The sequence below is a fragment of the Imperialibacter sp. genome, from assembly GCF_040222385.1.
In the GTDB taxonomy this organism is placed as follows: Bacteria; Bacteroidota; Bacteroidia; order Cytophagales; family Cyclobacteriaceae; genus Imperialibacter.
The window spans coordinates 57,672-173,014 of record NZ_JAVKDF010000010.1 but is presented as its reverse complement, the minus strand read 5'-3'; the positions used below and the strand labels follow the sequence as shown (position 1 = coordinate 173,014).

Genomic DNA, 115,343 nt, shown 5'->3' with positions numbered 1-115,343 from the left:
TAGGGTCAGCTTTCATCTTCACCTCCAGCAACTTTCTTCCGATCAGGGCTACCTCCTTGTTAAAAAATCCTGGTTTGGTAAAAATGAGCACATCGTTCTCGGTAGGTACAAAAATTCCGAATTCACCTTTCTGATTGGTGACAGTGGTCTTACCGGTTGTTTTGACTGCAACATTTACATCAGTCAGCGGCTTGCCATCTTTCTCATTCAGCACCGTACCATTGATCTTTATGGATGCCGGGCTATAAGCAGTAAATGAAGATAGCACCAGGGCTATCAGTACGAGGGGTTTTGCTACATTTTTCATTGTCATCATTGTTTGATTTTGATAACAGGATGCAAGACCAGTTCAAATTCCATAAATTGGGCACAACTATTTTTGATTTGTCCGTTATGTCACCAATTGACTGACCGTTTATAAAAGCAACATCTGTTTGGAATTACTCGATAGATTTTCTGATGAGGCCCTGTGGCAGGGGTTCGTGACTGAAAAAGACAGGCAGGTGCTGGCAGTACTGTATGACCGCTACCTCGCTCTTGTGTATGGCGTTTGCCTCAAATACATGGGTGACAAAGAGGAGGCCAAAGATGCTGCCATGGAAGTTTTTGAGAAGCTCTACGAAACCAGCCCTTCCCAAAAAATAGAAAAATTCCGAAGCTGGCTTTTTGTCGTCGCTAAAAATCATTGCCTGATGAAGCTTCGCTCCAAAAAAGGCATCCAGGAAAAAAATGTGCAGCTATTTATGGAATCGACCGAAGTTGTGCATCCTTTAGATGAAGAAGAAACTGATCTCACACCGCAACTACAGCAATGCCTTGAGCAACTGAAGACGGAACAGAAAGGATGTGTGGAGATGTTCTATTTCAACAAAAAGACGTATGAAGAGATCGCTTTGAAAAAAAGCATAGATGTGAAACAAGTGAAAAGCCATATTCAAAACGGAAAAAGGAACTTGAAGCTCTGTATTGAGAGTAAAAAATGAGCAAGCCCAAAAACGATATTGATCCGTCAAAAAGCCAGGAAGAAAAAGACCTTCTGCGCTATCTCAATGAAGAGATGAGCAGCAAGGAGAAGTACGCTTTTGAAAGAAAGGAAGAAAACGACCCTTTCCTCTATGAGGCGATGGAAGGACTCCAGGATGTGGACGTGAAACTTCTGGCCAAAGATTTGGCTGACATGAAAAAGAAACTGGCCCGGTCTGAGAGTACATCTTTTTACAGCTTCTCTAACATTTGGAAAATAGCGGCAGTGGTTACGTTGCTGCTGGTGGCTGGCTTCTCTGCGTGGAGACTGACAATGTTGCCTGGGTCGGAGGAAAATGCATCCGCCGGGACGTTAGCTGCGGATTCATCGGTGGCGATCAATGAGCCTGCACCAATTGAGGTGGCCGAAACCGAAGAACAGGCTGATTCGGCAAAGGCAACAACCGACAATACCTCCTCTCAACAAAATCTGGTAGCTGAAAGTCAGCCGGTTGAAACACCAAAACCAATAGCTGACGAGGAGAAAGAAAGTCCCCAGGTTACTGGCCCTCCGGTGGCCGTGGCCGATGAGGCTGAGCTAAGCGATGAAATAGCGGTTGCTGAAGAAACACCTGACCTTACACTAGCAGACGATATAGAATTTGCTCAGGCAGAAGAAAGCAGTCAGGGTGCTGGTTTGGCATTGCAGGAGACGGAAAAAAAAGATATTGCTACTGAGACGGTGCCGCAAGAAGTGACCGCTCCTCAATTATCTGAGCTGAATGCGATTACAGCGGCTGATGCTAGTAGTGGTGCAGCAAAGGCAAAAAAGGAAGCCGATCAGAGCAATCAGCCCGTAGCAAGGTCCGCAAGAATTGCCACCACCCAAGTCGCCACACCTTTAGCAGGATTAGAAGCTTTCAGAAAATATGTGACCGACAACCAGCTAAAAACAGCTGACATGGTAACCGGAGAAGTGGGGCTAAGCTTTACATTAAACGCTCAGGGCATTCCGCAGAATATTAACGTAACAAAGCCGCTTTGCCAGGCCTGCGATCAGGAGGCTATTCGGTTGTTGCAAAATGGAGGAGCGTGGAAATACAATGACGGTGTGACCGGTTCACCATTGACTACCACAACTATTCAAATCAGCAACTAGGCTGAATTGGCATGTAGGCGTTATAGTGCCTACCTTCGTGCCTTAATCCCCAGCCATGAAAGCAAACCCCTGGTGGGTTCATCCTGCACTTTTGATTACGGGCTTACTCTACGGTGCCAACTACAGCGTTGCCAAATCGGTTATGCCCGAACCGGTATCTCCTTTTGCTTTCATTCTTGTACGTGTGTTGTTTGCAACGGCAGTCTTTTGGCTCATCCATCCGCTATTCACGAGCGAAAAAATAGAGAGTCGAAAAGATTTTGTCAGGCTGGTTGCTTGCGGCTTTTTTGGAGCTGCCATTAATATGCTCATGTTTTTCCAGGGCCTCAGCATGACTTCTCCTGTCAACGGTGCTTTAATTATGACCCTCACTCCCGTAGTGGTCGTCACAATGTCTTACTTTTTGCTGAAAGAGAGGATCACCAGAAGAAAGGCACTTGGGCTTGCATTTGGCTTATGCGGAGCGGTTTTTCTGGTGGGTCTTCATGAGTTTTCATTCAGCAACAGCTTTCTTTTGGGAGACCTTTTGGTGATTGGCAATGCTATTTCTTATGCTATCTATCTGGTTTTGGTCAAGCGACTGATGGCACGATACCACCCCTTAACGGTGGTGAAGTGGACATTTCTTTTTGGATTAATCTTCGTCGCTCCCTTTTCCATCCACGAAGCAGTTGCCATCCCATTTGGTGACTTAAGCGGTGCCCAATGGCTCAGTATCAGCTATGTACTGCTCGGAACTACCGTCATTGCCTACATTGCCAATGTGTCAGCCCTGAAGTATGTGAATTCGTCGGTAGTAGGCTATTACATATTTCTCCAGCCCCTTTTTGCCACGCTTATTGAAGTGGTGTCAGGAAGGGAACTACCGACCATAGGCAAGGTGATTTCTGCCGCACTGATTTTCCTTGGTGTGTATCTGGTTAGTGTAAAAAGAGGCAATTAAAACACGCTTTTTAACTTTCCGATAGCTTGATCAAAATAGCTAATCATGTCGTCATTGATGTCCAGGTGGGTCACCAGCCTCACTTCGTGCTTTCCAAAAGGCACGGCGAGTATTCCCAATTCTCCTAGTTTCGTTACCATGTCTGTCGCCAGGATCTTTTTGTCCAACTCAAAAATGACAATATTGGTATCCACTGGCAAAAGTCCGGTCACATAAGGAAGCGTGGCCACCTGCTCACCTAATGTCTTTGCCTTTTTGTGATCAATTTTCAGTCTTTCTACATGGTTGTCGAGCGCATAGATGCAGGCAGCCGCCAAAAACCCTGCCTGTCGCATACCGCCGCCAAATACCTTGCGGACTCTTTTGGCTTTTTTGATATGCTCGTGGCTACCCACCAAAGCAGAGCCTACAGGAGCGCCCAGCCCCTTGGAAAAACAAACAGAGACGGTATCAAACAGATTGCCAACGTCCTTCGGTTTATCGCCCGTTTCCGCCAATGCATTGAAAATTCGGGCACCGTCCAAGTGCATTTTCAAGCCTTTCGCCCTGGCAGCCTCGCTCACGGCTTTCGTCTGGGCCAGCGTGTAATAAGCACCTCCCCCTTTGTTCATTGTGTTCTCGAGTGACACCAGCCGGGTTAATGGCAGATGGATATCATCCGGATTATTGATGTTTTCGAGAACGTGCTCTGGTGAAAGCCTGCCCCGGTCGCCGTCAACCAGTCTTGCCGAAATATGCGAATTGCTGGCGATACCTCCACCCTCATAGAGGTAAATATGAGAGCGTTTGTCGCAGATAACTTCGTCCTGTAGCTGGGTGTGGATGCGGAGGGCAATCTGGTTGGTCATAGTCCCGGAAGGACAGTAAATAGCAGCCTCTTTCCCAAACATGCTGGCTATTTTGGCTTCCAGCTTCTTAATGGTGGGATCTTCATCGAAAACGTCGTCGCCCACTTCAGCAGTCATCATGGCTTCGAGCATGCCCGGAGTTGGCTTTGTTACTGTATCACTTCTGAAATCTACTGTCATCATGCAGGCAAGATATTAAAATGTGTGAAAAAGTGACACGTGAAGACACGAAGCCACGGCGAGGGAAAAAGTGGCTGGTGAAGACACCAGGCCACAACGAATGCGCTGACCACTACTTCAAATTTTTATCAAAGTAAACTTTGGCAGCCTCAAAAGTTCGGAACCAACTATCATACCGCAGGAAGCCGTGCACCTCGTCGGGAAATATGAGTAGATCAACGTTCACTCCTTTTTCTCTCAGCGTCTCAGCCAGATCAGTGGTCTGCTGGAAGAGCACATTGCGGTCGTCGTCGCCGTGCACCAGCAGCACCGGAGCCGTCCATTTCGAGAGGTCAGCAACGGGAGAAGACGCATAGGCTTTGTCCATCAGTTCCTCATTGATGCCCCACCAACCTCCCGGAGGGCCAAATTCCCTTGCCCTAAAAGCCCAATCGTGCACACCGTGCAGGTCCACACCTGCTTTGAAAAGCTCCGGGTTTCTTGCAAGGCCCATAGCAGTGAGGTAGCCGCCGTAGGAGCCTCCCCACAGGCCAATTTTGGCTGGGTCTACTTCCGCCCTGCCTTGCAGGTATTTGCCTCCCGCTACAATGTCCTGGTATTCTGCGGCTCCCCTTGGGCCTTGGTTTTCAGCTCTGCGGAAGTCCTCGCCGTAGCCAATTCCATCCCGATAATTCACCGACATCACCACATAGCCCTGGCTGGCCAGGTACTGGTTGAAGGCATAGGCGTTTGAATAATAAGTTGAATAGTGGAAGGTCAGCAGCATTTGTCTGATGGGGCCGCCGTGCATGAAAATAACGGCCGGATGCTTCTCACCCTTTTTGTGAGTGGCAGGCATAAATAGTTGTGCGTGAATTTCAACGCCATCCGGAGATTTGTAGATGACCTGCTCCGGCTTGACCAGCGACTTGGCAGGAAAGGCCGGGGGAGCAGTCGAGGAAATTTGTTTCACAGCCGAAGCGCCAGACGCCAGAAAACCGACAGTCTTGTCAAAGTTATACCCCATGTATTGCATGGCCAGCCCCGTCCCTGTCGCCAACGGCACCGGTGTCATTTCACTTCCCTCTCCTTTTGTTAGTGCTTTGACAGTGCCTCCTTTTACACTCACACTGAACAGGTGCCTTCTGTCGATATCTCCACAGTTGGAAGAAAAGTACAGGGTGCTGCCATCGGGCGACACATTGCTGTCCTCTGCCTCACAAGCTCCGGGCGTCAAGTCTACAAGTCCAGATCCGTCCGGATTCATGCTGTAAATATGCATCCAGCCCTTGTGCTCTGAGTAAAATAGCAGTCTGTTCGCCTTCGTCCACCGTAATGGAGCCGCCGGGTACGATTGGGCAAAGCCACCATCATCAGAAGGCGAACTCCATACTTCTTTAGCTGCTCCGGTAGCAGCATCAGCCACCAGAATTGAAAATGACTCTCCACCAGTAATGTTGACGAGTTCATCTCTTTTCAAGCCTTTGTACCTTACAAAAGCCACCTGTTTGCCATCAGGCGACCAAACAGGCAGCATATCTCTGCCCACCGAAGGGGCCATCCAGCGGACTTCTCCTTTTTCTGCATTGAAAATACCTATGAAGTTGTGGTCACCTCTCGAGCTTGTAAAAAGCACTTCCATCCCATCAGGTGACCATGCCTGCCCGCCATTGCTACCACGGGCCTGAAATAGAAGCCTCTCACTATCGGATTCGGGGATGCCGTATTCATTGACAGCTATTTGGAAAATACCTACTCGGTTAGAAAAGAGAATGGTATTTTCGGTTGGGTGAGGCACTGGAGCGTAGCCATTGGCCAGCCTGATCGCATCACCCCCTTCTGTAGAAATAAGCCAGATGATTTGCTCGGCGCCTTCGGGGTTGCTATCGGGGTTGGCTATTTCGCCGTTGCGGTTGGGCGCACTGCCCCGCACGTAGAGCAACCACTGGTCATTCATAAAAAAGGTAAGTGAAGATATCTCCTGGCCATCGTCCTTACCATAGCTGGTAAGCTGAACCGAAGGCCCATCAGGCCCTTTTGCAAAGTAGATATTTCTTACCCCCCTTTTGTTTTCGACCCAGGCCATCGCATCGGTTGCCTTGCCAGCTACCAGCTCAGTGGCAAAGGGGTAAGACATCACCTCCTCAAGGCTGAACTGCGCAAGTGCAGGCAGGGAAAGGATAGGAAGCAGGATAACCAGCAAAAACTGGCGGAAACGATTGATCATTTTGTGGTTGGTTAGTCGTAGGTAATTTACCCAAATGAATCGTTCCCGCCAACTGGTTTAAGTGAACCGGCTGCTATTCACTTTCCACGATCAGAAACTCCACCCTTCGGTTGAGCTGCCGGCCATCAGCGGTGTTGTTATCAGCAGTTGGTTTGGTGAGCCCGTAGCCTTTGAATGCCAGTCGCCCAGCGTCGATACCCTGCTTGACTAGATAATCATAAACGGCCTTTGCCCTGTTGGCGCTCAACTTCATGTTGTAGTCAGCGCTGCCCGTGTTGTCTGTGTGCCCCGATATTTCAATACGCAGTCCCGATTGGTCGGTCAGCAGCTTGACAAACCGGTTGAGCTCAGGAGTAGCCTCCTTCTTGAATGTGAACTTATCTACGTCAAAAAAGATATTGTTAAGCCGCACCACCTGTCCCTTTTCAATTGGCACCAAATAAAGATCCTTATTGATTTCCCGATACTCCTTCAGGTTGACGAGGTCCAGGTTTTCGCTCACCGAAATAAACCCATCGGATTGACCCAAAAAGCCATAATTTTCACCCGAAGGTAAAATAATGCTGTAGCTACCATCTGTTGCGTCGCTATTGGCAACGCCTGCCTGTTTACCGGAACTCAGCACTTCATAGTTAATGCTGGCTCCCAGTGGCTCGTTTGTTTTGGCATTGAGCACCCGGCCCCGCACTACCACCACGGGTTTTGGCCTCAGTGATTCAGGGAGTCTCACCCGATACAAATCGCTCTTTCCATAGGAATCGTTGCCGTAAGAGGAGAAGTATGCGTAGTCGCCCGATGCGGTAAAAGAATAGTATGCATCAAATTGGGGAGAGTTAATGTGTGGCCCCAGGTTTTGTGGTTCCGACCAGTTGAGCCATGAGTCATCAAGTCTCCTGGTAACAAACATGTCGGAGCTTCCGTAGCCAGGCCATCCGGCAGTGGAGTAGTAGAGTGAAACCCCATCAGCCGCCATATAGGGGAAAATCTCAGAAGCTGCCGTGTTTACAGTTGGCCCAATATTCATAGGCGCCGACCATGTACCGTCTTCCTTTTTAAAGCTGACATGAATATCCTTTGCTCCAATGGAGTTATCTCGCTGCAAGGTCATCAAAAGTGTTTGTCCGTCCGCCATCAAAAAATATTCACCAAACTTGCTTCGATTGTAGAAGCTGTCAATTTCCACCTTCTCTGGAAACCCCCACTTATCGCCTTCCTTGTGTGTGATCGAAACACCTACGCCCATCGTTCCGTCGGCATTGTAGGTATTGAGCAACAAAGCAGTTTGGTTATCAGGCAAAATAGACTCCAGACCGCTGTTGCTGGCATTGTTGAGTGGCCGGCCAATGTTCACAGCCGTTTCAAGACTGCCATCTTCGTTGATATTCGCAAACCAAATGTCCTGGGTAGCTGGGTCATCGAGATTCTCCGGGTGGCCTTCCCTTGTGAAGTATAATACCTTTCCATCCGGCGAAATAATGGGATTAAGTTCATCGGTCGGTGTATTCACACTTGTTGAGAGATGTTCTATCTGCAACGCCTTGTCCGCATCGGGAGACAGGTTAATCCCCGCTCGAACCGGTACCTCCGAGTCACTAATGGCAATTGCGTCGAGCTCGTTAAAGCCGGGCACCGAAGCTGTACGCAATTCGACCTTTACCGCAGCCACCTTGTAGGTCGTTTTTGGGAACACGTGCGACAACAGCCGACCCGCCTCGCTCAGCGGTGCGGTTGAGTCGTTTTGGTAAATAACCGATTCGTTGTCCGCCTCATCATAGAGCAGGATTCTGCTCACAGCACCTGGATTAAAGATTTCGACTACGGCTACCTGGCTGATTTGCATAGGCTTGTCGAAGCCAACTTTGATCCACTCGCCTTCAGGACTGTTTTCCTTTCCGGGCGTCCAGCCGCATGGTGTCGCTCCAAATACCGGATACCTGCTTGGCTTACCCAGAATCTCTTTAGCGAGATATTGTCCTTTGTAATTGTTGTTGATGTACTCGCTGGAAAAACCAACAACTGAAGAAGCCCACTGTACCTGCTGGGCTTTTAATGTGAACATGCCTGCACACAACAACGTAGCTGTGGCAGCCCACTTTCTAAAACTTGTAGCAATCATAAATGTACCTGTGTTTTGTTAACAAAACAGCGGCTAAACAGGTACGCATCCGGGGCCAAACAAGGCCCTCTTTAAAGCCGAAAATTATAGATTAATTTTGGATACTTCTCAATAGTCATTCAATTTCTTGAAATTCTTCCGGCCACTGAAGTATCCACTCAGAATGCCGGAATGGCTCCCATCCTACGCTTCCCAGGTCAACTTCCGGGTCAATCAAAGGGTGGGAAGGATGGCCATTGAGACTTACCACACAATCGACAAATACGGCAACCTCTTCCCATCCTTTATTTTCGTATTCCTTTTTAAGATGATGAGCAAACTGCCAGATGATGTCTGGGTGGCTGCTGGCCATCCTGCCTTTAAGTGACCCCAGATATTGTGACGGACGAACTTTCTCTACTTCCCCGGTTTTCTTGTTGGTGACTCTGTAAACAGCACTGCCGCTCTTGGTCCGAAGCATCATATGCCACGATAACTTATGGCCTTCATCAGTCCAATGCACGTTGCCCTCAAACAAATGATGCCTCAATGGCAGCAACAGCTGTATGAGGAAATAGCCCAAAAAGAAGAAGTAGCCTGGGTTGTTTGGCGAATACGCTTTTGCTGGCAAAGCAATTCCCCATTTCCACCTTCCCAGTAGTTTTTTTCTGAGGTCGGCTCCATCGAAAAAGAAGAACAATGTGCCCAGCATGAGGTAGGGAAAGATGCCTATTTGAAAAACAAATGAATTAAAGAGGTGAAAAGCTATCGACAAGGTGACACCTACCCAGCGAGTCCTCTTGATTAACAACAACCAAATAATAGCTCCGTCAAAAACGATGCCCCCATAGGCAAGTACATAGTGAACCCACTTATACTGCAACACACCGCCCACCAGCCAATAGTGAGACTTGCCCTTCATCCAAATTTCCATCGGCCTTGTTTCCAGCCAGTCGGGGTAAATTTTGGCGATACTGGCAAACGTATAAACGATCAGCAACTGAAGCACAAAAAAGGAGATACACCACCTGGGACAAGACGTTGATCGCCTGTCAGGGTGGTAATGGGCATCAAGAGACAAATCATCGGCTGCGGGCATCAGCGCCATAGCGTAGGCCATCAGCATAAAAAGGTAGTGATGATTGTTATAGTGGGCCTTGTGGGAGAAGTAAATGTATGTCCAGGTCAGGGCAAATGCCCAGGCTGAAAACCTGTACCGCCAACCAAGCATGATCATGATGCCAAGCACACAAACAAAAGCAAAAACCAGGTACATCCCAATACCTGGCAGCGGCTGCATCCAGCTTAGTCCCTGATAGGTGAAAACAACAAGTGCTTTAGTATAAATTTCGGAGATTTGGCCGAGCAAGAAAAAGCTTGCCCCCTCCATAAACACGAGAAAGCCAAAAACCACCCGGAACAACACAAGGGGTGTATTGTCAACTGGTTGCGATAAGTACTGTCGATTAAGCGTCAGAGAGGAAAACACATCAAAAAAGTTTGTGTAAAGAAATGAATCTCTGGCATAAAAAAAAGGGCCCTAAAGACCCTCTTTTTCAAACCAACCTAAACCTATCTACTAAAAACAACTATGCGTTGTTATTTCTTATTCATTTAAAAGCGTTTACGTTTCAATTGACCATTGTGTTGCCCCCGGCAGTGAAATTTTGGTCTATTTCTTTCGCCAATTTCTTGGATGTCGCCAATTTCTCAAGCTGCAGCTTTGCTTCAACCCTCATAGCGTCATCTTTTTGACCAACGGCCGCTCCCGTGAGTGCCCCCTCCCCTGCCACAAACCCTGATCCATTCAAAGACGACAGGAGCGAGACGACTGCCACAATTACTCCCAGTAGGAGAATCTTTGTTGTATTTGCGTTCTTCGATTTCATAGTCTCTCTGTTCAATGGTCATGAAAATAAGTCAACACTTGTGCCAAAAATTTCAACCTACTAATAATCAACTAGTTAAATATTTTCTTCAACAAAAAAGTGTACACATATGAACAATAACCTGCCGATAGATGAACGAAACTGGCCTGGCTTCAGCATCTGAAGCGCTACTAATTCGTACAAATGGGCTGATGTTATATTTTCAATCCTCATTTTCCTAATTTTGAAGCTTTATACAACCCAAGCAATGAGTCAGTCACTTGAAGAAATTCGCAGCCTGGTAGAAAAAGAAGTTCAGGCCATACATAATATCCCGGTAGATGAGTCCATACTGAACGCCATCGATGCGTTGTACGATCAGATCCACATTAATAAAGGCAAGATCGTCATTAGTGGCATAGGCAAAGCCGGTCAGATAGGGCAGAACATCGCCACTACTTTTTGCTCGACGGGTTCCCCTGCTGTGTTCCTTCATCCGTCGGAAGCACAACATGGCGACCTGGGAGTTTTGCAGCCGAACGACATCCTGCTCGTGATTTCCAACTCGGGCAAAACTGAAGAAATTCTCAAGTTGCTGGAGCTGGCAGACAACCTGTATCCAAAAATCAAGACTATTTGCATCACCGGCCATCCGGAAAACGAACTGGGAAGAACAGCCAATATTTGCCTGAGCACCGGGCAACCGAAAGAAATTTGCCCCCTGGACCTGACGCCAACCACTAGCACCACTGTGATGTCGGTTTTGGGCGACTTGCTGGTGGTAATGTTAATGAAAAAGATCAACTTTGATAAGGCTGGCTACGCCAAAAGGCACCATAGCGGCTACCTCGGACAAAAAAGCAGAATGCGATGAGTAAATTATTCCTGATAGCCGGCCCTTGTGTGGTCGAGAACGACAAAACACCATTTGAAATAGGCAGAAAAGTAAAAGGTATCTGCGACGAGCTGGGTATCGATTACATTTTCAAAGCCAGCTTCAAAAAAGCCAACCGCACCAAGCTCAACAGCTTCACCGGCATTGAAAAAGAAGAGGCCATGGCTATTATTCAGGCTGTGGGAAAAGAACTTGGCGTGCCTACCATTACCGACGTGCATGAAAGCTATGAACCAGCCATTGCCGCCAAGTACGTGGACTACCTGCAAATCCCCGCCTTCCTATGTCGGCAAACGGATTTGCTGCTGGCTGCCGGTGAAACAGGCAAAGGCGTGAATATCAAGAAGGGACAGTTTATGTCGCCTGAAGCCATGAAGTTCTCATTAGAGAAAGTACTGTCCACGGGCAACAAAAATGTGTGGCTTTGTGAACGTGGGTTCTCGTTTGGCTACGAAGGGCTGGTGGTGGATGCCACAGCTATTGCCAGGCTAAAGAAGCACGGCGTGCCCGTGGTGATGGATTGCACACACTCTGTGCAGCAACCCAATAAGGCAGACGGAGTGACTGGAGGCAATCCGGAAATGATCGAAACCATGGCACTTTCTGCCATTGCCACCGGAGCTGATGGGCTGTTTATAGAAACGCACCCTGACCCGGCCAATGCGTTAAGCGACGGCCAAACGATGCTGCCGATTGAAAAGCTTGAGGGGATATTGAGGAAGGTAATGAAGGTGAGGAAAGCACTGGAGGGGTAAAGCACCAAATGGCAAATCGCAAAATCAAATAAGCTCCAAGGTCAAATATTAAAAAGAGAACTAAGAGAACTAGGTTAGATCAAGACTCTCAACCATTGCCTTGAGCTCATTTGGCTTGAGGTCACTTTTCTCACTCTTGTCATAGATCGTCAGCAAATAGACACCTCCAGCCTCTGTGTAGAAGTAGGTAATTACTCTAGCCCCACCCCTCTTTCCTTTGCCTTTGCTACCAATCCCGAGCCTAATCTTAAAACAATTATTTCCTATGGGAGTACCCGAATCGGGAGTTTGCAGAATCTCAGTTATTAGCTGACTAAACTCCTGCTTAAGAGACGGAAATTTTTTTACGAGACGTTTTAACTCCTTTTCAAATCGATGGGTGGGTATGATGCTATAGCTCATCCAACAGTTCTTGAGCTGTTTTGAGCTGAATTTTTCCTTGCTTATGTAAACGCACCTCCTCTGCAGCCTCCTTCAGGTTCTCCCAAAGCTCAGCTGAAGCCAGGGACATAGGCTTTGCATTCTTCACGAACGACAGGCTTTTCAGTACCTTCATCCCAAAAACGGCCTCTTTGTCAGGAATATCAACCAAAACTTTCATAGATTTCAATTTTTGCTTCTTCTTTCAGCCTCTAAGTGAACACGGATAAATTTAAGAAAATTCAGATAGTATTTAAGCTGGCGCAAAATAATGGCTCCGCAAGTCGGCTGTGGCAGCAGCGAAAATCAGCATCAAGATTCCCTTTTAGCGGGCTTCTATCCCTTGAATTTGATCAACTTGTGTATGTTTTCATTTTTGTTTTTTGATCTTAGGCCTTTGAATACATAACCTTGATTTTTAATGCCTCCTAAATATAATATCAAGCTCCTCATTCTCGACGTTGACGGCACACTTACCGACGGCGGTATTTACATTATGGAAGACGGCAGTCAGTTCAAAAAATTTAACTCCCGTGACGGTATGGGCATACGGCTGCTACAGAAAGCGGGCATTGAGGTAGGCATTATCAGCAATGGGAAGACCACCTCTATGGTAAAAGCACGTGCCGACATGCTGGGAATGACCAGGGTTTATGTAGGCGAAGCAAAGAAAATGGATGTGCTGGAAGCGTGGATGAAGGAAATGGACATAGGCCTTGACCAGGTGGGCATGGTGGGCGACGACATCAACGATTTGCCTGTCATGGAAAAAGCAGGACTCTCGGCCTGCCCGGCTGATGCAGTGAAGGCAGTAAAGGAAAAAGCTGATATCGTGCTTCAGTTCAAAGGGGGCGAAGGATGCGTGCGTGAATTAATCGACAACTACTTGCTGGCCGATTGAAAATGGGGTTAAACCGGCCTATTTAGGTTTGGCAAAGCGATTATTAATCCTATTTTTGTGCAAAAATCTTACGACAGAATGAGCGTTCTAGTAAATAAAAATTCCAAAGTCATCGTGCAAGGCTTCACAGGCACTGAGGGTAGTTTTCATGCCCAGCAGATGATTGAATATGGAACCAACGTAGTAGGAGGTGTTACTCCAGGTAAAGGAGGTCAGAAGCATCTTGACAAACCCATTTTCAATAGTGTAGAAGAGGCTGTGCAAACGACGGGAGCTGACGTTTCTATCATTTTTGTGCCACCAGCTTTTGCCGCTGACGCTATCATGGAAGCAGCTGACGCTGGCATCAAGGTAATTGTGGCAATCACAGAAGGCATTCCTGTAAAGGACATGATGACTGCCAAAAATTATATCAAGAATAAAAAAGTAACACTAATTGGCCCTAACTGCCCTGGCGTCATCACTCCTGGCGAAGCGAAAGTAGGCATCATGCCTGGTTTCGTGTTCAAAAAAGGAAGAGTGGGCGTAGTGTCTAAGTCAGGTACATTGACTTACGAAGCAGCTGACCAGATCGTGAAAGCAGGTCTTGGTATTTCTACAGCAATCGGCATTGGCGGTGACCCCATCATTGGCACTCCTACCAAAGAGGCTGTTGAATTACTGATGAACGACCCCGAAACTGATGCTATCGTGATGATTGGTGAAATTGGTGGTAACTATGAGGCACTTGCTTCTGAATACATAAAAAGCACCGGCAACAAAAAGCCTGTTGTTGGCTTTATTGCCGGTCAAACAGCCCCTCCGGGCCGTAGAATGGGTCACGCTGGTGCTATTATTGGTGGCGCTGATGATACAGCAGCAGCCAAAATGAAGATCATGGAAGCCTGCGGCATTCACGTGGTGCAGTCTCCTGCTGACATAGGAGAGACACTGGCCAAAGTGCTTAAGAAATAAGTAATACATTATAACAAGCAAACCTAAACCAAAGAACAGAGCCGCCCTGCTATGCAAGGCGGCTTCTGTTTTTTCCACTTATTTGGTTTAGAACTTCAGCGTATAGACAATGTTAGGCAACATGGCCAGCTGATAGGATTTCACAATGTTGCCAGTGCCAGCCACATAGTATTCATTCACCAATGCCTGGTTGTTGGTGACATTGGTAACGTCAATTTTAAACTCGCTGGTCGTCTTCTTTCTGTTCTTTCTGGTGCCAATGGCCAGGTTGACGAAAAATACGTCATCGCCCTTTACTGAAAACGGATTGGCATCATCCCTCACCTCTGTGCCGAGCTCCCTGGAGGCTTCAAGGTCGATGGGGCTATACCTTTGCCCGCCAATAAGCGCCGCTTTGGCGTTGACAAAGAGTACTCTGTTCTTGTCGGTACTCCCTACTTTAAATTCTTTTCCCCCTATCACATTCACGATGTAATTTCCATCAAAAGCGGACGCCCTCTCAACGCCATCTTGCGCTGTGTAAAGTGACTTGTACAGCGATACAGTTGACATGTAATAGAAGCCACGGTTCAGGTATTGCTCCAGCGTAAGCTCTAGGCCATAGTTTCTCCCGGCTCCTTCATTTACCAACGATTCATTAACAAAAGCTCCAGAGCTGTTGATCATGGAGAAGCTGCTTGAAGGATCTTTCTCCACCGGCACATCATATAGCTGTTGGTAATAGGCTTCCAGCTTCAGGTGAGTGCTTTGATTAAGCACCTGATTGAAACCCACCACATAGTGCGCCGCTTTAGTAGTTCTCAGGTGCTTGTTGGGCTGCAAAAGCGAGCCATCTTCCTGCGTCTGTTTGGCCAGGTAAGCAGAAACCGGCTCCAATCGGCTATGAAGGCCAAAGCCTGCAGTAAAAGCCTGCTTGCTGTTGAGGTCGTACTTCAAGCCGACTCTTGGCTCCACAGATTGCGTATTGTTCAAAGCAAACAGGAAGTAATGAACACCACTGGTCATCGTCCAGGCCTCACTGAAGCGTAATTTCCAACTACCAAATGCCTGAAAGGTGCCCGTATTCCCTTTGTCGTCCAGCCACGTATCCATGGTCTTGTTTTCATAATTGTAAAGATCAACTTTGGCATTGTAACCAAGCCTTGAGTAGATAATGCCAGTCTCAAACTTATTTTTTGCATTCAGCTTGTAGTTCAAAGTGCTGGCTACTCTGATGCTATTTTTGTTGAGGTCAATATCTTCCACATCCCTGAAGCCTGTGTCTTCATTCATGTCGTAATTAGATGTTTGGCCCGACAATGACAATGCAATGGAGTTCCTGACAAACACATTGTCGTTGACAAAGTAGGTGTGATTAACACCGGCCACTCCCAGCCGAGCGCCAAAGTCTCCTCTGGAAAGTATGATGTCCTCATCTTCCTCGTCGGTTTCGGTTTGGCTGATATTGCTAATACCTCCCAGGCCAAATAGTGTAACGTACTGCTTCTTCCCTATTGGCAAGGCGATATTGAAAGATCCGTCCTGGTACTTGGGCACGCCGTTGAAGTCAAGAATACCGGCATCTGACAGTAGCTGCAGCGAGGAATAACGATAATTGGCTATGTAGGAACCATTGTAGCCCTGCTTGAAAGGCCCTTCAGCTGTAAAGTCCACGCCGAAGACACCGAGAGAGGTAGTATACTCCCTCTGTTCGTTATTCCCCTTTTTGAATTTGATGTCGAATACCCCAGAAAGCGCATTGCCATATTCAGGCGAAAAGGCTCCGGTGAAAAAATCTGAGTTGTCGAGCATGTTGCTATTCAAAGCATTGACCGGACCGCCGGTAGCCCCTTCGTTGGCAAAGTGATTGGGATTGGGTATTTCCACGCCCTCCAGCTTCCACAAAATTCCTTTGGAAGAATTTCCTCTTACCACAATGTCATTGTTGCCCTGCGCATCGCCGTTCACACCAGCAAAAGCCGATACCATTCTGGCGGGATCATTAATGGCACCTGCGTAACGCTGTGTTTCCTCCACCGAAAATGAGCGGGCACTCACGAGCGCCATCTCATTCAGCACTTCCGATTTGTCCTTTTTGGCAGTGACAACCACTTCATCCAGCTTGTCAATCGACTCAACCAGGTCAATATTGAGAAGTACTTCTTTGGCGGAATTGACCTGGATATTCGGAATAACCCTGTCTTCATAGCCAATGTAAGTCACAAAAAGCGAAGCCCTGCCAACTGGCACATTTGTAATCCTGAAGTTGCCATCCAGGTCGGTCACAGCGCCAAGTATTGGATCGGTGCCAACTATCTGGACGGTGGCGCCAATCAAAGGGCTCTTAGCATCCTGGTCTAGAATCTGTCCTCTGACAGTTTGCGTCATTTGCTGAGAAAATGACAAAGAAGTAGCGAGCAGGAGGAGTGCTCCTGATAATAAAAAATTCTTCATGAGTGTTTTTGTGTGGTTTATTGGAAAAAGGAGGGGGAGGTATTAAAACCTCACCCCAACATGATAGCCTACCCAGGCCTTCACGTTTGTGCCCGAAAAAGTCTGGTCATAAAATCCATTCTCACCGAGGCCGAGGCCAAAGCTGCCATCAGCATTAACTGAACGGGAAGTGGATATATTCAATATCGGGCCAGCGTTCACTGATAAGGTTTTGAATATTTTGTAACCTACGTTGACTGACAGTTTGGTCACCTGATTGAGGTCGTCCTGAAAATCATCCACTCTGTTTACCCCAAAAGAAGCAAGCTCAACGCTTGTTACAAATTTGTCTTTGATTGGTTTAAACTGCGTACCGAAACCTGCACCTACCGCCCATAGGGGATTGTCGCCAGTTTGAATGCCCACCTCAAGTACGCTGTAAAACTTATCAGTTCCAGACCTAAACGCAGCATTGATATCGGTAATGTCGTTGTAGCTCATGGCAACTTCGTGCTTGCCAGTCCTAACAATGTTCAGAAAGCCTATTGTTGCACCCTTTTCAACTGTGTCGGCAATGTTGATGATACCAAATTGGAACCCCCGCAGGGTTTTGGTGTAGTTGGCAAAACCAGATGCCTGCACACCGTTCACTTCTTTTGCATGGTTATAAAACCCGCTGAGCTGAGCGCCTTTCAAGGAATCGTTGGCATAGTTAACAAAACCGGCACCCTGCACACCCTTTACACTTTTTGCATAATTGACAAAGCCTGAGCCCTGTGCACCAACTACATCACCCAATGCAAAGTTTACAAAGCCGGTTCCCTGCACTCCGGTAATATCTCCGTGAGCGTAGTTCACAAAGCCTGAGCCTTGCCCGCCGATCACATCCCCTTGGGCATAATTCACAAAACCTGAACCCTGAACCCCTGTCAAGCCTTTGCTCATATTGACAAAGCCTGCCATTTGGGCCCCTGTCACCTGCTGTTTGACGCCGTTTACAAAACCGGCTCCCTGGAAGCCAGTAACGTTTCCTCCCACAAGGTTTACAAACCCAGATAGCTGTAGGTACTTCACGTCCGACCTGTCGACGTTAACAAATCCACCAAGCTCAACACCGTTGACACCGTAATTGTATCCGGCAAATATGTTCAACGAAACATTGTTGAGTGATTGACCATAGGGTTTGAAGTTGGTGCCTAGCACCGGAATAAACGACACCTGGAGTGCCTGCTCGCTGATAATCTCTTCAGCTGCATCGCCTTTCTGGGATTCATCTGAAGACTCTTGTGCTTTGCCCGCAAAGGTTACTAAACCAAGGAGCATCATCGATAAAAAAAATTTTGAGTTCATGACTTTAATTTTTTAAAGTTCTACTTAATTTCTCTTTCCCCTATGGAAATTAAAGTCGCTACTACCCCCACGGGCAGATGAAAAAAATCAGAAAAATATTTTTAAGAGTACTATTATGTGGCCAAAAAGGCTAAAAAAGGCGCAAAGCGGCAGTATATCCTACCCAAACCTTAGAGTTGGAAGTTGCGCCAGAAGATTTGAAAAGTGGTCGTCCGCCAAATTTTGTGGAAAGATCCAGCGCCTCACTGTCGGAAGAGTAATTAAAGAAATGAACAACAGGGCCAGCATTGATCGAAGCCCATTTCAACAGCCTAAATCCGAAATTGACCTGGAAACGGTAGTCACTCGGGGCGTCTTCAATCCAGGTATCCATTGGTTGCACAGTGTTTGTTGACAGCTCAAAGTCGGTATAGATTTTCTCGGTCCAATCCACCTCTGTTCCTACGCCTATTCCCATTGACCAAATGGTGTTCTCCTGTGGAACAACACCAAACGTTAACAAGGTGTAGAAATGCTTCGTGCCAGACCGGAAGGAAAAATTCAGATCAGTGATGTCGTTGGCGCTCACGTCAAAGGAGTGAAACCCTTCTTTCACAAGGTTCACGACTCCTATCGTAGCTCCTTTCTCAACCCTTTTTGCAATATTTAAAATGCCAATCTGTAGCCCTTTCACTGTTCCAGCCATATTGATAAGACCGGAAGCCTGAACACCATTAACGGCGGTGGCCATATTCAAGAAGCCAGCCCCTTGAATACCCCTCACCCTTCCTGCCATGTTCACAAAGCCTGTTCCCTGAACACCGTTCATGTCGAGCAGCGTAAAGTTAGTGAACCCTGAGAGCTGTGCGCCATTGATGTTGTTGGCCACATTCACAAAGCCGGTACCCTGCAGGCCGGTATACCTCGTGCCAGCGTGATTGACAAATCCTGAAAGCTGCGTTCCGGTGCCTCCACTGGGTGTCAAATTGACGAAGCCAGATAACTGAGCACCATCCACCTGGCCCCCAACAATATTGCCAAAGCCACCTGCTTGAAAGCCCTTCACATCCATCCTGTCAACGTTGAAAAATCCTCCCAGCTCAACACCACTAACCGAATGATTGTAGCCAGCAAACATATTGAGAGAAACGTTGTTGCCAATTTTTCCACCCATGACGCCATTGGTACCTATCACAGGCAAAAACGATACCTGTAACCAACGCTGCTCGACCATGTCGACGTTGCGAATATGCTGCTTGGCTTTTCTGTTGACCAAAAACCTGACAATGTTCAAAGAATCAATGAAACGTCGGAGTGTTCTGTCTCTGGTTTCTTCCGTCGCTTCCAGTGGCTGTAGTTCAATCTTAACCGGCGCTATCTGCTGATTAACAATCCTGATTACCGTGTCTTTATAGTTCTCTTTGCTGATGGCGAAAGCCGTCACGCCGTCCTGAAAAAAGGTGGACAGTTTGTAAGAACCATCCTCACCGGAAAGGGTCGATGATAAGTTATTTACGTCGTAAACACTCGTATTGGCAAGGCTCCTGCCCGTGCGGGCATCTACAACTTCGCCTACAAACTCGATATTGGACTTGTGCGATTGCCTATCTGCCACCGGCTGAATAATAATGTAGCTGCCCCGTACTTTGTAATCAAAGCTCTTTCCAATCGTCTTTTTTAAAACTTCCTCAAGTGATGTCTCCTGAAAGCTGGCAGTAACGTTTTTATTTGGAAGCAGGTCCGGATTATAGGAAAATCTGCAGTCGGCCTGATTCGATATTTCAGTAAGCGCCTGCCCAATCGGAAGATCAGTGAAGTTTAGTGACAGCCGTTGGTCAAGCAGGTTTTGACACCAGGCCCTACCAACAACCGCTACCAAAAAAAATGTTAAAAAAATCAGTTTTCCGGACATCCAGTTCCCTTTAAAAGAATGACATTCCCATTTTTACTAACCTTCAGATCGAGCGTGAGCGCAATCACATCAAGGATATTGTTCAAAGAGTCATTTTCAAAGTTTACGGATAGGCGACAGTTGGCCATTTGCTCATTCTCAAGTTCGATGTCTACGAAATATGCCTCCTCGATAGCATCTATCACGTCAGGGAGAGAGTGGCCAGCAAAGGATAGCCGACGGGTTCTCCAAAACTGATCAACTCCGGTGGAAGTAGACCCTCCGGTGGAGGCCAAAAGTCCCGACTTGGCTGTGTACGTAGCTTTCTCCCCTGGGGTTAGAATAACTTCCTGCGTACCTACAGAAAAAGAAACTCTTCCAGTGGCCACAAAGACAGAAACCGTGTCTTCCATTGCCGAGCTCTTGACGTTAAATGACGTACCCAGTACCTTGATAGTAGCAGGCCCGGCATGAATGACAAAAGGTCTCTCAGGGTCGGGTTCCACTTCAAAAAAAGCTTCTCCTTTCAGGCTCATCTCCCGACTATTGGCTGCAAATTCTTCGGGGTACTGAATGATACTTTCTTCATTCAGCGTAATGTGGGAGCCATCCTGAAGGTTGACGTTTATTATCTCCGACGCTGAAGCTACTTCCATCATCTGAACGTCAGTAAAATAAATACGCAAGAAGTAAGTAATCCCGCCCAAAAGAACCAGAGAAGCTGCGATTCGCATGATCCAGGGATTTCGGCCTTCCGATTTCTTCTGTTTGCCGACAGCGTTATTCTTTGCCGTCTTCACATTGACCCAGGCAGTGTCTACATCAAACGGGGCAGACGCTGGCGCTTCGTCGAGCATCACTGCGCCCAGGTCTTCCCACAGCATTTTCTGCTGAACAAAAGCCTCTTCATTTGCGCCAGACTCAGCAACCCACATCATCACAGCTGCTGATTCTTCATCAGACGTTTCGCCAGCAAAATACTTTGCCAGCAACTCGTTAGTGATCATATGTGGACTCTGCTTACTCATCTCTTCATTTGTTCGACAACAAGATTACCATTTACCCCCATGTAAAAACAGAAACAATAATACCGCAGGCAGATACTCCCCTAATTCTTCACGCATAATCTTCAGCGCCTTCCCCATTTGATTTTCGACAGTCTTCAACGATAAGTTTAACTCATCAGCAATTTCCTTATATCGTTTTCCCTCAAACCGGTTGAGCTCAAATATCTCCCGGCACTTTTCCGGAATTTTGTCCATGGCAATGGCAATCTTTTCTTTGAGCTCCTCTAGTTCCAGAAAGTCGGTGGACTCTCCAACAGGTGCCACGTACCTTGTTCTGTCGGCATACTTCTGCTCTACCTTTTGGTGCTTGATATAATTGAGGCAGGCATTCCTGACGGCCCCAAAAAGGTAGGACTTTATCGACGTTTTGATTTTCAACAGATCTGTTTTGATCCACATATCGCTGAAAAGCTCCTGCACAATTTCCTCCGCTATTTCCGTGTCTTTGACATATTTGAGGGCAAAGGAAGCCAGCCCTGAATAATATTCACGGAAAATCCCTTCAAAGACTTTTTCGTCAGCGATGTTGACAATATGGACGCTATGTGCTACCTGCTCTGACAGTTCGTATAGTATTTCCTGCAATAATAATGAGTTTGGATCAAAACAGACGGCAACCATGGTTAAGAAACAACAAGTAGCCACCGCCAAAAAAAGAAAAGCCGGGAGTTCCCCGGCTTTATGGTGTTTAAGTGCCTCAAAGGCTATTCTTCGTGCAAAACATCTACCGGATTACTGAAAGCCGTTTTTACTGACTGATAACTTACCGTAAGGACGGCCAAAACCAGGGCGCTCAAACCGGCATAAATAAATACCTGCCAGTTGATGTTTGTTCTGTACTGATAGTTTTGCAGCCACATGTTAGCCGCCCACCAGCCTAGTGGCACTGAAATAGCGAAGGCAATGATCACAAGCCGGGCGAAATCCTTACCCATTAATACCACCAGCTGGCTGACCGAGGCTCCCAGTACCTTGCGAATGCCAATCTCTTTGTTGCGTACCTCTGCCATATAGGAAGCCAGACCTAATAAGCCCATACATGCAATAAGGATGGCCAGGCCAGTAAATACCGAAAACAGTTGACCCAGGCGTTGTTCAAATTCGAATGCGCTGAAAAACATGGTATCAGTAAACTGATAGCTAAATGGCAAGCCGGGCGCAAATTCGTCCCACTGCAATGTTAAAAAGCTTAGAAAATCTTTTACGTCAGCGGCCTGATTGTTTTCTGGCTTCAACCTTACGGACAGAAAGTGCGTTTCCTGATGTGTAATAGGTGCGCCATAAGGGAACACCGCCAATGGCTGGATCGGGCTGTCGAGCGTCCAATAGTTAAAATCTCTGATCACACCGATAACGTTGAAACGGGTACCCCAGTAAACCAGCTTTTTGCCTATCACAGTCTCGTCGTTGTTCCAGCCAAGGGCCTTTACAGCATTTTCGTTCAACACCACGCTCGTACGATCAGCCTGAAATCCTTCTTCAAAAATCCGCCCGTATAGTACATCAACACCAAGTGTTTGCAAGTAATTATTACTCACATTCATATAGTTGATGGGCTGCTCATTCTCAGGATCTTCCTCGGTAGTGAAGCTGTCACCATCCCAAATATTAGGTGGAACCGACGTAGACATGCCCACCGAAGCAACCGAAGGATTGTTGCTAAGTACTTCTCTGAACGACACCCTCTTTACCGAGTCCATTCTTTGCACCTGCGGCACAATGATCAGGTTGTTCTTATCAAAACCAATGTCTCTGTTTTGCAAATAAGTAATCTGGTCGTAAACGATAAAAGACAGCACTACCAGTGTAATGGAAATGGCAAATTGAAATACCACCAAGCCTCCACGAAGAAGTTGGCCACTCTTGCCCACCTTGTTTTGCTTTCTAAGTGCCTGAATAGGGCTGAAGCGAGCCATATAAAACGCTGGGTAAGCGCCGGCAAGAAGAGCGGTGGAAACAATAATTATGAGAAGGAAGATGATTTTCATCCCGCTATCAAAAAGACCAAAGGTAGACAGCTGTATTCCCGCCAGACTGTTGAAGTAAGGAAGGCTAAGCTCAACAAGACCTATTGCGAGAGCGGACGAAAATATTACCAGGATAAAAGACTCGGCCAGGAACTGGAAAAGCAGATGCTCCTTCAATGCACCCATCATTTTTCGCACACCAACTTCTTTTGATCTGCTGACTGATCTTGCGGTGGCCATGTTCATGTAGTTAACACTGGCCAGCACAAGCACCATAATGGCTATTGCTGACAGCACATACACATAGAGGATATTACTTGTTGGCCCAAGCCTGTTGGGGGAACTTACCGAGTGTAGCCATATATCAGACAAAGGCACAAGGTACAAATGCCAGGGCTTGCCACCTGAGGTGACGGTTTCATACTCCTGGCCTGCTCTTTTGCTTGGCAGGTCAAAAATAGCCTCTCCTACAGATTTCGAATTTGCTCCCTCTTTCAGCAAGGCATAGGTGACAAAACCAGACCAAAACCAGGTCGTCTTTCGGGCAGCCACCTCGGGGAATGATGACATAGAAGCGAGGATATTAAAGCTGAAATGGCTATTCGGTGGCACGTCTTCCATTACTCCGGTGACTTTGTAAAGCCCATCCGTTCTTCCATCTGTCATTTTCAGCACTTGACCCAGAGCGTCAACTTTGCCAAAATACTTTAACGCCGAAGATCGGGTGATGACCACCGAAAATGGTTCATTAAGAGCAGTTTCGGCATCGCCATCGATCATTTGAAAAGTGAATAGCTGTAAGAAGGTGGAGTCCACTGCGCCCACGCCGTTGTCTTCATACGCAACTACGTTTTGCTGAGAAGGCACACTTACGACTCTGTCACCCACCGTATACACCCTCGCCGTCTGCTCCACGCCGGGGATATCGGTGCGGATGGCATCGGAAACGCCGGGCCCCGTAGAGCCAAATGTCGGATATGCATCGCCCCAGATAAATGTTTGATCGATCCTATAAAGTCGATCCCCCTTTTCATGGAATCCATCGTAGCTGAACTGGTAGTCGATGTAAAGAGAAATAACCATAAAAACAGCCAGCCCTATACCCAACCCAAACACATTGAGAATGGAGTAAAAGCGCTGCTTGAGCAGGTTCCTGATGGCGACGGTTAGAATGTTCTTTAGCATATCCTTTAATTTTTGTCTACCCAGGCAAGACAACCATTGTACCAAACTATAATCTACTGTTTTTCAGCTAATTAAGGAAAAATGACTCGCTTTCTGAATTCCAGTATCAAACAGAGGTGTCTGATATCGGACGGTGTAAAAAGAAAATCCCACCGAGGGGCGGGATCTTCCAGCATTAGTAACCTATGGCTTTTCAGCTCGGGTAAAGCTCTTTTTGTACGTCATCCTCTTTCTAAAAGACGAATATTTCTTCAATGAACCCAAGCTTGCATAGTTACTTTTCAAATACTCTTCCTGGTCTCTTCCGGAGTATTGCATTCATTTACGAAGTATGAAATAATATTGGATTTAGCTGTGCCCGAAATTTAGGTGGTTATTTGCCCGAGCACCACCATGTTCTCCAGGGTTGGTGACTCCAGCCCTCCTTTGGGCTCAAGGGTGATAGCGAAGGCCACAGCCCCCTTAATGTTCTTCATCTTCACAAGACTGTTGGGGTTAGCAAAATCAATCACTCCCATGTCAACTGGCTTGCCCTCCACAATGGCCCAAAGCTGATAATCCTGCTGGTCACCCGGTGTGCCTAAGTTGCCAAGGTCGAGGTAGACCTCTTCGGAGGTGGTATTCCAGTAAACAAACAATTGAAGGTTGGAGCCTTCTTTTGTGGCGTTCAGTTGAATTCTCTTGGTATTTTCGTCTGTGGCAAGGGCCAGCATTTGCTCGTTTTGGTCATGCGAATTCTTCACCTGGTTAAGTTCCTGCGCCATCATGCTGTTCTGGGAAACGAGCGCTTCGTATTCTCCACTTACGCTATTGTACTTTTGGAAATAGAATAGCGCTGCGATAAATGAAAGCAGGGCAACGGTTACAGAAGCAGCCATCATCCAGTTATTCTTCGTCTCGCTGGCTGGTTGGAGATGTATCTGCTTACCTTTCCCTACCAGGGTAGACTCGGGAAGAGCGTCAAAAAGTTTCTGCTTAACCGGCACAGGTGGTGCAATTCCCAGCTCCTGATCCATCAACTCCATTGCATGCTCAACAGCCTCAAGTTCAGCCTTCACCTCAGGGTGCTCAGCGCACATACGCTCCACCTCAGCTTGCTCAGCTGCTGAGAGCGTGCCCAGAACGTAAAGTTCCAGTATACCTGATTCGATGAATTCTTTACTTGTCAACGTTCAATAGTTTTCTTAGCAATATCACTCCAGCCCTTAACCTGGTTTTCACCGTGCCAAGAGGAATATTGAATTTCTCTTCAATTTCCGATTGAGTGTATCCCTGAAAGTACATCAAGTCCACAATCTCTGCCTGATCCGGTTTTAGCTTGCTGAGCAATTCCCTCACTCCAATCCCGTCCACCTTCATTTCTTCCATTGGCAAGGCTGCCTCTGCATATACGAAGGACTCCACCGAATCAGTTTTACCCGATTGAGAAAATTCTTTTGACCGGGTTTTATCAATGGCCAGGTTTCGGGCAATATTCACCATCCAGGTATACAGCTTTCCTTTAGAGGAATCGTATTTTTCTGAGCGCTCCCAATACCGCAAAAAGGCATCGTTAAGCACCTCGGAGGCTACTTCTTCACTTCGGACAATTCGAAAAACGACACCATAAATAGCCTTTGAGTACCTGTCGTACAGGTACTCAAAAGCCAGCTTGTCCTTTTCCTGAACACGGCGAACTAACTCTTCTTCCGGGATGATATAGACGGTTCTTCCGCTCAACTACCGCTTTTTACAAATGAATTACCTCGTCGTAAGCCGCTGCTGCTGCTTCCATCACCGCTTCAGACATAGTCGGGTGAGGGTGTACCGATTTGATAATTTCATGGCCTGTGGTTTCAAGCTTTCTCGCTGTAACAATTTCAGCGATCATTTCCGTCACGTTAGCACCGATCATATGTGCACCAAGCAGCTCGCCGTATTTGGCATCAAAAATTAGTTTCACAAATCCGTCGGCGGCTCCGGCGGCTTTGGCTTTGCCTGAGGCTGAGAACGGAAACTTGCCAACTTTAAGCTCATACCCGGCTTCTTTGGCAGCCTTTTCGGTGTAGCCTACAGAAGCCACTTCTGGCGAGCAGTAGGTACAACCAGGGATATTGTTGTAATCCAGCGGTTCAGGGTGATGCCCTGCAATTTTCTCTACGCAGATAATACCCTCGGCAGAAGCAACGTGCGCCAGCGCCTGGCCCTTCACAATATCGCCGATGGCATAAATGCCTGGTATATTCGTTTTGTAGTAATCATCTACCAGCACTTTACCCCTGTCGGTAGCAACGCCCACATCCTCCAGACCTATTCCTTCAAGATTGGTAGAAATACCTACGGCAGACAGTACCACATCACACTCAAGGTTTTCTTCACCTTTTTGCGTTTTCACAGTCACTTTGCATTTCTTGCCTTTGGTGTCGACCTTGGTTACTTCCGAGTTGGTCATGATGGTCATGCCGGCTTTCTTAAAGATTCTTTCCAGCTGCTTAGAAACTTCTTCATCTTCCAGTGGCACAATATTGGGGAGAAACTCTACGACGGTGACGTCCACCCCAATTGACTTGTAGAAGTACGCAAATTCTACGCCGATGGCTCCTGAGCCCACCACCACCATGCTCTGTGGTTTTTTGTCGAGCGTCATGGCCTTTCTGTAGCCGATAATTTTTTCATTATCGATGGGCAATGCTGGCAATTCACGTGAACGGCCTCCGGTTGCCACTATGATATGATCAGCCTGGTAGTCAGTCTTCTTACCGTCTTTGGCAGTTACTTCAACTGTCTTGTTCTTCTTTAGCTTCCCGAACCCTTCGATGTGATCGATTTTATTCTTTTTGAAAAGGAACTGGATGCCTTTGCTCATGCCGTTGGCTACATCCCGGCTTCTCTTCACCATGCCGTCAAAATCGGCCTCGGCTCCTTTTACTGAGATGCCGTAGTCTTTGGCATGATTAATATATTCAAATACTTGGGCACTTTTGAGTAAGGCTTTGGTGGGAATACAGCCCCAGTTAAGGCAAATTCCGCCTAGCTCGTCACGCTCTACCACACCTACTTTCATTCCCAGTTGAGAAGCCCTGATAGCGGCCACATAGCCTCCGGGTCCACTCCCAATAACAATCAAATCGTATTTCGTAGCCATTTGAATATGTTTATGTCAATTTAAAATATAGTCTGGCGGCAAATTTAAACCGTTTGGTTGTAGAAAAAAATCTTTCATAGAACCATACAAAAGTTATTACCAGACGGCGAAATTGGATTCTCACAATTGGATTCATTCCACCTTTTGGCATTATTTCCAGTCCGGAGAAGTCCGTACAAAAGAATGATAGCTACCGGGAGGATAAGCCATTTTTTCCTCTTTATCTGCATTCTCTCAACTGCTTGGAACACAACAACTGAGTACACAGGAAAAATTCCGGCAAGGAACCTTTCTACGTCACTAGCAACTGGTTTGCCCAGAATTACAAAGCCAAGAACGTAAACAAAAGGAATGGTTGATAATTGCCTGAGAAATGTTAACCTTGGTGAAATGGGCTCGCTGGAAAAGAATATGCTAATGACGAATAACAGGCCGAAAAGCCCTGGTACAACTAACACATATTGGCTTAATGTACCTGGCAAAAACCACACACCAACAGCTCTTGAATATTCGAGAATGTTACCAGGAATGTTTTGAAAATATCCAGCAGCTAGAAAGTCACCTCCCTCTCTGATAAAACCATAGATGTTCCAAATGAAGAAGCCGACCAGGGAAATCAGCAAAGCACCAACAACCTTTATTCGATCCACAAAAGAATTCTCCTCCAAAAAGAGTCCCAGAAAAATGCCTGAAACTATGAATATCCCGGCATTTCGCTGGGCACAAAGAAGGAGCGATAACCCAATAAGGGCGTAAAAAAAGCTTCTCCTTTTGGTCTGACGGTAGAAATACAACGTAACAATGGTCAACTGAATCAGCAGCAAAAAAAGTGGCTCACTCCACAAAAAGGAGTGCACCAGAAGCAACGGGGTCGACAGAAAAATGTAAAAACAGGCAAGAACCTTGTAGCCAATACTGTCAAGTGCTACATCAATCAGTTTCCAGGTCAAAATGAGTGTGACCGCATAACAAGCAATATTAAAAACCTTGCTGAAGAACAGGTTCCCATTCCAAAGAGAAAGAATTGCTGGAAACAAAGGTGGCTGTGCAACATACTTAGCGCCAAGCTGCGTTTCCATTGGACGCCCCTCTCCAATCGCCCTCGCCGCCGATAAATAGTTATGTGAATCGTAAGTAAGACCAAGCCCGCACCAAACAGCGTAAACGAGGGTGCAGCATGCCAATATACCAACCAAAAATGGAATGATCCATGTGTATTTATTATCAATTTGGTCTAGATACTTAGTCAACTTTTTATTTCTTTGATGCATTATCCAGAAATATACAGACAATGAAACTATTGGAAGGAAAAGTCGCCCTTATTACCGGCGCTTCAAAAGGTATTGGTAAATCTATTGCACTGGCATTTGCTGAGCAAGGTGCTACTGTAGCTTTTACTTATCTGTCAAGTGTAGAAAAAGGCCAGGCGCTCGAAAAAGAGCTGTCGGCAAAAGGTGTAACGGCCAAAGGTTACAGATCGGATGCCAGCAATTTTCAGGCTGCCGAAGAGCTTATCAATGCAGTAGTAGCTGATTTTGGAAGACTCGACGTGCTGGTAAACAACGCCGGCATCACGTCTGATACACTGTTGATGAGAATGAGTGAGGAGCAGTGGGATAAGGTGATTCAGGTGAACCTGAAGTCTTGTTTCAATACTGTGAAAGCTGCCACCAAGCCTTTTCTGAAGCAAAAGAGCGGTAGCATCATCAACATGACTTCCGTAGTTGGTCTTAAGGGAAATGCTGGCCAGGCTAACTATGCGGCATCAAAAGCTGGTATCATTGGCTTCACCAAGTCAGTAGCCCTGGAGTTTGGCTCCCGCAATATCAGATCCAATGCCATAGCTCCAGGTTTTATAGAAACTGAAATGACTGACGTACTGGACGAAAAAATAGTTCAGTCGTGGAGGGATGCGATTCCTTTGAAAAGAGGCGGTCAACCTGAAGATGTGGCCAATGCCTGCATCTTTCTTGCGTCCGACATGTCAACCTACATCACAGGCCAGGTGATCCAGGTAGATGGTGGTCTGCTGACCTAAAACCTTTGAATCGGTAATCAGCTTTGAAGCTCCGCCGGTCATTCATCGCCGATTACCGGTTAACATAACCCAGCGTGCCGCTCACCAAATTTACAGTAACTTCCAACACCCTTTTGCGGTGCACTTCGTTATCATTGATGTGTCTTAAAGAGCCAAATGACAGAAAACAATAATTTACTGTTCGAACATTCTCCCTGGTGGATTTTGGCGTGCTGTGCTTTGGGTTTGCTATATGCTTTTTTGCTGTACCAGAAAAAATCAACCTGGTCAACACTGACAAACCGCATCCTCTTCAGCATTCGTTTTCTGCTGGTAAGCTTCCTGGCCATTCTGTTGCTCAGCCCTTTTCTCAGGCTCGTACTTAATCAGGTAGAAGAACCCATTTTCGTCCTTGCACTCGATAATTCCACTTCGGTTGCCAGCGGTTTAGACTCTACTCAGCTTTTGGCCGTTTCCAGACAAATGGATCAGCTGACTGCCGCACTGGCTGCTAAAGACGTTACGGTAGAGAGAAGGAACCTCAACAACGAAGACCTTTCAAAGTTTGTAGGCACACCTTTTGACCAGAAAACAACCGACCTTTCAACGCTCCTCAGAGAGTGGCAAACCGAATTCGAAGGGAGAGCCTTTACAGGTGCGCTTATCGTATCTGATGGCATCTACAATAAGGGCATGGCTCCCCAGTATCTCAACTTTACTGGCAAAGTTTACACCCTTGGCGTTGGAGACACAATTCCTGTAAAGGATCTCATTTTGAACAATGTTCAGTTCAACAAAATCGCTTATCAGGGAAATCTTTTCCCGGTGCGGGCAGAGGTAATTAATCAAGGCATTGAAGCAGCAGAGTTAGAAGTCTCCGTTTTAAAAGACGGGAAAATAATCAGCACGCAAAGAATTAAAGGCGGCGGTGGTGAGCTTCTCAACGCCGACTTTCAGGTGCCCGCCGAGCAGAAAGGCCTTCAGCACTACGTGGTGCAGGTATCAAACCACCCAGAGGAGACAATACTTTCCAACAACCAGCAAGACATATACATCGACATTGTAGAAGGGAAAGAAAAAATCCTCATCGCTTCCGGCGCTCCCCACCCCGACATCAAGGCCCTTAAGGCTGCGATATCGAAAAATGAGAACTACGAAGTAAAAACCTATGTGCCGATGGTAGACAAAGAGCTGCCTACCGATGTATTTGACCTCGTTATCCTCATCTCCCCTTTCGAAAGACAGCGAAGACTAGCTGCTTTGTTAGAGAGAGTGAAAAATGAAAACATGAGTGCCTGGTATGTGCTGGGCAGCACTACTTTGTGGGCAGAAGCCAACAATCAAAATACCCTCTTCAAGGTGGAGAGAACGAGAAATGAATCAGACCAGGTCAGGCCAGCATACAATGATGCCTTTCAGCTTTTCACGTTCGAAAGTGAGTGGAAAGGGATAGTCAATTCTTACTACACCCCAGTCACGGTTCCATACGGTGACTATCAAATAAGTGGTGGCGTTGCCGTGGCTTTGTTTCAGAAAGTAGGCGCTATTACTACTCCCCGGCCAATGTGGTTTTTCTCACAAAACCAGCTACCCAAGCAAGCGGTGACTTTAGGTGAAGGCCTTTGGCAATGGCGCATGCAGGAGTACTCGAGAACAGACAATTATGTAGCATTTGACAATCTCGTGCTGAAAACGGTACAATACCTGAGCTCTAAAGAAGACAAAAGAAAGTTTCGGGTGTACACGACAAAAACTGAATTTTTCGACAACGAGCAGATCATTTTTCAAACTGAAACCTATAACGACGTTTTCGAGCCCATATACGGCACAGAGGTGGAGCTAAAGCTCACCTATGCCGATGGAAGCGTAACCAACTACAACTATACTACTGCCCCGGGAAACACCCGGTTCCGACTCAATGGATTGAAAGACGGTATTTATGAGTTTGAAGCCAGTGCCATGGTAAACGGAAACAGGGAGCTCGCTTCGGGTCAGTTTACTATAAGAAAACTCGACCTGGAAAACCTGCAGCTAACAGCCAATTTTAATGTTTTGAGAGAGTTGTCAGCAAGCACAGGCGGTAAGTTTTATGCAGCTAATCAGGCTGACGCCATGATTGCCGACCTGACCGCACTGCAACCAAAAGGCAGGATTTACAGCTCAGAAAACTACCTTCCGATTATTCATCTGTGGTGGATCTTCACTATCCTCCTGGTGCTGCTGTCAGCAGAGTGGTTTACCAGAAAATATTCGGGTAGCTATTGAAACTAAGTCCTCATCACTTGATTAAACCGGAATTAATTCCATAAAGACTACAAAAGTTTGGTTTGGGTCGGTAGCGTAAATAACCCTTCCAACTAAGCTGCAAGCCACTGCCCAGGGCTGTCTTCATAAACTTTTGTAGTCTGATAGTAGCGGAAATGGCTGACCAGAAAATATTCAGGCCGCCATTAAAAAGAAAAGCCAGAAGTGAGACCTCTGGCTTAGCTAATTCTATTTGAGTATTTACTTCAGTTACTCTTTCTTTTCTTTCTTCACTTTCTTCTTTTTCAGCGAAATAACCAACTGCTCGGCGTCGGTCACATGATCGGCCAGGATAATGTCCCCCTCCTCAATTTCACCTCTGAGAATTTCTTCGGCCACCGGATCTTCCAGGTATTTCTGAATGGCTCGGTTCAGCGGCCTTGCACCATATTGCGGATCATAGCCTTTGTCTGACAAGAAATCCTTTGCCTTTTCCGTCAGCTCCACCTGATAACCAAGGTCTGTAATTCTCTTGAACAGCTTACCAAGTGTGATGTCAATGATCTTATGAATATGCTCCCTTTCAAGGCTATTGAAGATAATGATATCGTCTAACCTGTTAAGGAATTCAGGGCTGAACGTTTTCTTCAAAGCATTCTGGATGGTCGACTTCATCACCTCATCCATGCTGTTTTGTCTCGACTGAGTGGCAAAACCAATGCCCGCTCCGAAATCCTTCAAGTCACGCACACCAATATTGGAGGTCATGATAATAATTGTATTTCTGAAATCGACTCTTCTACCAAGTCCATCAGTAAGAATACCGTCATCGAGCACTTGCAACAGGATGTTAAACACATCTGGGTGTGCTTTTTCAATCTCGTCGAGTAGCACCACTGCATACGGCTTGCGGCGAACCTTTTCAGTCAGCTGGCCACCTTCTTCATATCCAACGTATCCCGGAGGCGCTCCCACAAGTCTCGATACAGAGAATTTCTCCATGTATTCACTCATGTCGATGCGCACCAAAGAATCGTCTTTGTCGAATAGGTAAGTGGAAAGCACTTTCGCCAATTCCGTTTTTCCAACACCGGTAGGGCCAAGAAAAACAAAAGAACCGATTGGCTTCTTAGGATCCTTCAACCCAACCCTTGTACGCTGAATAGATCTTACGAGCTTCTTGATAGCCTCTTCCTGACCAATTACTTTGCCGGCCAGCTCTTCACCCATTTTCAGCAGTTTGTTGCCTTCTTTCTGAGCTACTCTGCTGGCAGGAATGCCGGTCATCATGGCAATTACTTCGGCCACGCTTTCCTCGTCAACCGCATAGCGCTTCGACTTAGTCTCTTCTTCCCAGCGAGTCTTGGCATTTTCCAGCTCCTCTATCAGTTTCTTCTCCTTGTCTCTCAGCTGAGCCGCCTCCTCGTACTTCTGGCTTTTTACCACCCTGTTCTTCTCCTTCTTCACATCTTCAATACGCTCTTCCAGCTGCACGATGTCTTCAGGAACATGGATATTGTTAATGTGAACACGGGCACCAGCCTCATCCATCACGTCGATGGCCTTGTCGGGCAGGAACCTGTCGCTGATATACCTGTCAGACAACATCACACAAGAAGCAATTGCTTCAGGTGTATAATTCACATGGTGGTGCGACTCGTACTTGTCTTTGATGTTGTTCAGTATCTGCATGGTTTCTTCCACCGTAGTGGCATCCACCATCACAACCTGAAAACGACGAGCAAGTGCACCATCCTTCTCAATATACTGACGGTACTCATCAAGTGTTGTGGCTCCGATACACTGTATTTCGCCCCTGGCCAAAGCCGGTTTGAACATGTTGGAAGCATCAAGTGACCCTGATGCACCCCCTGCACCTACTATGGTATGCAGCTCATCTATGAAAAGAATTACGTCAGGTGATTTCTCTATCTCATTCATCACCGCCTTCATTCGCTCTTCGAACTGCCCACGGTATTTCGTGCCAGCCACCAGTGAAGCAAGGTCAAGCGTCACTACTCTTTTATTAAAGAGCACCCTAGACACTTTCTTCTGAACGATTCTCAGCGCAAGGCCTTCAGCAATGGCTGTTTTACCAACGCCAGGCTCACCAATGAGAATGGGGTTGTTCTTTTTACGGCGGCTAAGGATTTGTGCCACCCTTTCAATTTCTTTCTCACGACCTACAATTGGGTCGAGCTTGTCATCCTCGGCCATCTTGGTCAGGTCTCTGCCAAAATTGTCGAGTACAGGCGTTCTGGATTTCTCCCCGCCTTTTGCCGCACCAGCTTCTCCTCTTCCGGCAGACCCACTTCCGCTGCTGCCAAATATTCTTGAAGAGGAATCGTCATCAGTATCATCAGTGTCTGACGATGCCAACGGATTTTCTGTTTGATATTCCAATAGCTCTTTCACGACTTCGTATGTTACGTCAAATTTCTCAAGAATTTGAGTCGCTATATTGTCTTCATCTCTCAAGATGGAAAGCAATAAGTGCTCAGTGCCGATCAACTGGCTCTTAAATATTTTGGCTTCCAAATAGGTGATTTTAAGCACTTTCTCTGACTGCCTGGTCAGGGGTATATTGGCGAGGTTTTTTACGTTGCTGGTGGCAGTGCCCTTGGTTGCCTGCTCCAGAGCAGTGCGAAGCTCCTCCAAAGAAACGCCAAGCTTCTTCAGCAAGCCTACAGCTACACCTTCGCCTTCCCTAATCATTCCCAACAACAAATGTTCAGTGCCTATATAGTCATGCCCGAGACGGAGCGCCTCTTCCCGGCTTAGAGAAATTACCTCCTTGACTCTATTAGAAAATTTTGCTTCCATAAAATGGTATATCCTGTATTAGAGTAAAAATAATTTTTTAGTAGCGCAATTACTACTAATTGATGGCCGATTTGAATCTATTTAACAACGCCCTTCTCCCAAATGTTCAGTTCACAATTTACTAAGCTAATAAGGCCACTTTACTGAGGACTTCTTAATAATATGCAATGCATTAGGGCCTTCGCAAAAGATTAAATCGAGAATGGAGAGGTTAGGGACAAATTCGCTGCCAAAGTTTTGCTGGTACACAGTAGGCACGAAATGATCAATTTCCCCATTAGTGCTCTTGGGGCTAATTTTCGACCTCAAATCGGTAAAATCAAAATCTTTTGCCAATAAATATTTTTCTGACTGCAAAAATTTGTCTGACAGTCCGGCGCATTTCAGACATAATGACAGCAACTTTTCATTAAAATCAAGCAGCCGGTCTGTCGGACTCAGAATCGCCTTTTGAAAATCTTCACCAAAAAATTCGAAGAAAGGCGACTTGCCATAAGCGGAAAGGATGCCCTTCCAGAAAGGCCTTTGCCATGGAATGCTGTTGTCTATCAGCACTTCGTGAAAAGGGATTTTGGGAGCGGTGTGCCGCACGGGCACAGTCAACGCCAAAGGGCCATTGGCTCCAAGGATGATGCACCGGTTTCTGTAAGACTGCTTGATGTAATTTTCATGCACATCGAAAATCACCTTGTCGAAGCTTTCCCAAACAGCGAAGTATTCAATGCACGGCAATAGCGGAAACTCGGAAACCACAATTTTTTCTGCGCCCACTATAAGAATTGGTTAAAGTCTCCAAGCCCTTCTCTGATTACCTCAAACTCGTCGTCGACACAATTGACAATAGTACTGGGGACATTGTTGCCATAGCCGCCGTCAATCACTGCGTCTACCAGATCTTCGTATTTTTCAAAAATGAGACCCGGATCGGTCGAATACTCAACAACCTCGTCTTCATCGTGAATGGAGGTGGTGATAATAGGATTGCCCAGCACATTCACTATTTCTCTGGGAATATTGTGATTCGGCACCCTGATACCGACTGTCTTTTTATTGGCGTGCAAAATTTTAGGCACCCGGCTGCTGGCTTCCAGAATAAATGTAAAAGGCCCCGGGAGCGCTTTCTTCATCACTTTAAAAACAGGCGTGCTCAGGTGGCGTGTGTATTCCGATATGTGACTAAGGTCGTAGCAAATGAAAGATAAGTTGGCATTTTTCATCTTTAACCCCTTAATGCGCAAAATTTTCTCAATTGCCTTCTGATTAAAAATATCACACCCCATTCCGTACACTGTATCGGTTGGGTAAATAATAACCCCTCCGTCTCTCAAAATCTCTACTACCTGATCGATCTTCCTCATGTCGGGATTATCGGGGTGTATTCTTATCAACTCTGCACTCATATGGTTAGCTCTTTGCCTTCTTCAGAAACATTTTCTGGCTCGAAAAGAATCTTTTTGCATCAAAAAATTCCAAATCCTGTTAAATACACTAAACTTTGAAGCCGCTAAGTTAACTGAAGTTAAACAGGTATGACAAAACGCAACGTATTGGTTGGAGCAATTGTGGTATTTTCCACCCTGGTATCATCATTTGCTTTTTATGCTTATCAGGTGCTTTTTACTCCCAATTTTTTAACCGAAACAGAAGGGGATAAGCCATTCATTATTGAGAAAGCTGCTACTTTCAAGGATGTGCAAAACTCGCTGTACGACAATGGTTATGTGACCGACCTGGTTTCCTTCAGCTTCCTTGCCAAGCTGATGAACTACCACGAGGCTGTGAAGCCAGGTTACTATATCATTCGCAAAGACATGAGCAATATCAATGCCATCAGGATGCTTCGGGCGGGGCTCCAACAACCTGTTGACATTACCTTTAGCAATGTGCGACTGATGAGTGAATTGCCTGAGAAGTTGGGTAAAAACCTGATGATGTCGGAAGAGGAACTCAAGGCTTTGTTGCTTAGCGATTCAGTGGCTGCGGCCTATGGGTTCACCCAGCAAACGTTCATCAGCATGTTCATTCCTAACACCTACGAAGTGTATTGGACCATTACCGGCAAGGCATTTCTGGACAGGATGCACAATGAGTACACCAAATTCTGGAGTGCAGAAAGAAAGGAAAAGGCCGATGCACTGGGAATGACACCTGTGCAGGTATCCACGCTAGCCGCCATTGTGCAGGCCGAATCCATTAAGGGTGAGGAAAGTGCCACCATTGCCGGGCTGTATCTTAACCGTTTGAAGAAAGGCATGCCCTTGCAAGCTGACCCCACGCTCAAATTCGCCCTTGGCGATTTCGCCATCCAGCGACTACTCCTCAAAGACCTCGAAATAGATTCGCCCTACAACACCTACCGGAATGCTGGTTTGCCTCCGGGCCCTATCAACATGCCTACCATTCAGAATATTGACGCCGTGCTGAACTACGAAAAGCATAAGTACCTGTACATGTGTGCCAGAGAAGATTTTTCGGGTTATCATGCATTTGCCACCAACTTGATTGACCACAACAAGAATGCAAAGCGTTTTCAGGACGCTTTGAACAAAGCCAAAATATTCCGCTAAATATGTATACCCACGAAACCCAGCTGAGAGTGCGCTACGCAGAAACAGACCAGATGGGCTATGCTTACTATGGCAACTATGCTGCCTATTATGAAGTAGCAAGGGTTGAATGCATCAGGTCGCTGGGGTTTTCGTATAAAAAGCTGGAAGAAATGGGCGTGATGCTGCCTGTGCTGGAATTGCATACCCGCTACCTGCTGCCCGCCCGCTACGACGAGTTGCTGACTATTAAGGTAGTGATCCCCAAAAAGCCGACGCTGAAAATTCTTTTTCAATACGAGATACTGAATGAGGCTGGTAAGCTGATCAACCAGGGCGAAACTACGCTGGTGTTTATCAACATGGAAACTAATAGACCCATGCGTATGCCGGAGATTATGGGGAAGCTACTGGAGCCGTTTTTTAGCGAGAAGTAAGTGGTAAGAAGTAAGCGGTAAATGGTAAGAAGCATTTATTGGCAAAAGGCCACCGCCCATAGAAAGTGACACCTTTTTACCATTTACTACTTACCACTTACTTTTTTCTTCCTCCCTATTGGCATATATCACCCAAACCACTACATTTGCAATCCGTTTGAAGAACGACCAAGTAAAGGAGAGGCAGACTTGTCTGTAGATGCCTTGAAACCTCAGACGGAATTTTAATTAGAGGAGTGGCAGAGCGGTCGAATGCGGCGGTCTTGAAAACCGTTGAACTGCGAGGTTCCGGGGGTTCGAATCCCTCCTCCTCTGCTGAACTAAAAAAAGCCAGGCAAATGCTTGGCTTTTCTTTTTTTCAACCCTGGCAAGACTTACTCCCCAGCCTTAAACACCTCATTCTCCTCATTACCCCCAGCCATTATATACGCCAGCAGGTCTTTCAGCTCCTCTTCGTTTAACCTGTTCACCAGCCCGGGGAACATCAGCGAAATATAAGAGTACTTTGTGCTCACCACTTCACTCTTGGGAATAGTGCGAGTCACTTCCGGTGCAAATGGGTTCTGGAAAATGACATAGGCCTCGTCCGTTTCGTTGGTCAGGCGCCCGACAATGGAGCTGCCGTCTTTCATGGTGAACACAGTAGACGCATACTGATCAGACACCACCTTGTTGGGGTCGATGATCGCTTCCAGCATGTCTTTCTTTGAAAATCTCGTGCCCAGCTGGGTCAGGTCAGGCCCAATGCCTCCTCCTTCACCCTGCATAGCATGGCAGGAAACACAGCGGGTGGCGGCAAACATATCCTTGCCTTGCTGAAAGTTTCTGACGCTTGAGTCTCCTTCAACCAGCGCCAGCGCCTCTTCTACCTTCCACTGTCTGCCTGGCCCTTTGGGTGCCGGGGCATTGTTGGCCAGATCGTTTCCGGAATTGGTCAGCAACTCGCCACCAGACAGCTTGTCGTAATAGGCCAGCTTATTTTGAGGCACATGCGTTAGCGCCGCCTGCCTGGCTTTGTTCACAAACCCAACGTAGCTCACACCTCCCTTGTAACCAAATGCCTTATTGAACCAGGCGAAATACTTTTCATGCATGTCCGGCGTCCAGCCTGATTTAGCTTCACTTAGCACGGTGGCCAGGTAGGTTTGCTGCGCCGGGGGCACCTTCGACAGCATCCCGGCAATGTCCATACCATACTGCGGGTTTCTCAAAATAAGGTCGGACGATGCGCTGGCTGTTTTTTCTATCGGGTCATCCTTGGCATTTTCGAGCAAAGCGAGTGTTTTCTCAGTTCCTTTAGGGTCATCGAGGTAAACCAAAAGCTTGCTAAGCCCACGGTTCAGCTTGTTGGAGTTGGCTGGGTAAGCTTCGTTTAAATAGGCCGCTACCTGTGTCTTCACGCCGCCAGTTGGCGCACCCATTCTTAGCATCACCAGCTCCATGGCTCGCAAAAGATCAATTTGCTGCATTTCACTGAGTGCCTTATAATCTACCGATGCCAGCGCTTTCAATGCTGCATCTTTCTGGTTTTTATTGCCATGTCTGGAAAGGGCAATCATCGACTGCGTCAATGCCACAGGCTGCCTTTCCGCCAGCGCTTTGGCCTGCCATTCACTAACAGGCTGGTGCTCTACAGCCATTCTTGCTGCATAGCGAACAAATCGATCTTCATGGCTAAGATAAGGCCAGGCAAAGTCAATAGCCCCGGCCTGAGGTGCTCCATGGTAGGCTTCCAGCTGTTTTCTTATGGTAGCGGGTTCGGTCGCTGCTGCAACGGCGGGAGCTGCTACCGACTCGTCGCCTGTGTAGGTTACCCTGTAAAGATCCGACTCTAAGCGACGACCTCCGGTAAGAAAATACAATGAGCCGTCAGGCCCAAAAATGCCGTCTGTGAGCGGTAAAGGAACGCCGGACAGAAATTCCTGTGGCTCGGCGCTATAAGAAGCCCCTTCAGGGCTTAGAAAAATAGCGTAGATAATACCGAAGCTCCAGTCGGAAGCAAACAGTGCTTTCTGGTACTTAGCCGGAAACTTAGCATTTTTTCCGTGGATGAGGTTAGTGGGTGAACCCTGGCCAATATTGATCACTGGCGACAAATTGTCCGGATAGTCGGGCGACCACTTGCTGTTGCCCGTGCGCCAGCCATACTCACTGCCGCTGGTTACGTGGCATATGCGGGTAGGGCGGTACCACGGCATGCCAAAGTCCCACTCCATGTCCGAATCGTAGGTGAAAAGCTCGCCCTGCTCATTGAAAGCAATGTCATACGGATTCCGATAGCCGGCACTGACCAGCTCCCATGTGGTTCCTTCGGGGTTTATTTTGGCCACCCACCCACCAGGTGCCATGCGGTCGTTGGCATGACCTCGTGGATCCTTAATCAACGGAAACAAGTTATCCTCCTGCCACACTTTTGGGTATCTGTAAGCATCCATTTCCGGAACGTCGGTATGGTTACCTGCAACTACATAAATAGATTTCCCATCGGGTGCCAGCACCACACTGTGAGGGCCATGCTCGCCTGCTCCATGCAAAGATTTAATTAATGTGATCGATTCAAACTGGTCGTCACCATCCAAATCCTGTAGCCTGTAGAGGCCGCTTGTTTTTTCAAACTCCTCATTGCCCCAGTGGTTGACCATCACATACAAACTATTGAAGGCGTACAGCAATCCCTGTGCGTAGCCCATGCCTATTTTGAAAGCAGATGTGTCATTTAGCGCTGGCTTAAGATCGCCTACCTTCATTCGCTCTATCCTGAGCGAGTCTCCCGACTCTTTAGTCGGAATTTCCAGCCTGTAGAGCCACCCGTACTGGTCGGACGTGATCATGCGCCCCTTGTCGTCGAACGTCATAGCTACCCACGACCCGTTTTCGTTTTCGGAAGGGCTGTACAAATGCTCGGCCTCAAACCCAGGCAGCAGCTTCAGCTTGGCAACCTTGGGATGAACAGGCTTTGTTTCGGCTTCTTTCTTTTCCTCGCAGGCTGAGAAAAGACTTACAAAAAGAGCAACAGACAATCCTGCTAGTATTCTCTGGGAAATGGTGAACTTCATGCAGTTTAATGTTAGGTGTTTAGGATAAGAACTAAATCTAAAAAATACTTTCAGATTGAACACGAGTTATTTGCTTAAAGGCAATTTACACTAGCAATAATTCATCTAACAGCAACCGGTACCCATGGCAGGCCACAGGCATTCCTAACCTCAGAAGAGAGTCTCCGATCTTTTTTTTTCAATTGTGACCTAAGTCATAAATGTGGCTTCGATTTTTTGCAATCTTTGATGCGATGAAATCAATCACCGCCATATCCATTCTTTTGCTCTACGGCATGGCACTCTTTAGGCCAGCCCTGCAGGTGGTTGATTATTATGTGCAATTGGAACAGTACAAAGCAAAGTGTCTCAATAAATCGAGACCAGAGCTTCATTGCGATGGCACCTGTTTGCTGGCACAAAAAATAAAAGCCATGGAAGAGGAGCAGGGTTCGCCTGTAACACCGAGCCCTTTAAAAATCAATGTAAAAGATTTTCCGGTTGGCACTTTTCAGCATTTCACCTTGCAACAGCCTTTTAGAGTCGCCTTTAATGTCTCTGAAGTTTCCTATCTGGAAAAATTCGCCAGCCAGAGCGTTATCAACGACATCTTTCACCCGCCGTCTTCGCCTCTTCACCCTCTCGTTTGAACAGTTGTTCAAACTCCTTACTTGTGATTAGAATTTGCTGTTCCTGCGCTCAGCAAACGTCAAATCCCTGAATAATCTATTTGAAAATTGTCGAATGCACGGCCCTGCTTTGCCTTCTGCGCTATGCTATGCAACATGCCGTGCCCAAAATGAATAACAAAATGAAAGCATCTATCATAAAAACAATATTTTTCGGTGGGTTTATTGCAACCCTGCTCTTTTCTTGCTCCTCCGACGACGAGCCATCTATCAACCCCACAGAAGGCCTCACAAAAATATCCGAAGCCTATGCTATTGGGGCAGCGGCGGCCAAAGTCGAGATATGGGCAGCAGAGGAGCTGTTTGCCGGCTACAATCCCATTTACCTTTTTATCACCGATTCCCTGACGGGCGAGGCAATTACTGACGCTCATATCACCCTGAGTCCGCTGATGACCATGGCCACTATGAGCCATTCCTGTCCCGTGGAAGTAACTGACGAAGGAGCTGTTAACGACCTATTCCCAGCTGCCATTTTATTCAGCATGGCGTCAGGAGAAATGGGTTCATGGTCACTTGAGGCCCATATACACAATCACCTGAAAAATTTGTCCGGCTCGGCAGCGTTCGACATCGAAGTAAAGGCCACCACGCCTTCCAGAGTGTCTATATTTCAATCGGAAGCCGGACAGAAATATTATCTGTCTTATATGTTCCCCAAAGGAATGAAAGTGGGGGTCAACGACTTTGAGGTGGTAGCCTACACAATGAAAAACGGAGAATTTGTGCCAGTCGAGACGTTGTCGATTGAGTTTACGCCTGAAATGCCCGCTATGGACCACGGTTCGCCTAACAACGTAAATCCTGCCTACGTGGCATCAGGGCACTACATGGGCAAAGCTAACTTCACTATGACAGGAGAATGGCGACTGAACCTTGCACTCACAGACGGGGAAGCCAGTCTGGGCACCAGGTCTTTCGACATAGTTGTAGAATAAAAAAATAAGGCCTTTCACCACCCGGGCCAGCACCGGGTGGTGAAAAAAACAAAAAAATATAGTGATGAAAATCAAACAGGTATTGAGCATAACCGGCTTCATGATGGCCTTCTCCTGCTATGGACAGACGCCCGACAGCATTCGCACATTTGTTATGACCGAGGTGGTGGTGGGTAGCGAAAAACTGCATTCCGACACGTTGCAGAGTTTCTATCAGTCGAACGTTTCGGCGACTACAGAAACCGTTCTTTCCAGAATGAGTGGCGTTTCACTGGTTCGCCGGGGAGCCTATGGACAGGAACCTGTGCTCAGAGGCCTCAGCGGCGGACAAATCAATGTGACTATTGACGGAATGAAAATCTTTGGTGCCTGCACCGACAAAATGGATCCGGTTACCATCTATGTTGAACCGATGAACCTTTCAGTAATACAGGCGCTGCCCGGCTCTCAGGGCGGATTGTTCGGAAGCACGATAGGTGGGTCGCTGAATATGAAGCTTGCCGAGCCGGTGGTTGGTTCACCGGGGATACGTGGCCAGGCTGGCATCGACTACCAAACGTCGGCGGGTGCGGTCAATGCATTCTCCTCGGCCAATATCGCCAGAAACACAAGTGCCTATCGGGTGAATGCTACCTTTCGAAAAAGCAACAACTATCACGCCGGAGGAGGAGACGAAGTTGCCTATTCACAGTTTCAGAAACTCAACGTTGGTGCATCCGGCAAGTGGGCGCTGGGAAAATATGACACACTACAGGCCGACGCCATTTTTGACCAGGGTTGGAACATCGGCTTTCCTGCCCTGCCCATGGACGTGGGCACAGCTACGGCAGGCATCTACTCTGTGAGCTACAAAAACAGCACGCCATGGTGGCTTTTTCGTAATGTCCGGGCCAAAGTTTATCAGAACAGCATCTCACATAGCATGGATGACACGCACCGGGAAAATGTACCAATGCACATGGATATGCCTGGCAAAAGCACTACGACCGGAGGTTATTTAGAAGGCAGCGTTGGAGTTTTCAGAGAACAACAAACCACAGTAAAAGCCGAATACTACTCCAATACGTTGATAGGAGAAATGACAATGTTTCCAGCTGAAGGCCAGCCGATGTACATGCAAACGGCCCCTCAAACCACGAGGCAAAATGTGGGTTTGTATGCGCAGCAGCAGATCAAATTTAGTCCGAAAAACAAAATGCAGCTATCGGCAAGGGCAGATGCTTTCTTCGATAGAATGCATGACGGGATCGGGAGCCAGCAGTGGGAAGTTTTTGACAATGGGCTGGCCAAATCAACCACCAGCATACTAAAAACAGCCAACGCCAGTTTCACTCATTTTGTCTCCGGCAGCCTGCAACTAGATGTTCAGGGTGGGTACGGCGAAAGAATCCCAACCCTCAACGAACGCTATGGGTTTTATCTTTTCAACCGGCTGGATGGCTACGACTATATTGGGAAGCCTGGTTTGAAAAACGAAACCTCCTGGAATGTGGAAACCACGCTGAGTTATTTCGGACGTAACACTGAGTTTAGACTCACACCATTTTTTAAAACCATCGACAACTACATCATGGGACGGGTGGTACCCGACCTGACCACCATGACCATTGGCGCCAGAGGAGTAAAGCAGAACGAAAACCTGGCTTGGGCCAGAATGACCGGCGTAGACGTGCTCTTTATGTTTAGCCCCTTCAAGAATGTGCAGCTGGTGTCGAACAACAAGTATACCTATGGCACGAATTCCCTTGACGAAGCGATGCCTCAAATCCCTCCTTTCAAATCTGTTTCCTCTGTCAGGCTACAGTTGACTAAGTTTAACGCCCAGGCAGAGTATGAATGGGCAGCAGCCCAAAACCATGTCAGCAGCTCGTTTGGAGAAATGAAAACTGCCTCCTACTATATCCTCAACTTTAGGTCAGGATGGAAAGTGAACAGCCTCTTTCAGGTGAATGGTGGCGTTGAAAATATCTTAGATAGAAACTACAGAGAGCATCTCGACTGGGGAGGCATTCCAAGACCCGGGAGGAATTTCTACGTCAACATTACCGGCAAGTTTTAGGCGCCAATGGTCGTGTTTTGTGGGCACATCTACTGAAAAGAGTAAATCTCCTTTTCGCTAGTCGGTAACTAATTTCTGTGTAGTATCTTCGGGTTTAGTTTTCGGTTTTTATAGGTGGGGTGTAATAATTGACAACCCTCCCGCCACTAATTATCCGAATTTCAATCAGTCAACCCAAACTACTATAAGCCTTGAACATTCTCGTTACAGAACACATCCACAAGAGCTTTGGCGATTTCAAAGCGCTGGATGATGTAAGCATCACCATTCCCGAAAACACTATCTTCGGACTGCTTGGCCCAAATGGTGCCGGCAAAACCACCCTTATCCGTATCATTACGCAAATCCTTATGGCCGACCAGGGCAAGGTCATGTTTCATGGCCGACCGCTGGAGCTGGAAGATGTGCACCGCATTGGCTACCTGCCTGAAGAGCGGGGTCTCTACAAAAAAATGAAGGTGGGCGAGCAGCTGCTTTACCTAGCGCAGCTCAAGGGAATGAGCAAGGGCGAGGCCACCAAAAAAATTAAGGCCTGGATGGAGAAATTCGACATCATAAGCTGGTGGGGCAAAAACGTGGAAGATCTTTCCAAAGGCATGGCGCAAAAAGTGCAGTTTATAGCCACGGTGTTACATGAGCCATCTTTAATAATTCTCGATGAACCTTTCTCCGGCTTCGACCCTGTGAACGCCAACCTGATCAGAGATGAAATCCTTGAAATGAAGAAAAAAGGCATCACCATTATTTTTTCTACTCACCGCATGGAGTCGGTGGAAGAGCTTTGCGACCACATTGCACTCATTAATAAATCGAAGAAGATATTGGAGGGCCCCAAGAAAGACATTAAGGAAACCTACAAGTCCAATACATTCAATGTGCTTCACCATGGCAAAGTGAATGGACTGCCCGCAGACTTCGACACTTTAAGTACTGAGGAAGTAGAAGGAGCCATCCACTCGACCATACAAATCAAATCGGCTCTGGGGCCTAACGATTTGCTCAAGGCACTCATCAGCCAGGTGGAAGTGCATGAGTTTATCGAAAAAATACCCAGCATGAACGAAATTTTTATCCAAAAAGTACAGGAGGGCGGCCATGAATAAGATATCACTCATCATAGCAAGAGAATACATCACCAGGGTGCGCAAGAAGTCATTTCTGGTTATGACCTTTGTAGGGCCACTGCTTTTTGCATTGCTTATCATCGTGCCTACCTGGCTTGCTACCAGAGACGGTGATGAAAAGGTCATTGAAGTCGTTGATGAATCGGGCTTATTTGAGAGTGTGCTTACCGACACAGACGAAATCAAATACTCATTTGTCAAAGAAAACCCCGATGCCCTCAAGCAATCTCTCGAAGGCAGCGAGTATTATGGATTCCTTTACATTCCTAATATTGACATCGACAACCCACAAGGCATTCAGTTCTATTCCACATCGAAACCAAGTTTAAGTGTAATTGGCGATTTGGAATGGGGCATCAGGCAAAAAATTGAAAATATCAAGCTGGAAAAATCAGGTCTCGATAAACAGGTGCTCGACAACCTAAAAGCAAACGTCGACATCGCCACCATCAGCATCACCGACCAGGGAGAGCAGGAAAGCAGTTCCATTGCCGCTACAGGCATCGGTTACATTTCCTCACTTCTGATTTACTTCTTCATTTTCTTTTTTGGTGCCCAAATCATGCGTGGCATTATTGAAGAAAAAACCAGCCGTATCATTGAAGTAATTATCAGCTCTGTGAAGCCGTTCCAGTTGATGATGGGTAAAATAATAGGCGTTGGGGCGGTTGGTCTTACTCAGTTTTTGCTCTGGACACTCCTTACTTTTACGATTACTACGGTGCTCAGCAGTGTGTTTGGTTTCGAACCACAAGCCGCAAATAGCATGGTAAATGCCCAGCCTGGCATGGCAGAAGTGCAGGCAGCGGCGGCCGACCAAAATGAATTCGCTAAAATCATGGGTGCCATCGGATCCATCAACATCCCGCAGGTGCTCTTCTTTTTTCTTATTTATTTCCTTGGGGGATACCTCCTTTATGGGTCGTTGTTCGCAGCCGTGGGTTCTGCCGTTGATTCAGAAGTTGACTCTCAGCAGTTTATGCTCCCGGTTACGCTGCCGCTCATTCTTTCCATTGTTTCATTAGGAGCAGTTTTGAATGAGCCTGATGGGTCTCTCGCATTTTGGATGTCAATGATTCCACTCACTTCTCCGGTGGTGATGATGATGCGGATACCCTTTGGTGTGCCCATTTGGCAACTCCTGCTTTCGGTTACTCTGCTAGCGGGTGGTTTCATGTTCACCGTCTGGCTTGCTGCCCGAATTTACAGGGTGGGCATTCTCATGCATGGCACCAAAGTGAATTACAAAGTGCTGGCCAAATGGTTTATGATGAAAAATTAGCAAGGCAATATCTGCTCAAATTTCCCGTATCTTAGCTTTCACTTATAGCCAAAGATATTCGGAATGCAGTATCCCCTGAAAGAAGCCACTACCCTCGAGTTTTATAAGGATAACTCCAACTTCAAATGGGTAGTGGTTTTAATTGCCATCCTGATCAGCATTGGGTCTATCTACTACACCAACATAGTTGTTGAGAGCCTTAAGGATCGGGAAAAGCGGCTGATCGACCTTTTTGCTAACACGCTGGAGTACACCGCCAACGAAGATGGAGAAGCTAACCTCACGTTCATTTTTGATGAAATCATTGTAGCCAATAACTCCATCCCGGTCATCATCGCCGACGAGTTTGGGATACCGTCTCAATCAAAAAATGTTAAAAAAGCTGACGAAGCAAAAACGGAAAGAGAACGAATAAGAATCCTGGCAGAAACACTCAAGGACATGGAGAAAGACCATGAGCCTATCGTGGTTACACTGCGTAACAAAAACAAGAACTACGAAATTACGGGCTACAACTATATTTACTACCAAAACTCAGACCTTCTCAAGCAGCTCACCTATTACCCTTACATACAGCTGTCAGTTATTTTCCTCTTCGGGCTTATCGCCTACATCGCCTTCAACTCTTCCCGCTCGGCCGAGCAAAATAGGGTGTGGGTGGGGCTGGCCAAAGAAACGGCACATCAGTTGGGCACGCCGCTCTCCTCGCTCATGGCATGGGTGGAATATTTCAAAACAGACGACCGCTTCAAAGATTCAGACATCATCCCTGAGCTCAACAAAGACATCGAAAGGCTGGAAATGATCACCTCCAGGTTTTCAAATATTGGTTCGGTACCTCAGCTCAACGAGGAAAACCTCTACGACGCCTTAGAGGAAACCATCAATTATCTGCAAAAAAGGGTTTCGACACGGGTGAAGTTTATTCTCAGCGCCTTCCCGAACAAAGACATCAAAGCCGACATCAATAAGCCCCTGTTTGCCTGGGTAGTGGAAAACCTCTGCAAAAATGCCGTGGATGCCATGAGTGGTACAGGCACCATCGAAATCAAAATCCTGAAAGCCAACGAGGGCAAGGTAATGGTTGACATCAGCGACACGGGAAAAGGAATCCCTAAATCAAAAATCGGTTCTGTGTTCCAGCCAGGGTACACCTCCAAGAAAAGAGGCTGGGGACTTGGACTAACATTGGTAAAGCGAATTATTGAAAATTATCACACAGGAAAGATTTTTGTTAAATCATCTGAGCTGGACAAAGGAACCACGTTTCGCATCGTTTTGAAAGTTTAGTTGAGAAAGACAAAATCGCCTCTCGAAGCCTCATTCTAAGTGGTTCACGCATAAGCTGAAAAGAATTCAAATTCTTTGGAATCAAGATGGAAATCAAACTTGGCTTTAAAGGATTATTGGTTTAATTTTGCACTTCGAAATTCAAAGTGACATAATTCTTATAACACTCACAAAATAATGGCGAACACCGGAAGAATAACCCAGGTAATTGGACCCGTCGTTGACGTTAGTTTTGAAGGCGAAGGCTCCAAACTGCCCGAAATCCTTGATGCCCTTAAGGTTACCAAAGAAAATGGCCAGGTAGTAATCCTGGAAGTACAGCAACACCTGGGCGAAGACAGGGTTCGTACGATTGCCATGGACAGTACCGATGGTTTGAGCAGAGGAATAGTAGTAACTGACACTGGAGCTCCTATTTCTATGCCGATCGGCGATGATATCAAAGGCCGTCTCTTTAACGTAGTTGGCGAAGCCATTGACGGCATCAGCCAGCCTGAAGGAAAAAACAGACTTCCTATCCACCGTTCCGCCCCCAGGTTCGAAGACCTTTCAACTTCTACTGAGGTGCTTTTTACAGGCATCAAAGTAATCGACCTTATCGAGCCCTACTCAAAAGGTGGTAAAATTGGCTTGTTCGGCGGTGCCGGTGTGGGCAAAACCGTATTGATCCAGGAGCTGATCAACAACATTGCCAAGGCTTATGCAGGTCTGTCGGTGTTTGCTGGTGTTGGTGAAAGAACACGTGAAGGAAATGACCTTCTTCGTGAAATGATTGAATCTGGTATCGTAAACTATGGCGACGACTTCCTTCATTCGATGGAAAAAGGTGGTTGGGATCTTAGCAAAGTAGACAAAAAGAAATTACTTGAGTCGAAGGCTACCTTCGTGTTTGGCCAAATGAACGAGCCTCCTGGGGCACGTGCTAGAGTGGCTTTGTCAGGCCTTACCCTGGCCGAGTACTACCGTGATGGTGATGGAACAGGCAAAGGAAAAGACATTCTTTTCTTTATCGACAATATCTTCCGTTTCACCCAGGCTGGGTCTGAGGTGTCTGCCCTTCTTGGTCGTATGCCTTCTGCGGTAGGTTACCAGCCTACACTGGCTACCGAAATGGGTGCTATGCAGGAGAGAATTACTTCTACGAAAAATGGTTCTATCACATCGGTGCAGGCTGTTTATGTACCTGCTGATGACTTGACTGACCCTGCTCCGGCAACTACCTTCTCTCACCTTGATGCTACCACGGTACTTTCAAGAAAGATTTCAGAGCTAGGTATTTATCCTGCCGTGGATCCTTTGGATTCTACGTCAAGAATTCTTTCAGCCGACATCGTGGGCGAAGAGCATTACAGATGTGCGCAAAACGTGAAGGAAATTCTTCAGCGCTACAAAGAACTTCAGGATATCATTGCCATCCTTGGTATGGATGAGCTTTCTGACGAAGATAAGCAGGCTGTATCAAGAGCTCGTCGTGTGCAGCGTTTCCTTTCTCAGCCGTTCCACGTAGCCGAGCAGTTTACAGGTATCCCTGGCCAGCTGGTTGACATCAAGGACACTATTAAAGGTTTCAATATGATCATGGCTGGTGACGTTGATCACCTTCCCGAATCGGCGTTCAACCTGAAAGGAACTATTGAGCAGGCAATCGAAGCTGGTGAGAAAATGTTGGCTGAAGCTGCTAAAGCATAATCTGAAACTGTAGAACATGTATTTGGAAATTATCACACCCGATCGTAAAGTGTTTGAAGGAGAAGTTGATGCTGCTACTTTTCCCGGCAGCGACGGCTCTTTTCAGGTGCTGAACAATCACGCACCTATTATCAGCTCTTTGGCGAAGGGAGATTTAATATACAAAACCAAAGAAGGATCAAAAATCCTTCTTGTTGATGGGGGTGTTGTTGAAGTAAGAAACAATCATGTGATTGTTCTTGCAGAATCCGTGGAATAGATCATCATAGCAAATAATAAAAGCCCCTGATAGCCCTTGCTGTCAGGGGCTTTTTTTCGTTTTAACCGGCCTCAGACACCTCTGTTGCGGGCGGAGTTACCATTTTCCAGGCATTCAAACTTAGTGTTAACTATTTAGACTACTTTTATCGACACATTACACTTACCTACTTGCTCATGAAAAGAATTTTGTTTCTACTGGCTCTTGGGCCTTTTCTACTCGCCGGCTGCACCTCCAACCAGCCAACTACTCCCTGGCAAATTGGCCCCTTTGTCAAACAGGATGCTGCCAACCCCATCTTAACAGCTCTCGATAGCACAGCTTTTTTCTGTCCAGTAAGAATGGACAGCGTGTATTGGGAAGCAAAGGACGTATTCAACCCCACGGCACTGGTAAGAAATGGGAAAGTGCATTTGCTGTACAGAGCAGAAGACAAGGTCGGAAAATATGCAGGCACGTCCCGCATTGGACTAGCCGTCAGCGATGATGGCGTCCATTTCGAAAGGATGCCAGCGCCCATTTTCTACCCCGAAAATGACGCACAGAGCAAATACGAGTGGGAAGGCGGCTGCGAAGACCCAAGGATTGTGGAAAGCGAAGACGGCACCTATTTTATGACCTACACGGCTTATGACGGCGAAGTAGCCCGACTCCTGGTGGCGTCATCTAGAGATTTAACGAGCTGGACAAAATATGGCCCCGTCTTTCAATCAGCCGAAAATGGAAAGTTCCTCGACCTTTGGTCGAAATCAGGGGCTGTTGTCACAAAAAGAGACGGCGATAAATTTGTTGCTACCAAAATCAATGGCAAGTACTGGATGTACTGGGGCGACACCAACATCTACCTGGCCTGGTCCGACGACCTCATCAACTGGACGCCGGTAACAGATGAGGCGGCTGGAGTAACCGACTACAAACTGAAATCCATATTTGGTCCCCGGCCGGGCAAGTTTGACAGCGACCTGGTGGAGCCCGGCCCTCAAGCTTTCATCACCGAACAGGGCATCCTCCTTATTTACAACAGTCGCAACTATGGAGAAAACCGAACAGCTGATTTGGCAGACGGCACCTACTCCGCAGGACAAATACTTTTCGACATCAACGACCCCTCCAAAGTGGTGAGTCGCTCCGACGATTACTTTATGACACCCGATAAGGACTATGAAATCACCGGCCAGGTAAACAATGTGTGTTTTCTGGAAGGCTTAGTGAATTTCAAAGGCAAATGGTACTTATATTACGGAACCGCTGATTCAAAAATTGCTGTGGCGGTAAGCGAATAAAATTTAACACATCCGACAATGAAAAGATTAGCACTATTTCTGGCTATTGCTGCCTTCAGCACCGCTGCATTTGCCCAAAACAAACTCACCAAAGAAGAAAAAAAAGATGGCTATACGCTCCTTTTTAATGGCAAAGACCTCTCTGGTTGGGTAGGCAATAAACAAGATTACGTGGCGGAAAACGGTACTATTGCAGTGAAAACAGATGCGGGTGGAAGCGGTAATCTTTATACTGAAAAGGAGTACGCTGATTTCATCTTTCGTTTCGAGTTCAAGCTCACCCCTGATGCCAACAACGGCCTGGGCATCCGCACCCCACTGGAAGGCGATGCTGCTTATGTGGGCATGGAGCTACAGATATTAGACAACACTGCCGAAATGTACTCCAAACTCCAGCCCTATCAATACCATGGCTCTGTTTATGGGGTTATCCCGGCTAAGCGTGGTTTTTTAAAGCCTGTTGGCCAGTGGAACTACGAAGAAGTTGAAGTGAAGGGCAACAAAGTGAAGGTGACGCTTAATGGCGAAGTAATTGTGGATGGCGACATCGCCGAAGCCAGCAAGGACGGCACCATGGATCATAAAGAGCATCCAGGTCTGAAAAGTAAGAAAGGTTACATAGGCTTTTTAGGCCACGGCTCGGAGTTGTATTTCAGGAACATCAGGATTAAGGAGCTTGATTAAAAAGCTTGCCACTAATCAAATCTCAGGACAATAGAACCTCCGCCGGGATATTAAATTCCTTGTGAAATAGCTTAGCCAATTCCAGGGTTAAAGGCTTTCGTTTGTTCAAAAGTGAGGAAACATGCCCTTTGCTGCCATACTTTCCCACCAAATCTTTATTCCTCAGGCCGAGCTCCGACATTTTTAACCTGATCACATCTATGGGATCAGGTAATGGAACCGGAAAGTGCTCGTCTTCAAACTGCTTAATGAGGAGCAAAGCAACTTCCACCTTTTTACCGACAGGGGAATCTGGAGCCACTTTTTTGTCAAACATTTCATCCACCCATTCAAGATAAGCTTCGTATTTAGCTTCGTTTTTTATCACCGCCAGTTCCATCCTATTTCTTTCTAAATTGTACAGTTGCTACGTCTACTCTGTCATATTCTGCATGAGTGCCAAACCATTTGACCTGGATCACCTTAAACTCAAATGTAATGCGGACGACAAGTCTGTATTTATTCCCCATTATGTTAAACACGACCCGATCGTCGCCAACCAAGCTGGCATTGGCATACACACTCTTCAAGTCATTAAAGCTTTCAAAATCAGCTTTCACTAATTCATGATACCACTCGAATAGCGCCGTCGCAGCCAATGGGTATTTTTTTGTGTACTCCAGCAGAGTCCTTCTTGTTATGACATTGAACACCTGTCAAATATAAAAAGTTTTCCTAAAGAAAACTATCGAGTAAGATAGAACGCATTTCGGGGTTCATAAAATACTTCGCTGGCATGGACAACGAGAGCCGTAAACGCAAAAAAGCCATCATTCCTGATGGCTTTTTTTTACTTCTGCTCCTCCTCTTGGGCTCGAACCAAGGACCCTCTGATTAACAGTCAGATGCTCTAACCAGCTGAGCTAAGGAGGAATTTTCTGGTTCCAATTAACTTACCAAAAGAGAGGCTCGTCAAATGGGAATGCAATATTAGCAGGTTCATTTTAATTGTGCAAAAACAGCGGCCATATTTTCCGTATTCACTCATATAATTTTTTGTGCCAACAATCTGCTATTTTAGCTAGCGGAACACAATGCCTGTTAAAAAACGTTAACGTAGCATCACAGACGATCCTATTTCGTTACACTAGTGTTAACTGACTAAAAAAAACCGAGTTATGAATAAAAGACAAATTTATGTAGCGATGCTATTCTCCTCTCTTTTGAGTGCGATGATAGCTATAGGCGGGTATCAACTGCTAAACAATCAGAATGATGAGTTTTCATCGTTCGAAGACCGTCAGAATGTAAGGTTCTCCAATTTCCTCGACACAACCAGTGTGGTGGTGCCGGAAGGACTTAATTTTGTATACGCTGCCAAGGCAGCTACACCGGGCGTGGTGCATATCAGGTCAAAATACACCTCTACACCCACTGCCAGCAACAATCAATTTGACCAATACTTCCAGGACTTCTTTGGTAACAGGGGGCAAAGACCTCCATCCGGTGCCAGCGGCTCAGGTGTGATCATAGCCGACAATGGCTACATCGTAACCAACAACCACGTGGTGGAAAATGCCTCAGAGGTGGAAGTGCTTATGAACGACAACAGAACTTTTGATGCGAAAGTGGTGGGCACTGACCCAACAACTGACCTTGCGCTACTCAAAATTGACGGTAAAAACCTTCCATTCGTAAAGTTTGGAAGCTCTGAGCATATTAATGTTGGCGAATGGGTACTGGCCATTGGCAATCCCTTCGAGTTTAGGTCAACTGTAACGGCTGGTATTGTGAGCGCCACCGGCAGAAACATCAATATACTTCGTGACCCCAGCAATAGAAACCTGCAAATCGAGTCGTTTATACAGACAGATGCCGCCGTTAACCCTGGCAATAGTGGGGGGGCATTGGTCAACCTTAGGGGAGAGCTTGTTGGTATCAACACGGCCATCGCTACCCACACCGGTTCCTATTCAGGCTATTCCTTTGCTGTGCCTACCACACTTGTGAAAAAAGTGATGGATGACTTAAAAGAATTTGGAGTAGTTCAGAGAGCTCTTTTGGGAGTTAATATCGTGGATGTAAATTCTGCGCTCGCTGAGGCAAGGGGACTCAATGTGTTGAAGGGAATTTCTATTGAAAATGTTAACCCCAACAGCGGCGCTGCCGACGCCGGCCTTGAAAAAGGTGATGTGATTATCGCCATTGATGGGAAGACAGTGGACAACGTTGCCAAGCTACAGGAAAAAATAGCCGTTAAAAGGCCTGGCGATAAAGTGGAAGTTGGTTACATAAGAGATGGTAAAGAAAACTCTGTGATGGTAACGCTGAAAAGCACTTCCGATTCCATTGAGGTTGTGGAAGCCAGAAGCTCTTTCTCAATAGAAGGAAGTAACTTTACAGATGTGAGCAGGGAAGAAATGCAAACCCTAAAAATCGATGGTGGTGCGAAAGCCACCGAAGTGAACGACGGTAAATGGAAGGAAGCTGGCGTTCGTGCCGGGTTTATCATCACCAATATCGACAAAACCACCATCAGAAATATTCAGGATTTGGCAAGAGTGATGGCCAACAAAAGAGGTGGAACACTGATTGAAGGTGTTTATCCCGATGGAACGGAGGCTTTCTACGGCATAGGCTGGTAGTGACTGAGACATTTTCTTATAAACAAAAAAGGGTTCATGTCGCATGAACCCTCTTTTGTTTAACACATACTCCGGAGTTTTTACTTCAACCAACTACTAAGCATCCAGATGGTCTTTTCTTGCTTGGCCAGCAAGTCGGATATGAGAGAGTTAGTGCCTTCATCATTTGCTTCAGCACTCAGGGCAAGAATGGGCCTTTCCATATTCACCAACTCAATATACTGCTCCAGTATGCTGTCCACAGCTGTTCTTGCTTCGCTTACTTCAGTCACCTCCCTTATTTTGCTTTCCTTCAGATACTGACTAATTGAATGCAGTGGAACTCCACCGATTGTCAGCACTCGTTCAGCAATTGCGTCTATATCTTCTGCAGCAGCCGTGTAGTACTCTTCAAACTTTTCATGCAGTCCAAAGAATTTCTCCCCTTTGATGTTCCAGTGGAAGCCTCGGAGATTTTGATAGAACACCTGATAGCTGGCAAGCAAACTGTTCAAAGCCTTTACTTCACTCGCAGCAACATCTTCATCTATTCCTATGTAATTCATGATACTGTTGGTTTAAATTGTTATCCTTTTACAGTTAGATAACATTCAAAACCACGCAATAGATCACTCAAACTGATTGTTATTGTCGATCTGACTATAGGTATTGTCTATGGAGATTAGCACGAAAGCGAATTAACAAAATGAAGTGCTTGCAGTAGCTTCTTCAAGCTTTCCTGAACTTAATTTTGTAGTCCTGGATTGCTTTTTCAACGATTTCTATTGCCACTTTTTTATCCATAAAGTCGTGCACCACTACAGTTTTGTGTTCCAACTTTTTGTAGTCTTCGAAAAAATTCTGGATCTCATTTTTGAAGTGATCGGGCAACTCACTGATGTCATTGTAATGGTTCCAGCTCATATCGTGCTGAGCAACAGCAATGATTTTATCATCCGCCTCGCCCTGGTCGAGCATGCGCATCACACCAATTACTTTGGCAGGCACGATGCAAAGAGGCACCACTTCGATTTGCGACAACACCAGGATATCCAATGGATCCTTGTCGTCACAATAGGTTTGCGGAATGAAGCCGTAGTTGGCGGGATAGTAAACTGAAGAATAGAGCACCCTGTCGAGCATCAGTAAACCGCTGTCCTTATCGAGCTCATATTTGGCTCGGCTGTTTTTTGGTATCTCTATAATGCCATTAATAATTTCCGGCGCCTTTTCGCCAAGGCTTACGTGGTGCCAGGGATTAAATCTATCCATAGTTATTGATTGATGTGTAAGTAAAGGTAAGCATCTGTCAGCAGAATTCGCAACTACTCAAACCGGCAAACAGTGGGCATACACACTTGAGCTGTAAACTCAAAATCAAATGGCGGCCAATTGGCTTTTTCACTTTTTCCTTACAAAAGTGAAACTTATCACTGCCAATTCAGTATATTACTTACAATACTGAATAAAATATGGAAAATCTAAAGCTGGGCAATTTTGAGGAGATTGTGCTACTACTTGTTGGGGTATTGTACAATGGCGCCTACTCCGTTGCCATTGTAGAAGAGTATAAAAAACAAACCGGCAAGAGCATCAATATCAGCGCCATCCACACGGTATTGTACCGCCTGGAGGAGAAGGGTTTCCTGGAATCGAAACTAGGTGAGGCAGGCGATTTCAGGGGCGGCAAGCGCAAAAGACTGTTTTACCTCACTCCATATGCAAGAAAGGCTCTGGAAGAAATTGCTTCACTCCGGGAGCAACTGCGTAGTCAAATTCCAGCCATTTCCATACAATAGTTTCCCAGGCCATGAGTCACGAAAAACATTTCCCGCCACCACTAGCTCTAAAGTTTTTCCGCTGGTACTGCCGTAAAGACAGGCTGGAGGAATTGGAGGGCGACCTGGAGGAAAGCTTTTATGCCATGCTGCATGCTGGCAAAGCGCCCGGGCTGGTCAAGCTGATCTATTGGTGGAACGTGACCAGGTGCTTTCGAAGCTATGCATTTAAACGTTCGGCCACTTATCGTTCAATAAATACCTATGCCATGCTAACCAACTATCTGAAGGTCATCCGCCGAAACTTCTCCAAACAAAGAGCCTATGCCCTGCTTAATATCGGCGGTTTGGCGATTGGCTTTGCCGCCTTTATCCTAATTGCGATCTACCTGCATTTTGAAACCAGTTTCGAAAATTTCCACACAAAGTCGGATCAGATTTACAGGCTTACCGTCCACTACACATCACCCAGCGGCTACGACACCCACTTCGCCAGAGTAGATACGGACTGGATCAACGGCATTCCTGAAGAAATCCCGGAGGCAGAGAGGCTTATCCGCTTTCAAAACCATGAGCCTAAGTTTGTACGGATTGGGGAAGAAAAATTCAGGCAGGACAATGCCTTCGTTACAGACAAAGATGTCTTTGAGGTGTTCAATTTCCCTCTTAAAAAAGGCGATACAAAAACGGCCCTGGCTGAGCCGCTTTCCATTGTGATATCAGAAGCCGTTGCCGAAAAGTATTTTGGAAATGAAGACCCAATGGGCAAAGAAATATTCATCACTGGCTATTGGTCTACTGACGAAACCGTCTATAAGATTACGGGCGTGATGAAAAACCTGGCGTCCAATACCCACCTCCCCGTCGATATGTTGATTTCCTTTCGGAACGAAGCCGAAAGGTCATGGTGGGCCTATACCTACGTATTGTTTCAGGAGGGTACCAACATGGTGTCTGTTCAGGAAAAGCTGGAAGCAATGGCTATAAAGATAAACGGAGACCAGGCGCTCCAGGGCACAGAGTTTGTCTTTCAGCCTTTGAGCGACATCCACCTCCATTCAAATCTGGCCCGGGAAATAAAGCCCAACGGTTCTATTACCTATGTTAAAATATTCTTGCTGGTCGCCATACTTATATTGGCGTTGGCTGTGATCAATTTCATGAACCTGACCAGTGCCATGTCCATTGCCCGGTCAAAGGAAATTGGTGTCCGAAAGATACTTGGCGCCGAAAGTCAGCAGATAGTTCTTTACTCATTGACCGAATCTGTGCTGTTCAGCATGGCGGCAGCAGGGCTTGGTTTGATCCTGGCCTTTTTGGCTTTACCTGTTTTCAGCGAACTAACGGGCACCGAAAACCTTTTATCCCCTTTGGCGCTCGTTGCTGTTTCGCTTGGCGTAGCGGTAATTACCGGGCTACTTGGCGGTTTCTATCCGGCTTTTGTGCTTTCTTCTTTCAAGCCGGTGAATATCATCAAAACCAGCAAGGTTTTTTCGATCAGTAAAAAAACAGGACGGTTTAGTATAAAAAGAGTGCTCATTAGCCTACAGTTCGGCATATCCATTCTGCTCATCGCCAGCGCCATGATAGCCCGTCAGCAGTTCGTTTTTCTGAACGAGAAAAACCTTGGTATGGAAAAAGACCAGGTAATTGCCCTGCCGGGCGTGCCTGATACCGTAAAAGACAAATTCAAATTGTTCAAAGACAAGCTGGAAGGACAACCTGGCATCAAAGGAGTCAGTGCCTGTCTCGAAGTGCCCTCCAGAGAAATACGGGATGGTGGCGCCGTAACGGCTGAAGGCATTCAGGAAAACGTTGATGATGCCCCCTCCATGGACATCCAGGTGATAGACCACGACTTTATCGACGTAATGGGAATGGAGCTGCTGGCAGGCGAGCCATTGCCGAAAAGCCTTGCCTACGAATCGCTTCCTCAGCTAACGGGTGCCAATAACGATGTTGAAGAATACCTGCTCAGCAAAAGAAGGGCCTACCTCCTCAACGAAACTGCCATGCACGCTATTGGTTGGCAAAGTCCCGAAGAGGCTATTGGCAAAAATGTGGACTGGAACCAGGGCACCTATAAGCTTGCGAAGGGCCCCGTTGTGGGGGTAGTGAAGGACTTTCATCAGGAAACCCTGAAGAACAAAGTGGATCCTATCATCATGGTTTTTGAACCTTTATGGCTGCGCACGTTTTTGGTAAAACTTGAAACCAATGATGTAGCTTCAACGATGTCCGTGATAGAAGGCGCCTGGAATGAGCTTTTTCCAAAGTACCCTTTCGAGTACCAGTTTCTTGATGAGCTTTATGAGAACCTCTATAAAAATGAAAGGCAACAGCTTCAATTGCTCTATCTGTTAAGCGGGCTGGCTATTACTATCGCCTTTATTGGTTTGTTTGGGTTGATTGCTTACTCGCTGAAAACAAGAGTTAAAGAGTTGGCCATCAGGAAGGTGATGGGAGCCAATTTCACCTCGCTTATCCGACTAATTGGCAAAGAATACCTGCTGGTGATGCTTGCTGGCGCAGCGCTGGCCATTCCATTGAGCTATTTCTGGGTAAGTAAATGGCTGGAGAACTTCGCCTATAGGATTGATATCTCTGTGATGAGCTATTTGATTACTTTGGCGGGCATCTGCCTGTTGCTTATGGCCACAGTGGCCCTGCAAACTATCAAATCTGCTGGCAACAATCCGGCAGATACATTAAGAGAAGAGTAAAAAATGGACGGGAAATTGGGCAACCTCCACCAACCGAAGAACCTATCCACCTTTTCGTCAAAGGCTGCCCAGGCAACCGTAGCGACTGCCTTTATTTCCCTAGAAGCTTACTGAAGAGGTAAAAAAAGACCGGCCTTCTGCCGGTCTAATCAACCTACCAACCAATGTTCCTGCATTAGTTATTCACTTCAGGCTTATAGTTTTTGTACGCTGGGCCTTTGAGTCCCTTTGTGTTTTTTCCTTTTAATTCATCAAGCCTAACCACTTCAAACTCTGACTTGTCAATATCCCAGTGCTTTTGGTTTTTCGCCTCTGGCCCCTTGGGTGTAGGAGTTTCTCCTCTTACCAGCAATGTGCTGCTGCCTTTATACTTTTCAGTCGGGCTGGCATTTTTGTACGCCGGTCCTTTCAAAGACTTGCTTTGTGCATTGGCACTGAAACAAATAGCCAGGCCAAGAATAAGGGTTGTTGCTGCTGCCTTTAACATAATTAGGGTGCGTTTAATGTTCATACAAATAAACGCAACAACGGTACCCCCGGCCTTCGCAAAAAATGGGTAATTGGATATGTGGAAAATACGTAATGATATGTGGAAAATACGTAACGCTAAATGAGCTTGCGCCGGTAAGCCGCATTTATCATCTCAGAAGCGTTGGCGGCACCCAGCTTTTTCATAATACGTGACCGGTGCGTTTCGACAGTTCGAACGCTGATAAATAATTTGTCTGCAATTTCTTTGGTGATCTTTCCCTCGGCCACCATTTTCACAATCTCAATTTCCCTTTCTGAAAGAATAGGTGAGGGGCTTCCCGGCCCGGACATATCCTCCAGCAAAAGCTCCGATATCTTATTTTTAAAGTGCCGCTTTCCGAGGTATACCCCACGTATAGCTTCCCGCAATTCGTTTTCACTAGTGTCTTTGAGCAAGTATCCCGACGCTCCTTTTTTGAGGCTCTCCTTTACGTACTGGAGTTCCTCATGCATAGTTAGCATGATGCATTTTGTGTCAGGATATTTTTCCCTCACCAAAGGCAGAATATCGAGCCCCGATTTGTCCGGTAAAGAAATATCCAGCAGAATGATGTCTGCCTTGGTGATTGCCAGCTGGTTCAGGAGTGCCTCGCCAGTTTCGGCCTCACCAACAATTTCAACGCTCTCTTGCGCCAGCAGCAAAGCCCTGAGGCCATTCCGAAATAGCTGGTGATCATCGGCAATAATAATTCTAATAGTACTCATGATATCGGAATTTCTATCTCTATGCCTGTTCCTGTTTTTTCTGATTCTATATAAAAAACACCACCCATTAATCTTACCCTCTCCTCAATATTTCTGAGGCCCAGGCCGGTGAATCCATCTTTCTGCCCAACTTCAAAGCCTATGCCATTGTCCTTAATATACAATGCCAGATGATCATCAAAAACAGTGATTGAAAGTTGAATTTCGTCACACTGGGCATGCTTGATGGCATTGTTGATGGCCTCCTGCACTACCCTGTAAATATATACTTGCTTATCCTTCTCAAGTTTATAGTTGGAGTTCTCCAGCTCATTAAAAAATAAAACTTTGATCTGAGTACTGTCTTCAATGTCTGAAATAAGCTGTTCAAGAGCCTCGCTTAGTCCAAAATCCCGAAGCACAGCCGGCATTAGGTTCCTTGCCAGGCTTCGGGTCTCCGAAATAGTTCTTTCTATCAAGTCTCTTATGTCAGCACTTTCATCCATAACACCGCTCTTCTCCATTCTTAGCTTCAAAGTAGTAAGCAACGCCCCGAGCCCATCGTGCAAATCTCTGGAAATCCTTTCCCGGTCTTTTTCCTGGGCTTCGATCAGTATCCTTTTGGAGTTGAGCTCCAACGCATTCTTTTCGTTGTTCAATGTAACCAGCTGATCCCGCATTTGAAGAATGGCTTTGCCCAACTCATCGTGGCTGCTCAGCATTACATAAGTCGACTCCATCTTGCCTTCACCAATATCGGAGGCAAATGATGCAATCTGCTTCAGAGAATGAATAAGCTTGTCCATCGACTGTGTGATCTGCTGCATTTCAAGCACAGGGCCAGATGGTCTGATGTCGGAAGGTAAGGTTCCCAGCGACAGTTGGTCAGCCACTCTTCGAAGTTGCACAATGGGGTTCGACAGAATTTTACCGAGAAAAACAGAAATGGCTAACGACACCGCCATCAAAATCCCGACAACTATGACCATCTTCTCTCTAATCGAATAGATAGGCCTCATGAGCTCGTCGAGGTCAATTTCTGTTAAGAGGGCCATTTTTATCCCATAAAAATCAACGGGCCGAAAAGCTCCCATCACGCCCACATCCCGGTAGTCTGTGTAGATTGTGACGTCTTCTTTGCCGCCAATGGCCGACAGCACACCGTGGCTGGGGCTCGATATGTTAGTAGGGTATTCCTGAGGGTGGAAGAGAGAGGCCGACATGAGGCGGTGTCGCTCATTAACCACGTACGACTCGCCGGTTACACCAAGCCCGGTACGCTCCAGCAGAATATCCTGGATGTCCTGCAAGCCAAAAACCAGGCGGACTTGCCTTTTCTCACTCGTGAAAAGAAAATTGTAATAGGTGGAGTCTACGTCGAGGCTGGCTACGAACCGACCCTGATTGGGGTCAAATTCGTGCGAAAGTTCAATCCTTTTTATTTCGGATATCGACTGTAGGTTTTCCACCAGGTCGGCCTCATTTACGCCATGAAGGTCGGCGTTTGACAAAATGTGATCCGCTTCTTGCTTCTTGTCTCGCAGGTGAAGCTCTATGAGCCGCCTTTTAAGAATATTAACAGCGTTTAATTTGTCTTTTGCTCTTAAAACAAGCTCCTCTTCAAGGCTAGAATAGGTAATATTGAACACCACCAGAATAAAAATGGTGCTGAAAACAAAGAGGCAAAGAGTAAGCCATATGTTGAGCTTTAGCTTCAAGGCGGAATACTTATTAGAAGTTAAACCACCAAGATGCAACCTTTATTTAATAATGGAAAGAGAGAGTTTATGCATTGTCCGGTCTTACTCTACTTCCAGAGCATATTGTATTTCGTCCTCCTTAACCAGACAGTTCTCTATTGGAATTGCTACTCTGAAAGCTGTACCCTTGCCAAGCGTGCTAAATACTTTGATCGTGCCACCCATTCTCTCCACCTGGGTTTTCACCAGGAATAATCCCATCCCTTTTCCCTCCACGTGGCTGTGAAAGCGCTTATAAAGCTTAAATAGTTTGCCCGCAATAAGCTTCGTGTCCATGCCCAAACCATTGTCCTTCACCCATAGCACTAAATCATTTTTGGTCGTGTATGCAGTGACGCCAAGTTCCAATGGTCGCCTTGGGTTCCTGTACTTGAGTGCATTGGTAGTAAGGTTATGAACCACAGAATGAACATACCCCCTGATTGCTTCAAGCTGAATAGACTCATCGACTTGCAAACTGATTTTTGCTCCAGACTCCTCAATTTGAAGTATGAAGGAAGAAAGTACCTGCTGAACCAGGTCTTTCAATATAAATTTCTGTTTCGCTTGAGTAGATGATTCTCTTACCTGAAGAATGTCATTCAGATCAATAAGGATTGTATCCAGCTGTTGTGCCGATTCAGTCAGGTGTCTGAGTATCTTCAGATTGTATTCATTGAAGGCCTGCGACTTGTCAAATATCTGAGTCAGTCCAAGGATGTTAACAACAGGAGCCCGAAGGTTGTGGGAAACAATTTGCGTGAATTCCTGTAGCTCTTTGTTCCGGCTAACCAATTCGTTAGTTAGACCCAAAGCTTCATTTTGCGCTTGTTTTTTTTCGCTAATGTCTTTTACAATGGCAACAAAATAGTGTTTGTTGTTGTGACTCAGGTCACCAACCGGCGACACAGCCAGGTTAATCCAAAACGACTCTCCATTTTTCTTATAGGAAATCAAATCCTCCTGAACATAATTTTCTCTGGCAATGGCGCCAAATACCCTCGCCAATTTCTCGTTATCTGATTTGGGTCCTCTGAGCAAATTGATTGGATTGTTATGCTTCACTTCTTCAGGGCTAAACCCTGTCATCTCAAAAAATGCATCGTTGGAATAGACAACCCGATACAACGAGTTATCTTTTTTGCAAGGCTTGCTAATAATTAGCACCGCCTCTGCAATATTCTTAACCGCTGCCTCCAGTATCAAGCGTTGATTGTCATGCTTCCTCCGGTCAGTGACATCTGTCTCTATAGAGATGAACCTTTCCAGGTTGCCATCGGCATCAAAAATAGGAGTGATCTCCAGTGCCACCCATATCTTCTCCCCATTCTTTTTGTAGTAGATAACCTCTTCCCTAATGATTTGCTTTCCAGCAAGTTTCGCCATAATCCTCTTGACAGCCTCGCTATCCGTATCTGGCCCACTAACAGCATCCGCAGGGTATTTCCCTACTATTTCGGCAAGGGTAAAGCCAGTCATCTTCTCATATGCTTCGTTTACCCATGCCACCCTGGCATTGGCGTCTGTTATAACTACTCCGTTATGTGTTTTGCTCGCCACCAAAGAGAGCTTTTGAAGCTCAGATTCAGCCAGTTTCCTCTGGGTTATGTCATAGTGAGTACCCAATGCACGAACGGGTATTCCATCCAAATCACGCTCCACAATCTTGCCTCTGTTATGGATCCACAACCACCGACCATCTTTGTGACGCATGCGGTATTCCATGTCAATTGTCTCAGCTTCCCCTCTGATGTGCTTGTTCATGCAGTCCCAGGCCAAGCTTACATCTTCCGGGTGAAGCAAGCCCTCCCATGTCGTCTGTGATCCATCGATTTCATGCGTCGCATAACCCAGCATTTGCTTGTATAAATCATTAAACTGGGCTTCCCAGGTTCTCATGTTAAGATCCCAAATGCCCATCCTGGCGCTATCAAGCACCAGTTGCAGCCGCTGACTACTTTCCCTCAACTTCTTCTCCTGTTCAACCTTCCAGGTGATGTCCTTACTAAAGCAGCTCACTCCCACTATTTTTCCTGTTGATTCATTTCTGAGCGGCTGAAAAGAGTTTTGGTAACTCATGCCACCAACTTCCTCAGGAAGTCTATCTTCAAAACTAAAAGTAATCCCACGCAGCGCCTTGTCGTAGTGTGCTCTCCATTCATGGTTATCGGCCCCCATTTCAATGGACAAAATATTATCACCCACCAGGCAGTCGTGTCCTGAAAATAGCTGAATAGAAGATCGGAAAGCTTCATTGAACACCAACAATCGATAATTTGTATCTATTGCCCACACCATCTCGTCGCTGCTGTCCAGGATTGATTTTACCGGATTTCTAAGTCCGTGACGATTATTAGTATCTGATGCTCTTCTCTTAGTCAGTAAATAGAAGTAAAAAGCTGTTGCAGTTCCTGCCAGAACAAACAATACACTTTGATGATGAGATAATATTGAGAAGGAAATTAGATAGTCCTCAGTTAACAGAACCAATAAAACGGTGAGAACAAACACCAATATTGATTTATTGGGAAGGGGAAACCCTTTTAAAAAAACTTTTATTTTTTCCATAGCAAACAACTCATAATCCTTTCGTCTTTTTGAAGGATTGCAACAGTAAATAATTAATAATGTTGTGAGTAATGGAAGAGAGAGATAATACAAAGATCACTATTACAACGGATCAATTGCCATGGTTGATGTCTGATTTCGACCAACTGCGGGTAGGGGGGGACATAGTCGCCAAATCTTTAGACAACCGAAATTGGGGGTTGGGCAAAGAAAGTAAAATCCTATGCCGTCTTGAAGCTTATGATGAACTCCGTTCCTTTGCCTGCTTCACTTTTGATTTCCATTGAGCCTTCGTTGCTCATAATGAATTGCTTGACCAGTAACATCCCCAAGCCAGTGCCCGGTTCATTGCTGGTTCCGAGGTCAGTAAGTCTTTTGCCTACCTTGCTTTGGATGGCGTCCAGCCTTTCCTTCGTCATGCCCACACCGTTGTCTCGTATATGCACCGAAGTCATAAAGTTGGTTTCTGAATAATAGACCTTCACTTCACCACCTTCTCTGGTAAACTTGATGGAGTTGCTCAGTAAGTTTTGCACAATGATTTTCAGTTGGGAAACATCCGCCCGCAAGAAAATATTGGCTTGTGGTTGGTGAACCAGGCTTATATTTTTCTCCCCGGCCTGAAAACCATAAACAGCCACTAAATCCTGCACAACAGCGGTGGCATTAACTTCCTCAATAGTGGTTTGAATGCCAGAAAACTGTGCTCCTGCCCAAGTGAGCAGGTTATTGAGCATGTTAGCTACATTATCAACTCGTTTACCGAGCTCGTCAAATAATGCGTAGTCCTTGAATGCTGTTCCAAACTTTCCCTTCATCAATTCTATCGTTGACTGCATCGAAGCTATCGGACTTCGCATGTCATGGCTTATAATAGAAAGTATCAGTGAATTAGTACTATTCAATGCCTCAAGCCTTTCATTTTGCTTTTCTATCTGCTCCTTTTTCCTGGCAATGTCCTCATTTTGCTCCGTGAGTTTTACGTTGAGCCTGCTCTTTATCTTGCTATTTCTAGATAAGAGATAGGCAACGGCAATTGTGAATACCAGCACCACGGCAAAAATAATACTAGCCAGAAAGGTAACCCGAAGCTCTTTTTCCTGAACCTTGTTCTCCTGAGCCAGTTTTTGATTCTCTGCTTCATGGTACTTGACCATCAATAAGTTTATTTCTTTCTCTTTCGCCTCGCTGAGAATCGAGTCACTCAACTGCTTGTATTTTTTATGTGTTTCGAAGGCGTTTTCAAAATCACCGCTTTCAGCATAAGCCTCTGCCAGCACCCCGTAGGCTCTTTCCATGTCCCACATTGCCCCCACTCTCTCTGCATAGTCCAGAGCGTAACGTCCATGATTGATAGCTGTTACAGGTTCGTCAAGGCTAATGTAGGCCTCGGCCATACCGGCGTGCGCAAAGGTGCTCTCCCAGTTGCTTTGATAATAATCCGCATTAAGCACTTTTTTGTACTGCTCGATGGCATCCCGGTACCTACCCTCGTGAAAATAAGTAAGCGCCAGGCGATTGTTTACCATGAGCTTGATTCTTTCATTTTTGTAAACATTGCAAACCCTGATAGAAGCATCGAGATAGTGGTAGGCGCTGTCAAACTGTCGCAACTCGTCGAAAGCGAGGCCAAGGTTAAAATAATTATTCGCCAGTAGGGAGGAGTCAGTGCTGTTTTTACTGTACCAAATTGACTGCCGCTGATACTCAATCGTTCTGATTAAATCGTCCTTGCCGAGATACACCAAACTGATACCATTCAGACTTAGCGCCATCCCCTTTCCGTTGCCAATCTGCCGATGCAACACCAGAGCACTTGAGTGAGCATCGAGCGACAAATCGTAAACACCTCTAATGTAGTAGCAAATTCCCTTCTTGGTCAGGCTATTGGCGAGCCCACGTGTAAAATCCAATTCTCTTGAATACTCCTCAGCCAAACTAGAATAGTAAAGCGCACTGTCAGTGTTGTCGTACTGATAAGCTGTGGCAATATCAATTAGAAGGTTAACGGTGGTGGTGTCCGGGTCGGTCGTTTTCCTTAATTCCCAATCACTGAGAAGTGAGTCGAGGCTTGATTGCCCGGAAGAAAAATAGGGCGCAAAAAGTATAAAAGTCAGAACCAAACATCTCGGAATCATCATCTTGGAGAACAACAATTAGCAAACAAAAAACACCATAGCCTATGCATAATTATTTAAAAAAAAGGGTAATTCAAACTAAGTGCTAACCCTCCTTATGCACCTGGCTATATGTTCAAGAATTTGGCTTTTATAAAATACGCCATTGCTTGTTAACCAGTTGGCACAATTGCTACTCCAAAAAGATAAAATGAATAAACTGAAAATCTATTTACTTCTTGCTAACGAACTCCACGTTGCCGAGTGCAACGTCTACATTGAACTCCATTAAGTCCAGGGCATCGGGGTGATAGCTGGAGCTGGTGTACACATTTTTTCTGATCTGTGTAAACTCGGCAGGCATTTTAACACTGCAAAGAGGCGAGTTGTGCAGATAAATTATCACCGGAACGTTTTCCTTCGGCATAATCATCTCCAATCTGCCTGCACCTACGCTTGCCCTTATTTTTGACGACTGCTGACTTTTATCACTAAAGTCCAGTACGGCCGTACCAAAGCCCACCTCAGCCACAATTACTTTTGAGTTGGTAAGGTTGATATGATTGGCTATCAGCGACCCCAAGTCAACCTTCACAAAAAAAGTGTCCATTGCTACCAGGTTTCCCTTGCCATCGGCATAATCAACTATGACGTCAGCACTTCCGGTGTTTATCTTAAGTTTCTCTACAGGAATGCCGGAAAGATCCACATCCGCATTGCCGATGCCATAAGCTAGCTGAAGGGAATACACTTTGTCCTCTGTAAGGAGAATCTTCCAGTAGTTCTTGTCGTCTTTCTTGCTGTCTCCAAAAATACTGGAGGTCAGGCTTTTACTTATTGTGGAGGATTGATAGTTCTCAAGGTCAAGGTTGACGTGCTTGACGCTGTTCTTTATGTAGGTTTTGAAGGAAGGATTGATGGTTTCGAAGTCTGGATTGCCATAAATATTGACTGGCTGGGCTGCTTTCACAGGCCGGATATAGCAAGAGCCAGAAGTTGCACTCAAGCAAAAATCCACCTTTTGAAAGGCAGAGTCGTTGCTCACAGAGTAAAACTTTTTTAACTGACTAAAGGACGAAAAACTTGCTAAAAGACTAAAACTCAATAAAACCAATCTCCGCATAGAGCCTATCAACGATATACAGCACAGAGAGTTGCGAATGTTGAAAGAAAATAATAAAAAATGCAGTTCCTTTCGATGAAACTGCATTCCGATATAACTTTTAAAAGAATTCTTTCATTTTATCGAAGAACCCTTTTTCCGATTTGCCTGGATTAGGGCTGAAATTGTCAGATTCTCTGAATCTTTCGAGTATTTCCCTCTCTTCTTTGTCGAGTGTTTTGGGTGTCCAAACATTGACGTGGATTAGCTGGTCACCCCGGCCATAGCCGTTCAGGTCAGGAATACCTTTGCTTCTCAGCCTGAGTAGTTTACCGCTCTGGGTGCCTGGCTCAATTTTTATTTTTACGTTGCCATCGATAGTTGGCACTTCCAGTGAAGTACCGAGGGCAGCGTCGGCGAAGTTGAGGTACAAATCAAATATAACGTTGTTGCCATCTCTTTTCAGCAAATCATCCTCAATCTCTTCCACCACAATCAGCAAGTCGCCGGGCGTTCCGCCACCAGGAGCAACGTTACCTTTGCCAGACATTGACAATTGGATACCATCAGAAACACCAGCCGGGATTTTGATGCTGATCACTTCTTCCTGAGGCTGCAAGCCTGAGCTATCTACGCCGGGTGGCCGTTTGTCAACTCTTTGGCCAGAGCCACCACAAGCACTACAAGTGCTGCTGGATACCATTTGGCCAAGCATGGTGTTAACTACCTTCCTCACCTGACCAGCGCCGCCGCAGGTAGAGCAGGTAGCGTAAGTAACGCCTGGAGCAGTTACCAGCCTTGTCACTTTTATTTTCTTTTCAACGCCGTTTGCTATTTCTACCAGGGTAAGCTTCAGCTTGATGCGAAGATTAGACCCCTTTCGACCACCGCCACGACCGGAGCGTCCGCCTCCAAAAAAGCTTTCAAAAGGGCTGCCGCCACCGCCGCCGAAAATATCGCCGAACTGGTCAAAGATGTCGTCCATTGACATGCCACCGCCACTGAAGCCGCCACCCGGGGCACCACCAACACCCTGATGACCATAACGATCATAGCGTTGGCGCTTCTCGGCATTACTCAGTACTTCATAAGCTTCGGCTGCCTCTTTGAATTTTTCCTCAGCCGTAGGGTCATTGGGGTTTTTGTCAGGGTGAAATTTGATGGCTATTTTTCTATAAGCCTTCTTTATTTCCTCCTGTGGTGCGCCCTTTTCTACTCCTAAGATTTCGTAAAAGTCTCTTTTCGCCATAGTCAATTATGCCCCTGTTACCACTTTTGCAAACCTGATGACCTTGTCACCCAAAACGTATCCCTTCTCCACGACATCTATCACCTTTCCCTTCAACGACTCGTCGGGTGCAGGAAACTGAGTCACCGCTTCGTGTAATTCGGGGTCGAACTCGTGGCCTGCGTCAACTTCCATGGCCTTCAGCCCTTTTTGGTCAAGCACCTTGATTAGTTTGTTGTAAATAAGATCAATACCTTCTTTTACTGAAGCCTCAACCTCTTCACTATCTATTGATTTTTTTGCCCTTTCAAAGTCGTCTACCACAGGAATAAGTACGGCCAATACGTCCTCACCAGCCGTTTTTATAAGTTCCACCCTTTCTTTGGCTGTTCTTCTTCTATAGTTATCAAACTCAGAATAAAGCCTCAGGTATTTATCTTTCGACTCTTCCAATTCTCTCTTCAGTGCAGTCATTTCGTCTTCAGCAGCATCTGACCCATTGTCAGTACTCTCTTCAGAGGCATTGGCATTTTCGCTCTCCAAAACCTGCTCTTCTACACTATTCTCAATAGTTTCTTTGTTCTCTTCCACGTTTTTTTTTGCCATTTCAAGAAACATTAATTCCTGCCAGCAAGAGTCAATTACTTTGCCAAACCCCTTCTGACTGACAAGATGACACTAGCTGTTAATGGTTTGCCAAATCTTATCCTTCAGTTCCTGTATGCCTTGTTGGGTTACGCTTGAAATAAATATGGCTTCTACATCGTCGGGCAGCTCTGCTTTCATCTCCGTCATGAGCTCCTCATCGAGCATATCCGACTTCGTGATCGCCAGGAGCCGTTGCTTATCCAGTAGTTCCGGGTTGAACTTTTTGAGCTCGTTGAGAAGGATGTAGTATTCTTTTTTGATATCTGAAGCATCGGCAGGGAGCATAAACAAGAGAATAGAATTTCGCTCGATATGTCGCAGAAAGCGCACCCCGAGGCCTTTTCCCTCAGCTGCACCTTCGATGATGCCTGGTATGTCGGCTACCACAAACGACTTAAAGTCCCGGTAGGGCACAACACCCAAATTGGGCGTGAGGGTGGTAAAAGGATAATCGGCTATTTCGGGCCTTGCTGCTGAAATAACGGAAAGAAGCGTCGACTTTCCGGCATTTGGAAACCCCACAAGGCCTACATCGGCTAAAAGTTTCAGCTCCAGGATTACCCAACCCTCCTCACCTGGCGTACCTGGCTGGGCATAGGTAGGCACTTGATTTGTGGGCGATTTAAAATGATCGTTGCCCAGTCCTCCGAGGCCACCCTTTTTTAAGATGACTTTTTGACCATCCTCGACAATTTCGAGCAGCTTCTTCCCTGTTTCGGCATCCCGGGCAACCGTGCCCAATGGGACATCCAGAATAATGTCTTTACCCTGAGCACCCGTGCATTTGTCACCTGCGCCTGCCACACCGTTTTCTGCAATGATGTGCTTTCGGTATTTGAGGTGTAGCAAAGTCCACAGTTGAGAATTTCCTTTTAGAATAATGTGGCCACCCCGGCCACCATCACCGCCGTCGGGCCCTCCCTTATCGATAAATTTTTCCTGATGAAAGTGAACTGAACCAGCTCCGCCGTTGCCCGACTTGCAGCTAATTTTTACGTAATCAATGAAGTTATTGTCAGCCATATAATAAATGAGGACGCTTTTCGCCATGGAAAAGCATCCCCCTCCTTATTTCTTTTACTCTCAGAAAGAGTCTATTACGCTGCAAATGTCGTGAAATATCTCTTCTATTTCACCAACTCCCTCTATTTGATGGTATTTACTTTGCGACTTGTAGTAATTAGCTACCGGCATCGTCTCATCCTGATAAACTTTTATCCGGGTGGTTATTTTGGCTTCGTCCTGGTCATCCGCTCTACCAGAAGTCTTACCCCTTTCTTTGATCCTAACCCTTAACTCAGCTTCAGGAACATTGAGCGCTATCATTCCTTTGATAGGTTCTCCCATACCATTGAGCAACTTGTCCAGTGCCTCTGCCTGATTAACAGTGCGTGGAAAGCCATCGAAAATAACCCCCGACGACCCATCGGTAGACTTCAGCTTGTCATCTACCATGCCTATGACCACCTCATCTGGGACCAACTTGCCATCATCCATGTACTTCTGAGCTAGCTTTCCAAGCTCGGTGCCTTCAGTAAGGTGCTTGCGAAACAAGTCGCCAGTCGATATATGCGTCAGGTGATATTTGCTAATCAGCTTCTCACTCTGGGTTCCTTTACCGGCACCCGGAGGGCCAAACAAAACAATATTCAGCATTACAGTAGGTTTCGTTTCTTTTACAAAGGGCCAAAAATCCGAAATACTTATCAAAAAAAGAATTACAAACTTCAGTCTTTAATTTTATAGATGTCTGGCAGTTGCCTGCCTAGCTCGTCATAGTCAAGTCCGTAGCCCACAACAAACTTATCAGGAATGCTGAAACCAACGTAATCAAGTTGATATTTGTTCTTAAAAACATCAGGTTTTACCAGTAGCGTGCAGACTTTAACTGATGCTGGCGACTGCTCCCAAACCATTTCCAAAAGTTTGCTCATTGTGCGCCCTGTGTCTATAATATCCTCTACAATCAACACTTCTCTGTCTTTCAACTCATGCATGAGCCCTATCAGAGTTTGCACTTCGCCGGTTGAGGCCGTCCCTCTGTAAGACTTCAGCTTTACAAAGGAAACCTCAGCATCGACCTTGAGCAAACGAATAAGATCGCCGGCAAAAATGAAGGCACCGTTCAGCACGGCAAGCATCACAAGGCTTTTCCCAGCATAATCCGAGTCAATTTGCTCAGCAAGCTCGTTGAGTCTATTGCTAATCTGGCTGCGATCTATGTATGGCTCAAATTCCTTGCTGTTTATCATCATACCTCTTTAGTATTTTAAGGCAAATAGCTGTTTGAAATACACAATCATTTGCCTTGCAACCCCGCTTGACTACAATTCAGCCATCAGTACTTCATACAGACTAACCATAGCAAAGATGTCGTCTTTGTGCACGGTTTCGTTCGGTGAGTGTACGTTACTTTCAGGAGCCCCCACAAAACACCAGTCGATGGGATAGGGAGAAATTTGCACGTCCCGACCATCAGAAGAACCACTCCCTTCTACCTCTAGCTGAAAAGGCACACCTGACGACTGAGCGATAGCTATGATCCTATCCACATAGGATTTCCTTGGAATGTTTTTGTCTCTCATTGACACCACCACACCTTTGCCATGATGCACTCCGTCCGTTACCCAGGTAATGTCCGAGACCAGTGCCTGTTTTATCTGCCAGCGCTCGTACAAATATTTGGTGAGGTATTGCACCGAACCACCTCCGTGTTCTTCCCATGCACTGAAGACTATCACACCGTGCTCTAGCGTTTCCGCTACTTTCAAGGCATTATAAACGCCCAAACGGTTATCAAGATAACAAGTAGTTACCATGTCGTCGTGTTGTCGAAAGTTGCATTTGTAGGTAAGCCCGGTGCCCCTATCAATGGCTCGACCAAATTCATAAAAGGCACGGCCTTCTTCATTTAACACAAGCTTGCATTCGATAGGCCCAAGGCTATCCTCTCCTACCAACAGCGTACCGGTATCGGCATCTGGCCCGCCAATAGGCACCAGTTGATTGTCGTACCTGACAGTAAACCCAATGGAGTCCATGTGCGCAAAAATTGCTGTTCTGGGATTGCCAAAGGCCAGGATGAGGCAATCCTGAAACTCCGGCCCCTGTATAAGCTCAGGCTTCACCTTCCATGTCTTTTGCTGCCTGTTTATATAAGATAGCAAGAACTCCTTCATAGGAGCCTCATCGCCTGAAGGCGCATGCACGGCACATAGGTCTTTCAATAGCTTCATGGATTTTCCAGTTTTCTTAATGTCAACCCTGGGGAATCACCCCCATGGTCATCGGATGCTTTTTAATGGCGGTTAAATTTATGAAATTGAAACATCTCAAAAGAATTGCCATGAAGATTCATATTTTAAATCAGCAAACCTCAATAGCCAACCAGTTTTTGTGTGAATTAAGGGATACCTCGATACAGAAGGACAGGCTTCGTTTCCGTGCCAATTTGGAGCGGCTGGGCGAGCTGATGGCCTACGAGTTTTCGAAAACGCTGCTGGCAAAAAAAAGCGAGGTGGTTACGCCTCTGGGGACATCGCAAGCAGAAGTGCCGGTCAACGACCTGGTAATGGTGACTGTTCTAAGAGCAGGGATTCCCTTCTATCAGGGGTTTCTGAACATTTTTGACCAGGCAGAATCTGGCTTTATTGGCGCCTACAGGGAAGAGGGCTCTGCAAAAGATTTATTGATAACACTTAATTATTCTGCTTTGCCCAACCTTGACAACAAACAACTCGTATTAATTGATCCAATGCTGGCTACCGGAAAATCGCTAGTGAAGGCTTTCAACCAATGCTTGAAATATGGCCACCCGAAAGCCGTTCATGTCATGTCGGTGATAAGCGCTCCCGAAGGTATCAGCTATCTGGAAGAATCAATCGATCACCCGGGAAGTATATGGACTTGGGCCAAAGACAGCCATTTAAATGAAATGGCTTATATCGTGCCCGGCCTTGGCGATGCCGGCGACTTATCTTTCGGTACCAAAGAATGATTCGTTGACGATTGGTGTTGATTTGGAAAGTGATAACTCCAACTTTTTAATATTGCTTTCACCCTGTATATATGCAGATCAATTTCGTAGCCGAACTCCTGAAATACCTGGGCGTTTATGTTCTTAGCATGTTTAAGTTCATTGTCGGCCCCACTATTGGTATTTCTTCAGGGCTGAATATTTTTGTCACCTTCGGGCTTTCAGTAGCGGGTATGATGACCATGGTTTACCTGGTCACCTACTTTGGTGAGCAGGTTCGCTTCCTCACCAGCCGCTTTTTCAAACCGAAACCCAACGAAAAGAAATTCACAAAAAAGAAACGGCTTTTCGTGACCCTCTGGAAAAAATATGGTGTCTACGGAGTGTCCTTCTTTTCCCCACTATTCATCACACCGATAGGTGGTGCGCTGATACTCAATACGCTCGGTGTGAAAAAGGAACAGATCATTGGGCCGATGTGGGTGAGTGCCATTTTTTGGGGCATTATTCTCACCCTTTTTGTAAAATACGCCAAAGACCTCATTATTTGGCTCTACTAACTTATCCAGGCTTAGTCCCTTAACTTCATCCTTAGCAATCGACTTTCGGAAGTAATGTAAACCACCTTGTCGTCGCCTGCAAAAGCAATATTGGCTGTTGGTGCTCCGGTGATTATTGTGCCCAGATGCTTTCCGGAAGGACTTAGAACAACTACTCCACCCGGGCCAGTGGCAAAAATGTTTCCTTTAGAATCTACCTTCATCCCATCGGGATTTCCGGGTGTTATTTTCGTCAATTCAGTAGCATCAAAGAAGACTTTCCCTTCTCCAACAGAGCCATCTTCATTGACCGGAAAAGACATCCAAATTGACCTTTCGGGGTCAGAATTAGCTACATACAATGTCTTCTCGTCAGGCGACAAGGCTATGCCATTGGGCTTGGACATTTTATCCGTGACAAGTTCGATTTTCCCACTTTTCTTTAGCCGATAAACGCCGTTGAATGGAATCTCTTTGATAGGGCTGGCGTCCAGGCCAGTAAGACCATATGGGGGATCCGTAAAGTAAATATCTCCCCAGCTGCTCAAAATAAGGTCATTTGGGCTATTCAGGCGCTTGCCCTCGAACCTATCAACCAACGTAACAAATTTGGAGGCAGGCGCATCCACGGGCGCATCCATCCTGGCCACCCTTCTGTCGCCGTGCTGGCACAGCAATAGCCTGCCCTGGTCGTCCAAAATAAGGCCGTTGGCTCCAGGCTCCCTTTCTTCCTTTCCTGCTTCCGCAGTGTAGCCCGAAGGCTTCAGGAATACGCTAACACCCTCACCTTCCTTCCATTTGTAAGCCACATTGTTAGGCACGTCAGTAAAAAGCACCATCTGCTGCGATGGCACCCACACTGGCCCCTCTGCCCAGGTGTAGCCCTCTCCCAGTATTTCGAGTTTTGCGTCTTTATCAATTAGTTTGTCAATAGCAGGATCCAGCCGCTCCACTACCTGTGGTTTCGATGCTTCTTCATTGCTAGCTTCTTCAGTCTGCGATTTCTGCGACCCACAGCCGCTCATCACAATGGCAATAGCCACACTATAGTAAATAGGTTTCATACGAGTAGGTATATTAAAAGTAGTTTCAACAAATATTTGAGTAGTTAATTTCCGAATATTTTGATTGGGAAGTGAGTGCAAAACGTAAATTTTCGCTTTCGTAAAAAAACTTTTCACATTCGTCGGCGTTTGCTCTATTTTTCTCATGTATTAATTACCCCGAGGATGTTTGGCATATTCAAAAGAAAAAAAGAATCCCCCAGGAAAGAGAAAAAGCTTGAGCTGGTTGATCTGGAGCAGCAGCCCCTTGCCGTTGGCGACAAAGTGGAGTCTCTGAGGTACGATCTTGGCGTAAGTATATTGATTCAGGAAGAGGATGGGCTCTATTATCAGTCGGAAGCGACTGGCACCAAAGTCCATTGGACTAAAATGATCGATGCTTCTACAGAATTTCAAAAGGTGAAGAAGATTATTGTTGACAAGTAAGGGCTGAAAAAGGACAGTCCGCCCGAACAAAGGTGAACAATCTCCGGTCTAAAAGTGTCCGGTTTCGTTACAGCCCAGACCTTCCTTGTTCCATCTATTAACTTGTTTATCAAACAGTTACCTTGTTTGGCATTTGAATTGCAAGCCTTTTGGCATGCGGTCGAAAACTCAAATAAAGGGAGCCATATTCAAAGTCGCTTCTCTGCCTGCTTTTAAAAACATTGTTATCATTCTGGGGATAGCCGTAGCCCTTCTCGTAGGCTTCTTCACTTTGCACGCTCAGCCCAATGCAATGGGTGAGTTTGCTATTGATCCGAAGACAGTAAGCTCCAACGTCATAGTTGTGGGCTCGGATTTTCTTGACGTTGAAACTACGCCTGAAGTGATTATTTATGACAGGAACCTTGACCTTATTTTATCTGCCAATCTGACGTCAATTTCTGATTATGAAAAGGAGCACCTCAGTAGATTGCTGAAAGTATGTGATCTTATGTTTTCGAGCGATAATACAACCATTTATCAATTGGATAAATAATTGCGTTCGCCTATATTCCATAAACCTTATTTAACATGACTCAAAGACTAACAAGATCAAGAGATAAAATGCTGGGCGGTGTTTGCGCAGGAATTGCCGACTACTTTGGGTGGGATCCTACCATGGTTCGCCTTGGCTATGTTGTCCTGTCTCTACTTAGCGCTGCTTTTCCAGGCATACTTGTATACATCATCATGTGGATAGTAGTGCCAGAAAGTTAATTCAGCTTGGCATGGGTGGTCATCCATCTTTCCGGAATTTCACCTTTGGTAGCCGTTTCATAATCTTTGTAGCTACACGGCACAATGCTATTTCTGCTGTACTTGGCTTTTCCTCCCGGATATGGCACTTCCATCCACCACTTTTCTGACGACTGGCTCTTGAAAAATGTAATGGTGGAGGGCTGGTTGTTCATCGACACCACGTACTTAGTGTAGTCTTTCTCCCTAAAGTGCCTGTCGTCTTTCCTGTGATAGTATCCCTCTATAAAGTACCAGATCATCGTGGCTGTTACCATGGCGGTTGAGCTACGAATATCGTCTTTCAGCAGGTTGTAGCCATAGAAGCCAGCAGAACTGAGCTTCTCGCTGTTGCCCGCATACCAGCAAATTTGACAAGCCTCCTCACCAGTAAGGCCAAAAACTTGGGCATGTTGTCCTCCTGGTGCATAAATAGAACTCAGTGCCGATATGTCGAAGCTCAGCATGTCAGCCTGCCGGATAGACGGTTCCATTTCGTCAATACTTTCTCTCAAGACCCCGAGGCGTACGGCTTCAAAATAAAATTTCTCGACGATGTTCAGCGCCTGCTGGTCAACCAGATAGGTTTGAAAGGCAAGGTGAGTATAGTTAAAAAGGTAGTTAGGCTGATGAACAAGGATTCTATGTAGTCGGCGATCAGCGTCTGAGGCCTTTTTATCGTCCTCTAAATCGAATGAACTGTCAACGCCAAGCACCGAGATCATCTTGTCGAAAGCCTCATATGCCATGTACTGGCCATAGTCGATATCATGTGAGCCCCCGACAATAATTGGCAGAATATCCTTTTCCAGCAGCGATTGCACCACCTCTTTCAGTCTTAGAACGGTGTCTTCGGCGGTCGGCCCGTTTCGCAAATTGCCGAGATCAACGATGTTATTCTTACCAAGCCCCTTGCTCAGCCCATAAAGCTTTTTTCGAATTGCATCTGCCGATTGATCAATGCCTTCACCACTGTTTTCGCCTCTGTGCTCTTTGATCCCAACAATTGCTATGTCAGTGTTCTTCAGGTCGGGCATCTTGTTGGAGAATATCCTGATGCTCTTTAGAAATGCAGACTTCGGCAATGCTTTGGTGACATCTGAAGAAACCGGGTCGAAAAAAAGCTTGAAGTCCATTTGCTCGCTTGAGATTGAATCATAAAAAAAGGGAAAAATTTTTATTTTTCCCTTTTACAGTGTCTTGATTCAGAGATTATCCTCCAAAGTCATCAAATCGAATATTTTCATCCGGGATACCAAAATCCTCTCCCATTTTTTGAACTGCTGAGTTCATCATAGGAGGTCCGCAGAAGTAAAGCTCTATTTCTTCAGGAGACTCGTGCTTGCTGAGGTATTGGTCAATTACGGCTTGGTGAACAAAGCCCAGGAATCCGTCTCCCTCTTTGTCGTTTACATCTTTCTTCACTTTCCAGTTATCCTCGGGCAATGGCTCCGAAAGCACTACAAAGAATTTGAAGTTAGAAAAAGCCTTTTCTAGCTGATAAAAGTGGTCAAGGTAAAATAGTTCTCTTTTCGAACGGCCACCATACCAAAAAGTGACGGTTCTGCCGGTTTTCAGCGTTTTGAAAAGCTGATAAAGGTGTGATCTCATTGGTGCCATACCAGCGCCTCCACCTACGTACAGCATTTCTGCGTCAGAAGGATTAATGAAGAACTCTCCATAAGGGCCTGAAATTGTTACCTTGTCGCCCGGCTTTCTTGAAAAGATGTACGAAGAAGCTAAGCCCGGATTAACTTTCATCCAGCCATTATTTGCTCTGTCCCATGGAGGTGTAGCAATCCTCACGTTTAGCATGATCTCTCTGCCCTCAGCAGGATAAGATGCCATAGAGTAAGCTCTTTCAGCAGATTCAGGGTTAACCATTTTCAAATCCCAAAGACCAAATTTATCCCACTCCTTCTGAAATTTCATTGGATCATCGTGCTCCTTAGGGTGGGCAGTAATGTCCATGTCTTTGAAATCAACCGTACATTTGGGAACCTCAATCTGAATATAGCCACCTGCCTGGTAGTCCATATCCTCAGGAATCTCAACAACAAATTCTTTGATAAATGAAGCCACGTTGTAGTTTCTAACAACAGTCGCTTCCCATTTCTTGATACCGAAGATTTCTTCAGGTATCTCTATTCTCATGTCTTGCTTCACCTTCACCTGGCAGCCAAGCCTCACGTGCTCCTTCTGCTCGCTTCTGCTCAGGTGACCAACTTCTGTGGGAAGAACGTCGCCTCCACCATCCAGCACCTTACATTTACACATGGCACAAGTACCACCTCCACCACAAGCTGAGGGAAGAAATATTTTTTGGCCAGACAATGTCGACAGAAGGCTTGTGCCAGCTGCTGCTATAAGGGGGTTCTTCTCGTCCCCGTTAACAATGATCCGCACGTCGCCTTGTTGAACCAGCTTGGCCTGAGCCACCAGAAGAATTGCCACCAACAAAAGAATGATGACGGTAAAGGCTACAATAGAAGTTAGAACAATAGATGTCATTGACTATGAAAGATTTTTGGTTCTTACTTAACAGACACAAATATATCTATAACACGGGTTTTCCATTAACCAAACACTGAAAATTTGAATATAATTAGCAAGTGCTATGGTTTAACCCTGCGTGCCCGGTTTAGTTATCAGCTTTTATAAATTAATTATTGATGAGCTTCAAAAGATTGGTGAGTTTTGTCTTCAGGTTCCTTCTATCGACAATAAAGTCCAGAAAACCGTGATCAAGCACAAACTCAGCACTTTGAAAGCCCTTAGGAAGATCTTTTCCAATCGTTTCACGGATGACCCTTGGCCCGGCAAAACCAATTAATGCTCCAGGCTCTGCTATATTAAAGTCCCCAAGCATCGCAAATGAAGCTGTTACACCGCCGGTAGTTGGATCCGTTAATAATGAGATATAGGGTATTTTTGCTTCGGACAAGAGCGCCAATTTTGCCGATGTTTTAGCCATCTGCATCAGCGAGAAGCCTGCCTCCATCATTCTGGCACCCCCTGATTTGGAAATCATAAGGAATGGAATCTTATGCTTAAGGCTATGATCGATTGCCCTGGCGATTTTCTCCCCCACGACCGAACCCATTGAGCCGCCAATAAAGGTGAAATCCATACAGGCAATCACTATTTCGGAGCCGTTCATTTTGCCAACTGCCGATCTCACAGCATCATTCAGCCCCGTCTTCTTAATGGAGGCCTCAATGCGCTTTGGATAGGGAGCCGAGTCTGTGAACTTGAGCGGGTCAGCCGACTTCATGTTAGCATCGAGCTCCTGAAACTTATTGTTGTCAAAAAGTATTTCGAAATACTCTTTTGAGCCAATACGCACATGAAAGTCGTCGTCGGGGCAAACGTAAGCGTTATTTTTCAGCTCCCGGATATGGATGATATTACCACTTGGCGTCTTGTACCATAGTCCGTCAGGTGCCTCTCTCTTCTCGTCCGTCGGTGTTAATATTCCCTTGTCCTGTCTCTTAAACCACGCCATACTGTTTCCAATTGTTGGACTGCAAAGATATTAGATATTCTTTAAAAGTAACGACGAATTAAGCAGATGCTAAGTTCCCGCATGCAATGAATAACCCACCATTGCTGATTCAAATTTGCGACTCCCACTAGCCCCTAAAACTTAATGCTTACTCCAAAGTATGGTGAGAAATACTGTGTGGCCTTATAGGAGCCGTCCGCTGTTGGCGCAAAGGCCCAGTAATAGTCAACGCCTGCCGCCAAAAACCTATTGAGGTGATAAATGAAGCGAACCTTGGCCAGGGATCTTTCGTCAAGCTTAAATGCGTCTTTCAGAGTGGACAGATTGCCTTTCACATAGCTTCCGTGAATCGACACTTTGTCGCCGAGCCTGTCAACATCGGCATTTAACCTCACCACCGCCGGAGCCGTTTCAGAAACATCGTCGGGCAACAAAATGCTGCCACCAAGCTGCACCTTCTGTAGTATGTGCCCTGTCAGGCTCCCGTAGATTCCGCTCATTTTCTCCGCATTAGCTAACGAAAGCAGGCGTGCATCCTTGTTCAGTTCATAAGAAGCGTCAAAAAACTGTGGCAGGTAATTGGCGGTGTAGGTAAGGCGTTCAATTCTCATGTCAGTGCTGAGAAGGTCGGCGATGAAATTGAAACGAAAATTGATTCCACCGCTGATTCCGTGGCCATCTGTAAATTCCCTTGTATCACCCTGTGAGGCATATATTGTAGCAATTGAGTCTGTTAAGGCGGCAGTTCCCACATTTAGCCTGGAATAATTGACGAATGCGTCGATCTGAATAAAAGGAATCCTCAGCAAATTGATGCCTGCATCGAGGCCAAAAGCACCCACGCCGTCAGCTGTAAATTGATTCACCACAAAAGTGCTGTCGCTGGTAGGCCGTTGGGTCTGGTCTTTGTCCTTGATAACAGTGCCTCCAATCTCCAACGTCCTGACAATCGGTATAATCGTCCAGGCCATCGGGCGCACATAAGGCCGTACAGCCAGCAGATTGAGCGAGGCGGGGTCAAAATCGCTGTACATACCCTCCAGGCCAAACAGCCCTTTGAAATTCAAGTCGTAGTGAAGCCCGAGCTTCCTCTTTTCGTAACTAGTAGTGTTAGTATAGTTGTTAACCAACCCTCCAAAACCAATCATGGTATTATTGAGCTCTCCAACACGGACGTAAACCGGATCTCTTTTTTGCGAACCATACCTGATGTATCTGATCAACCTTGCCGCACCAACACCACCTTTGAAAATCTCCGTTCGGATCGCCTGGCTCTCCAGTCCATACAATACAGGCACATTGAGGCCAAGGCCTATTTTCCAAATTTTGAATTCCGGAGCAAGTACCAAGCCGACAAAATTCTCATCTCCAATCTTGGTGTAGGTCACCCCTCCGGTGAAAGACCCTCCGGATTCACTGTCGGGCGGCCCAGCCCTGAAATCTTCAGGAACTGGTGCAACTTCCCTTTTTTCCCGTTCTTCCTTCGGCTCCTTTATCTTTTTTTCTTCTTCTGGCTCACTCTCAAATTTTTCCTCCTCAATGGGCACCTGCAGACTGTCTGTTGCTGGAATTGTATCAGCCTGGTAAGTAGTAACTGGTGTTATTGAGTCGAGAGGCTGTGTTGGCAGCGTGAGTGTGTCGACCACGGGTACTGGTGCAGTGAGGGTATCGGCTGCCACCGTTGGCTGATCAACCTTCTCAGCTTTCTTGTCTTTTTTCTTTTTCTTCTTTTTTGTGTTCTCCCACAAATAGGAATAATCGGCAAAAGGGTCTTCGGCTTCCTGTTCCTGTGCAACTACAGGAGCTGCCACAGATAGAAAAAACGAAGCTACAAGCAGGTAGAATAGAATTCTCTTATTCATAAAAGCTAAATTATCATAAAAATAATACTATTTCCAAATCGTCAAGTGATCGAAGTCTTACTTGCCATCAGAAAAAAACAAAAGCGCTTCAATTGAAGCGCTTTTCTCTATAAAATCAAAATATTGTCAGGAGTCTATTTTACCTCCTCATAATCTACGTACTCCCCACCTATCTTCCCTGACGATGATTTCCGTTTTTTCACCTCGTCTTCAGGGATATAGTCCACTTTTATTTCCTCGTGGCGGGCGTTGGTCGTTGTTCTGCTCCTATACTGTTGCTGCTGGCGCTGCTGATATTGTCTCCCCGATCCAAAATAAAGGGCCCTCATGATGAAGCCGCCTACTTTATAGAAGACGTAAAAGAATATTAAGAGTATGAGAATGAATTTAAACATCTGCTTTAAATTTTAAGTCTTACTGTTTAACGACTCAAATAAAGATTTCGTTCTGAATAAATCTTTAAGAAGTAGTCATCCATCAGATCGTCAATGAAATATATAGCTTCGCCGGTCGATTTCATTTCCGGGCCAAGCTCCTTATTCACATTGGGGAACTTGTTGAAAGAAAATACGGGAACCTTGATTGCATATCCCTGTTTTTTCGGAGAAAATTTGAAATCCTTCACTTTCTTCTCCCCCAACATCACTTTTGTGGCATAGTTCACATAAGGTTCATCGTAGGCTTTGCATATAAACGGCACAGTACGTGATGCCCTTGGGTTTGCCTCAATAATATACACCTGGTCGTCTTTTATTGCAAACTGAATGTTGATCAGACCAACCGTTTTCAGCGCCAAAGCAATGGTTTTGGTGTGCTGCTCAATCTGCCGAATAATGAAATCCCCAAGGTTGTAAGGAGGAAGCACGGCGTAGGAGTCGCCAGAGTGAATTCCCGCCGGCTCGATATGCTGCATGATACCAATAATGTAAACGTCCTCACCATCGCAAATGGCATCCGCCTCCGCTTCAATAGCACCATCAAGGAAGTGATCGAGAAGTACCTTGTTACCCGGAATGTCTTTAAGAAGATCTATTACATGTGACTCAAGCTCCTGCTCATTGATCACAATTTTCATGCTTTGGCCTCCCAAAACGTAGGATGGCCGCACAAGCAAAGGAAAGCCAAGCTTCTTCGACAACTCAATGGCCTGGTCGGCATCTTCTATCACACCAAACTCAGGATACGGAATGTTGTTCTCCTTTAGCAGGGAAGAAAAGCTACCTCTATCCTCCGCAAGGTCAAGAGACTTATAGTCGGTTCCGATTATCTTGATGCCATATCTTTCGAGCTTTTCTGCCAGCTTAAGTGCTGTCTGCCCACCTAACTGCACAATGACACCCTCCGGCTGCTCATGCAAAATGATGTCGTAGATATGCTCCCAGAAAACTGGCTCGAAGTACAGCTTATCGGCAATATCGAAGTCAGTAGAAACCGTTTCTGGATTGCAATTAATCATGATGGTTTCGTAGCCGCATTCCTTTGCTGCCAGCACACCATGCACGCAAGAGTAATCAAACTCGATTCCCTGACCGATTCGGTTGGGTCCAGAGCCCAGGATCACAACTTTCTTCCTGTCACTTCTTACCGACTCATTCTCGTCATCAAAAGTGCTATAATAGTAAGGTGTTTTCGCTTCAAATTCCGCAGCGCAGGTATCCACAAGTTTGTAAACCCTTTTTATTCCCAATGCGTGACGCTTGGTGTGCACTTCGCTTTCCAGGCAACCCAAAAGATGAGCGATTTGTCGGTCGGCGTAACCTTTGGTTTTGGCTATTCGAAGAATTTCCGGCGGAATGGTCTCTATCGTAAACGATTCGATTTCATTCTCTAGTTTTAGGAGCTCCTCAATCTGGTCGAGGAACCACATATCAATTTTGCTGAGCTTGTGAATGGTCTTCAGCGGAATGCCCAGCTTAATGGCGTCATATACATGGAAGAGCCTGTTCCAGCTGGGATGGCGGAGGCTCTCCAGGATTTGCTCCTGATTCGTTACTTCCTTGCCATCGGCACCCAGGCCGTTTCGTTTTATCTCAAGTGACTGGCAAGCCTTTTGAAGCGCCTCCTGAAAGTTACGACCGATGCCCATTACTTCACCGACCGACTTCATCTGAAGACCGAGACGACGGTCAGCGCCTTTGAATTTATCGAAGTTCCAGCGTGGAATCTTTACAATGACATAGTCGAGCGCCGGCTCAAAAAATGCTGATGTACTGCCAGTAATTTGGTTTTTGAGCTCATCAAGGTTATAGCCAATCGCCAGTTTAGCCGCTATTTTGGCAATTGGATAGCCAGTAGCCTTTGAGGCCAGTGCCGAGGAACGAGACACCCTTGGGTTGATCTCGATGCCCACGATCATGTCGTCTTCAGGATTAACAGCAAACTGCACATTGCATCCTCCGGCAAACATACCAATGCCATTCATCATTCTGATGGCCAGGTCACGCATGTGCTGGTAAATAGTGTCAGGTAAAGTCATGGCTGGCGCCACAGTAATTGAGTCGCCAGTATGCACACCCATGGGGTCAAAGTTCTCAATGGAGCAAATAATGATGATGTTGCCAATATTGTCCCTTAGCAACTCAAGCTCATATTCCTTCCAGCCGAGGATGCTCTGCTCCACCAGCACTTCATGAATTGGCGACGCATGTAAACCGTTGTTCAGCGCCTGGTCAAACTCCTCCGCCTTCTCAACAAATCCACCACCAGATCCACCAAGTGTATAAGACGGGCGGATAACCAGCGGGAAGCCAATTTCCTGCGCTATTTCCTTGCCCTGAAGGAAGGAAGTAGCTGTCGATCCTTTGCACACATTTACCTTCAGTTCGTGCATCTTCAACCGGAATTTCTCCCGGTCTTCGGTGGTCTCGATGGCGGCAATGTCCACACCTATGATCCTGACTCCATATTTTTCCCAAAGCCCCGCCTTTTCACAATCGATGGCCAGGTTGAGAGCAGTTTGACCACCCATTGTGGGCAGCACCGCATCAATTTTGTGCTTTTCAAGTATCTGTTTGATGTATTTCTTCTCCAGCGGCAACAGGTACACGTGATCAGCGGTGACCTTGTCGGTCATGATCGTGGCTGGATTCGAGTTAATCAGTATGACTTCTATTCCTTCTTCACGAAGTGACCTTGATGCTTGTGAACCGGCATAGTCGAATTCACAGGCCTGTCCGATGACAATAGGGCCGCTTCCAATGATTAGAATTGATTTGATACTGGGGTCTTTAGGCATCTTTAGAATGTATCGTTAAAAGGAGGGTTAGCAATTCACAAATCCCGGCAAAGTTATATGCCACCGCCCGATTATCAAAAGAGATTTCGGAAAGATGGACAAGAAAAATGAAGATGACTGACAAGCGGGCCTTGTCTGCTCAAAGAATCTCATCAGTCGACTGGATACCAATAAAAAAGCCACCCTGTGAGAGTGGCTTTTTTTAAGTTCAATCAGTTTTTTACATGTGAATTGGCCTGTTGTCCGTTGCGGCCAAACATGCTTCCTTTACGGCCTCCATATAAGTAGGGTGTGCGTGCGACATGCGTGACACATCCTCAGCAGAGGCCCTGAATTCCATGGCTGTGACGCCAGCAGCAATCATATCGGCCGCTCTGGCACCAACGATGTGAATGCCTAGTATTTCATCCGTTTGCTTGTCGGCCAATACCTTTACCAGTCCGTCCACATCGCCTGATGCTCTGGCTCTGCCAAGCGCCTTGAACGGAAACTTTCCGACCTTATATTCTTTTTTCTGATCTTTAAGCTGCTCCTCGGTGTAGCCCACAGCGGCCACTTCCGGCCAGGTGTATACGACACCTGGGATCAGGTTGTAATTAATGTGAGGCTTCTGCCCCATAATGGTTTCAGCTACAAATACACCTTCCTCCTCGGCCTTGTGAGCAAGCATGGCACCCTTGATCACATCGCCGATTGCCCAAATATTGTCCACATTTGTTCTCAAGTGATCATCCACTTCAACCAGTCCTCTGTCGGTTACTTTCACCCCAGCTTTGTCCAGGCCAAGTCCTTCAGTGTAAGCCTTCCTTCCTATCGACACCAGGCAATAGTCTCCTTTGAGGTCTACCTTTTCACCTTTTGAGGTTTCTGCTGTCACGGTAACTTCCTTGCCTTTGGCCTCTACCGCCGTCACCTTATGTGACAGGTAAAATTCCATGCCAAGCCCCTTTAGAGACTTTTGAAGCTCTTTACCCATAGTCGAATCCATCGTCGGAATGAGGCTATCGAGGAACTCAACAACTGACACTTTGGCCCCTAACCTTGCGTACACAGAACCCAACTCCACGCCTATTACACCGCCTCCTATCACTATCATGTGCTTAGGCACTTCGCTCAATTCAAGGGCTTCAGTACTTGTAATGACCCTTTTCTTATCCAGTTTAATAAATGGAAGGTTGGCGGGCTTGGAGCCGGTAGCAATGATTACTTTCTCAGTGGTAATCTTCTTTTCCTCTTTCCCGGAAACTTTGATGGTGTTCTTGTCTATAAAGGAACCCATGCCATGAAAAACATCAATCTTGTTCTTCTTCATCAGAAAGTTGATACCGTCGGTATTTTGCTTCACCACGTCCGTTTTCCTGGCTATCATTTGCTTCAGATTCACTTTCGGCTGAGGAATATCGATTCCATGCTCCTTAAATGTGTGCGCTGCATTGTGAAAGTGCTCGCTTGAATCAAGGAGTGCCTTAGATGGAATACAACCGACATTAAGACAAGTGCCTCCCAGGCTATCATATTTCTCAATAATCGCCGTTTTTAAGCCCAACTGCGCACACCTGATGGCTGCTACATATCCGCCGGGTCCTGAACCAATTACTGTTACCTGATAATCCATGTTGTTTGTTTTAATTAAAAAATAGTAACGGGTTTACACTCCCAGAAGAAGCCTGCTAGGATCTTCGAGCAGTTGCTTCACACGTACAAGGAAGCTGACAGACTCACGACCATCAATGATGCGGTGATCGTAAGAGAGGGCCACGTACATGATCGGCCTGACCACTACCTGGCCGTTTTCCACAACAGCCCTTTCTACGATATTGTGCATACCCAGAATAGCAGCCTGGGGCGCATTAATAATAGGTGTAGAAAGCATGGAGCCAAAAATACCTCCATTGGTAATGGTGAATGTGCCGCCTTGCATTTCGTCTATGCTCAACTTTCCGTCTCTGGCTTTCAATGCCAGTCTCACTATTTCCTTTTCTATTTGATCGAAGCTAAGTGCTTCGGCATTTCTTATTACCGGCACAACAAGACCTTTTGGCGTGGATACCGCTATCGAAACGTCGGCATAATCGTTATACACGATTTCTTCCCCGTCGATCTGTGCGTTTACGGCAGGCCACTCTTTCAAGGCCATTGTAATTGCTTTGGTAAAGAATGACATAAAGCCCAGGCCAACTTCGTACTTTTCTTTGAAGCTGTCTTTGTATTTTTTTCTCAATTCCATTACCGGGCCCATGTTCACCTCATTGAAAGTAGTGAGCATGGCTGTCTCGTTCTTTACAGAAACCAACCTTCTGGAAATAGTCTTGCGAAGAGAGGACATTTTCTCTCGTCTCTGCCCCCTTGAAACACCGCCACCGATTTGAGGTGCGGCATAGGATGGAGCTGCTGGCTTGCCAGCATCAGATTTTGGAGCTGCCGACTTTTCAGCTTTCATGGCATCTTCTTTCGTGATACGTCCGTCAACTCCGGTTGCTTTCACATCAGAGGCAGAAAGTCCTTTCTCTGCCATAAGCTTTGCTGCTGCCGGAGATGCATGCCCAGCTGCATAAGATGAACTGCTTGATGTTGCAGGAGCAGCAGCCGGAGCAGGACTTTTGGCCTCCTCTTTAGCAACCGCACCTTCCATTACTTCAATTTTGCATATTAAAGCACCTATCTCAAGTGTTTCTCCTTCCTTGGCGATGACCTGAAGCTTGCCTGTAGCTTCGGCAGTGAGTTCAAAAGTGGCTTTGTCAGATTCAATTTCAGCGATTACTTCATCTAGCTGCACAATTTCGCCGTCCTTTTTGACCCAGGAAGATATGGTCACTTCATTGATAGACTCGCCAACCGTGGGGACATGCATTTCGATTGTCTCACCAGTCGATATCGCCTCTTTAGCCGGCGCTGACTTTTCTTCCTTTTTCTCTTCTTTTGCAGGAGCTGCACTATCGGTATCAATACTGCATATAACAGCACCAATTTCAACAGTTTCTCCTTCTTTGACCAAAATCTTTATTTTCCCGGCTGACTCAGCGTTTAGCTCGAAAGTGGCTTTGTCAGATTCCAGCTCACACAGAAGTTCGTCCCTCTCCACAATGTCACCATCATTCTTTAACCACTTGGCAATGGTTACTTCGGTTATTGATTCCCCTACTGCAGGGATTTTAACTTCAAGGCTCATTATTTATTAGGGTTTAATTATGCAAATGCTTTTTGTACAATCTCTTCCTGCTCTTTGTTGTGCAGTTTGTAGTAGCCAGTGGCAGGAGAGGCTGCTGCTTTTCTTGAAACCAATTCCATTCTCACTTCAGGGAACATCCTTAACAAGAAGGTCCAGGCACCCATATTTTCGGGTTCTTCCTGTGCCCACACGAGTTTGGCTCCTTTGTATTTATTGATTTCTGCGAGGATTTTCTTTCTTGGGAAAGGATGAAGCTGCTCGATTCGTATAAGGGCAACATCCTTTCTATTACTTTTCTGACGTTCGTCGAGAAGGTCAAAATAGATTTTGCCAGTGCACAGCACCACCTTTTTAACATCTTTAGCCTTCACATCTGTGTCGCCGATTACCTCATGAAAGGCACCATCAGTCAAGTCGCTCACTGGCGACATCACCAATGGATGACGGAACAGAGATTTTGGAGACATTAGCACGGCTGGCATCCTAAACGGCATCACCAACTGACGACGGAGCATATGGAAGAAATTGGCAGGTGTAGTCAAGTTGCAGAAAAACATGTTGTTGCCAGAGCACATCTGAAGGAATCGCTCAGGGCGGGCATTGGAGTGTTCTGGCCCCTGACCTTCGTAGCCGTGAGGTAGCAACAATACTAGACCATTCATGCGCTGCCACTTCGTATACGATGGTACGATGAACTGGTCGGTCATTACTTGTGCACCGTTCGCAAAATCACCAAACTGAGCCTCCCAAATAACCAGCGCATTTGGGTTGGCCATGGCATAACCAAACTCAAAGCCCAGCACACCAAATTCAGAAAGCAGAGAGTTGAAGATTCTGAATTTCTCCTGGCCTTCTTCAATATGATCTAAACTATTATGGGGCTTGTTAGTGACACTGTCACGCAACACTGAGTGCCTGTGAGAAAACGTGCCCCTTTGCACATCCTGGCCAGTCATTCTGACAATCTTTTTCTCAAGAAGCAGCGATCCATAAGCCAGTAGTTCAGCAGTAGCCCAGTTGACGGACTTCTCTTCGAAAATCATCTCGGTACGCTGCTTCAGCACTTTGTCAATTTGCTTCAATGGCTTGAAGCCCTTTGGAATAGTTGTGAGCGCCTTGCCTACTTTATCGATTACTTTCTGATCAACAGAAGTTTTCGGTGGGTTTTCAAAATCATCTGGCTTTGAAATTCTTAGCTCCTGCCACTCCTTCTCCATTGGGGAATATTGATAAGGGAGCGGCTTTTGCTTCACCATGTTGAGTCGGTCCTGCAAAAGGTCTCTGAATTCAGAATCCATTTTGTCGGCTAGCTGGGCATCCACATCGCCTCTTTCTATCAGGTGTTTGTTATATACTTCTCTTGGGTTCGGGTGCTTCGATATGATATTATAAAGCGATGGCTGGGTGAATTTCGGCTCATCACTTTCGTTGTGCCCATGACGACGGTAGCACACCATATCAATAAACACGTCTCTCTGGAATTTCTGTCTGAACTCCACAGCCAGGTTAACGCAGAAAATAACTGCCTCAGGCTGATCACCATTTACGTGAAGCACGGGCGAGTCAATTACTTTAGCCACATCCGTACAGTAGATACTGGATCTGGCGTCGTCGAAGTCTGTTGTAAAGCCTACTTGGTTATTGATAACAAAGTGAATAGTACCACCTGTGGTATAACCATCCAGCTTACTCATTTGAACCACTTCGTATACTATGCCCTGGCCAGCTACCGCCGCATCTCCATGAATAAGAATCGGAAGCACTTTGGTCGCATCGTTTTTGAATTCCCGGTCGACCTTTGCTCTCAGAAACCCTTCCACTAACGGATCAACCGCCTCGAGGTGAGATGGGTTGGGTGCCAGCCTGAGATCGACGGTGTTTCCTGATGGCGTTACTATCTGGCTGGAGTAACCCATATGGTATTTTACATCGCCATCGCCCATTGTCTGGTCGGTGGCGGCATTCCCCTCAAACTCATTGAATATCTGCTCATAGGTTTTGCCCATGATATTAGCCAGCACATTCAGCCTACCCCGGTGAGCCATGCCTATCATCACTTCCTGTACACCCAGTTCAGCTCCTTTATTAATTATTGCGTCAAGTGCTGCTATTGTTGTTTCGCCACCCTCCAGAGAGAATCTCTTTTGACCTACATATTTAGTGTGAAGGAAATTCTCGAAAACAACCGCCTCGTTCAGCTTCCTTAGTATCCTTTTTTTCTCGTCAATAGAAGGGTTAAAATTCAAGGCGTCGAATTCCACCTTCTTTTTGTACCACTCCAAAATATCCGGCTCCCTGATATACATATATTCGAAGCCGACGGCCCCTTCGTAAATCTGCTTAAGCGACTCAACAATTTTCCTAAGCGTCGCTTTCCCAATACCAATCGTCGCCCCCGACTGAAACTCAACATCAAGATCCGCTTCCGACAACCCGAAGTCACTAAGGTCAAGTAAGGCCTTCCGATCCTTCCTTTCCCTTACCGGATTGGTTTTGGATTTAAGGTGGCCACGTGTTCTGTAGGCATGAATAAGATTACTAACGGCGATCTCTTTGTCCGACACGCCTCCGGAGGTAGTGGCGGCTTGACCATTTTCTCCATACTTCGATTGAGAAAACTCAAATCCCTCAAAAAATTTCTGCCAGGTAATGTCTACTGACTCAGGGTCTTGTTTGTAACTTTGGTATAGTTCATCGATGTAAGACGAGTGTGCGTTGGCGATATAGGAATATTTATCCATGTTCTTGGGTGACGTTTAATTAGGTAAAGGTATATAATACATTAAACGTATTAAAACTGTATATTCGTTTTAACAAATATGCATGCTATTTTGATTTAAAGGCTCATTTTTCTAGTCCAACCGACGGGCAGTTAAAGTCATCCGCACATTTCACTGCCGAACCAGTTATCAATTTGCTGTAGATGAGTTGCTTTTACAAAAAAATCACTAACTTTGCGATCCAATTTTCCGGACGGGTTCCGGAAGAGATTAAATAAAACGAACAAAAAATGGCAGTTAAAATCAGGTTAACACGTCGAGGACGTAAAAAACTTGCAATGTTTGATGTGGTTGTGGCCAACAGTACTTCGCCACGTGATGGTAAGTTCATCGAGAAATTGGGAACGTACAATCCAAATACCAATCCGGCAACAATTGTTTTGAATGATGAAAAGGCCTTTGACTGGGTGATGAAAGGTGCACAACCTTCTGACACCGTTAGAGCCATGCTTTCTTACAGAGGCATTCTTTTGAAAAAACACCTTCAAATCGGTGTGAACAAAGGAGCCATTACTCAGGAACAAGCTGATGCTAAGTTCGAAGAGTGGAAGAACCAACAAGACTCTAAAGTAACAGGTAAAGTTGAGTCTCTTGCTAAGAAGAAAGAAGACGAAAGAAAATCACGCCTTGCTGCTGAAACGAAAGTGAGCCAGGCAAGAGCTGAAGCTATTCGTAAGAAGGCTGAGGTTGCTGCTGCACCAGAGGCCAGCGAAGAAGCTGCTGTAGAAGAAACAGCGGTTGCGGAAGAAACTCCCGCTGCCGAGGTAGCTGAAACAGCGCCAGTGGTAGAGGAAACGCCTGTTGTAGAAGAGGCTCCGGTTGCGGAAGCACCTGCTGCAGAGGAAGCTCCTAAAGCGGAGGCACCGGCAGAAGAAGCCCCAAAGGCTGACGCTCCGGAAGCAGAAGAGAAAAAAGAAGAGTAGTCCTTATGCATTTGGATGATTGCTTTCAGCTTGGGGTAATCACCAAAACCCATGGCACAAAGGGCGATGTTCAGGTTTGGATCGATTCGGACAACCCTGGGCATTACAAAAATCTGGAATCAGTTCTGTTGTTGATCAACAACGAACTGGTTCCTTTTTTTTTAGAGCATTGGTCACTAAATGGCAAAAAAGCCATTGCCCGCTTCGATGAAGTGAGGTCGTTGGATGCGGCTGATAAGCTTGCCGGCACAGAGGTGTACCTGCCAGAAAGCAGCCTGCCGGAGCTTTCGGACGGACAATACTTCTTCCACAATTTGGTAGGGCTAGAGGCTGTTGAAGATGGCAAAGTATTAGGCACCATATCAAACATCCTTAACTTTCCCGGGCACGACGTGCTGGCCATTGATTGTCAGGGCAAGGAAGTGCTTGTGCCAATTAGCGACGATATTATTAAAGCGGTGGATTTAAAGGCCAAGTCAGTTACCCTACAGCTTCCACCCGGTTTGCTTGATATATATTTAGATTCTTAGTCAGTCATGGTAAGATTCGATATTATTTCCTGTGTGCCTGAGCTGCTCAAAAGTCCATTTGAGCACAGCATTCTCAAAAGAGCCATCGACAAAGGCCTGACGGAAGTAAACGTACACAACCTGAGAGACTACGCCGTTAACAAACATAAAACTGTTGACGATTACGCCTACGGCGGGGGAGCGGGAATGGTGCTGCAAATAGAACCCATCGACCGATGTATCCAGGCCCTCAAGTCCGAACGAACGTACGACGACATTATATATATGAGTCCTGATGGGGAGGTGCTGACCCAAAGGCTGGCCAACGGCCTGGCTATGAAAGGAAACATGATTTTGCTCTGCGGGCATTATAAAGGAGTGGACGAAAGAGTACGTCAGCACCTGGTTACCAGAGAAATCAGTGTTGGTGATTTTGTGCTGTCAGGAGGAGAATTGGCCGCTGCCATTGTGTGCGACGCAGTGATCAGGCTGATTCCTGGTGTGCTAAACGACGAAACCTCTGCACTTACCGACTCCTTTCAGGATGACCTCATAGCACCACCTGTTTACAGCAGGCCCGCCGACTACAAAGGCATGAAAGTGCCGGATGTGTTGCTTTCAGGAAATGACGCCCTCATTGATGACTGGAGACACGAGCAGTCGCTACAACGAACAAGAGAGAGAAGGCCAAATTTATTGTAGGCATTCATCAAAAGCACATTATCCCGTATTAATACAGACAATCTTTCGTTTTTTTGATTATTTAGAGGTCTCGATTTTTTATGGAAAACAAAAATATACGGATCAAAGATATCGCTCGCCTTGCCGGGGTGTCTGTGGGCACTGTGGATAGGGTGTTGCACAAGCGAGGCAAAGTATCCGATAAGGCGCTTGAAAAAGTTCATGCCATCCTTGGTCAAATCGACTACAAGCCTAACCTCATTGCCAGAAGCCTTGGTCTCAACAGGACGTTCAGAGTGGCGGCTGTGCTGCCCGACCCCAAGCTTGACGCTTTCTGGGTGCAATCGCATGAAGGCCTGCAACAAAGCGAGCAGGAATGGCAGCAGCAAGGCCTTGTTATTGACTACTACTTTTACGACCTCCACAATAAAGAATCTTACAATCAAGCATTTGAAAAGGCCATTGCTTCAAACCCTGACGGAGCGGTAGTTGCGCCACTGTTCTATAAGGAAGCGCTGCCGTTTTTTGAAAAATTTCATAAAAATGAGGTGCCTTATATATTGTTCAACACACACATTGAACACCCGCATCCATTGTCCTTCATCGGGCAAGACCTGTATCAAAGCGGGCGGCTGGCCGCTGAATTGATTTCCCCCGGACTGGCCAGTGGCAAAAAACTGGCGATCTTACATATTCATGAGGATCTGCCAAATTCTGCCCACCTTTTGGACAAGGAAAAAGGCTTCCGGGAATATGTAGCTTCGATGTCCGGATTGAGTGTGGAGGTAAACACCATCAACCTTGAGGCCCCGGAAAACCCCTCTTTTGAAGCGGACCTCAAAAAACTGTTCAGCGATCCACAGTTACACGGGGTTTACATAAGCACCTCCAAAGCCTATCAGGTAGTGGAGTTTATGAAAGCGACCGGCAAAAATGGCTGTAGAATCGTTGGCTATGATTTACTGGAAAAGAACCTTCAATTTCTGAAAGAGGGGTATATCAACTTCCTGATTAATCAAAACCCAAGCAAGCAAGCCGCCTTGTCTATCAGCCACCTCATCAATTACCTGGTGTTTAAGACAACTCCACCCAAGGAGGCCCTTTTACCCCTGGAAATCATCACCAAAGAAAATATTGACAGTTATAAGCCGGCACTTGCAGCACTTTAACCTGAAAAGAGAGATTTTTATTTGATTGTATTATTTGTGTTTAAAAACATAGTCGTATATTTGCAGTCCGTTTCAGAATACGGCTTAAATAGACAGTCATGAGCGAGTTGATAAAACTAGTTGAAGCAGAGTACCAGGATAAGAGAAATTCACTGCCCGCATTTAAGGCAGGTGATACTATAAATGTACACGTGAAGATCACGGAAGGTAACAAAGAGCGTATCCAGCAGTTTCAGGGTACAGTTATCCAACGTAAGAATATCAGCACGAATGGAGAAACCTTTACTGTAAGAAAAGTATCTTCAGGCATTGGTGTGGAAAGAATTTTCCCGATTATGTCACCAAGCGTTGAGAAAGTTGAATTGGTTCGTCAGGGATCAGTTCGCAGAGCCCGTCTTTACTACCTTCGTGGTAGAAAAGGAAAAGCCGCAAGGATCAAAGAAAAAATGTCCTAAGGGATTAAATAAAATAGCTGAAAAGCCAACTCTCGGGTTGGCTTTTTTCGTTTACTTGCTATTAGTTTTATGCTATGGAAATTCGTTTTCACAAATATCAGGGCACAGGCAACGACTTCATTCTCATCGATGACAGGGATCTCCAATTTCCTGATGACCTGACCGTTATAGAAACCCTTTGCCATCGCAGGTTTGGCATCGGCGCAGACGGACTCATTCTCATACGCAATCATCCCGACTACGACTTTGAAATGGTCTACTACAATTCCGACGGCACGCAGAGCATGTGCGGGAACGGTAGCAGGTGCGCAGTGCACTTTGCGAAGTCTCTTGGTATGACCACCGACAGAACTACTTTTATGTCTACCGATGGGCCTCATGAAGCGACCATCAAAGGAGACATTGTTTCTGTGCAGCTTTATGACGTTGACAGCGTTGAAGAACTTACTGACGGCGTTTTCATCAATACGGGATCCCCACACCATATTGCCTTCCTTGAAGATGTTAAAAACTTCTCTGTTGTGCCGGAAGGAAAAGCTATTCGCTATAGCGAGGCCTATGCCCCAAAGGGTACCAATGTAAACTTCGTAGAGTTGGAGGATGGCAATGCTATTTTTGTGAGGACTTATGAAAGAGGGGTGGAAGACGAAACGCTGTCGTGCGGCACGGGAGTTACAGCATGTTCGCTTGCCGCATCACTCAAAGGATATAAAAGCCCGGTAATAGTTCACACCCTGGGTGGAACCCTCGAGGTCAGTTTTGCGGTTAAGGAGGGTGGCTTTAAAGATATTTTCCTGAAGGGCCCAGCCACGCCCGTTTACTCAGGCCTCATTGATGTGTAAATCTGTCAAGAAACACCTTGGCAATTAGTATCGAATTAGGAAAAAGCGGTTAATTTTAAGGTTTTAAAAAACGACGAAATGTTGAATATATTCACCAAAGGGGTAGCCAAACTTTTTGGAACAAAATCAGAGCGAGATATCAAGGAAGTCCTTCCGCTTGTTGAGCAAATCAAAAAAGAATTTGAGAAACTTAAGAGTATTTCTGACGATGAGCTAAGAGACAAAACCAGTCAGTTCAAAGCGTTCATCAAAGAAGGGAATGCCGCTATTCAGAAGGAAATTGACGATTTGCATCAGAGGATAATCGACGAACCCGATTTGGATATCGACCAGAAAGATGACGTATTCAAAAGAATAGATCAACTCGAAAAAGACAAGAACAAGAGCATTGAAGATTCTTTGCTCAAACTGTTGCCAGAAGCTTTTGCTGTAGTGAAGGAAACCTCCAGGCGACTTGCTGAAAACAAGAAGTTGGTGGTTAAAGCAACGCTCCTTGATAAACAGATGGCAGCCACGAAGCCCCACATAAAAATCAATGGGGAGACCGCCGAATGGTCCAATAAATGGCTGGCAGCAGGCACCGAAGTGGAGTGGAACATGGTTCACTATGATGTTCAGCTCATTGGTGGAGTTGTACTACACACTGGTAAGATTGCTGAAATGACTACTGGTGAAGGAAAAACCCTTGTGGCTACTCTACCTGCCTATTTGAACGCTCTTGCTGGTAAAGGCGTCCATATTGTTACTGTAAACGACTACCTGGCCAAGCGTGACTCAGAGTGGAACGCTCCCTTGTTCCAGTTTCATGGGCTAACGGTTGACTGTGTCGACAGGCACCAACCCAACTCACAGGAGAGAAGAAACGCTTATCTCGCCGACATTACGTACGGCACCAACAACGAATTTGGCTTTGACTACCTGCGGGACAACATGGCCAGAAGCCCAGAGGAGCTGGTGCAGCGGGAACACCACTATGCTATGGTGGATGAGGTTGACTCCGTACTTGTGGATGAGGCCAGAACACCTCTTATCATTTCAGGGCCTATCCCTAAAGGAGATGAGCATGAGTTTTACGAACTGAAGCCAAGAATATTTAAGCTGGTTGAATCTCAACGCAAGCTATGTGCGCAGTTTCTGAATGACGCCAAAAAACAAATTGCCGAGGGCAACGAGACAGATGGCGGCTTATCACTGTTCAGAGCTCACAGGGGGCTTCCCAAATACAAGCCTTTGATCAAATACCTCAGTGAAACAGGTATAAGAAATGTTCTTCAAAAAACGGAGAATATCTACCTGGCTGACAATCAACGGATGATGCCGGAGGCGGATGAGCCTTTGCTTTTTACCATTGAGGAAAAAAATAACTCTATCGAGCTGACTGAGAAGGGTGTCGATATGATTACAGGTGATGGCGAAGATCCCAATTTCTTCATTATGCCTGATATTGGGATGGAAATTGCAAAGCTTGAGGGTGACACCTCTCTTGCCGAAATCGATATCCTGAAAAAGAAAGAGTCGGTCATCAAAGACTACCAAATCAAAGCGCAGCGTATCCACACCGTTAATCAGCTGCTAAAAGCATATACGCTTTTTGAAAAAGACACCGAGTATGTAGTGATTGATGGCAAAGTGAAGATTGTGGACGAGCAAACCGGCCGTATGATGGAAGGGCGCCGCTATTCAGACGGCCTTCATCAGGCAATTGAAGCGAAAGAAAGCGTGACCGTGGAAGATGCAACGCAGACTTATGCAACCATCACCCTGCAGAACTACTTCAGAATGTACCACAAGCTGGCCGGTATGACTGGTACGGCCGAAACCGAAGCTGGTGAACTTTGGGAGATTTACAAACTTGATGTGGTTGTCATTCCAACTAACAGACCGATTGTTAGGAAAGACATGGAAGACAAGGTCTACAAGACCATGCGTGAGAAGTTCAATGCTGTTATTGATGAAATTGTTGCGCTTACTGAAGCCGGTAGACCAGTGCTGGTGGGTACTACTTCTGTAGAAATTTCGGAAGTACTAAGCCGCATGCTCAATATCCGTAAAATTAAGCACAACGTACTAAACGCCAAGCAACACCAGCGAGAGGCGGAAATTGTGGCCGAAGCGGGCCACCCTTCTACCGTAACAATTGCCACCAACATGGCGGGGCGTGGTACGGATATAAAACTGACCGAAGAGTCGAAAAAAGCTGGAGGCTTGGCCATTGTAGGAACTGAAAGGCATGAATCGAGAAGGGTCGACAGGCAGTTGAGAGGCCGATCAGGCCGACAAGGTGACCCGGGATCTTCGCAGTTCTTTGTGTCGCTTGAAGACAACCTGATGCGATTGTTCGGCTCAGACAGGATTGCCAAGTGGATGGACAGAATGGGACTGGAAGAAGGCGAAGTAATCCAGCATTCGATGATTACCAAGTCGATTGAAAGAGCTCAAAAGAAGGTAGAAGAGAACAACTTCGCCATGCGTAAGCGCCTCCTGGAATATGACGATGTCATGAACTCTCAACGAGAGGTGATCTACACCAGAAGAAAGAACGCTTTGTTTGGTGAAAGGCTACAGCTTGACATCCTCAACATGATGTACGATACGTCTGAGGATTTGGCTATATCGGCTACTGCCTCTCAAGACTATGATGGCTTTAGACTGAATGCGCTTAGCACTTTCGGTCTGGACATGCGTATCAGCCAGGAAGAGTTTGCCGGTATCAAAAGCGACGCACTTGCTGCCAGACTTTATGATGAAGTGCTGGCTCACTACACCGCCAGAAAGGCTGCGATCCGGGAAAAGGCATTGCCAGTTCTTAAGCACACTCTTGACAATAAAGGAGCCACTGTAGTCGATATTCTTGTACCATTTACAGACGGGAAAAAGCAACTCGGCATTGTGGTTAATCTAAAGAAAGCGGTGGACACCGAGGGTAAGGAGATGGTGGCGGCCATGGAGAAAATGATCACCCTGGCGCTTATTGACCAAACCTGGAAGGAGCACCTTCGTGAGATGGATGACTTGAAGCAGTCTGTTCAAAATGCTGTATACGAGCAAAAAGACCCGCTTTTGATCTACAAATTTGAAGCGTTCGAATTGTTCAAAGTATTCCTCGCCAAGGTAAATGAGGAAACTATGTCTTTCCTTATCAAGGCCGATATACCAAGCCAGGATCCGAGCCAGGTAAGAGAAGCTCGCCAAACCCGCACGAAAAGTGATTACAAAGAGAGTAAGGAAGAGTCACGTTCTTTGCTGGAAGGAAAAGAGGGGCAACCTGTTGGTTCAAGGCCAGCCGTTACCCGCCCAGAGCCAATGAAGTCGCAGAAAGTGGCCGGAAGAAACGATCGGGTGACTGTGCAGTACACTGACGGCACTTTAAAAGAAGGCGTGAAATATAAGACTGTGGAGCAAGATGTGAACAACAACAAATGTGTTGTAATCAATATTGAAGACTAACCAGCTATGAATAGAGTCGTTTCTTTAGCACTTGGTGTTTTTATCCTGTATGGGTGTTCAAAAAAGGTAGTTCCTTCTACTGGCTCTACTGACTCTTATTCTGAAGATCTGTCCATTTTACACCCGGTTATTACCACGGAGGAAAACCCCCTTAAACCAGCAGAAACCACCAAGTCGACGGCTTCTCTAGAACCACTGAACACACAATACGATATCACTCAAGAGCTCGATAGCGTAGTAATGTTTATTGCCGAAAAAAACCTCCAAAAAAGGGTTGTAGATGGCTTTACTGTTCAGGTATACTCCGGCCCAAACAGAGACCAGGCGAATAATGCAAGAGCACAGCTTCGGTCTATCGGATTGGACATTCCTTCCCAGGTTGTTTACGTCCAGCCCAACTTTAAGGTAAAACTAGGAAAGTTTTATTCCAGACTAGAGGCTAATCAGGTATATGCTCAGGTTCGGGAAGTGTTCCCCAACGCTCTCCTACTTCCGGAAAAAATACCCGTAGAATAGATGAATTTGAAAGACAGAATCAAAACGCTTAGCAATCAGTTTTCGGAGGAAATTATCGGCGTACGAAGACATCTGCACGCTAACCCTGAGCTGTCCTTTGAGGAGTACAACACAGCAAGCTACATCAGAGAATTTCTTGGAAAGCTTCCCATTGACCAGTTGGACGAAATGGCCACTACTGGTACGGTGGCTATTATAAAGGGGAAAAATCCAGATAGAAAAATTGTAGCACTGAGGGCAGACATCGACGCTTTGCCCATTTTGGAAAAGAACACTGCACCTTATAAATCAACAAACGAGGGTGTTATGCATGCCTGCGGCCATGATGTTCATACCTCCTCACTTCTCGGTGTTGCCAAAATCCTATGTGCATTGAAGAATGAATTTGAGGGAACCGTTAAGCTCATTTTTCAGCCTGGAGAAGAAAAACTACCGGGAGGCGCCAGCTTAATGATCAAAGAGGGCGTGCTTACCAACCCTTCTCCAAAAAGTCTTTTTGGTCAGCATGTGATGCCGTTGCTACCTGCTGGCACGGTAGGGTTTCGGCCTGGCATGTACATGGCCAGCGCTGACGAAATATATGTGACGGTAAAAGGCCAGGGTGGCCATGCTGCCATGCCTGAAACTTTGGTAGATCCTATCGTAGTGACTGCTTACATTATTACAGCATTGCAGCAGGTGGTTAGTAGAATGGCCAGCCCAAAGATACCTTCCGTGCTTTCGTTTGGCGATATTGAAGGGAAGGGAGCGACAAACGTAATTCCTTCTGAGGTCAAGCTAAAGGGCACATTTAGAACCCTCAACGAAGAGTGGAGAATGGATGCCCATGCAAAAATGAAAAAAATGGCGGAAGGCATTGCAGAGTCAATGGGGGCGGCTTGCGACTTTAACATCATGAAGGGCTATCCCTTTCTTGCTAATGATGAGCGACTCACCAATCGCTCTAAATTATGGGCGGAAGAATTTTTGGGGAAAGACAAAGTTGTAGATCTTGATATCTGGATGGCAGCTGAGGACTTTGCCTTCTACTCCCACCACATCGATTCATGCTTCTATCGACTAGGCACCAGAAATGACGCTAATGGCATCACTTCCGGAGTTCACACACCCACGTTCGATATTGATGAAAGTGCTTTAGAGCTTGGCGTGGGGCTTATGACCTGGCTGGCTTTGAAAGAGCTGACTGTTTAAAGTTACCAGCCTATCAGGTCAAAAAACTCTTTCCTCATGTCGTCGTTGATCGACAAGGCGAGAAAAATGGAAATGACCAATCCAATACCGGCATACAGAGCATCCTTGCCTATCAGCTTCATGCTCTTTCTTATTCCCTTTCTGCGGCTGGACTTGTTTTTCTTCATGTAGTTGATCGCCAACTCACGGCCTCCCAAAAGCCCTATAAAGACCCAGGTGGTACTTATCGGAATCGTATTAACTACCTTCAGGTAGTAGAGGAGGCATGCATAAACCAGGTCGACTATTGTGGCGGCCCTCACATCAGTAATGTCTGCCTTCTCTTCCACGATCGACTGTATCTTGTCCCCTTTGAGGTAGAACAGCACACCTAGGCCAAGAAATATAAATGACGCAAATGCAACAAACTCCACAGTGTTTAACGCCCTTGGCAATACAACCGCTATGTTTGCAGCATCCTGCATGATCCAAACCGACCACAATGCCCCGCTGGTAAGCCATTGCAGCGGTGCCCACCAGTGTGCCGGTTTTTTCTTAGCATATTTATCAAATAGCTGTGCGGTTAGCGTCCAAACAATGATGGCGATGACGAAAGCCAGTGCATAGCCCACAAGACTTTTTGATAAAATACCTCCAATGGAGCTAGCTTTGGTAGAGAAGGCACTCAACAGTAGGATTGAAGTTGATACCGGCATTCGAAGTCTTGTAAGAACCAATAGGATTACCGGAGCGGCAACCTGAAGAAAACTGAAGGAAGTAGGTGCTACCTCAAGGCCTTTTGTATTCAACCGCTGATACGATACATCTCCACCATAAGTGATCCAGCTATAAGTAACTGTAACAAGGAAAATCAGTCCCATGAAAAGCCACAAGTGATACCACTTCCTATGGGAGTTTGAAGAAATAAAAGTGCCAATGGTTTGAATACTATCATTGGCAATGGCAGAATAGCCAGCCAAAGCAAACGCAACCCACATAGCCACCTCCTGATAGGGATACACCATACCGCAGACAAACGTGATGGCAAGCAAAAAATAAAGATAGTTTCTCTCCTTTTTTGACACGCTAAACAATTTAAAAGCCCCTTTGCCTAGCTTTTGTGTAGTGATACTATCAGACGGTTTGGAAGACATCGCAGGTGTACGCTTAATTTGAAAGTTCCGGCAAAGCTAAATATAGTTTTTGTTACCACTGTTAAGAAAGTGTTAAGGCTTTTATTTTGTCGTCTTCGCATATTACTTAACCTTATGAGCCATTGACGGTGAAAGCTCCCTGGCTAAAAAGATACCTCAACCTGCGCACGATACATCATTGAGCCGTCCCCTCCTTCAATTTCTATCCTTGTCAAGTCCGACTGTATTTTAAGAGAATGACCAACGATATATTTTGAGACGCCAAAAGTATATTGATGAATACCTGCTCGCAATGTTTCGACGGCTGGCAGCACTTCCGTAAACCTAAGGGCCAATTCGAAATTATTTTTGAGTAAGTATCCTGCTTGAATATTAAGGCCAGTGCCAGTATAATAAGTTCCGTCTGAAACGACGGGCCCGTTCGGTGCTTGCTTATTAACATACTCCGACATCACCGACCATCCTCTGTACTTAAAATGCATATCCACAAACACAGCCTGCAGAATCCTGTTTTCACTTAATACTCTACCCAACTGGCCTCTTTCCCTATTAGTGTTGTCGTTATAGTCGTAGACAATTCCAACCATCAGCTTTGGAGTCGATTCTCTTTTGAGGTCGGCTCCAACATAGTCGCCATTGCTCCTGAATCGCCCGAGGGGAAGCCACTCAAATCTGGCCGTATAGTCGTATCCACCTTGATTCTCCTCGGAAATATTCCTGCCCTCTCCTATGGAAACCGCAGTTATTAAACCAAATGTCTCCCCATCATAGCGAACCTGAACTCCCCGGTCTCTGTCAAGGTTGTATCTTGAGTTAAGAAAACTTCGGTCAACAAACTGTAACGATTGAGATGAAATTACCCGTTCCACGTTTCCGGGAAGTTTCGTTTGGCCAACCCACAGGCTCCAGTTTCCATGGAAGTTGTATTTTATCACGGCATCAAGGATTTGCAGTGGCGCATAATTCGATTCAGAAACAATGTCCTGATTGCCAATGTCGCTACCACTCAAGCCCAACTCAATCTTGTATTGTATTTTTGGGTTATGCACAAACCCGTCAAACTTCAACCTTGCTCTCCTTATCAATAGGTTGTCTTTGTATTTGTCGAGCCCCATGTCGTATACTCCCTCATACAAAGTCTGAAACCTGGTGCTAAACTTCATCGAAAATGAAGAGTCTCTGGCAAATACTGAGATTCCGCTTCCGAATTTGCTTTCGGTAATGTCCTGTGCTTTGACAATACCTGGTAAAATGAACGATAGGGTTAAAAAGAAGGCTATTACAATGTTGATCACTCTCTGCATGAATCTTAGGTCGGTTGCTCTCGTAGGGAAGAGCTACAATGTTAAGAAATTGATAACTATATATTAACAAACCCTCGTTTACTTAACAATTTAGAAACATGATTAATATTATCTTAACACAAGCAGGGTTACTGTTTTGGCTAACCAGATTATATGGTAAGTATGGTTAATGGCCAAAAAAAGGCACATTTTCCCTCAAATTTATGATCTCAAACCGGGCATTCACTGCCTTTAATAACGTGCAACTGGCCTTCACAATAGGCAAATCAGCTTGCTTCCCCAGTTCAAGCGTTTGAGCACAAGGTGAATTAACAATAGTTTCATATCGCTAACGGATTGAACAATTAGTTTTTGATAACTTTGCGGCTTGCTTCTTCTGGCAACAACTCTTCAATTGGATGACCGTCAAGAAAGTTTTAAACATAGACGAGGGAAAGCAGACTTCTGCGAAAAACCTGTACCGTAATATCGGGTACGTCCTCATCACTGTTTTCATCTTTCTCCTTTCCATCAATATGATGGGGCAAGCCTTCAACCAGCTCACCGAAACTGCTGCCCAATCCATCCTGTCTGCCACTTCAGACCCATTCGTTGGCTTGTTTATTGGCCTTCTGATTACAGCACTTATACAAAGCAGTTCGTCAAGCACCACCATGATTGTGGCGGCCGTTGCTGTTGGCTCAATCTCATTTGAGGATGCCGTCCCCATTATTATGGGTGCCAATATTGGCACCACTATCACGTCATCAATTGTATCGCTTGGTTATATCACCAAGAGAAATGAGTTCAGAAAAGCCATTGCGGCTGGGGCAGTGCACGACATTTTCAACATCCTCACTACCATCATTCTTTTTCCACTAGAGCTAAAATACCACCTGCTTTCCCGCCTCTCTCGTGAAATAGCCTCCTCACTTAGTGGTGGAGATTTATTTTCGAAAAGCGGACCGATATTTAATATCAACACATTATTGTTTGATCCCATCAGCCACTGGGTAAGTCTTTGGATATCACACCCCATAGTTCTTCTCATTGTTTCATTTCTGGTACTGATAGGCTGCATCAAGCTGCTGTCGAATATCATCTACAAAAGACTGATCGGTCAGTCCAAGGTGAATTTTGAAAATATTGTTTTTAACAATCCTTTCAAGGCCTTTGGATGGGGAACCCTCCTCACGGCTGGCATTCAGTCGAGTTCCATCACTACTTCCCTTATTGTTCCTTTGGCAGCTACCCGCAAAATCTCCGTACAAAAAGCCTTCAACTTCATCCTGGGAGCCAATGTTGGAACAACGATTACTGCCATTATTGCAGCGCTGTTCAAGTCGGAAGAAGCCATAGCCGTGGCAATTGCCCACCTGTTGTTCAATTTAATCGGTGTCCTAATATTCCTGCCCTTCCCTGTTATTCGAAGGATTCCTGTTAAAATGGCTGAACTCCTTGGTAAATTTACGCTGAGGTACCGCATCGTGGGTTTTGCCTATATACTACTCACATTCTTTATCATCCCCTACAGCCTCATTCTGGCTCATAGGTCATTTACACACACAACTTCTCCTCCTGTCGAGCTAATTGATAAAAAGCCTGTCGAGGAACCTTAACCGTTTGATCAAAGTTTCATACCTTGAACGCTTAGTCCAAAGGAGGTATTTTTGTCAAAGTTTTGGAAAATAGATGAATTGATAGATTCCGTCACTGAGTATGTGCGGATAAAAATAGAGCTCGTCAAACTAAACATGATCGAAGAGCTCTCTGGAATTCTCGCTCAGCTAATAGCACTGTTTCTGATTCTCACGGTTTTTATGTTCTTCCTGTTTTTTGGAAGCATTACGCTGAGTACTTTTTTAAACTATCTTTGGAACAGCGCCTACCTTGGGTATGGCGCAGTTACGTGCTTCTATCTTCTTGCATTGCTTTTTTTCGTGTATCTGCTCCAATCCGGCAAGCTGAAAGATGCTGTTGAAAATCAGATTACCAAAGCAGTGAAAGAGAGGGAGGCCCTTACAGAAAAACCAATTGAAGAAGATGAGTAAAGCGGATATTACCAGGCGGAAGGAACAACTTCAGGAAATGGAGCGAAAGGCAAAAAAGAAACTCCAATCCGGAACCGACTCAGTTGAGCAAAATGTATCCCGGGCGCTGAAAACCGGACTGATTATTGGCGGCGTCCTTTTTGCCGGCTACCAGATAGCCAGACTTATCACATCCTCTTCCAGGAAAGAGGATCTTAAAAAAAAAGCCCTGACCAGCCAATAGAACTTGTTGAAAAACCGCCAAAATCATTTTTTAAGTTGACGCTCAACAAAAGCATGGCGGCTCTTTGGGGAGTTTTACTTCAATTTGGCTTAAATTATATTCAAAAAAGAATACTGACGAATGAACCACCTACTGAGTCAACTGACACAGAAGAGTAACGAAGGCAAACGTTCCCTGGGCATATTGATTGATCCTGACAAGGTGTCGGACAACAGCGCTTGCCTTAGGGTCATCAACATGTGTGTTGAAAATAAGGTTGACTATATTCTTGTGGGTGGCAGTCTTATGACCAAGAATAATTTTAGCCAGATCATCCAGCTCATCAAAGCAAATTCTAGTATTCCGGTGATCATTTTTCCAGGCAACTACTATCAAATAGACTCCAATGCCGATGCCATTCTTTTCCTTTCTTTGATCTCAGGAAGAAACCCGGAGTATCTGATAGGCCAGCATGTGATAGCTGCACCCATTTTAAAAAGAACGCACCTGGAGGTAATACCAGTCGGATACATGCTTGTAAACAGCGGCCATGCCACTGCTGCGAGCTATATCAGCAACACCACACCCATTCCTACCGACAAGGTAAGCATCGCTGTTTCCACTGCAATGGCTGGCGAAATGCTCGGCTTACAAACAATTTATATGGATGCTGGGAGTGGAGCAGAGGCGCCTATTCCTCCCAAAGTAATTACTGCTGTCAAGAAAAATATCAATGTGCCGCTGATTGTGGGTGGAGGAATCAGCTCTGTTCATTTGGCCATACAAGCCCTTCATGCGGGTGCCGACATGCTTATCCTGGGAAACAGCGTAGAGGAAAATCCTGATCTACTAATTGAGGTATCGGAGCGAATTCATCACCTCAATCAAAAGCCTTTAAACATTAATTAAAGACTCTCTCCTTCTCATTTTACCAGCAGGTATTCCAAACATCATTTTGAAACGACGGCAAAAGTAAGCTGTGTCTTTATATCCCACATCCTTACCTATCTCCCTGATGCTTTTCTTTGAGGTTCGCAAAAGGTTAACTGCCTTTTCCATTCGTTGGTACTCAATGTAGTCCTGTGGGTTAATGCCGGTCAGCATTTTGAAGTACTGCCCCACATAATCCTCCGAAACATTGGCAACATTGGCCAAAATCTTATTGGAAAGGTCGTCACCCAGATTATCCTTAATGTAGGCAAAGATATCTATCAGGCGAGGGCCCTTGAAGTAATTACTGTTAGTGGCCAGCTGCTCTACATACAAGTTGTGTTGTATGATATACCTGATGGCCTGCACAACCAATCTATCCGTTTCAAGCTTCACAATTCTATCTCTACCAAGCTTTCCGGAAAAGTGTTCAACAACGATGTCCTGAATCAATGAGCCCATCATTCCGTCTTTCATTACAAACGGCGGTATGTCAAGCGATGCAAAAAAGTTGACAGTGTCGAATACCTTTGCTTCGAAAGTAATATAGCTAAAGTTATCTCTCGTTTCTTCCTCCTGACTATAGCCCTTCACACTCTCCAGGTACTTCTCTTTGTTGTTCAAAAAGTCGTCATTAGACAAGCTGATGGCCTTTCCTGAGCCATAAGTGATAGACGCCATTTTGCCGCCGGGTACAAAAAGCACCTCGCCGGCATTCACCTCTTCTTTGTCCTTACCAAACTTCAAAACCCCCTTGTGAACCAAAAAAATGGTGTTTTCAACGTCGTAAAAATTCTCTACCGTAACAGACTGAATTACATTGGTGTGGCGTGCCTTAATAAATCTGATACTAAGAGATTCAATAATTTTATTATACTCTTCCATGAATCATACAATTTGCGAGAGCGGGTGGCAATAGAAAAAATTAACAATGAATTTGTATAAAACTAATACAAATATGATTTAATAACAAAATACCTAGCTCAAATATGAATTAAAAAGGAACTCAATTTTTGAGCAACCCTCTGGAAATTACAATTTTCTGAATTTCTGACGTCCCTTCGTAAATCTGCGTGATTTTTGCGTCCCTCATGAGCCGCTCAACATGGTACTCTTTTACGTAACCGTAACCGCCATGAATCTGCACTGCCTCCACCGTCGTCTTCATAGCTACATCGGAAGCAAAAAGTTTAGCCATGGCACTTGCCTGACTAAAATCAGCCTTCTGATCCTTTAATTGCGCTGCCCTGAGACAAAGCAACCTGGCAGCTTCAATTTCAGTAGCCATATCAGCGAGTTTGAACTGGATGGCCTGGTGCTCAGCGATGCTTTTCCCAAAAGCCTTACGTTCTTTCGCATAGGCAATTGACAGCTCCATGGCCCCGGATGCAATTCCCAGCGCCTGGGAAGCTATGCCAATTCTACCACCGTTAAGCGTACTCATGGCAAACGAAAAGCCAAATCCATCGTCGCCTATCCTGTTTGCCTTTGGCACTTTCACATCCTGAAACATCAGCGAATGGGTATCGGATCCCCTAATGCCCAGCTTGTTTTCTTTTTTGCCGACAACAAAGCCCTCCATCCCCTTCTCCACTATCAAGGCGTTGATTCCTTTGTGAGCCTTGGAAGCATCCGTTTGCGCCATTACAATGTATACCGACGCACTGTTGCCATTCGTGATCCAGTTCTTCGTTCCGTTGAGCAGGTAATAGTCACCTTTGTCCTCAGCAGTAGTCCGTTGAGAGGTGGCGTCAGAACCAGCCTCCGGCTCTGACAGGCAAAACGCCCCGATTATTTCACCCTTGGCCAACCTTGTAAGGTATTTCTGCTTTTGCTCCTCGTTACCATATTTTTCAAGACCCCAGCACACCAGTGAGTTATTCACTGACATACAAACAGAAGCTGAGGCATCTATTTTCGATATTTCCTCCATGGCCAGCACATAGGACACAGTGTCCATACCGCTCCCGCCATATTTAGGATCCACCATCATACCCATGAACCCAAGCTCGCCCATCATTTTGACCTGCTCAGCCGGAAATTTTTGATGCTCATCCCTTTCAATTACTCCGGGAAGCAATTCGTTCTGTGCAAAATCTCTTGCGGCATCTCTTACTGCCAGCTGCTCTTCGGTCAAATCAAAATTCATCATAAGTTGTATGCGGGTTATTGTATGAGCTAAAAATAAACAAAAAAGGACTTGAGCCATGCCCAAGTCCCCATCATTTCTTTGAAATATTTTACTAGTCTCTGCTCATACCCAGGTAAGACAGAATAAAGTAAAACAGCGTAACCAATGCCGACAATGCAGCCACCACGTAAGTCATAGCAGCCCATTTCAAAGCATCTTTAGCCATTTCGTGCTCTTTCGAAGTCACAATACCTTTGCGGTCGATCCACGCCAGCGCCCTGCTGCTTGCATCAAACTCAACCGGGAGGGTAACGAAAGCAAACAGGGTGAATACAAAGTAACAACCTATAATAATCAGAAGTCCTGTTTGCATAAATCCTTGCAGGAAAAATGAACCGAACAGCATGGCCATAAACATGATGTTCATTACCCTGGCGGTAACGTTCTGCACTGGCACCATTGCCGACCTGAACTCAAGGAAGCTATACGCCGTAGCATGTTGAACAGCGTGGCCACACTCATGGGCAGCCACCGCAGCTGCAGCTGCCGACCGACCGTGATATACATCGGGGCTCAGGTTCACAGTTTTGCTGGCCGGATTGTAATGATCCGTCAATTGGCCTTCTACCGACACCACTTTCACATCATATATACCATGATCTGCCAGCATTTTTTCGGCAATTTCACGGCCACTAAGGTTAGAGGCTAACCCAACCTGGGAGTACTTTTTGAATTTATTTTTCAGCTTGTTACTCACCGACCAGCTGATAATCATAAACACAACACCAATCAGAAGAAGCATCATAAGTTTTTATCGTTTAGCTTAATTTTATTCACAAATGTAGTAGTAGAATACCCATCTATCAATGGGAGTGGAATAACTTTTCCACCGTGCTTCAAAACAAAATCGGCACCTACAATAGTTTCAACAGTGTAGTCACCGCCTTTCACTAAAATATCTGGTTGAAGGGCTTCGATCAGCTCTTTCGGCGTTTCCTCATCAAAAAAGACCACCAAATCGACGAAACCGAGAGCGGCCATTACCCTGGCCCTGGATGCCTCATTCACGATAGGCCTTTCCGGCCCTTTCAGTCGCTGAACCGACGCATCAGTGTTCAACGCCACTACCAGCTTGTCGCCAAGTTGCCTCGCCCTTTCAAGATAGTCGACATGACCAAGGTGCAGGATGTCGAAACATCCATTGGTAAACACCACTGAAAGCCCTTCGGCATGCCAACTAGCGACCTGGCTACTTGCCGCCTTCCGATCCTTGATTTTCGACGCTGTTTTCAATTTGGTTCTTTACTGGTAAAAGCACTGCCACAAGAATCGATACGCCTCCCAACACCAGGATGGTTACGACCTGTGACGTATGAAGCAGTGTAGCAAAAAATACGCCTGTTTGCTCTCCGATGCCATACCACAGTAAAATTCCTGCCACAAAGGCATGATATGTGCCAATTCCTCCCTGAACTGGCATGGCCATGCCAATTCCACCCATCGCCAATAGCACCAGACCTGCCTTTAAGTCAAGCCATGCTGTCTCCTCCATAGAAAAGACGATTACATAAGACATGAAAAAGTAACTCAACCACATGGCCACCGTACTGAGAACAAAAAGAGTAGGCGACTTGAGTTTAGTTATGCTGCCGATACCATGACCCAGGTTGACGAGGAATTCCTTCAGCTTTGCAAAGGCCGGCATTTTTTGAAACCTTTTGATCATAAAATAGATAAGAACAACCACTGTAGCAATAATCACCACCGTAATGATTAGTTGCGTGGCCGAAAGCCCTGCCCATAGTCTGCTGAACATATCGCCAAGCAACGACGATATTTTACCAAACTCGACTAGCATAGCGCCTGCCAGCACCGATAAGAGGGAGATTAGATCAACCCCTCTCTCTGTAACCACAGTGCCTATGGAGGTAGACATGGGGATGTTGTCTGTCCTTCTGAGGATAGCACATCGGCTAACCTCCCCCATCCTGGGAAACGCCATGTTGGCCAAATAACCTACCATGACTGCTAAAAATAGCCTGAAAGTACTAACCGATACATCAAGAGACTTGAACAGCAGGTTCCATCTGTAGGCCCTTACCCAATAACCAAAAAAAGATATGCCAATAGACAGGTACACCCAGCCGTATTCTACCTTGTTAAGCCGTGACATGAAGTCATCCAGGTCGATGTCCTTAAAAAGCCACCAAAGGAGAGCAAAGGCAAGGGCGAGGGTTAAAACGTATCGGACAACACTGGTGATAGTTTTTCTCAACTGATTAGTTTGTTATTGTCGTCAGGGAAAATGAGTGTCGGCTTAAAAGCTTTAGCCTCTTCAAAATCCAGGTGACAGTAGGAAATGATTATTACGACGTCGCCTACCTGCGCCTTTCGGGCTGCCGGCCCATTGAGGCAAATCTCCCCACTTCCGGCATCTCCCTTAATCACATAGGTTTCAAGGCGTTCACCATTGTTAACATTCACGACCTGCACCTTCTCATTCTCAATAAGGTTGGCAGCCTTCATCAGGTCTTCATCAATTGTGATGCTGCCCACATAGTGAAGCTCCGCCTGAGTAATTCGAACTCTGTGAATTTTTGACTTAAGAATTTCAATCTGCATTTTCTTATTCAGTTTCTTCCTGAAGGAAGATATTATCAATCAATCGAACGCCCCCCACATACCCCGCAATGAACAAGGAAACAGGTATATTCGTCTCAACACTTTGTACAGGCTCTAAAGTTTCACGATTCGCTATTTCAAAGTATTCCAGTCTTACTTCCGGCAGGCGATCAAATGCTTGCCTGACGGAAGCAACTGCTCCCTCTACACTCTCTCCCGCAAGAAGTTTTTCTCTCGCCATATACAGGCTTTTGCTGAAAATCACCGCCAACGATCGTTCCTTCTCACTCAAAAGTTGATTTCTTGAAGACATAGCCAACCCATCTGGCTCTCTCACTGTCGGCACAGAAATAATTTCTGAGAAGAAGTGTAAATCTCTGACCAACTGCTTAATAATAAGCACCTGCTGCCAATCCTTCCTGCCGAAAAAGGCCTTTTGTGCCGGCACCAGGTGCAGCAGCTTCGAAACGACAAGGGCAACACCCTCAAAATGACCCGGGCGATAGCGCCCCTCCATAGGTTTTTGCAGGCGGGGGAAAGTTATTTTCACCTCAGGAGTGCCAGGGTACATATCACTATCTCCCGGCGCAAAAACGATGTCACATCCCGACTGCCTCAGCTTCTCTGCATCACTATCAAATGACTTTGGGTATTTCTTGAAGTCCTCTTCGTTGTTGAACTGTGTTCGATTTACAAAGATGCTAACCACAACAAAATCACAGGACAACTTTGCTTGTCTGACCAGCTCCATGTGCCCATCGTGCAAGGCCCCCATCGTAGGAACAAACCCTATGTTTTTCCCCTCCACAGTCAGAGAAAGTATCTTTTTTCGACATTCTACAGGGGACGTTACTATCTCCACAGCACTGATTATGAGTGAGCTAAAGGGCAGCAAAACTAAGTTATAAAAGGGAATATGTATGGAAAGCACGTTATTTTTTTGTACTTTTGTGGCTCGTTTTGTTCCGTCAAATATAAATCAATACTCTTATGGCAAAACTTCGCATTCTATACGTAGCCAGCGAAATCAATCCCTTTCTTCAAACAACTCAAGTAGCAGAATTCGTGAGAAGACTGCCGCAAGCGATGCAGGAAAGAGGCATGGAAATCAGGATTCTTGTTCCACGTTTTGGGTTGATCAACGAGCGAAAAAACAGACTGCATGAAGTAGTAAGATTGTCCGGCATTAACATTGCCGTGGGAGATGAGGAGAAGCCTCTTGTTATTAAGGTTGCTTCTATCCCGAACGCTAAATTACAGGTATACTTCATCGATAATGAAGATTACTTCCACAGAAAGTCTGTGTTTCATGACAAAGAAGATAAATTCTATAGCGATAATGATGAAAGAGCTATTTTCTTCTGCAAGGGTGTGCTCGAAACGGTTAAGAAATTGGGTTGGGCACCAGATATTATCCACTGCAACGACTGGATGACAAGCCTGATTCCTTTGTATGTAAAAACAACTTACAAGAATGATCCCATCTTTCAGACGGCTAAGTGTGTCTTGACAATATACGACAACGCTTTCTCTTTCAAGTTTGGGGACAACCTGCTTGAAAAGGTGAAAATGATTGACATCGAGGACAGCATGTTGAATCCACTTAAGTCTGCAGATTACGAAGGTTTTATTAAGATGGGTATTGAATATTCGGACGCTGTCATCAGAGCAGAAGAAGAAGAAAGCGAAAGCCTGAATAATTTAACCAACGAATTATCCAAAGAAAAGAAATTCAACGTTATCGAAAATGACGAAAACTTTTTAGACAGACACTACAATCTATATAATGAACTTGCAGGGTAGGACTGCATCAGGGTTGCTCTTTGGAGCAGCCCTAATGCTTTTTGGGTGTGAAAGCCCAAGTGAAGTAGGGTTGGAGCTTAATCCAAACGAAAACAATGTAGGTGTTTATGAGGAGGTTTTTACTCTTCCATCTTCTGTTATTCTTTTTGACAGTATAAATACAACCAACGACTCAAGGCTGCTCGTTGGAAGGTTTAAAGATCCATTCTTTGGAGACATTACCGCTAAGTCCTTTTCGCAGGTAACGAGAAACGGCGAGCTTGTTGCCATCAACGACAAGGGCGTTCTTGACTCAATCATGTTTGATTTTGAGTTGAGTTATATTTATGGCGAATACGGTAGCACGTTTCAGACCATTAACGTTTATCAGCTATCGGACACACTGTATTCCGGGGTTAGCTACTATACGGATGACTCAACAAAGTACCTGTCACGTACGCCGGCTGCGTCCAAAAAATTCTTTTATTCGCCGACAAAAGACACAGTAATAAGGATAAAGGCGACTCCGGCATGGGCCAGCAACTTCTTTAGTATTGTTAGAAATGGAACAACAGTTTCTGAGCTGGAAAATGAGATAAAAGGCTTTGCTCTGATCCCGGGGGCAGACAATACACTCATTTTTGGTTTCCACCCCGAAAACTCTAAAGTAAATGTTCACTATCATGTACCTGACGGCGCTGATTCATTGGTTTATTCGCTGAACTTTGGCGCCACGGTACGATACAACGGCGTTACCGCAGATAGAGCAGGCACCGAGCTGGGAGCCCTGGTAGAGCAGAGCGACGAGTTTATTCCTCCATCAGGTCACATGTATCTTCAGGGAGGAACAGGTATTTATACCAAGCTTTCACTCAGACCGTTCAGAAAGTTTGTGGATTCTCTGGGCAATATTATCGTCAATCGTGCTGAGATAAAGCTCGGGGCTATTGATGAATTGACTTCGGTCGACTATCGAATCATGCCCCCAAATAGCTTTATGTATATATTTGCTGATAGTACGAATAAAATAATTGGGGCAAACATTGGCCTGGCTAACCGAATTGCCAATCATGTTATTCTAAGCGATGTCAGCTACGGCAATCCCAGTTCGCCTCGCCCCCTGTTTCCACTGTACGACTCGGCTTCCAGGTCATACAGCGGTACGCCGACTTTTTTCTTTCAGCTCTTGCGTGATAGCATAATTAACACAAACGATCTGCTCATTTATCCTGGCACCAATGATGTTACGAGCTTAAGCAGGTTTGTTGTGCCCAAAGACAGCATCCAGTTAAAAATTTACTATACAAGATTACAATAAGCTATGTGTGGAATTGTTGCCTACAAGGGAAAAGAGCAAGCATTGCCAATTCTCATCAAAGGCCTCAAAAGACTTGAATACAGAGGTTACGACAGTGCTGGAGTTGCGTTATTCGACAACTCGGTTGCCGACATCAAAATATACAAAAAGCAGGGCAAGGTCAAAGAACTTGAAAATCTGATAGACGGCAAAAGCCCTAAATCCGGCATCGGAATTGGCCATACACGTTGGGCTACTCACGGTGAGCCCAGCGACATCAATGCCCACCCCCACAAGTCGTACAATGGCAGGCTTTCACTGGTGCATAACGGCATTATTGAAAATTACGCTGCAATAAAAACCGAGCTGCAAAAAAAGGGTTACACATTTGAGAGCCAAACCGACACAGAAGTGCTGGCGTCTTTTATTGACTATATTATTACGTCAGAAGATTGCTCTCTTGAGGAAGGCGTAAGGCTTGCCCTGACCAGAGTGGTAGGTGCGTACGCTATTGTAGTAATCGCCAAAGATAATCCTGACACCTTAATCGCTGCCAGAAAAGGAAGCCCGCTTGTTATCGGCATTAAAGAGGATGATGGCTCTTTCTTCCTCGCCTCCGATGCGACGCCGATCGTGGAATACACCAAGAAGGTGGTGTATTTGAAAGATGAAGAAATGGCGGTTATCACTGGCAATCAGATGACCATCAAAAGTCTTGAGGATGTAGAACAATACCCTCAGGTACATGAACTCGACCTCAATCTTGAAGCCATCGAAAAAGGTGGCTATGAGCATTTCATGCTTAAGGAAATATTTGAACAGCCTAATAGCATCGCCGACTGTATGAGGGGCCGTTTAAAAGCCGATGAAGGCAAACTGGTATTGGGCGGTATTCATGAGTATGCCAATGCACTTACTAACGCCCAAAGAATAGTAATTGTGGCCTGTGGAACTTCGTGGCATGCAGGGCTCGTTGCTGAATACATTATTGAAGATTTTTGCCGTATCCCTGTGGAGGTTGAGTATGCCTCTGAATTCCGTTACAGGAACCCGATCATTAACGAAGGCGATATTGTGATTGCCATTTCACAGTCGGGCGAAACGGCCGACACACTTGCCGCCCTTGAGCTGGCCAAATCTAAAGGTGCCATTATTCTTGGCGTAGTTAATGCGGTAGGTTCATCCATTTCGAGAATAACTCATGAAGGAGCCTATTTGCATGCCGGCCCTGAGATTGGTGTTGCCAGTACCAAAGCCTTTACAGCCCAGCTGACTGTCCTTATTATGATGGCATTGCGGATCGCTCATCGCAAAGGCACGATTACTGAAAGCAAATACCATGAATTGCTTGTGGAGCTTGAAAGCATACCGGCGAAAATCAAAAAGGTGCTGGATGTTAACGATCAAATCAAAGAAATATCGGCGCTTTTCAAAGACGCCAGGAACTTCATCTATTTGGGTCGTGGCTACAATTTCCCTGTAGCACTTGAGGGGGCACTTAAACTGAAGGAAATTTCCTATATCCATGCGGAAGGGTATCCGGCAGCGGAAATGAAGCATGGCCCTA

General features: G+C 45.9%; 102 protein-coding genes and 2 tRNA genes (2 of these 104 cut by a window edge). 46 read left to right on the top strand and 58 right to left on the bottom strand.

Annotation, left to right across the window (positions count from 1 at the left end; genetic code table 11):
- Positions 1-307, bottom strand: partial view of a vWA domain-containing protein gene (locus RIG68_RS02170; protein ID WP_350118183.1) — the 5' end (the start) only. It extends 1,580 nt beyond the left edge of the window; only the first 307 of its 1,887 coding nucleotides appear in the window; it begins with the start codon at positions 305-307; its stop codon lies off the left edge, out of view.
- Between the two features lie 127 nt (positions 308-434).
- Here RIG68_RS02170 and RIG68_RS02165 point away from each other — a divergent pair, with 127 nt between their 5' ends.
- Genes RIG68_RS02165 through RIG68_RS02155 form a run of 3 tightly spaced genes read left to right on the top strand, consistent with a single transcriptional unit; the run spans position 435 to position 3,065 of the window.
- The gene (locus RIG68_RS02165) at positions 435-983 is read left to right on the top strand and encodes an RNA polymerase sigma factor (RefSeq protein ID WP_350118181.1); all 549 of its coding nucleotides are present in this window, start codon (positions 435-437) and stop codon (positions 981-983) included.
- Positions 980-2,122 carry an energy transducer TonB gene (locus RIG68_RS02160; RefSeq protein ID WP_350118179.1) on the top strand — a complete coding sequence of 381 codons (1,143 nt, stop codon included), beginning with the start codon at positions 980-982 and terminating at the stop codon, positions 2,120-2,122. The genes RIG68_RS02165 and RIG68_RS02160 overlap by 4 nt, the downstream gene beginning before the upstream one ends.
- Positions 2,123-2,177: 55 nt before the next feature.
- Positions 2,178-3,065 carry a DMT family transporter gene (locus RIG68_RS02155; protein WP_350118177.1) on the top strand — a complete coding sequence of 296 codons (888 nt, stop codon included), beginning with the start codon at positions 2,178-2,180 and terminating at the stop codon, positions 3,063-3,065.
- On the opposite strand, the gene RIG68_RS02150 is transcribed toward RIG68_RS02155, so the two are convergent.
- From RIG68_RS02150 to RIG68_RS02130, 5 genes are all read right to left on the bottom strand, one after another.
- Complete coding sequence (locus RIG68_RS02150) at positions 3,062-4,096, bottom strand: threonine aldolase family protein (RefSeq protein WP_350118175.1); 1,035 nt, start codon at positions 4,094-4,096, stop codon at positions 3,062-3,064. The two genes, RIG68_RS02155 and RIG68_RS02150, sit on opposite strands and share 4 nt — an antisense overlap.
- A gap of 109 nt (positions 4,097-4,205) precedes the next feature.
- The gene (locus RIG68_RS02145; protein ID WP_350118173.1) at positions 4,206-6,299 is read right to left on the bottom strand and encodes a S9 family peptidase; all 2,094 of its coding nucleotides are present in this window, start codon (positions 6,297-6,299) and stop codon (positions 4,206-4,208) included.
- Between the two features lie 73 nt (positions 6,300-6,372).
- The gene (locus tag RIG68_RS02140) at positions 6,373-8,415 is read right to left on the bottom strand and encodes an OmpA family protein (RefSeq protein ID WP_350118171.1); all 2,043 of its coding nucleotides are present in this window, start codon (positions 8,413-8,415) and stop codon (positions 6,373-6,375) included.
- Between the two features lie 115 nt (positions 8,416-8,530).
- Positions 8,531-9,883, bottom strand: a complete 1,353-nt coding sequence (locus tag RIG68_RS02135; protein WP_350118169.1) for an HTTM domain-containing protein — start codon at positions 9,881-9,883, stop codon at positions 8,531-8,533.
- A gap of 142 nt (positions 9,884-10,025) precedes the next feature.
- A complete protein-coding gene (locus tag RIG68_RS02130) occupies positions 10,026-10,283 on the bottom strand; it encodes a hypothetical protein (protein ID WP_350118167.1) in 258 nt (85 codons plus the stop codon).
- A 247-nt stretch (positions 10,284-10,530) separates the two neighbouring features.
- Between RIG68_RS02130 and RIG68_RS02125 the strand changes: the two genes are divergently transcribed.
- Both RIG68_RS02125 and kdsA read left to right on the top strand, forming a co-directional pair.
- Positions 10,531-11,136 carry a KpsF/GutQ family sugar-phosphate isomerase gene (locus tag RIG68_RS02125; protein WP_151996334.1) on the top strand — a complete coding sequence of 202 codons (606 nt, stop codon included), beginning with the start codon at positions 10,531-10,533 and terminating at the stop codon, positions 11,134-11,136.
- Positions 11,133-11,912: a 3-deoxy-8-phosphooctulonate synthase gene (kdsA, locus tag RIG68_RS02120; protein ID WP_151996333.1), complete on the top strand. Its 780-nt coding sequence runs from the start codon at positions 11,133-11,135 to the stop codon at positions 11,910-11,912. Before RIG68_RS02125 ends, kdsA begins: the two co-directional genes overlap by 4 nt.
- A 69-nt stretch (positions 11,913-11,981) precedes the next feature.
- Here kdsA and RIG68_RS02115 read toward each other — a convergent pair whose 3' ends face one another.
- Both RIG68_RS02115 and RIG68_RS02110 read right to left on the bottom strand, forming a co-directional pair.
- The gene (locus RIG68_RS02115; protein WP_151996332.1) at positions 11,982-12,314 is read right to left on the bottom strand and encodes a hypothetical protein; all 333 of its coding nucleotides are present in this window, start codon (positions 12,312-12,314) and stop codon (positions 11,982-11,984) included.
- Positions 12,304-12,513, bottom strand: coding sequence for a hypothetical protein (locus tag RIG68_RS02110; RefSeq protein WP_350118165.1), 210 nt, complete (start codon positions 12,511-12,513; stop codon positions 12,304-12,306). The genes RIG68_RS02115 and RIG68_RS02110 overlap by 11 nt, the downstream gene beginning before the upstream one ends.
- A gap of 240 nt (positions 12,514-12,753) precedes the next feature.
- Between RIG68_RS02110 and RIG68_RS02105 the strand changes: the two genes are divergently transcribed.
- The gene (locus RIG68_RS02105) at positions 12,754-13,233 is read left to right on the top strand and encodes a KdsC family phosphatase (RefSeq protein ID WP_350118163.1); all 480 of its coding nucleotides are present in this window, start codon (positions 12,754-12,756) and stop codon (positions 13,231-13,233) included.
- Between the two features lie 78 nt (positions 13,234-13,311).
- A complete protein-coding gene (sucD, locus tag RIG68_RS02100; protein WP_151996329.1) occupies positions 13,312-14,187 on the top strand; it encodes a succinate--CoA ligase subunit alpha in 876 nt (291 codons plus the stop codon).
- Positions 14,188-14,274: 87 nt separating this feature from the next.
- On the opposite strand, the gene RIG68_RS02095 is transcribed toward sucD, so the two are convergent.
- The 10 genes from RIG68_RS02095 to RIG68_RS02050 form a co-directional block, all read right to left on the bottom strand.
- On the bottom strand, positions 14,275-16,620 hold the full coding sequence (locus tag RIG68_RS02095) for a TonB-dependent receptor (RefSeq protein ID WP_350118161.1): 2,346 nt from the start codon (positions 16,618-16,620) through the stop codon (positions 14,275-14,277).
- A gap of 42 nt (positions 16,621-16,662) precedes the next feature.
- Positions 16,663-17,949 carry a hypothetical protein gene (locus tag RIG68_RS02090; protein ID WP_350118159.1) on the bottom strand — a complete coding sequence of 429 codons (1,287 nt, stop codon included), beginning with the start codon at positions 17,947-17,949 and terminating at the stop codon, positions 16,663-16,665.
- A 130-nt stretch (positions 17,950-18,079) separates the two neighbouring features.
- Entirely contained in the window at positions 18,080-19,840 is a 1,761-nt protein-coding gene (locus RIG68_RS02085) for a DUF4974 domain-containing protein (RefSeq protein WP_350118157.1), read from the bottom strand.
- Complete coding sequence (locus RIG68_RS02080) at positions 19,825-20,847, bottom strand: FecR family protein (RefSeq protein ID WP_350118155.1); 1,023 nt, start codon at positions 20,845-20,847, stop codon at positions 19,825-19,827. Before RIG68_RS02080 ends, RIG68_RS02085 begins: the two co-directional genes overlap by 16 nt.
- 24 nt (positions 20,848-20,871) lie before the next feature.
- A complete protein-coding gene (locus RIG68_RS02075; RefSeq protein WP_350118153.1) occupies positions 20,872-21,471 on the bottom strand; it encodes an RNA polymerase sigma-70 factor in 600 nt (199 codons plus the stop codon).
- 119 nt (positions 21,472-21,590) lie between these two features.
- Complete coding sequence (locus RIG68_RS02070; protein WP_350118151.1) at positions 21,591-24,038, bottom strand: ABC transporter permease; 2,448 nt, start codon at positions 24,036-24,038, stop codon at positions 21,591-21,593.
- A gap of 365 nt (positions 24,039-24,403) precedes the next feature.
- Entirely contained in the window at positions 24,404-25,207 is an 804-nt protein-coding gene (locus RIG68_RS02065; RefSeq protein WP_350118149.1) for an anti-sigma factor, read from the bottom strand.
- Positions 25,197-25,757: an RNA polymerase sigma factor gene (locus RIG68_RS02060; protein WP_350118147.1), complete on the bottom strand. Its 561-nt coding sequence runs from the start codon at positions 25,755-25,757 to the stop codon at positions 25,197-25,199. The genes RIG68_RS02065 and RIG68_RS02060 overlap by 11 nt, the downstream gene beginning before the upstream one ends.
- Positions 25,758-25,767: 10 nt before the next feature.
- On the bottom strand, positions 25,768-27,162 hold the full coding sequence (lpdA, locus tag RIG68_RS02055; RefSeq protein ID WP_151996322.1) for a dihydrolipoyl dehydrogenase: 1,395 nt from the start codon (positions 27,160-27,162) through the stop codon (positions 25,768-25,770).
- Positions 27,163-27,236: 74 nt separating this feature from the next.
- Positions 27,237-28,412 carry a hypothetical protein gene (locus tag RIG68_RS02050; protein ID WP_350118145.1) on the bottom strand — a complete coding sequence of 392 codons (1,176 nt, stop codon included), beginning with the start codon at positions 28,410-28,412 and terminating at the stop codon, positions 27,237-27,239.
- Positions 28,413-28,453: 41 nt separating this feature from the next.
- Between RIG68_RS02050 and fabG the strand changes: the two genes are divergently transcribed.
- Both fabG and RIG68_RS02040 read left to right on the top strand, forming a co-directional pair.
- Entirely contained in the window at positions 28,454-29,200 is a 747-nt protein-coding gene (fabG, locus tag RIG68_RS02045; protein ID WP_350118143.1) for a 3-oxoacyl-[acyl-carrier-protein] reductase, read from the top strand.
- Positions 29,201-29,356: 156 nt separating this feature from the next.
- Positions 29,357-31,444 (top strand): hypothetical protein, encoded by a 2,088-nt coding sequence (locus tag RIG68_RS02040; protein WP_350118141.1) that lies wholly within the window; start codon positions 29,357-29,359, stop codon positions 31,442-31,444.
- 249 nt (positions 31,445-31,693) lie between these two features.
- On the opposite strand, the gene RIG68_RS02035 is transcribed toward RIG68_RS02040, so the two are convergent.
- The 3 genes from RIG68_RS02035 to RIG68_RS02025 all read right to left on the bottom strand — a co-directional run bounded on the left by RIG68_RS02035 (position 31,694) and on the right by RIG68_RS02025 (position 35,646).
- Complete coding sequence (locus RIG68_RS02035) at positions 31,694-34,246, bottom strand: ATP-dependent Clp protease ATP-binding subunit (RefSeq protein WP_350118139.1); 2,553 nt, start codon at positions 34,244-34,246, stop codon at positions 31,694-31,696.
- 126 nt (positions 34,247-34,372) lie between these two features.
- A complete protein-coding gene (locus RIG68_RS02030) occupies positions 34,373-35,017 on the bottom strand; it encodes a WbqC family protein (protein ID WP_350073506.1) in 645 nt (214 codons plus the stop codon).
- Positions 35,017-35,646, bottom strand: a complete 630-nt coding sequence (locus tag RIG68_RS02025; RefSeq protein WP_317489496.1) for an L-threonylcarbamoyladenylate synthase — start codon at positions 35,644-35,646, stop codon at positions 35,017-35,019. Before RIG68_RS02025 ends, RIG68_RS02030 begins: the two co-directional genes overlap by 1 nt.
- A 129-nt stretch (positions 35,647-35,775) precedes the next feature.
- Here RIG68_RS02025 and mltG point away from each other — a divergent pair, with 129 nt between their 5' ends.
- From mltG to RIG68_RS02010, 3 genes are all read left to right on the top strand, one after another.
- Complete coding sequence (mltG, locus tag RIG68_RS02020; protein WP_350118136.1) at positions 35,776-36,813, top strand: endolytic transglycosylase MltG; 1,038 nt, start codon at positions 35,776-35,778, stop codon at positions 36,811-36,813.
- A gap of 2 nt (positions 36,814-36,815) precedes the next feature.
- Positions 36,816-37,229 (top strand): acyl-CoA thioesterase, encoded by a 414-nt coding sequence (locus tag RIG68_RS02015; RefSeq protein WP_350118134.1) that lies wholly within the window; start codon positions 36,816-36,818, stop codon positions 37,227-37,229.
- 230 nt (positions 37,230-37,459) lie between these two features.
- Positions 37,460-37,544, top strand: a tRNA-Ser gene (locus tag RIG68_RS02010).
- Positions 37,545-37,603: 59 nt separating this feature from the next.
- On the opposite strand, the gene RIG68_RS02005 is transcribed toward RIG68_RS02010, so the two are convergent.
- A complete protein-coding gene (locus RIG68_RS02005; protein ID WP_350118132.1) occupies positions 37,604-40,285 on the bottom strand; it encodes a c-type cytochrome in 2,682 nt (893 codons plus the stop codon).
- 233 nt (positions 40,286-40,518) lie between these two features.
- On the opposite strand from RIG68_RS02005, the gene RIG68_RS02000 reads away from it, so the two are divergent.
- The 10 genes from RIG68_RS02000 to RIG68_RS01955 all read left to right on the top strand — a co-directional run bounded on the left by RIG68_RS02000 (position 40,519) and on the right by RIG68_RS01955 (position 51,561).
- Positions 40,519-40,914, top strand: a complete 396-nt coding sequence (locus RIG68_RS02000) for a hypothetical protein (RefSeq protein ID WP_350118130.1) — start codon at positions 40,519-40,521, stop codon at positions 40,912-40,914.
- Between the two features lie 161 nt (positions 40,915-41,075).
- Positions 41,076-41,891: a FixH family protein gene (locus RIG68_RS01995; protein ID WP_350118129.1), complete on the top strand. Its 816-nt coding sequence runs from the start codon at positions 41,076-41,078 to the stop codon at positions 41,889-41,891.
- A 64-nt stretch (positions 41,892-41,955) separates the two neighbouring features.
- Complete coding sequence (locus tag RIG68_RS01990) at positions 41,956-43,950, top strand: TonB-dependent receptor (protein WP_350118127.1); 1,995 nt, start codon at positions 41,956-41,958, stop codon at positions 43,948-43,950.
- A gap of 191 nt (positions 43,951-44,141) precedes the next feature.
- Positions 44,142-45,053 (top strand): ABC transporter ATP-binding protein, encoded by a 912-nt coding sequence (locus tag RIG68_RS01985; protein ID WP_350118125.1) that lies wholly within the window; start codon positions 44,142-44,144, stop codon positions 45,051-45,053.
- On the top strand, positions 45,046-46,356 hold the full coding sequence (locus RIG68_RS01980; protein ID WP_350118123.1) for an ABC transporter permease: 1,311 nt from the start codon (positions 45,046-45,048) through the stop codon (positions 46,354-46,356). Before RIG68_RS01985 ends, RIG68_RS01980 begins: the two co-directional genes overlap by 8 nt.
- 63 nt (positions 46,357-46,419) lie before the next feature.
- A complete protein-coding gene (locus RIG68_RS01975; RefSeq protein WP_350118121.1) occupies positions 46,420-47,646 on the top strand; it encodes an ATP-binding protein in 1,227 nt (408 codons plus the stop codon).
- A 177-nt stretch (positions 47,647-47,823) separates the two neighbouring features.
- The gene (gene atpD, locus RIG68_RS01970; RefSeq protein ID WP_339784869.1) at positions 47,824-49,335 is read left to right on the top strand and encodes a F0F1 ATP synthase subunit beta; all 1,512 of its coding nucleotides are present in this window, start codon (positions 47,824-47,826) and stop codon (positions 49,333-49,335) included.
- A 16-nt stretch (positions 49,336-49,351) separates the two neighbouring features.
- Positions 49,352-49,594, top strand: a complete 243-nt coding sequence (gene atpC / locus RIG68_RS01965) for an ATP synthase F1 subunit epsilon (protein WP_350085308.1) — start codon at positions 49,352-49,354, stop codon at positions 49,592-49,594.
- Between the two features lie 176 nt (positions 49,595-49,770).
- Positions 49,771-50,877: a glycoside hydrolase family 130 protein gene (locus RIG68_RS01960; protein WP_350118119.1), complete on the top strand. Its 1,107-nt coding sequence runs from the start codon at positions 49,771-49,773 to the stop codon at positions 50,875-50,877.
- 18 nt (positions 50,878-50,895) lie between these two features.
- Positions 50,896-51,561 (top strand): 3-keto-disaccharide hydrolase, encoded by a 666-nt coding sequence (locus tag RIG68_RS01955; RefSeq protein ID WP_350118117.1) that lies wholly within the window; start codon positions 50,896-50,898, stop codon positions 51,559-51,561.
- Between the two features lie 22 nt (positions 51,562-51,583).
- Here RIG68_RS01955 and RIG68_RS01950 read toward each other — a convergent pair whose 3' ends face one another.
- The 3 genes from RIG68_RS01950 to RIG68_RS01940 form a co-directional block, all read right to left on the bottom strand.
- Positions 51,584-51,940: a helix-turn-helix domain-containing protein gene (locus RIG68_RS01950; RefSeq protein ID WP_350118115.1), complete on the bottom strand. Its 357-nt coding sequence runs from the start codon at positions 51,938-51,940 to the stop codon at positions 51,584-51,586.
- Between the two features lies 1 nt (position 51,941).
- A complete protein-coding gene (locus RIG68_RS01945) occupies positions 51,942-52,253 on the bottom strand; it encodes a type II toxin-antitoxin system HigB family toxin (protein WP_350118113.1) in 312 nt (103 codons plus the stop codon).
- A gap of 146 nt (positions 52,254-52,399) precedes the next feature.
- A tRNA-Asn gene (locus tag RIG68_RS01940) sits at positions 52,400-52,473 on the bottom strand.
- Positions 52,474-52,718: 245 nt separating this feature from the next.
- Here RIG68_RS01940 and RIG68_RS01935 point away from each other — a divergent pair.
- Positions 52,719-54,185, top strand: coding sequence for a Do family serine endopeptidase (locus RIG68_RS01935; protein WP_350118112.1), 1,467 nt, complete (start codon positions 52,719-52,721; stop codon positions 54,183-54,185).
- Positions 54,186-54,265: 80 nt separating this feature from the next.
- Here the strand turns inward: RIG68_RS01935 and RIG68_RS01930 are convergent, their stop codons facing one another.
- Both RIG68_RS01930 and RIG68_RS01925 read right to left on the bottom strand, forming a co-directional pair.
- Positions 54,266-54,730: a Dps family protein gene (locus tag RIG68_RS01930; RefSeq protein ID WP_350118111.1), complete on the bottom strand. Its 465-nt coding sequence runs from the start codon at positions 54,728-54,730 to the stop codon at positions 54,266-54,268.
- A 163-nt stretch (positions 54,731-54,893) separates the two neighbouring features.
- A complete protein-coding gene (locus RIG68_RS01925; RefSeq protein ID WP_151996299.1) occupies positions 54,894-55,436 on the bottom strand; it encodes an inorganic diphosphatase in 543 nt (180 codons plus the stop codon).
- Positions 55,437-55,636: 200 nt separating this feature from the next.
- Here RIG68_RS01925 and RIG68_RS01920 point away from each other — a divergent pair, with 200 nt between their 5' ends.
- Positions 55,637-55,963 carry a PadR family transcriptional regulator gene (locus RIG68_RS01920; RefSeq protein ID WP_151996298.1) on the top strand — a complete coding sequence of 109 codons (327 nt, stop codon included), beginning with the start codon at positions 55,637-55,639 and terminating at the stop codon, positions 55,961-55,963.
- Positions 55,964-55,974: 11 nt separating this feature from the next.
- The gene (locus RIG68_RS01915) at positions 55,975-58,665 is read left to right on the top strand and encodes an ABC transporter permease (RefSeq protein WP_350118109.1); all 2,691 of its coding nucleotides are present in this window, start codon (positions 55,975-55,977) and stop codon (positions 58,663-58,665) included.
- A gap of 175 nt (positions 58,666-58,840) precedes the next feature.
- Here RIG68_RS01915 and RIG68_RS01910 read toward each other — a convergent pair whose 3' ends face one another.
- The 12 genes from RIG68_RS01910 to RIG68_RS01855 form a co-directional block, all read right to left on the bottom strand.
- Positions 58,841-59,152, bottom strand: coding sequence for a hypothetical protein (locus RIG68_RS01910; RefSeq protein WP_350073459.1), 312 nt, complete (start codon positions 59,150-59,152; stop codon positions 58,841-58,843).
- 119 nt (positions 59,153-59,271) lie between these two features.
- Positions 59,272-59,901, bottom strand: a complete 630-nt coding sequence (locus RIG68_RS01905) for a response regulator (RefSeq protein ID WP_350118107.1) — start codon at positions 59,899-59,901, stop codon at positions 59,272-59,274.
- Positions 59,898-61,598 (bottom strand): sensor histidine kinase, encoded by a 1,701-nt coding sequence (locus RIG68_RS01900; RefSeq protein WP_350118105.1) that lies wholly within the window; start codon positions 61,596-61,598, stop codon positions 59,898-59,900. Before RIG68_RS01900 ends, RIG68_RS01905 begins: the two co-directional genes overlap by 4 nt.
- An 84-nt stretch (positions 61,599-61,682) precedes the next feature.
- On the bottom strand, positions 61,683-64,187 hold the full coding sequence (locus tag RIG68_RS01895; RefSeq protein ID WP_350118104.1) for a PAS domain-containing sensor histidine kinase: 2,505 nt from the start codon (positions 64,185-64,187) through the stop codon (positions 61,683-61,685).
- Positions 64,188-64,408: 221 nt separating this feature from the next.
- On the bottom strand, positions 64,409-66,328 hold the full coding sequence (locus tag RIG68_RS01890; protein ID WP_350118101.1) for a sensor histidine kinase: 1,920 nt from the start codon (positions 66,326-66,328) through the stop codon (positions 64,409-64,411).
- A gap of 208 nt (positions 66,329-66,536) precedes the next feature.
- On the bottom strand, positions 66,537-67,349 hold the full coding sequence (locus RIG68_RS01885) for a toast rack family protein (RefSeq protein ID WP_350073451.1): 813 nt from the start codon (positions 67,347-67,349) through the stop codon (positions 66,537-66,539).
- Between the two features lie 178 nt (positions 67,350-67,527).
- Complete coding sequence (gene dnaJ, locus RIG68_RS01880) at positions 67,528-68,655, bottom strand: molecular chaperone DnaJ (protein ID WP_350073448.1); 1,128 nt, start codon at positions 68,653-68,655, stop codon at positions 67,528-67,530.
- A gap of 6 nt (positions 68,656-68,661) precedes the next feature.
- A complete protein-coding gene (locus RIG68_RS01875) occupies positions 68,662-69,240 on the bottom strand; it encodes a nucleotide exchange factor GrpE (protein ID WP_350118099.1) in 579 nt (192 codons plus the stop codon).
- Between the two features lie 72 nt (positions 69,241-69,312).
- On the bottom strand, positions 69,313-70,305 hold the full coding sequence (obgE, locus tag RIG68_RS01870; RefSeq protein WP_317492395.1) for a GTPase ObgE: 993 nt from the start codon (positions 70,303-70,305) through the stop codon (positions 69,313-69,315).
- A gap of 60 nt (positions 70,306-70,365) precedes the next feature.
- Positions 70,366-70,938 carry an adenylate kinase gene (locus tag RIG68_RS01865; protein ID WP_350118097.1) on the bottom strand — a complete coding sequence of 191 codons (573 nt, stop codon included), beginning with the start codon at positions 70,936-70,938 and terminating at the stop codon, positions 70,366-70,368.
- Between the two features lie 71 nt (positions 70,939-71,009).
- Positions 71,010-71,537, bottom strand: a complete 528-nt coding sequence (gene hpt / locus RIG68_RS01860; protein WP_350118095.1) for a hypoxanthine phosphoribosyltransferase — start codon at positions 71,535-71,537, stop codon at positions 71,010-71,012.
- 69 nt (positions 71,538-71,606) lie between these two features.
- Positions 71,607-72,518 carry an aminopeptidase gene (locus RIG68_RS01855; RefSeq protein ID WP_350118093.1) on the bottom strand — a complete coding sequence of 304 codons (912 nt, stop codon included), beginning with the start codon at positions 72,516-72,518 and terminating at the stop codon, positions 71,607-71,609.
- A gap of 110 nt (positions 72,519-72,628) precedes the next feature.
- On the opposite strand from RIG68_RS01855, the gene upp reads away from it, so the two are divergent.
- Both upp and RIG68_RS01845 read left to right on the top strand, forming a co-directional pair.
- The gene (gene upp / locus RIG68_RS01850; protein WP_350118091.1) at positions 72,629-73,279 is read left to right on the top strand and encodes a uracil phosphoribosyltransferase; all 651 of its coding nucleotides are present in this window, start codon (positions 72,629-72,631) and stop codon (positions 73,277-73,279) included.
- Positions 73,280-73,350: 71 nt separating this feature from the next.
- A complete protein-coding gene (locus RIG68_RS01845; RefSeq protein ID WP_350073438.1) occupies positions 73,351-73,818 on the top strand; it encodes a hypothetical protein in 468 nt (155 codons plus the stop codon).
- Between the two features lie 11 nt (positions 73,819-73,829).
- On the opposite strand, the gene RIG68_RS01840 is transcribed toward RIG68_RS01845, so the two are convergent.
- Positions 73,830-74,861, bottom strand: a complete 1,032-nt coding sequence (locus RIG68_RS01840; protein ID WP_350118089.1) for an SMP-30/gluconolactonase/LRE family protein — start codon at positions 74,859-74,861, stop codon at positions 73,830-73,832.
- Positions 74,862-75,026: 165 nt separating this feature from the next.
- Between RIG68_RS01840 and RIG68_RS01835 the strand changes: the two genes are divergently transcribed.
- From RIG68_RS01835 to RIG68_RS01825, 3 genes are all read left to right on the top strand, one after another.
- On the top strand, positions 75,027-75,287 hold the full coding sequence (locus RIG68_RS01835; protein ID WP_350118087.1) for a hypothetical protein: 261 nt from the start codon (positions 75,027-75,029) through the stop codon (positions 75,285-75,287).
- Positions 75,288-75,441: 154 nt separating this feature from the next.
- Entirely contained in the window at positions 75,442-75,822 is a 381-nt protein-coding gene (locus tag RIG68_RS01830) for a hypothetical protein (protein ID WP_350118085.1), read from the top strand.
- Positions 75,823-75,857: 35 nt separating this feature from the next.
- A complete protein-coding gene (locus RIG68_RS01825) occupies positions 75,858-76,043 on the top strand; it encodes a PspC domain-containing protein (RefSeq protein WP_151996282.1) in 186 nt (61 codons plus the stop codon).
- Here RIG68_RS01825 and RIG68_RS01820 read toward each other — a convergent pair.
- The 9 genes from RIG68_RS01820 to RIG68_RS01780 all read right to left on the bottom strand — a co-directional run bounded on the left by RIG68_RS01820 (position 76,040) and on the right by RIG68_RS01780 (position 90,573).
- Positions 76,040-77,197 carry a formimidoylglutamase gene (locus tag RIG68_RS01820; protein ID WP_350118084.1) on the bottom strand — a complete coding sequence of 386 codons (1,158 nt, stop codon included), beginning with the start codon at positions 77,195-77,197 and terminating at the stop codon, positions 76,040-76,042. The genes RIG68_RS01825 and RIG68_RS01820 overlap by 4 nt on opposite strands.
- Before the next feature lie 76 nt (positions 77,198-77,273).
- Positions 77,274-78,572 carry an NADH:ubiquinone reductase (Na(+)-transporting) subunit F gene (gene nqrF / locus RIG68_RS01815; RefSeq protein ID WP_350118082.1) on the bottom strand — a complete coding sequence of 433 codons (1,299 nt, stop codon included), beginning with the start codon at positions 78,570-78,572 and terminating at the stop codon, positions 77,274-77,276.
- Positions 78,573-78,723: 151 nt separating this feature from the next.
- Positions 78,724-79,566 (bottom strand): acetyl-CoA carboxylase, carboxyltransferase subunit beta, encoded by an 843-nt coding sequence (gene accD, locus RIG68_RS01810; RefSeq protein WP_151996280.1) that lies wholly within the window; start codon positions 79,564-79,566, stop codon positions 78,724-78,726.
- Positions 79,567-79,700: 134 nt separating this feature from the next.
- Positions 79,701-81,428 carry a hypothetical protein gene (locus RIG68_RS01805; protein WP_350118080.1) on the bottom strand — a complete coding sequence of 576 codons (1,728 nt, stop codon included), beginning with the start codon at positions 81,426-81,428 and terminating at the stop codon, positions 79,701-79,703.
- Between the two features lie 134 nt (positions 81,429-81,562).
- A complete protein-coding gene (locus RIG68_RS01800; protein WP_151996278.1) occupies positions 81,563-81,823 on the bottom strand; it encodes a DUF4834 family protein in 261 nt (86 codons plus the stop codon).
- Between the two features lie 26 nt (positions 81,824-81,849).
- Positions 81,850-84,663: a carbamoyl-phosphate synthase large subunit gene (gene carB, locus RIG68_RS01795; RefSeq protein ID WP_350118078.1), complete on the bottom strand. Its 2,814-nt coding sequence runs from the start codon at positions 84,661-84,663 to the stop codon at positions 81,850-81,852.
- A 220-nt stretch (positions 84,664-84,883) separates the two neighbouring features.
- Positions 84,884-86,278, bottom strand: a complete 1,395-nt coding sequence (gene lpdA / locus RIG68_RS01790; RefSeq protein WP_350118076.1) for a dihydrolipoyl dehydrogenase — start codon at positions 86,276-86,278, stop codon at positions 84,884-84,886.
- Between the two features lie 33 nt (positions 86,279-86,311).
- Positions 86,312-87,832: a 2-oxoglutarate dehydrogenase complex dihydrolipoyllysine-residue succinyltransferase gene (gene odhB, locus RIG68_RS01785; protein WP_350118074.1), complete on the bottom strand. Its 1,521-nt coding sequence runs from the start codon at positions 87,830-87,832 to the stop codon at positions 86,312-86,314.
- Between the two features lie 17 nt (positions 87,833-87,849).
- A complete protein-coding gene (locus RIG68_RS01780; protein WP_350118071.1) occupies positions 87,850-90,573 on the bottom strand; it encodes a 2-oxoglutarate dehydrogenase E1 component in 2,724 nt (907 codons plus the stop codon).
- A gap of 269 nt (positions 90,574-90,842) precedes the next feature.
- Between RIG68_RS01780 and RIG68_RS01775 the strand changes: the two genes are divergently transcribed.
- From RIG68_RS01775 to RIG68_RS01735, 9 genes are all read left to right on the top strand, one after another.
- Positions 90,843-91,535 (top strand): 30S ribosomal protein S16, encoded by a 693-nt coding sequence (locus tag RIG68_RS01775; RefSeq protein ID WP_350073415.1) that lies wholly within the window; start codon positions 90,843-90,845, stop codon positions 91,533-91,535.
- A gap of 5 nt (positions 91,536-91,540) precedes the next feature.
- Positions 91,541-92,065: a ribosome maturation factor RimM gene (gene rimM, locus RIG68_RS01770; RefSeq protein ID WP_350118069.1), complete on the top strand. Its 525-nt coding sequence runs from the start codon at positions 91,541-91,543 to the stop codon at positions 92,063-92,065.
- Positions 92,066-92,071: 6 nt separating this feature from the next.
- The gene (gene trmD, locus RIG68_RS01765; RefSeq protein WP_350118067.1) at positions 92,072-92,746 is read left to right on the top strand and encodes a tRNA (guanosine(37)-N1)-methyltransferase TrmD; all 675 of its coding nucleotides are present in this window, start codon (positions 92,072-92,074) and stop codon (positions 92,744-92,746) included.
- An 80-nt stretch (positions 92,747-92,826) separates the two neighbouring features.
- A complete protein-coding gene (locus RIG68_RS01760; protein ID WP_350118065.1) occupies positions 92,827-93,894 on the top strand; it encodes a LacI family DNA-binding transcriptional regulator in 1,068 nt (355 codons plus the stop codon).
- 98 nt (positions 93,895-93,992) lie between these two features.
- Positions 93,993-94,349: a 50S ribosomal protein L19 gene (gene rplS / locus RIG68_RS01755; RefSeq protein WP_350118063.1), complete on the top strand. Its 357-nt coding sequence runs from the start codon at positions 93,993-93,995 to the stop codon at positions 94,347-94,349.
- 74 nt (positions 94,350-94,423) lie between these two features.
- Positions 94,424-95,191, top strand: coding sequence for a diaminopimelate epimerase (gene dapF / locus RIG68_RS01750; RefSeq protein WP_350118061.1), 768 nt, complete (start codon positions 94,424-94,426; stop codon positions 95,189-95,191).
- Positions 95,192-95,269: 78 nt separating this feature from the next.
- The gene (gene secA / locus RIG68_RS01745; protein ID WP_350118059.1) at positions 95,270-98,638 is read left to right on the top strand and encodes a preprotein translocase subunit SecA; all 3,369 of its coding nucleotides are present in this window, start codon (positions 95,270-95,272) and stop codon (positions 98,636-98,638) included.
- Between the two features lie 6 nt (positions 98,639-98,644).
- A complete protein-coding gene (locus RIG68_RS01740; RefSeq protein WP_350118057.1) occupies positions 98,645-99,154 on the top strand; it encodes an SPOR domain-containing protein in 510 nt (169 codons plus the stop codon).
- The gene (locus tag RIG68_RS01735; protein ID WP_350118055.1) at positions 99,155-100,345 is read left to right on the top strand and encodes a M20 metallopeptidase family protein; all 1,191 of its coding nucleotides are present in this window, start codon (positions 99,155-99,157) and stop codon (positions 100,343-100,345) included.
- A 2-nt stretch (positions 100,346-100,347) separates the two neighbouring features.
- Here the strand turns inward: RIG68_RS01735 and RIG68_RS01730 are convergent, their stop codons facing one another.
- A complete protein-coding gene (locus tag RIG68_RS01730) occupies positions 100,348-101,478 on the bottom strand; it encodes a hypothetical protein (protein ID WP_350073399.1) in 1,131 nt (376 codons plus the stop codon).
- A gap of 143 nt (positions 101,479-101,621) precedes the next feature.
- Positions 101,622-102,782: a porin gene (locus tag RIG68_RS01725; protein WP_350118053.1), complete on the bottom strand. Its 1,161-nt coding sequence runs from the start codon at positions 102,780-102,782 to the stop codon at positions 101,622-101,624.
- Between the two features lie 398 nt (positions 102,783-103,180).
- On the opposite strand from RIG68_RS01725, the gene RIG68_RS01720 reads away from it, so the two are divergent.
- From RIG68_RS01720 to RIG68_RS01705, 4 genes are all read left to right on the top strand, one after another.
- On the top strand, positions 103,181-104,380 hold the full coding sequence (locus RIG68_RS01720; RefSeq protein ID WP_236583009.1) for a Na/Pi symporter: 1,200 nt from the start codon (positions 103,181-103,183) through the stop codon (positions 104,378-104,380).
- Positions 104,381-104,431: 51 nt separating this feature from the next.
- The gene (locus tag RIG68_RS01715) at positions 104,432-104,812 is read left to right on the top strand and encodes a phage holin family protein (RefSeq protein WP_151996262.1); all 381 of its coding nucleotides are present in this window, start codon (positions 104,432-104,434) and stop codon (positions 104,810-104,812) included.
- On the top strand, positions 104,805-105,035 hold the full coding sequence (locus RIG68_RS01710) for a hypothetical protein (protein WP_350118051.1): 231 nt from the start codon (positions 104,805-104,807) through the stop codon (positions 105,033-105,035). Before RIG68_RS01715 ends, RIG68_RS01710 begins: the two co-directional genes overlap by 8 nt.
- Before the next feature lie 120 nt (positions 105,036-105,155).
- Positions 105,156-105,923 (top strand): phosphoglycerol geranylgeranyltransferase, encoded by a 768-nt coding sequence (locus tag RIG68_RS01705; protein WP_350118049.1) that lies wholly within the window; start codon positions 105,156-105,158, stop codon positions 105,921-105,923.
- Here RIG68_RS01705 and RIG68_RS01700 read toward each other — a convergent pair.
- The 7 genes from RIG68_RS01700 to panC all read right to left on the bottom strand — a co-directional run bounded on the left by RIG68_RS01700 (position 105,909) and on the right by panC (position 111,559).
- Positions 105,909-106,829: a helix-turn-helix domain-containing protein gene (locus RIG68_RS01700; RefSeq protein WP_350118047.1), complete on the bottom strand. Its 921-nt coding sequence runs from the start codon at positions 106,827-106,829 to the stop codon at positions 105,909-105,911. The genes RIG68_RS01705 and RIG68_RS01700 overlap by 15 nt on opposite strands.
- Before the next feature lie 121 nt (positions 106,830-106,950).
- Positions 106,951-108,093: an acyl-CoA dehydrogenase gene (locus RIG68_RS01695; RefSeq protein ID WP_350118391.1), complete on the bottom strand. Its 1,143-nt coding sequence runs from the start codon at positions 108,091-108,093 to the stop codon at positions 106,951-106,953.
- A 94-nt stretch (positions 108,094-108,187) separates the two neighbouring features.
- Positions 108,188-108,877, bottom strand: a complete 690-nt coding sequence (locus tag RIG68_RS01690; protein WP_350118389.1) for a zinc metallopeptidase — start codon at positions 108,875-108,877, stop codon at positions 108,188-108,190.
- Entirely contained in the window at positions 108,877-109,368 is a 492-nt protein-coding gene (gene rfaE2, locus RIG68_RS01685) for a D-glycero-beta-D-manno-heptose 1-phosphate adenylyltransferase (RefSeq protein ID WP_502880600.1), read from the bottom strand. Before rfaE2 ends, RIG68_RS01690 begins: the two co-directional genes overlap by 1 nt.
- Positions 109,325-110,350 carry a lysylphosphatidylglycerol synthase transmembrane domain-containing protein gene (locus tag RIG68_RS01680; protein ID WP_350118045.1) on the bottom strand — a complete coding sequence of 342 codons (1,026 nt, stop codon included), beginning with the start codon at positions 110,348-110,350 and terminating at the stop codon, positions 109,325-109,327. Before RIG68_RS01680 ends, rfaE2 begins: the two co-directional genes overlap by 44 nt.
- The gene (gene panD / locus RIG68_RS01675; RefSeq protein ID WP_350087945.1) at positions 110,347-110,697 is read right to left on the bottom strand and encodes an aspartate 1-decarboxylase; all 351 of its coding nucleotides are present in this window, start codon (positions 110,695-110,697) and stop codon (positions 110,347-110,349) included. Before panD ends, RIG68_RS01680 begins: the two co-directional genes overlap by 4 nt.
- Positions 110,698-110,701: 4 nt before the next feature.
- Positions 110,702-111,559 carry a pantoate--beta-alanine ligase gene (panC, locus tag RIG68_RS01670; RefSeq protein ID WP_350118043.1) on the bottom strand — a complete coding sequence of 286 codons (858 nt, stop codon included), beginning with the start codon at positions 111,557-111,559 and terminating at the stop codon, positions 110,702-110,704.
- Between the two features lie 128 nt (positions 111,560-111,687).
- On the opposite strand from panC, the gene RIG68_RS01665 reads away from it, so the two are divergent.
- The 3 genes in view from RIG68_RS01665 to glmS are tightly spaced (at most 3 nt apart) and all read left to right on the top strand, a layout consistent with a single transcriptional unit that may run on beyond the window.
- Complete coding sequence (locus tag RIG68_RS01665) at positions 111,688-112,500, top strand: glycogen/starch synthase (protein WP_151996255.1); 813 nt, start codon at positions 111,688-111,690, stop codon at positions 112,498-112,500.
- Entirely contained in the window at positions 112,484-113,797 is a 1,314-nt protein-coding gene (locus RIG68_RS01660) for a DUF4270 family protein (protein WP_350118042.1), read from the top strand. The genes RIG68_RS01665 and RIG68_RS01660 overlap by 17 nt, the downstream gene beginning before the upstream one ends.
- A 3-nt stretch (positions 113,798-113,800) precedes the next feature.
- Positions 113,801-115,343 carry the 5' portion of a glutamine--fructose-6-phosphate transaminase (isomerizing) gene (glmS, locus tag RIG68_RS01655; RefSeq protein WP_151996253.1) on the top strand. 308 nt of this gene lie beyond the right edge of the window, so only the first 1,543 of its 1,851 coding nucleotides appear in the window; it begins with the start codon at positions 113,801-113,803; its stop codon lies off the right edge, out of view.

Bases quoted from the DNA above. Each gene is read 5' to 3' on its own strand.
- RIG68_RS02160 (WP_350118179.1), top strand. From the start codon at position 980: ATGAGCAAGCCCAAAAACGATATTGATCCGTCAAAAAGCCAGGAAGAA.
- RIG68_RS02155 (WP_350118177.1), top strand. From the start codon at position 2,178: ATGAAAGCAAACCCCTGGTGGGTTCATCCTGCACTTTTGATTACGGGC.
- RIG68_RS02150 (WP_350118175.1), bottom strand. From the start codon at position 4,096: ATGATGACAGTAGATTTCAGAAGTGATACAGTAACAAAGCCAACTCCG.
- RIG68_RS02145 (WP_350118173.1), bottom strand. From the start codon at position 6,299: ATGATCAATCGTTTCCGCCAGTTTTTGCTGGTTATCCTGCTTCCTATC.
- RIG68_RS02140 (WP_350118171.1), bottom strand. From the start codon at position 8,415: ATGATTGCTACAAGTTTTAGAAAGTGGGCTGCCACAGCTACGTTGTTG.
- RIG68_RS02130 (WP_350118167.1), bottom strand. From the start codon at position 10,283: ATGAAATCGAAGAACGCAAATACAACAAAGATTCTCCTACTGGGAGTA.
- RIG68_RS02125 (WP_151996334.1), top strand. From the start codon at position 10,531: ATGAGTCAGTCACTTGAAGAAATTCGCAGCCTGGTAGAAAAAGAAGTT.
- kdsA (WP_151996333.1), top strand. From the start codon at position 11,133: ATGAGTAAATTATTCCTGATAGCCGGCCCTTGTGTGGTCGAGAACGAC.
- RIG68_RS02115 (WP_151996332.1), bottom strand. From the start codon at position 12,314: ATGAGCTATAGCATCATACCCACCCATCGATTTGAAAAGGAGTTAAAA.
- RIG68_RS02110 (WP_350118165.1), bottom strand. From the start codon at position 12,513: ATGAAAGTTTTGGTTGATATTCCTGACAAAGAGGCCGTTTTTGGGATG.
- RIG68_RS02105 (WP_350118163.1), top strand. From the start codon at position 12,754: ATGCCTCCTAAATATAATATCAAGCTCCTCATTCTCGACGTTGACGGC.
- sucD (WP_151996329.1), top strand. From the start codon at position 13,312: ATGAGCGTTCTAGTAAATAAAAATTCCAAAGTCATCGTGCAAGGCTTC.
- RIG68_RS02095 (WP_350118161.1), bottom strand. From the start codon at position 16,620: ATGAAGAATTTTTTATTATCAGGAGCACTCCTCCTGCTCGCTACTTCT.
- RIG68_RS02090 (WP_350118159.1), bottom strand. From the start codon at position 17,949: ATGAACTCAAAATTTTTTTTATCGATGATGCTCCTTGGTTTAGTAACC.
- RIG68_RS02085 (WP_350118157.1), bottom strand. From the start codon at position 19,840: ATGTCCGGAAAACTGATTTTTTTAACATTTTTTTTGGTAGCGGTTGTT.
- RIG68_RS02080 (WP_350118155.1), bottom strand. From the start codon at position 20,847: ATGAGTAAGCAGAGTCCACATATGATCACTAACGAGTTGCTGGCAAAG.
- RIG68_RS02070 (WP_350118151.1), bottom strand. From the start codon at position 24,038: ATGCTAAAGAACATTCTAACCGTCGCCATCAGGAACCTGCTCAAGCAG.
- lpdA (WP_151996322.1), bottom strand. From the start codon at position 27,162: ATGGCTACGAAATACGATTTGATTGTTATTGGGAGTGGACCCGGAGGC.
- fabG (WP_350118143.1), top strand. From the start codon at position 28,454: ATGAAACTATTGGAAGGAAAAGTCGCCCTTATTACCGGCGCTTCAAAA.
- RIG68_RS02040 (WP_350118141.1), top strand. From the start codon at position 29,357: ATGACAGAAAACAATAATTTACTGTTCGAACATTCTCCCTGGTGGATT.
- RIG68_RS02035 (WP_350118139.1), bottom strand. From the start codon at position 34,246: ATGGAAGCAAAATTTTCTAATAGAGTCAAGGAGGTAATTTCTCTAAGC.
- RIG68_RS02025 (WP_317489496.1), bottom strand. From the start codon at position 35,646: ATGAGTGCAGAGTTGATAAGAATACACCCCGATAATCCCGACATGAGG.
- mltG (WP_350118136.1), top strand. From the start codon at position 35,776: ATGACAAAACGCAACGTATTGGTTGGAGCAATTGTGGTATTTTCCACC.
- RIG68_RS02015 (WP_350118134.1), top strand. From the start codon at position 36,816: ATGTATACCCACGAAACCCAGCTGAGAGTGCGCTACGCAGAAACAGAC.
- RIG68_RS02005 (WP_350118132.1), bottom strand. From the start codon at position 40,285: ATGAAGTTCACCATTTCCCAGAGAATACTAGCAGGATTGTCTGTTGCT.
- RIG68_RS02000 (WP_350118130.1), top strand. From the start codon at position 40,519: ATGAAATCAATCACCGCCATATCCATTCTTTTGCTCTACGGCATGGCA.
- RIG68_RS01995 (WP_350118129.1), top strand. From the start codon at position 41,076: ATGAAAGCATCTATCATAAAAACAATATTTTTCGGTGGGTTTATTGCA.
- RIG68_RS01990 (WP_350118127.1), top strand. From the start codon at position 41,956: ATGAAAATCAAACAGGTATTGAGCATAACCGGCTTCATGATGGCCTTC.
- RIG68_RS01980 (WP_350118123.1), top strand. From the start codon at position 45,046: ATGAATAAGATATCACTCATCATAGCAAGAGAATACATCACCAGGGTG.
- RIG68_RS01975 (WP_350118121.1), top strand. From the start codon at position 46,420: ATGCAGTATCCCCTGAAAGAAGCCACTACCCTCGAGTTTTATAAGGAT.
- atpD (WP_339784869.1), top strand. From the start codon at position 47,824: ATGGCGAACACCGGAAGAATAACCCAGGTAATTGGACCCGTCGTTGAC.
- atpC (WP_350085308.1), top strand. From the start codon at position 49,352: ATGTATTTGGAAATTATCACACCCGATCGTAAAGTGTTTGAAGGAGAA.
- RIG68_RS01960 (WP_350118119.1), top strand. From the start codon at position 49,771: ATGAAAAGAATTTTGTTTCTACTGGCTCTTGGGCCTTTTCTACTCGCC.
- RIG68_RS01955 (WP_350118117.1), top strand. From the start codon at position 50,896: ATGAAAAGATTAGCACTATTTCTGGCTATTGCTGCCTTCAGCACCGCT.
- RIG68_RS01950 (WP_350118115.1), bottom strand. From the start codon at position 51,940: ATGGAACTGGCGGTGATAAAAAACGAAGCTAAATACGAAGCTTATCTT.
- RIG68_RS01935 (WP_350118112.1), top strand. From the start codon at position 52,719: ATGAATAAAAGACAAATTTATGTAGCGATGCTATTCTCCTCTCTTTTG.
- RIG68_RS01930 (WP_350118111.1), bottom strand. From the start codon at position 54,730: ATGAATTACATAGGAATAGATGAAGATGTTGCTGCGAGTGAAGTAAAG.
- RIG68_RS01925 (WP_151996299.1), bottom strand. From the start codon at position 55,436: ATGGATAGATTTAATCCCTGGCACCACGTAAGCCTTGGCGAAAAGGCG.
- RIG68_RS01920 (WP_151996298.1), top strand. From the start codon at position 55,637: ATGGAAAATCTAAAGCTGGGCAATTTTGAGGAGATTGTGCTACTACTT.
- RIG68_RS01915 (WP_350118109.1), top strand. From the start codon at position 55,975: ATGAGTCACGAAAAACATTTCCCGCCACCACTAGCTCTAAAGTTTTTC.
- RIG68_RS01910 (WP_350073459.1), bottom strand. From the start codon at position 59,152: ATGTTAAAGGCAGCAGCAACAACCCTTATTCTTGGCCTGGCTATTTGT.
- RIG68_RS01905 (WP_350118107.1), bottom strand. From the start codon at position 59,901: ATGAGTACTATTAGAATTATTATTGCCGATGATCACCAGCTATTTCGG.
- RIG68_RS01895 (WP_350118104.1), bottom strand. From the start codon at position 64,187: ATGGAAAAAATAAAAGTTTTTTTAAAAGGGTTTCCCCTTCCCAATAAA.
- RIG68_RS01890 (WP_350118101.1), bottom strand. From the start codon at position 66,328: ATGATGATTCCGAGATGTTTGGTTCTGACTTTTATACTTTTTGCGCCC.
- dnaJ (WP_350073448.1), bottom strand. From the start codon at position 68,655: ATGGCGAAAAGAGACTTTTACGAAATCTTAGGAGTAGAAAAGGGCGCA.
- RIG68_RS01875 (WP_350118099.1), bottom strand. From the start codon at position 69,240: ATGGCAAAAAAAAACGTGGAAGAGAACAAAGAAACTATTGAGAATAGT.
- obgE (WP_317492395.1), bottom strand. From the start codon at position 70,305: ATGGCTGACAATAACTTCATTGATTACGTAAAAATTAGCTGCAAGTCG.
- RIG68_RS01865 (WP_350118097.1), bottom strand. From the start codon at position 70,938: ATGCTGAATATTGTTTTGTTTGGCCCTCCGGGTGCCGGTAAAGGAACC.
- hpt (WP_350118095.1), bottom strand. From the start codon at position 71,537: ATGATGATAAACAGCAAGGAATTTGAGCCATACATAGATCGCAGCCAG.
- RIG68_RS01855 (WP_350118093.1), bottom strand. From the start codon at position 72,518: ATGAAGCTATTGAAAGACCTATGTGCCGTGCATGCGCCTTCAGGCGAT.
- upp (WP_350118091.1), top strand. From the start codon at position 72,629: ATGAAGATTCATATTTTAAATCAGCAAACCTCAATAGCCAACCAGTTT.
- RIG68_RS01845 (WP_350073438.1), top strand. From the start codon at position 73,351: ATGCAGATCAATTTCGTAGCCGAACTCCTGAAATACCTGGGCGTTTAT.
- RIG68_RS01840 (WP_350118089.1), bottom strand. From the start codon at position 74,861: ATGAAACCTATTTACTATAGTGTGGCTATTGCCATTGTGATGAGCGGC.
- RIG68_RS01835 (WP_350118087.1), top strand. From the start codon at position 75,027: ATGTTTGGCATATTCAAAAGAAAAAAAGAATCCCCCAGGAAAGAGAAA.
- RIG68_RS01830 (WP_350118085.1), top strand. From the start codon at position 75,442: ATGCGGTCGAAAACTCAAATAAAGGGAGCCATATTCAAAGTCGCTTCT.
- RIG68_RS01825 (WP_151996282.1), top strand. From the start codon at position 75,858: ATGACTCAAAGACTAACAAGATCAAGAGATAAAATGCTGGGCGGTGTT.
- RIG68_RS01820 (WP_350118084.1), bottom strand. From the start codon at position 77,197: ATGGACTTCAAGCTTTTTTTCGACCCGGTTTCTTCAGATGTCACCAAA.
- nqrF (WP_350118082.1), bottom strand. From the start codon at position 78,572: ATGACATCTATTGTTCTAACTTCTATTGTAGCCTTTACCGTCATCATT.
- accD (WP_151996280.1), bottom strand. From the start codon at position 79,566: ATGGCGTGGTTTAAGAGACAGGACAAGGGAATATTAACACCGACGGAC.
- RIG68_RS01805 (WP_350118080.1), bottom strand. From the start codon at position 81,428: ATGAATAAGAGAATTCTATTCTACCTGCTTGTAGCTTCGTTTTTTCTA.
- RIG68_RS01800 (WP_151996278.1), bottom strand. From the start codon at position 81,823: ATGTTTAAATTCATTCTCATACTCTTAATATTCTTTTACGTCTTCTAT.
- carB (WP_350118078.1), bottom strand. From the start codon at position 84,663: ATGCCTAAAGACCCCAGTATCAAATCAATTCTAATCATTGGAAGCGGC.
- lpdA (WP_350118076.1), bottom strand. From the start codon at position 86,278: ATGGATTATCAGGTAACAGTAATTGGTTCAGGACCCGGCGGATATGTA.
- odhB (WP_350118074.1), bottom strand. From the start codon at position 87,832: ATGAGCCTTGAAGTTAAAATCCCTGCAGTAGGGGAATCAATAACCGAA.
- RIG68_RS01780 (WP_350118071.1), bottom strand. From the start codon at position 90,573: ATGGATAAATATTCCTATATCGCCAACGCACACTCGTCTTACATCGAT.
- RIG68_RS01775 (WP_350073415.1), top strand. From the start codon at position 90,843: ATGGCAGTTAAAATCAGGTTAACACGTCGAGGACGTAAAAAACTTGCA.
- rimM (WP_350118069.1), top strand. From the start codon at position 91,541: ATGCATTTGGATGATTGCTTTCAGCTTGGGGTAATCACCAAAACCCAT.
- trmD (WP_350118067.1), top strand. From the start codon at position 92,072: ATGGTAAGATTCGATATTATTTCCTGTGTGCCTGAGCTGCTCAAAAGT.
- RIG68_RS01760 (WP_350118065.1), top strand. From the start codon at position 92,827: ATGGAAAACAAAAATATACGGATCAAAGATATCGCTCGCCTTGCCGGG.
- rplS (WP_350118063.1), top strand. From the start codon at position 93,993: ATGAGCGAGTTGATAAAACTAGTTGAAGCAGAGTACCAGGATAAGAGA.
- dapF (WP_350118061.1), top strand. From the start codon at position 94,424: ATGGAAATTCGTTTTCACAAATATCAGGGCACAGGCAACGACTTCATT.
- secA (WP_350118059.1), top strand. From the start codon at position 95,270: ATGTTGAATATATTCACCAAAGGGGTAGCCAAACTTTTTGGAACAAAA.
- RIG68_RS01740 (WP_350118057.1), top strand. From the start codon at position 98,645: ATGAATAGAGTCGTTTCTTTAGCACTTGGTGTTTTTATCCTGTATGGG.
- RIG68_RS01735 (WP_350118055.1), top strand. From the start codon at position 99,155: ATGAATTTGAAAGACAGAATCAAAACGCTTAGCAATCAGTTTTCGGAG.
- RIG68_RS01730 (WP_350073399.1), bottom strand. From the start codon at position 101,478: ATGTCTTCCAAACCGTCTGATAGTATCACTACACAAAAGCTAGGCAAA.
- RIG68_RS01725 (WP_350118053.1), bottom strand. From the start codon at position 102,782: ATGCAGAGAGTGATCAACATTGTAATAGCCTTCTTTTTAACCCTATCG.
- RIG68_RS01720 (WP_236583009.1), top strand. From the start codon at position 103,181: ATGACCGTCAAGAAAGTTTTAAACATAGACGAGGGAAAGCAGACTTCT.
- RIG68_RS01710 (WP_350118051.1), top strand. From the start codon at position 104,805: ATGAGTAAAGCGGATATTACCAGGCGGAAGGAACAACTTCAGGAAATG.
- RIG68_RS01705 (WP_350118049.1), top strand. From the start codon at position 105,156: ATGAACCACCTACTGAGTCAACTGACACAGAAGAGTAACGAAGGCAAA.
- RIG68_RS01700 (WP_350118047.1), bottom strand. From the start codon at position 106,829: ATGGAAGAGTATAATAAAATTATTGAATCTCTTAGTATCAGATTTATT.
- RIG68_RS01695 (WP_350118391.1), bottom strand. From the start codon at position 108,093: ATGAATTTTGATTTGACCGAAGAGCAGCTGGCAGTAAGAGATGCCGCA.
- RIG68_RS01690 (WP_350118389.1), bottom strand. From the start codon at position 108,877: ATGCTTCTTCTGATTGGTGTTGTGTTTATGATTATCAGCTGGTCGGTG.
- panD (WP_350087945.1), bottom strand. From the start codon at position 110,697: ATGCAGATTGAAATTCTTAAGTCAAAAATTCACAGAGTTCGAATTACT.
- RIG68_RS01665 (WP_151996255.1), top strand. From the start codon at position 111,688: ATGGCAAAACTTCGCATTCTATACGTAGCCAGCGAAATCAATCCCTTT.
- RIG68_RS01660 (WP_350118042.1), top strand. From the start codon at position 112,484: ATGAACTTGCAGGGTAGGACTGCATCAGGGTTGCTCTTTGGAGCAGCC.